We start from the raw sequence: 82,066 nt of genomic DNA on the forward strand, positions 1-82,066 counted from the left end.
TCCGCATCCCACGGAAATAACCTGCTCGTAGTCAATTGCTTTCATCCCAATAAGTTTTTACATCACTTAAATTTAAGCAAAAAACTCATCGGTGTTTGCGTGGGCTAAATCATGGGTATTTCATAATAATATTAGTGAATTCGTGGCAAAAACATCTACAAGTCTGAAGTAAACTGCTTCAGTTTCCCGCTTTTACTTCTTTTAAGCTTGTCTTTTCTTTCAAAAACAACTCTCAGGTTTTTACCCACGTAGATTTCAATTGCCTGCAATATTTTCTGTTTTTGATTTTCAGAAAAATCGGTTTGACTTACATATTCAATTTTAAAAGAATCCGGTGTATTTTGATTGATCACAAATTCCTTAATACTACCGTTATCTTCAATAATACTTTTGGTTACATAATAAAAAGTAAGTCCCGGGACCACTTTTCCATCGGGAAGTTTGGCGATATCGTTGGTGCGTCCAATCAACTTCTCCAGAATTGGTTTTTTAACAGTGCTTTTTTCTGAAAATATCCCGCTATCTCCAATGTCATAACGAATTATTGGATGGGCTTTGTTAAAAAGCGAAGTAATCACGATACGACCTTCTGTTCCGTTGGGCACGGAATTATTGTTTTCATCAAGGATTTCCACAAAAAGATCTTCTGTATTAACTACCCATTGATTTTCTTCATTTTCAAATGCGATGAGCCCTACTTCACTGGCGCCATATTCATTCACCACAGGAACACCAAAAACCTTTTCCATAAGACCTTTATCTTCTTCAAATAGTCTTTCAGAAGTGACAATACAAAGTTTCAGGCTGGGGCAAACATCTTTTAAAATTAAATTTTTATGGTCCAGGAATTTAGCGAAAAGAAGTACCGCACTTGTGTAACCATTTATATAACTGAAGTTTGAATTTTGAAAACGCTTCAGGAACTTTTCCATTTTCTGCTCACTTAAGTCAAAAATGGGGAATCTTCGGCGTAAGCTAATGCGGTCTTTAATTCGCTCATGGATATTTCCGTAGAAATCCAGCGGGATACCATAAAATCTTGCTTGCAAAGACTTGTTGAGGTCAATATCGTGCCACTGATACCGGTTCTCAAATCCCGCCCAGCTTAGTGCGTGGGCAAATTTATCTTTGGCGAAAATAAAAGGTGTTCCGCTACTGCCTGAGGTTTTACCAACATAAGCTGTAGATTTTGAAAAACCTTTGCTCAGTCTTTTTTGGAGTCTTTGCTGTAAATCGGTTTTAGCCATCACAGGCACTTCGTTCCAGCTGGAAAACTCCTTTTTTCCAAAGAAATTTTTATAAAAAGAATTGTTTTTTAAGTGGTATTCAACAATTTCCTTCCGCTTTTCGGAGATAAAATCGCTATAATTTTCTTCGGGAATTTCCTGTATTTCCAGTAATATTTTTTGCGCCCGGTTTATGGGAAATTTGTTTAGCTGCAACGAGAGTTTAAACCAGTCCAAGGGCAAAAAAGCTTTTTTATCAGAAATAATTGGTGCTTCAATTTACAAACAATTATTTTTGGTGCATAACTAAAATGACTTCAGGATGAAAATTTTAATTCTCGGTGCCGGCGGACGCGAACATACATTTGCATATAAACTGGCTCAAAGCCCAAAATGTTCTCAGCTTTTTGTAGCACCCGGTAACGCGGGAACCGCCGAAATTGCTAAGAATATCGAGCTAAAAGTAACCGATTTTAAAGCGATTAAAGATTTTGTGCTGAAAGAAGAAATTGAGATGCTGGTAGTAGGCCCTGAAGATCCTTTGGTGGATGGAATCACTGATTTTTTTAGCCAGGATGAAGCGTTAAAGAATTTAAAGGTAATTGGCCCGTCAAAACGGGGGGCGCTTTTGGAAGGAAGTAAAGAGCGCGCCAAAGAGTTTATGGCAATACACAATATCCCTACCGCCGCTTACGAGAGCTTTACCGAGAAGAGTCTTGCCGCAGGGAAAGAATTCCTGGAAACACTAAAGCCACCTTATGTTTTAAAAGCTGATGGACTCGCTGCCGGAAAGGGAGTTTTAATTATAAACGATCTTGAAGAAGCCAAACAGGAACTTCAAAATATGCTGGCTGAAAAGAAATTTGGTGCCGCCAGTGCCAAGGTGGTGATCGAGGAATTTTTAGACGGAATTGAGCTAAGTGTTTTTGTATTAACTGATGGTAAAAATTATAAGATCCTACCAACCGCCAAAGATTATAAAAGAATTGGTGAAGGGGATACCGGTTTAAATACCGGCGGGATGGGCGCTATCTCCCCAGTTCCTTTTGCAGATGATGAATTGTTGCAAAAGATTGAGGAACGAATCGTCAAACCTACGGTTAAGGGCTTACAGGAAGAGAATATCGATTATAAAGGCTTTATTTTTATCGGCCTGATTATGGTGAAAAATGAACCTTACGTAATAGAGTATAATGTGCGCATGGGTGATCCGGAAACGGAAGTTGTGCTTCCACGTATAAAATCAGATCTGGTAGATATCTTTGAAAAAGTTTCTGAAGGAAAATTAAATGAAGCTAAAATTGAAATTGATGAACGGGCGGCAACAACCGTGATGCTGGTATCTGGCGGTTATCCCGAAGCTTACGAAAAATCTAAAGAAATTACAGGGTTTGATGAAATTGAAGATTCTATAGTATTCCACGCAGGAACCAGAATTGAAGGGAATAAAATTGTGACCAGCGGTGGCCGTGTGATTGCGGTGACTTCTTTTGGGAAAGATTACAAAGAAGCACTAAAAAAATCTTATCAAAATGCAGCAAAACTACATTTTGATAAGATGTATTATAGAAAAGATCTCGGTTTTGATTTATCCTAAAAACGAGTGTGCTGTAGGATCGCGATCTTCGTCATCAAGTTCGTTGTAGTGCTTAAGCTGTTTCATCCAGAAAGCAAAAGCTGCTAAACCAACAAGGATAAATATAAAATTTAAGGCGTTTGCAGCCCACCAGGAATCTAATTCTAAATCCCTTAGTAAATCAAATGGATAGAATAATATCTCTTCAAACAAGTAGGCGATACCTTCAAATATATCTGTTAACATTTTTTAATGAATTTAAGTTCAATTTATTTAAAGCGATATTAAAATACCTTTCGGGGCGTTCAATACCTAACTTTGTCTCATTCAAGATTACAAAAATATAAAAAACCACAATGCTAACAAGCTTTTTTGGCAAATCAAAACCGGTAAATGGGGTAGCGATCACCGTTTTTTTGATCGTATTTTTTATTATCGCCAATTTTAAGGAGTGGTTTACAGATTTTAACCTGCTGTATTTCCTGGAAAAATTAGCTGTTTTATTAAGTCTTATCGTAAGCGTCTTTACACTTAATTTTATCGCCAAGAAAAATGAACTTACCAGGAGAAGCGCTTATAAAATACTGTTTTTCGTCATTTTTTCAGCCTCTTTTTTTACTCTTTTAAGAAACCACCAGGTAATCTTAGCCAATCTCTGTGTGTTATTTGCTTTTAGAAGGATTATTAGTTTAAAGTCTAAAAAAGTGATGCAGAAAAAAGTTTTTGATGCCACTTTCTGGATTTGTATCGCTTCACTATTTTATTTCTGGTCTATTTTGTTTTTGGTCGTGGTTTATGCAGGTATCTTATATTATTTGCCAAAACCTAAAAACTGGTTAATACCGCCAATCGGGGCATTAGCTGTAATGTCTTTAACCCTTAGTTTTCATATTATAGCTTACAATCATTTCTATACGTTTTCACAGTGGTTTGAGAAGAGTAATTTTGATTATTCCAACTATCAAAACCTGGAAATCCTGATTCCCGTGAGTATTATTTTGGCGATTGCCCTTTGGACCCTAGTTAGGTATTTTGGGGTAGTCAATAAAGCTAGCGTTTCTATGAAACCATCGCTGAACCTTGTATTGCTCAGTTTGATTACTGCAGTTGTAGTAGCGATTTTTGCGCCTACTAAAGATGGCAGCGAGCTTATTTTCTTTTTTGTGCCGCTAAGTATTGTAGCCTCCATTTATTTTGATCAAAAACAGGATAAAGTGTTTCGGGAAGTTTTGCTGGTATTGCTTATCTTAATGCCTTTGTGTATCCCATTACTCTCTTGATCCGAACAAAAATAATCGGGTTTTAAAGCCGAAATTTCCCGACTAAAACAGGTCATTGAAAAATATGTTGCTACTTTTGACACTTTACAATTAATAGAATTCCAATTTTAGCAAAGGCAATTTGCTGATATGGTTTGGTCGTTAAAATGAATTATATAGGTTCCAAACATAAGCTGGGCGAATTTATAAAAGCTACGGTAAAAGATGTGGTGGGCGAAGATCTTTCGCAGATGGTTTTTTGCGACCTTTTTGCCGGCACCGGCAGCGTGGCCAGGAATTTTAAAACTTCGGTAAAGTCGGTTATCGCTAACGATGTGGAATATTATAGCTATGTTTTACTCAAAAATTATATTGAAAACCATCAAAATTTAGATGCCGGAGATTTCCTTGCGGAATTAATTGAACTTAAAGGAAAACCGGGTTTTATTTTCGAAGAATATAGCGAAAATGGCAAAGCCGACCGGCTCTACTTTTCTGAAGCAAATGGTAAAAAAATTGATGCCGTTCGGCAACAGATAGAAAATTGGAATTTGAATAAAAATATAGGGGAAAACCAGTATTTCTTCCTTCTGTCTTCATTATTGGAAAGCGCCGATAAAGTAGCCAATACTGCATCAGTTTATAGTGCATTCTTAAAAGAAATAAAACTTTCGGCACAGAAAGAATTACAATTGAAACCGGCAAAATTTGAGTTAACAGAGCATTCGCACCAGGTTTTTCAAAGGGATGCAAATCAATTAATTAAAGAAATTGAAGGTGATATTTTATATTTAGACCCGCCCTACAACGCACGCCAGTATGGCGCAAACTACCATATTTTAAATACCATCGCAAAATATGATACCTTTGTACCAAAGGGTAAAACCGGCCTTCGCGATTACTATCGCTCAAATTATTGTAGTCGGAGAGAGGTGGAAAAATCTTTTCAGGTTTTGCTTGAAAATGCAAATTTCAAGTATATATTTTTCAGCTATAACAACGAGGGCTTTATGCCTTCCGAAGAAATAAAAAAAATAATGAGCCGTTTTGGAAATTATGACCTGGTAACCAGAAATTATCAGCGCTTTAAAGCAGATAAAACCGAAAACCGAAACCATACGGCCAATAATACTATAGAATTTTTACACATTTTAGAAAAAAAATAGTTTATGTTTTCAGATAAGGCGAATAAGATATTTCAGGAAGTAATCGAAAAGTACCACGAAAAAAATACTGTAGAGCAAGCTTTTAAAAATTCTTACGACAGCGAAAATGAACTGATTGAGCATTTGTTATACAGGAAATGTTGGATAGATACGGTGCAGTGGCATTATGAGGACATTATACGCGATAAACACATTGATCCCGTAGATGCGCTGGCGCTAAAACGCCAGATAGATGCCTCTAACCAAGACCGAACAGACACAGTGGAATATATTGACAGTTACTTTTTGGAGAAATTTAAAGATGTTGAGCCAAAAGCTAATGCGACTATTAATTCTGAAAGTCCGGCCTGGGCCGTAGATAGACTTTCCATTTTGGCTTTAAAAATCTACCATATGCACGAAGAAGCAAACCGTGAAGATGCTTCACAGGAACACCAGATGAAGTGTACGGCTAAACTGGATGTTTTACTCGAGCAGCGTGTAGACCTTTCTACTGCTATAAATCAATTGCTGGAAGACATTGCCGCCGGGAATAAATATATGAAGGTATACAGGCAAATGAAAATGTATAATGATGATGAACTGAATCCTGTTTTAAGAAAGAAATAGCTTATTAAAATTGTTTAAAATGAAGAAGCAGGCTTCTGTTAAGAAAAGAGATTCTCCCCTTTCGGGGGAGATGATGCAGGCAGAGGGGACTTCTCATATTTTGGTTATTCGGTTATCGGCTATGGGCGATGTAGCAATGACGGTTCCGGTGTTACGCGTTTTAACCGCCACTTATCCTCATTTAAAAGTCACCGTTTTAACCCGTGGTTTTTTTGAGCCGATGTTTAAAGGAATTCCGCGGGTTTCGGTTTATGAAGCCGATGTAAACGGAGTGCATAGTGGCGTAATTGGACTTTGCCGACTTGCAAAAGATTTACGGGATATAGGCATTGATAAAGTTGCCGATCTCCATGATGTTTTGCGCAGTAATGTGTTGAATTCTGTTTTTTATATGTTTGGAATTCAGGTAAAGCAAATTGATAAAGGCCGAAGCGAAAAGAAAGCCTTAACCCGGGAAAACAATAAAGTTCTTAAACAATTAAAGCCCACCGTACAACGCTATGCTGATGTTTTTGAAGCACTGGATTATCCCTTAGATCTCAGTACACACCAATTTCCGCAGAAAGAAAAAATTTCAGAAAAAATAAGAACCCTGGTAGGTACTGAACCTAAAAAATGGCTGGGGATTGCACCTTTTGCGCAGCATAGTTCCAAGGCATACCCGGCAGATTTAATGGAGGAAGTTTTAGAAGAATTAAGTGAAAATTCAAAAATTAAGGTTTTACTTTTTGGCGGCGGAAAAAAGGAAAAACAACAAATGGAAACCTGGGCCGCCAGCTTCAAAAACACAATTAGTATTGCCGGAAAACTCACCTTAGCCGAAGAACTCGCATTGATCTCAAACCTAGATGCAATGCTTTCTATGGATAGCGGGAACGGCCATATGGCTGCCATGTATGGTATTCCGGTAATTAGTATTTGGGGCGTCACCCATCCCTATGCCGGGTTTAGACCTTTTCATCAGCCGGAAAAGAACAGCTTACTTCCAGACCTTAACCAATACCCAAAAATACCGACTTCCGTTTACGGAAATAAATTTCCTGAAGGCTATGAGAACTCCATTAGAAGTATTTTTCCGCGAACTGTTTTAAAGAAGATTGAAGAAATACTTTTTTAAGGATTGACTTTTATAAAACGGGTTAATTTCTTGTTTAGAAAATGATAAAATTAATGTCGGGAAGATGAATCTTAGTATCTTTCTTTAGATAAGTCTAACCAGTTTTTTATTAGAAAGATGCAGGAAATAATAGTTTACGACCTTAACCAGACCTTGTATAAAAAATCTTCAAAGGATGAATTCTTTAAATTCATTTGCTATAAAAAAGGCTATAAACTGGTTCACCTGTTTCAAATTGGCTGGCTCAAGGCACTGGGTAAGCTGCGCATAATGAGTAAGACCTATTTCAAGGAAAATTTCTATGATTATTTGAATAAAATTCCACCGGAAAAAGTAGAAAAGTATGCAAAACAATTCTGGAACCTGGAATTTCCTGAGTATTTTAGAGAAGAAATGGTGGTCGATATCAGGGAAAAAGATAAGGCCGGAATAAAGGTTTATATCGTTACCGGTGGTTTTGAAGTCTACACTAAATACTTGGAAAAACTTTTACCCTTAAAAGTGATTGGCACCCTTACAAAATATGAAAATGAAGATTATAAAATTATTGGAAAGACCTGTAATGATGCAGAAAAGGTAAAACGCCTTGATGCAGAAATTAATGGGGAGTACAGGCTTCTGGAAGCTTATTCAGACGATGATGAGGAGATTCTATATAAAGCAGAAAAAGGATATTTGCTTGAGGAAGGGGAATTGAAATTAGTGCAAAAACAAGAATAAATACTTCTACAGTGCAGCGTTTATGTTTGTATAAATGCCATTTTAAAATAAAAGAGGCTGTCTGAAAAGTTTTTTATACGTCATTCTGAATTCGTTTCAGAATCTAAGATGTTGATAATCAAAACATGTTAAAAGCTGAAACAAGTTCAGCTTGACGAGATAAGACCTTTCAAACAGCCTCAATATTCTAATACTTGAAAAATTATCCTTTTACTTCTGCTTCAGTTTTATTTGGTAAAACATCAAAGCCCATGTTGTAAAGGGTAAAGCCAAAAATATCGGCATATTCTTCAATAATCATTTTTGTAGGTTTTCCAGCACCGTGTCCGGCTTTGGTCTCAATTCTTATTAAACTTGGATTGTCCCCGGCTTGCTTATCCTGCAATTCGGCAGCGAATTTAAAGGAATGCGCGGGTACCACACGATCGTCGTGATCTCCAGTGGTCACCAAAGTAGCCGGATATTCGGTTCCTTCTTCCAGGTTATGAACTGGGGAATAATCAAGAAGGTAGTTAAACATTTCTTCGCTATCCTCGGCAGTACCATAATCGTAAGCCCAACCTGCACCGGCGGTAAAGGTGTGGTAGCGTAACATATCCATCACGCCAACGGCCGGTAAAGCTACCTTCATAAGATCTGGGCGCTGCGTCATTGTAGCGCCAACTAAGAGTCCGCCATTAGAACCTCCACGAATTGCCAGGTAATCGCTTGACGTATAGTTCTCTTCGATAAGGTATTCCGCAGCAGCGATAAAGTCGTCAAATACGTTTTGTTTTTTCAGTTTAATACCGGCATCGTGCCATTCTTTACCATATTCACCACCACCTCTAAGGTTTGGAACGGCATAAACACCACCCTGTTCCATCCAGATAGCGTTTGCAGTGCTAAAAGAAGGCGTTAAACTAATATTGAATCCTCCGTAGCCATAAAGCATCGTTGGGTTCTTACCGTTAAGCTCAAGCCCTTTTTTGTGGGTAATGATCATCGGGATTTCTGTGCCATCTTTTGAAGTATAAAATACCTGCTTGCTTTCGTAATCGTCTGGATTAAATTTAATGTTTGGTTTATTATAAACTTGAGAAGTTCCTTCTTCAATATTGTATTTGTAGATAGTACCCGGAGTTACGTAATTTGTGAAAGAATAATACAATTCTTCGTTCTCCTTTTTAGTGCCAAATCCACCGGCAGAACCAATACCCGGAAGTTTCACATCGCGAACCAAGTCGCCATCATAATCATATTGTTTTACTTCAGAAACCGCGTCTACCATATATTTGGCAAAGAAATAACCACCACCGGTAGAAGGGCTTAATACGTTTTCGGTTTCAGGAATAAAATCTTCCCAGTTTTCAGGAGAAGGGTTTGCGGCATCTACGGTCACAATCTTGCGGTTAGGGGCGTCCAAATTAGTAACTATAAATAGTTTGCTGCCATTGTTTTCAATCACATAAGTATCAGAATCTTCGTGGTCTAAAACCGTAACAAGTTCAGGATTGGTTTTAGAAAGATCCATCATAAAAAGTTTTCCCCCGGAAGTTGAATTCCTGGCCGAAATAAATAAGAACTGATCGTCTTCTGAAACGCTCCCGCCAACATATCGGTGTTTTTGATCTTCAGAATCTCCGAAAATCACTTTGTCTTCGCTCTGTGGAGTTCCCAGTTTATGGTAAAATAATCTATGCTGATCTGTTTTAGCTGAAAGCTCGCTGCCTTCAGGCTTTTCGTAGCTTGAATAGTAAAAACCGTCGTTTCCTTTCCACGAAATTCCGCTGAATTTTACATTCTGAAGGGTATCTTCAGCACGTTCTTTATTTTCAGCATCTATAATAATGATTTTTCTCCAGTCGCTCCCGCCTTCAGAAATAGCATATGCGGCTTTGCTACCGTCTTTTGAAAAGCTTAAACCGGCAAGGGAAGTAGTGCCATCTTCACTAAATTTATTGGGATCCAGGAAAACTTCAGTTTTACCATCATCACCTTTTTTTCTGTAAACCACGTATTGGTTTTGTAAACCGTCGTTTTTGTAGAAATAGGTATAATCGCCTTCTACAAAGGGAGCACCTATTTTCTCGTAATCCCATATTTCTGAAAGTCTTTCTTCAAGCTCTTTTTTGTAGGGAATACTGTTTAAATAATCGAAAGTAACCTCGTTTTGAGCTTCTACCCAATCTTCGGTTTCTTCGCTGCGGTCGTCTTCCAGCCATCGGTATGGATCCTTTACTTCGGTCCCAAAATAATCGGTTACCGTATCTACTTTTTTGGTTTCAGGATAATTCAAACTAATTTCTTTTTCGGTTTTGGAGTCGTTGCAGGAGGCCAGAATGGCAAGTGCAAAAATTCCGGAGAATGTTTTTTTCATATAAAATTATTATTGATAATGATTTCAAAAGTAATTAATTTTCAAATGTATAAGTGTAAAGAGATAAAATAATAAAGGCCGTATTTTAATAGATACGGCCTTTATTAAGATTAAAATGATTAAATTTTAATGATCGTGGTCGTCATCGTGCTCTCCTTCAATATGTACTTCCACAAAAGCCTGGGCTTCATTTCCAGCTGCATCGGTTACAAAAACTCCTACATCATACACTCCTTCGCTAATAGCCATTCCGTCTATTGTTTCTGGAACTTCTATATGTTGTACAGCTGTAAAACTGGTTTGGCCAGGTTCTATCTGAAATACTTCACTATAACTCCAGGTTTTGCCTTCACTCTGCTTTAAACTTGCGTGATCGTGCCCATCAAAATTAGAATGAACATCAATTTTATAAGAGGCAAGCTCCACATTATCTGTAAAAAGAGCTTCAAAATGTAATTCCCCTCCCGGAGCTATTTCTTCATCATCATGTGGTTCCATGATGGTGATCTCTGGAGATTCTGTGTCTATTACTGTATCGTCATCACTACAGGATGCAAATAATAAACTTGCTGTAATACTGAATAAATAAACTAATCTGGTTTTCATTTTTGTATGTTTTATGATTTAACTGTGTATTTCTTATAATTAATATTGCGAAAATCTATGGCAAAAGGCGGACCGCGAAGCTGAAAATTAAAATCGGGTTGATGTACATAATTTTCCAGGCAGCAATACTTTATAGCGGCTACTGGAGTAAAATATCTGTCTGCTCCTTCAAAGTTTTCTATTCCCAGAATTAGGGGTGAAAACCCGTTCAGATGATAGATGCAGGAATGGTATTCAAAGTTGTTTAAATTATTAAAAGTAAACTCACTACTGTTATAAGCTTTATGTTCTACTAAAAAATAATGCATACCGCTAGCTCCCTGAGGAAATAAGAATCCAGCAAGAAAAAAAATGGCGATATGTGCTTTAAACCTCTGCATTAATTAATAGGTATTTTCACCATTAACTGGATATTTCTTCCCATTTCAGGGATTTCCAGCGCCCTGTAAAAATTGGTATGGTTAAAATATTTAGTGTTGAAAATATTTGTGGCCTGTAAGTTTACAGTTGCTTTAAAATCTCCTATTTCTAGATTGGACCTAAGCCCACCGCCAAAGATTTGGTAACCCGGGGTGATCTCTTCATTTTGTGCAATCCTGTCTTGCTCAAAAGCAAAAGCGCTATTGGCAAACACTTCGGTATCTTTAAACGTGTTCGATTTTTGTAAAAAATCGTAGCCAACTTCAAAAAATCCATTAACGGGAGGTGTGAAGGGTAGGGGGAAGTTTCGCGAACGGTTGTCGGTGACTTGCCGGTTGTATAAATATTCGAATGTAAACTGGGTATGCCATTTTTCAGCAATAACCGTACTAAAATCGAATTCTATTCCGGTTAGCAAAGCTTCACTCTGAGTAAACTGATAAATTTGCCCGGCGTGCGGCAAAATTGAAAACTGCCCGCTGGGATTTAGAAATATATAATTTTCAAAATAATATAAATAAGGACTAACAGAAGCCTTAAAGGATTTTTTTCGATAATTAAGCTTCGTATCGAATACATAACCCTTTTCGGCATCCAGATTGGGATCTCCACGCTCGTGCCTGAATGAACCATGATGAATACCATTAGCGCCTAATTCTATAGCGGTAGGCAGTCTAAAACTTGTGCCGGTATTTACAGAAAAGTCCCAATTTTTGTGGAAATTAAAAAGCGCACCGGCCATTAGGTTTATGTTGGTAAAGTCCCTATTAGTATCGGTGCTTCGGGTAGCAAACTCGTTTGCGGTAGCTTCAGTAGTCCCTCTCCTAATTAAATACCGGTACAAATTGTCATCATAATAACCTTCAATTTCAATCTTGCTAAAATCTAATCTTGCGCCTGCGTTTAGGTTGATATTTTTAGAAACCTGATAGGAATGAGTAGCATAAACTCCCTGGTTAATCCGTGAATATTCAGGCAATAAAAAGTTAAATCCACTTATGCTATTATCCTGAATTTGGGTTTGTGCGCCTATACCTGTAGTATGATTTTCGTGAAAATCTTTACTGAATTTTACCTGGGCATCATAGGTGTTTAGGTCAAAATTTAATTCCAGATCTGGATTAACTTCCGGGGCTACCTGTCCGGCGTAGTGTGTATGAAACCTACTCCATTCCTGCCTGTGGTTATTTTGAAATCCTAAGATAACTTCCAGGTTGGAATTGTGAAAAAACCATTCGTTTTTATTAATGAATTTTAAATGGTTTACCCGCTGAAACGGATAGTCTATATTTCGTTGATCGCCATCATCCTGCACCCTGTTTATAGATGGAATACCGTGGGCCCCCGGGAAAAATCCAGATTTAAAATAAACATTACTGATGCTAAGTGTACCTTTATAATGTTCCCCCAGGTAACCTACCTGCCCATATAAATCGACCTCTTTGCCGGCGGTATTTTTAAGCCTTTCGTTATAGATTGGGATATTCTGACTCAAATAAACAATGTTATCTGTAGGCACCGAATAATCTCCAAATTCGCTTCCGGTTGCTTTTATTTTATAAAAAAATCGGTCGGTTCTTAGCGATAGGTTAGTAGAAGCTGCCAGGGTATTATTCACACTTTTGGTAAGGCCAATAACTTCGCCGCTAAAGCCTTCTTCGGGCACCCTGTCGTTAATAATTTTTATGACCCCGCCAATGGCATCACTCCCGTGTTCTATGGCACCAACACCTTTAATAATTTCAATGTCTTCTACAGAGAAAGCATCTATTTCCAATCCATGATCTGCACCCCATTGCTGGCCTTCCTGTTTAATGCCGTTTTCTGTAACCGCAACCCGGTTAAATCCGAGTCCGCGAATAATGGGTTTGGAGGCACCTGCCCCAATTTCTGTAGCATTAACGCCGGGTAACCTTTCCAGGGTGGTAGCTAGCGAGCCCGAAAATTGCTCCTGAAGGTATTCTTTATTGACCTTTTCAATATTTTCCGAAGATCTTCTGCGCGTACTGCCATTAAGCAAGATTGCTTCCAGGGCAGCGGTATCTTCGGTTAGTTTAAAATTAACCACAGCATTTTCAGCCAGCGGGATTACCGTATCTAAAGTTCTAAAACCAATATATGAAACGCTGATACGATACTCACCTTCCTTTAAATTACCAATGCGGTAATTGCCATCTTCCCCGGCTAAGACAAACCTGTTGTTTATATGAACATGAGCACCATCAAGGGCTACGTTGTGTTCATCTACAACCTTTCCTTCCAGACTTAATTGCTGAGAGAAAGTATTTGTGGGAAAAATGGTGAAAAGCAATAAAACAAATAGGAATTGTTTCATAAAGAAAATACTGTGATTAATTAAAAAGGGTAATTCAGTAAAAATCGATTTTAAAAAACGAGAATCTCTGAATAAATTTCTTTTAGCTAATCACTGCAGGAGGTGCCCTAAGGGAAAATAGTCGGTTGGGAAAAAGGTTTACGGTTTCTGCCAGAGAAATAGCATTAACCGTTTCCTTTTGAGGTGTATGAATTTTGTAAGTAAAGATTGAAGGTGCATCTGTATTAGCAATGTGGAAATCGCACAAATCACAATCTAAAGATGCTTTAGTAAATTCTACGCTTAAAGCCTTATCGCTTTCAGAACTTACTTCATGATCAAACGCGTGCAGTGCCGGAAGAAGGCTTGCTGCTAATATCACTATTGATAAAATAGTGCTTATATGTACGCTTATTTTTTTCATGGTTTGCAAAATTAGTAAACCGGCTCGTAATAACAAGCCGGTTTCTATCTTTTAACAAAGCATATAACTAATTATACCAGTTTATTGGCCATTAAATATTCGGCTATCTGGATGGTATTTGTGGCAGCACCTTTTCTAAGGTTATCGGCCACTACCCACATGTTTAAGCTTTTAGGTTGGGAATAATCCCTGCGAATTCTTCCTACAAAAACATCGTCTTTCCCTTCAGCATAAATAGGCATTGGGTAAGTATTGGTTTCAGGATTGTCCTGTACGGTTACCCCGGGAAACTGACTTAGAATTTTTCTAACTTCGGCTTCATCAAATTCATTTTCAAATTCAACGTTTACAGATTCTGAATGTCCGCCAACAACCGGAATTCTAATCGCGGTAGCGCTAACCAAAACCGAATCGTCTCCAAGAATCTTCTTGGTTTCTTTGGTAAGTTTCATCTCTTCTTTGGTGTAGCCGTTATCCTGAAAAACATCACAATGCGGAAGCGCATTCTTATGAATAGGATAAGGATAAGCCATTTCACCTTTTTCGCCTTTGTACTCATTTTCTAGTTGTTCCACTGCCTTTACACCGGTTCCGGTGATGGACTGGTAGGTAGATACAATTACACGTTTAATTTTAAAAGCATCGTGCAGCGGTTTTAGCGCTATTAACAACTGAATGGTAGAACAGTTTGGGTTGGCTATTATTTTGTCTTCTTTGGTTAGTTCTGATGCGTTTATTTCAGGAATTATCAGTTTTTTGGTTTCATCCATTCTCCAGGCCGAAGAATTATCTACTACGGTCGTACCGTTTTTAGCAAATTTTGGTGCCCATTCTAAAGAAGTGTCTCCACCTGCAGAAAATAAAGCTATGTCCGGCTTTATATCTACCGCTTCCTGAAGCCCAATAACTTTATAGTCTTTTCCTTGAAAATTGATCTTTTTTCCAACTGACCTTTCTGAAGCCACCGGATACAATTCGGTTACCGGGAAATTTCTTTCTGCCAAAACCTGTAACATTACCTGGCCTACCATTCCGGTAGCACCTACCACTGCTATTCTCATAATTATAAAACTTTAATCTTTCCCGTGAAGACGGGAAACTTTGTTATTTTTTTCATTTCCGCACTTCGACAATGCTCAGCATAAATTCCGACGGAAATCTTATTTGGGTAATTTTTATTTGTTTATACGTTCTTAAAAACCAGCCGCAAATTTATTATCCCGGACTTAACTTACCCAGCCTCGAGACATAAAATTGAAAAGAATTATTGTTTTTAAACTAATTCGTCTTTTTCGTTAAAAAAAGACCCCACAGTTTACTGTGGGGTTTGGTTAAATTGCGATTTATTTAAAATGAGCAGTATAGCGGTGCTCGTATCTTCGATGATTTTATGGTGTATTACCTTGTTTTTTCAGTTCGTCCCTAATTTGAGTAAGCAATTCCTCCTGGCTCGGCCCTTTTGGTTCCACCAATTTAGGAGCTTCTTTTTCCTTTTTGGTTTTTTCGTAAGCGCGTAACACCAAAAATATAAAAAAGGCGACGATTATAAAATTAATAATGGTATCTAATAAATTACCGTAGGTGATTACAGCGGCTTCAGCTTCTCTCGCTGCTTCAAGAGTTTCGTAAGAAACGCCGTCTAAAGAAATAAATTTTTTGGTGAAAGCTGTGCCTCCTGTCATTAAACCAATGATAGGCATAATCACATCGGCAACAACAGAAGCAATAATTTTGTTGAAGGCGGCACCTATAACTACTGCGGTAGCCAGGGCTATAATATCGCCTTTCAGCATAAAGGCCTTAAAATCTTTGATAAAGCTCATAATAAATTGGGTTGATTAGTTATAACCAAGCCAATTTACAGAAAATTTAAAAACGATTTATTCTGAATGGAAATCACTCAATAATAACACGTTTTACCCTTTGGGAAATTCCGGTAATAAGTTCGTAGGAAATTGTCCCGCCGTCACCGGCAAGTTTTGTTACGTGTTGGGGACCGCCAAAAACAATTACTTCATCGCCCTCTTTGCAGTCAATGTTGGTGACGTCTATCATGATAATATCCATACAAACATTTCCCACGATTGGCACATATTCACCATTTATAAAAACACCGGCTTTTCCGTGGCCGTAGATGCGTTTAATGCCATCGGCGTGGCCAATGGGAAGCGTGGCAATTCTGGTATGATTTTCAACTTTAAAAGCACGACTGTAACCAACCGTATCTCCTTCTTCTAAATTCTGGATCTGGGAAATCACCGTTTTAAGGGTGCCAACCGGTTTTAGGTTTTTATCCAGATTAGGATCGTTGGCAAAACCGTAAAGTCCCAGGCCGCTTCTTACCATAGAAAAAGTGGCTGAAGGATAATTAAATATAGCAGAAGTGTTGCAAAGGTGTAAGAGCGGTTGGTAGCCAATATCATCTAAAAGTTTTCCGGCTAAATCCTTGAATTTATAAATTTGCGAAAGCGTAAATTCCCGCTCTTTCCAGTCTTCACTGGCCGCTAAGTGTGAAAATGCAGAAACAATTTTTATAGATTTTGTTTTTTCTAATTTCTCTGGAATATGATGATAATCGGCTTCAGTAAATCCAAGACGGTTCATTCCCGTATTGAATTTTAAATGGACAGGATAGTTTTTCTGATTCTGCTTTTCAGCAATGTCTATAAAAAGCTGAAGGGTTCTTGCGCTGTATAAATTAGGTTCCAGGCAATTTTCAATGATTTCAGCATAATTTACAGGTTGCGGATGTAAGATTAAAATAGGTTTGCTAATCCCCGCTTTTCGCAGCCGAATACCTTCTTCGGTATAAGCAACTGCAAAATAATCGGTATCCAGTTCTTCCAGCTTTTTGGCCATGGCTACCGAATCATTTCCGTAGGCATAAGCTTTAATAACCGACATAAATTTAACGCCGGGTTTCAACTGGGATTTTATGGTTCTAAAATTATGGGCAAGTGCGTTTAGGTCTATCTCCAGAACAGTTTCTTCGGCTTTAGGCATTCTTTTTCTTTAAGTTAGGATGAAGTTCTTCGGCATCGTTCACATCTAATTTCTTAACTCTTTCTCTCAGCATCGCCTTGTAATAGGCGCCGCGACTTAGCGGTTCATATTCTTCATTCTCACCAAGAAAAACCAGGTCGTCGTTTATAGCTTTTCGGTAACTAAATTGAGCCAGGTTTCCGGTTCGGGTGCAAACCGCGTGAACTTTGGTTACATATTCGGCAGTGGCCATTAGATAAGGCATGGGGCCAAAGGGATTTCCTTTAAAGTCCATATCGAGACCGGCTACGATTACTCGAACTCCACGGTTGGCCAAATCATTACAAACGGTAACAATTTCATCATCAAAAAACTGTGCTTCGTCAATCCCCACCACATCACAACCATCGGCAAGAATCCTGATATTGGAAGCTGAGGGCACCGGGGTAGACCTAATTTCGTTAGCATCGTGAGAAATTACCATTTCCTCGTCATAGCGCGTGTCTATGGCTGGTTTAAAGATTTCTACGGTTTGTTTGGCGAACTGGGCTCTTTTTAAACGGCGAATTAGCTCTTCGGTCTTGCCAGAGAACATACTGCCGCAAATAACTTCAATCCAGCCAAATTGCTCTTCGTGATTTACTGTATTTTCGAGAAACATTTTGTAATTTTCAAATCGAAATGGGAACTTGCCCTTTTTGATAAAGGTGAAACAAATTTATTAAAAATACAAGCTATAGCCGGTTGGTAACTGCTAAAGTTATTAAACCGAATTAGGGTCAGGCTGGCAAGACATTTAGTTTAAAAAACAACAGCTTTGACATTAAGGATGGAGATTTTAAATCTCACTTAGTAAGTAAGGCACTTTTTTTGCAGGAATTAAAATGAAATATTAGTCAGGATTTAAATAAATAGGGGTTCATAAATATTGCTGAAAAATGAAAAACAGACTTAAAAAAGAATTAGTAAAACTTGCCGAAGAAATAATTTCTGAAAAGGAAAATCTGGATACCAAAGCACTAAAGTTAAAAGCGGCGACTTTGTATGAGCAACTTTCAATATTGAATTTTACCGAGCAAAATCTACAGGCTTTTGAAGTTCCTGAACCTACACCAACTCCTAAGCTTGAAAAGAAAATTCAGCATAAAGCCCCGGAGCAAGAAGAACGTGACGATTATGCTCCCGATGGTACCGAATATAACCAGGATGCAGACTCAATTACAGAACCCAATACTGAAAAAATAAAGGATATCGTTGCGCAAATGCCTGCAGAATCTGAGCTTGTTGACGAACTTATAGAACAGGCAAACCCCAAGCCAAAGGCCCCTCCGGTACAACAGCAACCCACTAGAGCCAAAGAAGAGCCTAAAAAACCAAAACCAGAAGCACCTAAAAACGATTTTAGAAATATTGGGGTGGATTACGATAACCTTCCAGATTTTGAACCTTTAAATAATAGACAGAAAGATCAAAAACCAAGATCTGTAAACGACAGATTGAAAAAAGGGATTAACATTGGCCTTAATGAACGTCTTTCATTTATAAAAAACCTTTTTGACGGGAATTCTTCAGACTATAACCGCGTGCTTTCCCAACTAAATACCTTTAGTTCTTTAGATGAAGCTCAGCGATTCATTCAGTTAGTGGTGAAACCAGATTACAACCACTGGCAGGGAAAAGAAGATTACGAAGAGCGGTTTATGGCCAAAATAGAGAACAAGTTTCAGTAAACTAACTCGGAGCAAGCTCACGAAACATTCGTAGCGAACAATTGACTAATTTTAGAGGCAAGCCTCGAGCATTTAAATCTCGATTTTCGAATAATTAAAGATTTTTTAATGGGAAAATTATTCCTGGTCCCCACGCCAATAGGGAATTTAGAAGATATGACTTTTAGGGCAGTTAGAGTGCTAAAAGAAGTAGATACTATTCTTGCCGAAGACACGCGGAACAGCGGGAAACTCCTGAAGCATTTTGAGATTGGCACCCACATGCAAAGCCACCATATGCATAACGAACATAAAACGATAGATATTATAGTTGAGCGTATTAAAAGCGGGGAAAATATTGCGCTTATAAGCGATGCGGGAACTCCTGCAATTTCAGATCCAGGATTTCTACTAACACGTGCCTGCGTTGAAGCGGGGATAGAAGTAGATTGTCTTCCGGGAGCTACGGCTTTTGTGCCCGCCCTGGTAAATAGCGGATTTCCAAATGATAAGTTTATTTTTGAAGGTTTTCTTCCTGTAAAAAAAGGCCGACAAACCCGATTGAATTTACTAGCCGAAGAAACCCGAACCATGATTTTCTACGAATCGCCACATAAGTTGCTAAAAACACTAAAGCATTTTGCAGAATATTTTGGCGAGGAACGTCCGGTTTCGGTTTCCAGGGAAATCACTAAACTTCACGAAGAAACGGTTCGTGGCACGGCTACGGAAGTCCTTCAGCATTACACACAAAAACCACCCAAAGGTGAAATTGTGATTGTGGTTGGAGGAAAAGGGAAATAAATTCTTAGAGGCAAGAGACAAAACGAAAAGGTTGAATTACCGGTTATTGACTAAATCAACAAAATCGAACTTTTTTCCACTGAATAAACCTTTATCTGAAACTTTTAAATCAGGAATTACCAGTAGAGCCATAAAAGAAAGCGTCATAAACGGGGCTTTTAAAGTGCTGCCCAACTCTTTGGCCATTTTGTCAATTTCCTGGTATAATTTTCCTGCTTCCCAGCCATCTTTATCGCTAATTATTCCCGCAATTGGCAACGGAAGAATTTTTTCGTCATTTTTATTTACGCTGCAAATTCCACCTTTATGTTTTATGATGAGGTTTACCGCCTTGCAAATTTCTTCGTCAGAGGTTCCAACGGCGATAACATTATGAGAATCGTGGGCTACAGAGCTGGCTATAGCTCCCATTTTTAGTCCGAAATTCTTTATAAAAGCTACCGCAGCGGGTTTGTCTTCATACCGGTTTACTACAGTGATTTTTAAAATATCATTTTCAATATCTGAAATGAGATTTCCATCTTTTTCTAAAGCTTGAAGCTGAAGCTCGTTGGTAATAAGTTCCCCATCCATAGCTTCGATAACCTTTGCAGTGTCCCCGGTGGCTTTAACTTTAAAATCTTTCGGTTGTTTATAGGAAGTATTAAAGTTATTTGGCTTCTCAAAAGCAGAAGCTTTAATGCGGGATTTACCGTTTTCGGCAACTAATTCCCCGTATATATAAGTTTCTAAAACCTCAAAATGGGTTAGATCCTGTACCTGGATAAAATCGGCGGGATCGCCTTCTTTCAATTGTCCAACATCTAAATTATAATGATTTACGGGATTAATACAAGCGGCTTCCAGAACTTTAAAAACATCTATACCTCTGGCAACAGCGCGAGCGCATAGCTGATTGATGTGTCCCAAAACCAAGTCGTCAGGGTGTTTATCGTCTGAACAGAACATCATATTTTTATAATGTTCCGGAAGCAGATCTATAAGGGCTTCAAAGTTTTTGGCAGCGCTCCCTTCACGGATTATCACCTTCATTCCCAGACTGAGTTTTTCCTTGGCTTCTTCGTAAGTATAGCATTCGTGATCTGTAGAAATGCCGGCTTCGGCATATTTTTTTGCATCTTCGCCTCGTAAACCCGGTGCGTGACCATCGGTAGGTTTCTTAAAATGTTTGGCCCAGGCAATTTTCTTCAGCACTTCTTCATCTTTACAAATTACTCCGGGATAATTCATCATTTCGGCCAGGTATTTTATTTCGGGAAGGGCAAGCAAATCTTTAATATCTTCAGCATTAATAACCGCTCCCGAAGTTTCAAAACCGGTCGCGGGCACACAGGAAGGTGCACCAAAATTGAATTTCAACGGACTTTTTTTTCCATTTTCAATCATAAATTGAACGCCCTCTTTCCCCAAAACATTCGCAATTTCGTGGGGGTCTGAAACCGTAGCCACGGTACCGTGGATTACGGCCAATCTTGCAAATTCTGTAGGAACCAACATAGAACTTTCAATATGAATATGGGCATCGATAAACCCGGGCAGCAAGAAGCTTTTTACATCGTGTTGTTTTTTTTCAATCTTTGTGATTTTGCCTTTTTCGATACTAATTTCTGCAGAAAAAATCCTTCTGTTTTTAATATCTACGAACTGTCCCTGTATAATTTTCACCTGTCTATGATTTAAAGCGTGAAATTAGGGATTATAATTAATTGCTGAAATTTTTTGAAAGCCGGTTTTAGTGAAATCCCTCTGATTGGGATTGAAATACAATACGTATTTTTGAAAAAAACTTAACATGCGCTGGACTTTAAAACCTAAACCCGATTCTTTAGTTGTTAATAAGCTTGCCGGAGAATTAGGGGTGGCGCCAGCTGTTGCCATACTTTTGGTTCAGCGGGGAATAGATACTTTTGAAGCAGCAAAAAAGTTTTTCCGGCCCAGCCTGGACGATCTCCACGATCCATACCTGATGAAAGATATGGAGGTGGCTGTAAATCGAATGCAGCAGGCGATCGCTTCCGAAGAAAATATTATGGTTTACGGCGATTATGACGTAGATGGCACCACGAGTGTGGCTTTAATGTCTTCGTATCTTAGAACCCTTACACCAAATGTGGCGACCTATATTCCGGATAGATACGCTGAAGGTTATGGTGTTTCTTATCAGGGAATCGATTTTGCCGCCGATAACGAGATTTCATTGATAATTGCCCTGGATTGCGGGATTAAAGCCATTGATAAAGTGGCGTACGCCGCTGAGAAAGGGGTCGATTTTATTATTTGCGACCACCACCGGCCCGGCAATACAATTCCTGAAGCCATTGCGGTTTTGGATCCTAAACGGGAAGATTGCGAATATCCCTATAAAGAACTTTGTGGTTGCGGGGTTGGGTTTAAATTGATTCAGGCTATAAATACCAAAAGGGGTGGCACTCTTGAAGTTTTACTGCCTTATCTTGATCTTGTAGCAACCGCCATTGGTGCCGATATTGTACCGATAACCGGCGAAAATCGAATTCTCGCTTATCATGGCTTAAATGTAATTAACGTTGCTCCCAGAATGGGGTTTAAGGCGATTTTAGCCCAGATAAGAAAGGAAAAACTCACGATAACTGATGTTGTATTTGTCATTGCCCCGCGTATAAATGCGGCCGGAAGGATGAAACACGGCCTGCATGCTGTGAATTTACTTACGGAAGAGAATGAAGCTACCGCAATGGCATTTGCTTCGGAAATTGAGAATTTTAATTCGGAAAGAAAAACTACCGATAAAGCGATTACGGTGGAAGCACTGGAGCAAATAGAAGAATTACAGGAACAACAGCGTTTTAGTACTGTAGTGTATCACGAAGCCTGGCATAAGGGAGTAATTGGCATTGTAGCTTCACGCCTTACCGAAACCTATTACCGTCCAACCCTGGTTTTTACTAAAAGCGGGGAGAAACTGGCGGCTTCGGCGCGATCGGTGAAGGGATTTGATGTTTACAATGCTTTGGAAGCATGTAAAGAACACATTGAGCAATTTGGCGGACATAAATACGCGGCGGGGCTCACCTTAGAAGCTTCGGAATATGAAAATTTTAAAGCTAAGTTTGAATCGGTTGTTTCTGAAACTATAGATAAACGTCTGCTTACGCCTGAAATTTTGGTGGATGCCCAAATTGACCTGGATGAAATTACTCCGAAATTTTTCAGGATTTTAAAACAATTTGCCCCTTTTGGCCCCGGCAATATGACACCCATTTTTATGACACAAAACCTTACCGATACAGGCTACGGAAAATGTGTAGGTGCCGATGAGGCCCATCTCAAATGCCAGGTTAAGCAAAAAGGAAAACCTGCTATTTTTGATATGATTGGTTTTGGTTTGGGGGAAAAATTTGAAACAATTTCAGAGAAGAAAAGTTTCAAAGCCGTGTATTCTTTAGATGAAAATGAATGGAATGGTAATGTTTCTATTCAGTTACGATTAAGGGACATCAGTGAATAAATCTATTCTATTTAGATTCATTTTAAATAATATTTTTATCTTTGAGTAAACTACCTCGGGTAAGATTTTAAATCTCACTTAGTAAGTAAATTATTTTAAATGGAAGATGTTGCTTTAATATATCATAACAAGCTTGGTATTGCTTTTAGGTGGAAGAAAAATGTAACAAATGCCGACTCCCGAAGGGTGCAAATGGTTTTTAAGGATATGGGTTTCTACCTATTGCCCGAGGAAATCGAGCGTTTTTCCCAAAATATTCAAAAGGCTAAATTTTATAACTGCGGCAATTGCAATCGACATAAATCCTGCAGGAATATTTTATTAAGGTCTCCCTTAGAAAAAATGGATTTTGCTGTAAGCGCACTGGAACTGGAGGAAATTTCAGACTTAATTGAGGGCACCTTGTTTAAATTAAACCTGGAAGATTATCTAAAAGGTTGTGGGAGGAATTAATTATTCTTCTGATAAAATTCATTTAATCAAATTGTTAAAATCAAGATTAAAAGTACTTATTTAAGTACTCCTGTGTATTTTTGTAGAATGGAAACAGTAAATTATAGCAATTTTCGGTCAAATCTTAAATATTGGTTTGATAAAGTAATAAATGATGTAAGTGATGTGATCATTAAGCGTAAAGGAGGTAAGGATCTTGTTTTAATATCATTGGACGAATATAATTCGCTTAAAGAAACTACTTATTTGTTAAGTGGGAATAATAGGGATGTTTTGTTGAAATCTATTCAGGAATTGGAAGCCGGATCTGTTGTCCACAAAGATATTGTTGAATAATGCGATTGGTTTGGTCTTTAACTTCGTGGGAAGATTATTTGTATTGGCAAAAAGTAGATAAAAAGATTCTTAAACGAATTAATACACTGATTAAAAGTTGTCTTAGAACTCCACAAGAAGGTATTGGTAAACCTGAAGCTTTAAAAGGAGATTTGCAGGGCTATTGGTCTAGACGTATCACCTCGGAACATCGGCTGGTTTATAAGTTTGAAAAAGATCAATTAATGATAGCTGCTTGTCGCTATCACTATAGAAAATAAAATTATTTATTTTTCCAATTTCTTCAAAACAGTCTTTTTACCATCAAAAACTGCATACGTATAAAAATTGATCCAGTCGCCGGTATTAATGTAAGTAGATTTTCCGTTTAGATCGATTTCTAAAGGCAAATGGCGATGGCCAAAGAGAAAATAATCGTAGTGTTTTTCCTCTAATTTGCGACGGCAATATTGAATAAGCCATTCCTTTCCTTCGCCTAAAAATTCCTGCTCTTCGTCTCCCGAAATTGCTTTGTTTTTTACCGAAAAATACTGCGCTAATGGAATTCCCAGATCGGGGTGCAACCAACGATAAAGCCATTTTGAAAACGGATTGGTAAACACTTTTTTCATCCGTTTATAGCCGTGGTCCCCGGGACCCAGGCCGTCGCCGTGGCCCACAAGAAAGCTTTTGTTATTAAATTGAAATTCTTTCGGCTTATGAAATACCGGGATATTGAGTTCTTTTTCAAAATAATCCTGCATCCACAAATCGTGGTTCCCGACGAAAAAATAAACCGGGATGCCACTATCTTTAATTTCTGCTAATTTTCCTAAAACCCTTACAAAACCTTTCGGTACAGCGTGTTTATATTCAAACCAAAAATCGAATAAATCACCTAAAAGGAAGATAGCAGCAGCGTCTTTCTTAATTTCATCCAACCATTTCACAAACCTTAATTCCCGTGGTCTACTTTCTTCCTGTGTAGGTGCACCCAGGTGATTATCGCTGGAAAAATAGACTTTTTTGCCTTGTAGGATGGTCATAGATTATTATTCTAAGCTGTAAATATAAATATTTTAATAAAAGACCTCACAGGTTCTTGAAACCTGTGAGGTCTACGTGTTTTAACCCTTTCGTCTTAATCTTCTTATCAATCCCGATGTTATTGGGATAGGGTCTGATCGCTGGCATACCACTCCGCAAAACTGGATTCTGTTTCCTGAAGTTTTAACGAGTGAAGTTTTATATGATCTGGTAGGTGTTTCTGGATTTTATCAGCAAAATCAACTACCATATTTTCGCTTGTTGGTTGGTATTCAACCAGGATAACATGGTGCCCGCGATTTTTTAATTCTTCAGCAAGTTCTACGTGCGGGGTGTTTTTATTAAAAACCGTTGCGTGGTCAAACTGGTCTACAATTTCAGATTTAACGATCTTTTTAAGATCCCCAAAATCTATGACCATCCCAAACTTTACATTATCTTTATCGGTAATAGGTTCTCCAATTACGCAAACACTTAGTTTGTAGCTGTGGCCGTGTACATTTCGGCATTTGCCGTCGTAGCCATAAAGGGCGTGTCCGGTTTCAAAAGAAAACTTTTTGGTAATCCTAATCTTGCTCATCGCAGGTTATTTTTTGCAAAGTTAAGGGTTTTTTAGCGTTATATTTTTTGACGCCACATTTAACTTTCTGAAGTATATTTGTAGACTTTTTTATTTTGAAAATGGAAGCACAAAACACCACCGAACTTTTTGACCAACTGGATTTTAAAGAGAATCCGTTTTACGAAAGTATTATTACCGATCTGGTAGAAAATCAATATAGTATTGTAGATGACTTTTTTAATGCTGAAGAAGTTTCCTTGCTACGGAATTCCTTAAAGTCGAAGTTTGAAGAAGCCCAGTTCAAGAAAGCAGCAATTGGTAATAAAACCAACGAAATTGTTGCAAAATCTATTCGGGGAGATTTTATCCTGTGGCTTAATGAAGCTGAATTCGGTGAGGCTGAGAGCCTGTTTTTCAGCAAAATTAATTTGCTCGTAGCTTACCTGAACAAAACCTGTTTCCTCGGAATTTTAACCAAAGAATTTCACTACGCTCTTTATCCTGAAGGTACTTTCTATCAACGACATTTAGATACGTTTCAAAATGATGGTCGGCGTAAACTTTCTATGGTTTGTTATTTAAATGAAGAAGACTGGAAGCCGGAAAATGGCGGGGAACTGGTAATTTATTCCGAAGAAAACGGGGTTGAGGTTTCTAAAGCTATTTACCCTATGCCTGGTCGCGTGGTAATTTTTGAAAGTCAGGTGCTGGAACATGAGGTGAAACCGGTAAAAACAGCCCGGTTAAGTATTACCGGTTGGTTAAAAACCAGGTAACTATTTGAAGTATTTCTTATACAGAACCACTACAATTAGAACGATGGCTAAAATGAGCCAGAACCCCATTCCGCTAAGGAAACTTAAAAACTCCCAGGTATCTTCTCCCATTAGTTCATACGGTTTTTCTGCTGTCTTCTTCTCCAGTTATAACGGGCATAAAAGAAAATTGCAAGAATTAATAAAATCCCAAGCAGATAAAGCCAGTTATCGGCAATAAAATCCCAAATGGTAAAACCCCATTCCTGTTCCCGGGTAGCAGGTCTGTCTTTTGGTAAATGCTGTTGTGGTAAACTCATAATTTGGTTTCTAAGGTTGAAATTAAGCTTTTATGCCTAAGAAATATGTTATAGGGATGCTAATTTCCCAATAACAGAAACCCACAACAAGTTTGAAATATCAAAAACAGGGGTCTATTTTTTATCTTGGCGCTCGTTATTTCTGATTCTTTTACGAAGAAAAAAACCAAAAAGACCGGCAATTATTAGAAAACCAAGAAGTTAAAAAAGAAGGTTATTACCTATAGAATATCCAAGGCCATGTGCCTTCTCACCCGTTTTGTCAAAATAAATGTAGAAACATTTTTTATTTTTTATATTTATTTAAAGCCTTTTTAGTAAAATCGGAAAGTACTAATTCCCCGGAAATAGCAGCTCTTTCGGCTAGTAATTTGTCCCAGTTATCGGTGTTTTTCCAAAGCATTTGTTTCATTTCATAAAGGGCTTCGGGATTATAGGAAGCTAGTTTTTGGGTAAAAATTGTAACTTCCTTATCCAAATCCTTTAAACTTTCAAAAACACGTGCATAAAGTCCTTTATCTTTAGCCCAGTAAGCATTTTTCCATTCGTGGGCTGCCAGGCTTAATTCCCCAAGTGCACCCATGCCAATTTTACGCTCTACGGCCGGGGCAATCACAAATGGGCCAATCCCTATACTAATTTCTGAAAGTTTAACTGCAGCAGCATCAGTAGCCATGGCGTAATCGCAAGCTGCAACCAGCCCAACGCCACCTCCAACGGTTTTACCCTGGATGCGTCCCACAATGAGTTTTTTACATTTTCGCATCGCATTTAATACTTTGGCAAAACCGGAGAAAAATAATTTTCCCTCCTGCATGGTTTCAATCGCCACCAGCTCGTCAAAAGAAGCACCGGCACAAAAGGCTTTTTCTCCTTCAGATTTTAATAAAATCACCTTTACGCTGTCGTCTTCAGATAATTTCTGGAACTCTTTCTCTAGCCGATCCAACAATTCTGAAGGAAAAGAATTACTGGCCGGATGGCCAAATTCCAGGTGTGCGATTCCGTTTTCAATATTGGTGTATAAACTTCCGTTTTCTCGTGTGGTTGCCATAAAATAGAATTTCAGTTAGCTGAATAACCAAATTTAGAAAGATTAGTGTTGATATAATCTTTTTTGGTTTAATAATTTAGAATTCAATTTTAAACCTGTCGCTTAAAGTTTACAGTAGGCAGTTGCAGTTTGCAGTAAATAAATAGTTGATTTGTTTTAGAAAAGAATTGAAGTTTCAATTTTAGACCAGAAACCCAACTGCCAACTGCCAACTGAGCCTGCACGCTGCGCACTGAACTATCAGACTTCTTTTTGCAAATATTTCCTTCGGAATTTGATCACTAAACCGGCGCTGCGAATAAGCATCCACACGAAAAATGCGATCCAAATTCCATAAAGTTTTAATCCGAAATAATCTGAAATTAATAGAGCAGGAGTGAAGCCCAGAAAAGTAGCTACGAGTAGTAAGTTCCGAAGGTATTTTGCCTCGCCCAGGCCTTTAAAAATACCGTCGAACATAAACGCGATAGCATTTACAGGCTGCATTAATAAAACGATCCAAAACACCGAAGAAAATATAGCCAGGACCGTCACGTCTTTATTAAAAACTAAACCGATTTGGTTGTAAAAAAGTCCGCAAATAGCCATTAGCATAAACGCGATTAAAACTGCGTATTTGCTTATTTTTTTACTGAGTTCCCACAGATTCTTATAATCACGAGAACCGAGTAATTTACCGCCAATCGCATTGCCGGCGTTAGCATAACCATCTATAAAAAAGCTGAAAAAGAGCCAAATATTCATCAAAATACTTTGCGCTGCGATATAGTTTTTCCCGTAATCTGTGGCGTAAGCATTGGCGAGGTAGATTGCGAAATTGAGGGCGGCCGTCCTAACAAAAAGGTTGGCGGCCATAAGTAAAAGTCCTTTTAACCGCGGATTAATAGTAAAACTTAATTTTAAATGAAAAGGGGTCTTTTTAAAGAAAAACCATAGCGCCATAATCAGCATCGTAGCCTGCGCTGCCAGGCTGGCATAAGCAGCACCTTTAAGGTGCATCGCAGGAATAAGTCCGTCGATGCCGTAAACCAGTAGAAAATCCAGGGCTACATTTATCCCGGCACCGGCAAGGCTGCATTTCATTGCCCAAAGCGTATTTTGTAATCCGCGAAATACACCAAAAATCGCAAAAGTCACCAAAGTTAACGGATAGCCTAAAGCGCGAATTTGATAATATTCCTCAGAATATTGTAAAATCAAACCTTCAGCATTATAGGCACTAAAGATTGCCTCAGCAAAAAAAGCAGTAGTAGCATAAATCACCAGGCTAAAAGCAAAATTGAAATAAATTGCCTGGGGAATAAGGGTTTTTACCGCGTGAAGCCGATTTGCGCCCAAATGTTGTGAAACAATCGCCGAAATGGCGGTTTTGGTTTGCGCAACAATCCAAATTATTGCCGAAAGAAATGAACCAACAATTCCCGCTGCGGCCAGGGCCTCTACCGAGTTTTCCTGTACATTCCCTATCACCGCAATATCGGTTAGGGAGATAAGCGGTTCGGCTATTCCCGCGATAATCGCGGGAATGGCAATGCGGTTTATATTTTTAAAACTAACGGAAGATTCCAAAAGTGGTTTTTTCAGCAGCAAATATAGAATGCTTTATTTTAAAGCCTTATCTACAGGTTTAAATTCTTAGGAATTTCCTCAATTTTTGTCTTCAGATTTAAACATTGGTTTTTCGTAACAATGAAACGGATATTCATTTTTATGTGGAAAATAGACATTTCCAAGTTTCTTGTATCCACGGGCTTCATAAAACTTTTGATTCCGAAGATTCTTACTGAAAGTATCCAGCCTTATAGAAGTGAAATTTTGATTTCTAGCGAATTTTTCGGCAAAATCCATCATTTTTCTGGCGTAACCCTTTCCCCAGAAATTGGGGTGCGTTGCCAGCCTGTGAACATATAAATTGTTGCCGGTTTTGGTTATCCAGGTGATATCGCGGTACACCGCATCCATTTTTTGGGTAAGTACGATAATGGCAATAATGCGATTTTCTATTTCGTAAACGAATAAGTTATCCTCTTGAATATCATTTTTAAGCTTTTCCCGGGAAGGATAATGCTCGTTCCATTGAAAAATATTTTGTTCCTGAAGTGCTTCAGCACAGGCTTCAGTAAGTTTTTTGATTTCGTTGAGGTCTTTTAAGGTTGCTTTTCTAATCATTTTTATTCAGAATAATAAATAAAAGTTCTGTGTTGAAATTTACAGAAAATTATTACATTTGCCTTCCAATTGGGGGATTAGCTCAGCTGGCTAGAGCGTTTGGCTGGCAGCCAAAAGGTCATCGGTTCGACTCCGATATTCTCCACAAAACCACCGTTTTTCGCGGTGGTTTTTTTGTTTCTGAGTTTCTCATCTTAGAATTATAAATAACAAAAAAACTGCCCCAAACCTTAATTTAAGACAGTTTTTAATAAAATAATACTTTTAAAAAGCTTACGAATCTGCTTCGTCGCTATCTATATATTCATCCTTTAGATCCTGTACTTTAGCATCGAGAAAGGTAGCAGTTCTGTTGAGTACATGCTGAAATTCTTTGGTTAATTCGTCCTTATTCCACGGGTGGGAAATACCAAAAACGTGATCGGCATTTTCAACTAAGAGCAGTTTTGATATTGGGCTCCACTCGAACAAATTCCCGGCATCTGCAATAGAAACGGTGGTGTCATTACTTCCGTGCGCAATAAAATGCGGAATATCGAGCTTTTTGGTTGACTTCTGAATATTCAAGCGCTCTTTGTTCTCTTTAAAATTCTTGTAGAACTGATAATGATGCGGCAATTGCTGCCCAGTCCTGGTATTTTTTATATACTGTACACCTTTTTTCTCCCAGGCTTCCAGTTCTTTTTCCTTAGGAAAACGCGAAGCAAAATCGCTTACTGCGGCAAGGGTAATTAGTTTATTGATCCTTTCTTCTTCAGCGGCCTTTATAATGGCAATTCCGCCGCCACGGGAATGCCCAATTAGGTTGATGCTCTTCACATCAATTTGTTGCGCTTCGTTAAAATCGGGTGTTAGAACCCAATCTATAACTGTTTGTAAATCGTCAAGCTCTTTAATGTAATTGTTATCACCAAAAGCTTCGATATTCAAGAACTCAGTAGGACTTTCAGGAGAGGTCCCGTTATGCGAAAAATTAAATTTAACAAAGAAATAGCCCTTTTCAGCATAAAATTCTCCCATTTTATCCCAGGCGCCCCAGTCCTTAAAACCTTTATAGCCGTGGCAAAAAATTACGATTGGCTTAGGCTTTTTATCGTCGTTAAAAATTAGATCTATAAGGATGGGTTTATTGTGTTTTCCATCAATCTGGAGGTTGGTTCTTTTAGTAATTTCCATAGGTATTTTATATTTCTTTTTCTGTAAAGGGAATTTCATGATCGCAAATTTCGAGAATTAGTTTCTTTAATTCTATCTCAAATGCATCTAGAATCTCCTTAGTTATAGCAGTTTCTTTATTTCTTGTCCTTGGTTTATCTTTCTTGCCGAATTTTAAAAATCCGCCTTTTAAATTTTTAAATGAAATGATGCCCGCTTCAACCGGTAAATCCAATGAATTTTGATCTTGCATCATCTTTGTATATGCTAAAACCTGAAAACTTTTGCTGTATTTATCGTAATCTGAAGTGAGGTCTTCCCATTCTACAATTTCAATTTTATCCTGGGTTACCTTTCCAGTTTTATAATCAATAATCCTGGTGGTACCGTTGGTATTTTCTACGCGGTCCACTTTTCCGCGCATAAATATCGGAAAATCAAGATTCTCTATCCTAATTTCAGATTTTAAAGTTTTCTCAATTTTTAGGATTTTGATCTCTTCGGTCTTAAGTCGTTCTAATTCCAGATTTAAAAAATTGAGAAGGTAGCGTTTAGCCACTTCGTAAATTAAGAGGTTTTTACCTTGGTTTACCGGTCCGTTCATATAAGACTTTTTAAACTGAAGGGTAATCTCTTCTTGAATTTTAGATTTAAAAGCCTGAATATCTTCCGCAGTAAGTAGTTTATCCTCGAGGGGCTTGTAGAAATTTTCAAGGCTATCGTGCACCACCGTGCCCAGTGTGTTGTAAGCAACAGTTTCTTCTACTTCTTCCCGGTCACGAATACCTAAAACGTACTGCCTGTAAAAATCTAAGGGATTTCTAATGTAGGAAGTGAGGGCAGAAGGGGAGAAGCCAGAAGCAGCGAGAGATTTTAATTTTTCCATAATCTCCGGTGTTTTTTTAACTTCCCGAAGTTCATTTTTAATCGCAGGAACTTTTGGACTCACCATGGCGTGAGTGAGTTGATGTGCCGGTTGTTTCTCGATTTCTAATTGGGTGAGAAACCTGCTTTTTTCACCTGAATTTAATCCATTGGTTTCTGTATTATAAAGCAAATGTACGTTTTGCGCTCGTTGCAATAAGCGGTAAAAATGATAAGTGTAAACCGCATCTTTTTCCTTGTAGGTAGGCAGTTTGTAGGTTTGCTTTAAATCGAAAGGAATAAACGAACTCCCCGATTTTCCTGAAGGTAAAACGCCTTCATTCACCGAGCATATAATAACATTTTTAAAATCTAAAGCACGTGACTCCAGCATTCCCATTAGCTGCAAACCTTTAAATGGCCGTCCCTGAAAATCCAAACTTTGGGTACTTATGATTTCTTTATAAAACTGGTAAAGCGATTTAACCGATTTTAAATGGGGATAGGCGTCGTTTAAGTTCTCCAGTTTATTGAACAGCACATGAAATTGATACAAAAACTCAAGGCCCAGCTTATTTTGACCGTTTTTATAATGTTTTTTCACCTGGTTAATTATTTGCTGAAAAGCTTCAAGGGCTTTAATGGGGGTATTGTTCCAGCTTTTAAAACAGGCTTGGATTAAAGGTCTTGCTTCTGTGGAAAATGAATTTATTATTTCCTTTTCAGAAAGATTGACCATGTTTTTTGATTGGATTTCTTCAATAAAAACCTCGGTTTCCAGGTTTAATATTTCATTTAAAGCAGGATGGTTTATTACCGAAATCACATCTTTGTAATAGTGAGCTGAAGCGGTATTTTGATGTATTTGGAACAGCTTGTCAAACAGAGAAGCTATAGGCGCATTTTTAAGTGGAAAACCCATCGTGATGTTCAAATCCTGTACATTGTGAGGTAAACTGTTCAGCACCGGGAGCAAAAGGTCTTCTTCCCCTAAAACAACCGCGGTTTCCTGAAGCGTTTCTTCATCTAAATTTGCCAGTAATTCCCCTAAATATTTTGCCTGCCCAACATTTTTGGGAATCCCGGTAAGCTGAATATTCTTTGGTTTGCCATATTCATTTACATTTAGTTTTGCCTGTTTTTCACGATAAACCGGCCAGGCTTTTAAATATTGGTTTATAAAGAGTGAAGCATCGTGCTGCCCGTCTTTTACAAACACATTATCTAGATCCCAATAGATCTCTGCACGATCGTTTTCCAATAAATGCTGCACGATTTGTTGCTCGGCTGTATTAAGGGCATTAAAACCTATGAAAATATGTTTAGCGTTATTCTTTTCGATGTATCCAGTAATATTTTCTGATGCTTTTCTGTAAATGAGTCCCTGGTAGCCGGTATTTTTTGAAAATAATTCCTTTTTTAAAGCTTCATAAAAGGCGGGTAGGCTATTCCAAAAGGATAAATAATTATTTATGAGTTCGGTTTTGGGTTCCTGAATTGACCAGTGCTTTAAGTCCTGTACATTTGCCAGGTAATTAAAAAAACTTTTGTAGTCTATTAAGTAGCGGTCTATTTCGTTAAAATCGTGAATTAAGCTTTGCGCCCAGGCCGTAAAAGTTTCAAAATCTTCCTGCTCTTCTATGGGCGTAATTCCTTTATAGACGTTATAAAATTCAAAAAGAGTAAGCGTATTATCTACTGTTTTGGTTTCAGAAATAACTTCCGTGAACTCTTCAATGCTATAAACTTTAGGCGCGAAAATGTGATTTTCGCTTAACGCAGAAAGTTCTTTTAAAAGAAAACTTCCCGCACGCTTGCTGGGAAGAATAAAGATAATTTCTGAAATATTTTCTCTGGAAGAAATGAGTTCTCTAAGAACTCCTGAAATAAAAGATACCATAGGCTAAAAATAAAAAACGCCCCGGAAACCGGAGCGTTTTTCTAGATTTATTATCTAACTAATTACTGATTATCGCTAGAACCTTTCATTTCTTTGTCTTTATCCAAAGAAATCTCAACCCTACGGTTGTCTTGTCTTCCAGCTGCAGTGTTGTTAGTTGCAATTGGTCTTTCTTCACCATAACCTTCAGAAGTCAATCTGCTGCTTGGGATACCATTCTCTTCCAACCATGCTTTTACTGAAGCAGCACGTTCACGAGATAATTTCTCGTTGTATTCTGCACTACCGGTACTATCGGTATGACCTTCAATGTGGAAGATTGTGTTTGAATATTCGTTCATTATTTCAGCGATAGACTGAAGAGCTTCTTCTGAATCTGTTCTAATAGTTGCTTTGTTCAAGTCGAACAATACAGTTTTAGAATATTCGTTTAATTCAGAAATAACTTCTACGTCTGGCTCTGGACATCCATTGTTAGCGGCAGTTCCAGGAACATCTGGACATTCGTCGTCTTTATCTAAAACACCATCACCATCACGATCTTCGTAAGGACATCCGTTGTTTTCAACTGGTCCGGCTTCTTCTGGACAATCATCTTTATGATCTGGAACCCCGTCACCATCGGTATCAGGACATCCATTAAATTCAGCAAGTCCGGCTACTTCTGGACACTCATCTTCAGGATCTGGGATACCATCACCATCAGTATCAGGACATCCATCAAATTCAGCTAGACCGGCAACATCTGGACAGGCATCTAAATGATCTGGGATACCATCACCGTCAGAATCTGGGCATCCGTTAAATTCTGGTAATCCAGGAATTTCAGGACATTCATCATCTTTATCGTAAATACCATCACCATCAGAGTCAACTCCACCAAACATAAATTTCACACCGGCAGAGTGTTGAAAGTGAGTACCATTATCTATTTCGAAAACGTGCTTATACATAGATTCAACTGTAAAAGCAACGTGGTCTGAAAACCAAAAATTTAAACCAAATTTACCGTTTAGGGTAGGGGTGTCTAAATTAGAAATATCTTCACTACCCTGATCTCCAATCCAGGTATAACCACCACCTACACCTACATAAGGATCTATCCAACCTTCGTTAAGTAGTGCTCGTAAACTATAGTCAAATGTACCGTCTAGGGCATAATAAGTAAGGTCGTTAATAGCTCTATCTCCAAATTTATCTATTTGGTTAACAGAACCTCCAATTTCAAATACAAGACCAGACCCAATATATCTACCTAGGGTCAATTTAGAAAAAGAAGGAATAATATTCCAGTGGTCTCCAGTATTGAAAAAATCTTCGAAAGTTCCACCTAAGGGAGCATCTCCACCGGTAGGGTAAAAATCTACCACGTTGGTCTTAACTCCTATAGACCAAGGATTGTTAGCATCCTGTGCAGTTACCGAAGTAATGCCCAGAACCAACATTGTAGCGAATAAAATTTTGCTAAGATGTTTCATATTTAATAGTTTAGTTTTAAGTGTTAATTGTTAACAAAAGTAGACTGTTAAAGCTTATTGGCAAAGCATAAAATAATAAAGTTTTCTTAATAAACCCTTGAATAATGCCGTTTTAGAGAGCTTTTTAAGAATTGTAAGCCTTTGTTTTTGCTAAATTTTCAATACAAATGTTCTATATTTTAACAGTATCAAAACTTAAATTACTTCTAGCTCTTTTCCAACTTTAATAAATGCAGATATTGCATTGTCTAAATGTTCTTGCTCGTGAGCTGCAGACAGTTGTACTCTTATTCTGGCCTTTTCTTTTGGCACCACAGGATAAAAGAATCCAATTACATAAATGCCTTCTTCCAATAGCCTTTCTGCCATTTTTTGGGAAAGTTTGGCATCATAGAGCATTACCGGAACAATTGCAGATTCTCCATCAATAATATCAAAACCAGCATCTTTAATTCCTTTCTTAAAATATTCGGTGTTGCTTTTTAGTTTTTCTCTTAGGCTATTATCGTTTTTAAGCATATCAAATACCTTAATCGAGGCACCAACAATGGAAGGAGCAAGGGAATTTGAAAATAAATAGGGTCTTGAGCGTTGTCTTAGCAACTCTATAATTTCCTTTTTAGCCGTGGTATAGCCGCCCATAGCACCACCAAGTGCTTTTCCTAGCGTTCCTGTGATGATATCTACGCGATCCATAACCCCTTTTTCTTCCAGGGTTCCAATACCTTTTTCGCCAATAAACCCGGTTGCGTGGCATTCATCTATCATTACCAATGCATCATATTTATCGGCCAGGTCACAAATTTTGTCCAGGGGAGCTACAAGCCCGTCCATGGAGAAAACACCATCGGTTACGATAAGTTTAAATCTGGCTCCTTTTTCGTTAGCATCCTGAAGTTGTTTTTCCAAATCGGCCATATCGCCGTTTTGGTACCGATATCTCGCCGCCTTACATAAACGCACCCCATCAATAATAGAGGCGTGGTTTAGGGAATCTGAAATTATCGCATCTTCCTTAGTTAAAAGCGGTTCAAAAATTCCGCCATTGGCGTCAAAACACGCAGCGTATAGAATAGTATCTTCTGTTCCGTAGAAATCGGCAATTTTTTGTTCCAGTTCTTTATGGATATCCTGGGTTCCGCAAATAAACCTAACGCTAGACATTCCAAATCCGTGGGTGTCCATAGTATCTTTTGCCGCCTGAATAACTTCCGGATGGGAGGAAAGCCCTAAATAATTATTGGCGCAGAAATTAATCACTTCCTGCCCTGTAGAAATTTTGATTACCGCATCCTGAGGTCCGGTAATTATGCGTTCTTTTTTAAAAAGCCCGTCTTCTTCAATTTGTTTCAGTTCCTTTTGTAAATGGTCTTTTATCTTTCCGTACATAATTTTTCTATTTTTTTACAAATTTACATTTCTTTTAAACAAGGCGTACTTTAAGCGTTTTATTTGTATAAACAAGGTTTTTACTGCCTATAATGTAGCCCATATCCTGTAAAATCGAGGCATAATTATTAATTTGAGTTTCGTGAGAAGCATTGAACTTTCCGGTTTTGTAATCTATAATATTCACGGTGTTTCCCGAAAAATTAATGCGGTCTGGCCTAAGTCTTTTACCTTCCGGACTTAAAATGTCGCGTTCGTTATAACTTGTTGCGTTTTCTGTAAAGTATTCTGAAAGTTGCGGGTGACTCGTAATTTCAACAAGTAATTTTTCTATTTTCTCCGCGGAATCTTTTGTGATTATTCCATTGTTTACAGCTTGGGCAACAACAGGTTTTACCTGGTCCTTGTAATCTATTTGCGCCAGTAATTCGTGCAGGATTTCTCCTTTTTCAATCGCTTCTTCCTGCTTGCTGTCCCACAGCATTCCCGATTTTGTAACGATATTCACCGCCTTATTCTGTGTTGCTGAAGAATAAAATTTTTCAGAAATAATATTTTCTGAAAGCTTTTCTTCTGAAGTTGTCGGGATCCCAATTTCTCCAAATTCATAAACATTGATGTTAGGATCCCATCTCCCGATGTTTTTTAAAAAACCGATCAATAAACCTGAAGTTTTATAAGCTTTTTCATTGCCTTTTGCATCTATTTCTTTCTTACTCAACAAATATAATTGCTGAGAAGCCCTTGTACAGGCTACGTAAAGCACATTTAAGGTGTCAAGTTCCTTTTGATGAATTAGCTCTGTATAAATCTCGGAGGCCTTCGGACCCCAATTCAGCATTTTATCTGAAGCGCTTAGGTAATTCATTGGAATTTCATTTAAAGGCGGCTCCATAGGTAGCCAAAGCGAATCCATTCGAGTGCTTTTTGAATCGGAATTTGCATAGGGATAGATCACTACCGGAAATTCTAAACCTTTGGATTTATGAATCGTCATTATTTGTACAGCATCTTCAGCTTTAGGAACCACAATGCTTAAACTTTCTTTTTCCTGAAGCCATAAATCAATAAAATCAGCTATACCGGCAGTTGCTTTTTGTGTGCTTTCAAAAATGAAATCGAGAAAAAACTGTACGTAAGCATTGGAAGTTTCTACCAGTGAGAAGCTTCGAATAATATATTCAGCAGCTTCATAGACGGAAAGGTGCTTTATTTCATCAAGATTAAAATGGATATCATAATCCTTTAACCAATGGAAAAATGCTCTTCCGTCTTTGGGTAAATTCGCCGAAATAATAAGGTAGTGGTTTTCTATTTCAAGAAAATCAGCCAGGAAATCAAAAAGCTCCAGTTTTAAGGTGTTGTCTTTGGGGCTTAAAGAAAATTCCAACAAATGGGCAATAAAATTTACTTCGGGGGAATTAGCTACCAGTAAGGTTTCCGAAGAAACCACGGGAATATTATTCTCGCTTAAATAACTCGCAATAGTAATACCTTCTTTCTTTTTGCGGGTTAAGATGCAGATATCTCCTTTTTTAAACTTTTTATCCTCCAGATTTTGAATAATTTCGAGGATCTTTTCAGGATAAATCTCGTGTTCTTCAGCAATATTTTCGGCTTCAATAAAATTGATATTCACATAGCCAAAATCCCCTTTTCTAGGATTTTGCTTACTTTCTTCAAATAAATTGCAATAAGCCGGATGTTGTAAAGTGCCGGAGGCATAATTGAATAAGCTATTGTTGAAATTTACAATCTGGCTCCCGCTTCGGTAATTATCTGGTAAGTTTGCTACCCGTTTTTCAATACTAAATGGATTGGTATCTAAGCATAGGTCTATAAACTGCTCGGCTTTGCCACCGCGCCACCTGTAGATAGATTGTTTCGCGTCGCCAACCAACATCGCGCTGGCGGGATCTTGAATATTTTCAGAAGAAAGTTTGTTGTCTATAAGCGGGATCAGGTTTTCCCACTGCATTTGCGAAGTGTCCTGAAATTCGTCTATAAAATAATTTTGATACCGCTCACCAAGCCTTTCGTAAATAAAAGGTGCCGGCTGGTCTTTAACCTGCGCGCTAATTTTTGGGTTAAATTCTGAAATAAGGATTAGATTGCGCTCTTTTTTTATAAGCTCCACTTCCTGGTTTATGGCGTTAAGCAAAGAGAGTTGGGTAAGATTCTTTCTAATTGCACTTAGAAAATCCAGATTTAAGTAAGCCCTTTTCGAAATCTCGAAAAGACTAACTATTAAAGATTGGATACTATCCAACGCATCCTTAGCAGCTTGATTTTTATTTGCTTTTGCATAAAGAGGAGCAGTTTCCAGCTTTTGCATCCAGGATTTCTCAAAACCGTCTATGGATTTTTGATCCCTTAATTTCACGAAATGCTTATAAACGTATCCCCCGCTAAAATCTTTTTCTTCGATATTGTTATTTTCAACCAGATCGAAAAATTCGTGGCTTGTTTCAGCAATTAGATCTTCGGTATTTTTAATTTCTGAACTTATTCTTTCCTTGAATTTCCGAAAATCTTCTGGAGTTTTTCCTTTAAGCTTTTTCAGCGCTTCCTGGTGATTTTCGCCAATAAGTAATTCAGAAATCTCAAAAAGGTCTTTCGCGATATCCCAGCTCTTATCATCATCGGTTTTACTTACGGCAAAAGCGATTAGTATTTTGGTGAGATCTTTATCGGTTCCGGCTTTGCTTATAAGTCGGTCTACGGCTTCCGTCAGGATTTGCCGGGTGTTAAGGGCAATTTCAAAATTTACCGGAAGACCAAGATCCTTAGCGAAAGTTCTAAGAACCCTATGTGTAAACCCGTCTATGGTTGATACTTCAAAAGCAGCGTAATTATGAATGATGCTTTTCAAAATCTTTGCTGCCTTTGTTTTGAGGTCAGTTTCAGATAAACCGGTTTCTTCAGAAATAATTTTAAAAAGAGGATTATTGGCAGCAGTAGTTTCTTCAGCAGTAAAACCCCTTAAACTACTTATAATTCTTGATTTCATTTCATCTACCGCCTTATTGGTAAAAGTAATTGCGAGGATATTTTTATAAGCGTCATGTTTTTTACTTTTAAACAAGAGAAGTAAATACTCCTTAACAAGGGTGAAAGTTTTTCCCGATCCCGCAGAAGCATTGTAAATGGTAAAGTTATTATTCAAATAGGTTGGATTTTAGAGAAGATTATAATTTTTAAAGGTAAAATAAAAAAGTTTTGTACTATACGCAGGCTTTTAAGTATTTTATAACACTAAAATGTTTCTATTAAATAGCTTAATACCTAAATTTGAGTGAATTTATTACTAATCACTAAAATATTATATACAAATGGCTTTTGAGTTACCAAAGTTAAAATATGCATTTGATGCATTAGAACCACATATAGATGCAAAAACCATGGAAATACACCATGGAAAACATCACGCAGGTTATACTAAAAAATTGAACGCTGCAATTGAAGGTACTGATCTGGAAGGAAAAACCATAGAGAATATCCTTGAAAATCTTGATAAATCTAACACAGCCGTAAGAAATAACGGAGGTGGATTTTATAACCACAGATTATTTTGGGAAATTATGTCTCCAGATGGTGGCGGAAAACCAGAAGGTGAACTTGCGAAAGCAATAGATACCGCATTTGGATCTTTTGAAGCTTTTAAAGATGAATTTTCTAAAGCGGCTGCTGGACAGTTTGGTTCCGGATGGGCCTGGCTTTGTGTTCAGGAAGGTGGAAAAGTAGAGATTTGCTCTACTGCAAATCAGGACAACCCTTTAATGCCGGGAATCGGTTGTGATGGAACTCCAGTTTTAGGTTTAGATGTTTGGGAACACGCATATTACCTAAATTACCAAAACCGTCGTCCAGATTACATTGAAGCTTTCTTTAATGTAATTGACTGGAAAGAAGTAGGAAGCAGATATGCGAAGCAGAAATAATATAATTAGTATTTCTTAATATATTAAAAGACCGCCTTTAGAGCGGTCTTTTTCGTGCCAGAATGTTTAGAATAAAAAAAGGTGGATTTTTAGATCCACCTTTTTTTGCCCCAAATCTACCATGAACTTAACCTACTTATGTTATGGTGATTCTAAAGTATACTGAATAAATCTTGCTCGCAACTTTTTTAGATCAACGGCATATTTATTAGTTAAATCATTGAAAATCAAAAATAAATGTAAGAAAATGATGTTTTCTGTGGCTTTGAAATCTTTACTTAAATAAGTTAGGAGGCTGAATAAGATCAATAAAGATCAAAGACGTATTTATCTGTTAAAGTATTGAATATCAAAATTTAATGTAAGAAAGACTGAATTTTCATGTCAGTTCACTACGGTATTGTTATAATGGGAAAATTTATAATTCGGGTACAAATAAAAAAAGGCGGATTTTTAGATCCACCTTTTTTTGCCCCAAATCTACCATGAACTTAACCTACTTATGTTTATGGTTCTGCTAAAGTATATAAACTTATTCCTGCAAAAAATCATTTTAGACGAAAGGCAGGAAAATTTGTTTAAATGCACTAATAGGCTCTTCCTGCGGTTCCTTCGTAGAAATTAATAAAAGCCCTATTCACTACTCTATTACCTCCAAAGGTTGGATAATTCCCTGTAAAATACCAGTCGCCCAGGTTTTTAGGGCAGGCTTTATGTAAATTATCTACTGTTTGGTAAATTACTTTCACATCTGCTCTTACATCGGTATCACAAAGTAATTCTGAAATTTTATCAGAAATTTGCTCATCGGTAAAAGGCTCGTAGATTTCCTTTACGAAGTTCTTAACCTCTACATCGGCAAGATCTACCTGTAGTTTACATTTTTCGTAAACTTTCTCTACCATATCGTATTGTTTGTTTTCCTGTAAAAGTTCCAGGGCTGCTCTAAAAGCAACAAGATCTTCCAGTCGTGCCATATCTATTCCGTAACAATCTGGATAGCGAATTTGCGGAGCCGAAGAGACTACTACAATTTGTTTTGGGTTTAACCTGTCCATCATTTTAATAATACTCTTCTTTAAAGTGGTTCCCCTAACAATGCTGTCATCTATAATTACCAGGCTGTCTTCCGGCTTTACCACGCCGTAAGTCACATCGTAAACGTGAGCTACAAGATCGTCCCGGCTGCTATCTTCAGTAATAAAAGTTCTAAGCTTAACGTCTTTAATCGCAATTTTTTCGGTACGTAGGCGGTGTGCTAATATTTCCTGAAGTCGCGCATCAGTTAATGTTTCCTTTTCGGCAAGGATAGCATCGTTCTTCTGTTTGTTCAATTCATCCTGTGCTGCTTCAACCATTCCGTAGAAACTTGTTTCCGCAGTATTCGGAATAAAAGAGAAAACTGTATTTATAGTATCGTGGTCTATAGATTTTAATACTTCAGGCATCAATAAACGCCCAAGCATCTTACGTTCTTTATAGATCTCGGCATCGCTTCCGCGGGAAAAATAAATACGCTCAAAAGAACAGGCTTTTCGCTCTAAAGGTTCAAGAATTTGTTTGATGTTAACCTCGCCGCTTTTTTTGGTAATAATAGCGTGTCCCGGCGGTAGTTCGTGTACATCATCAAAATCTACATTGAATGCGGTTTGAATTACCGGCCTTTCTGAGGCAACTACTACAACTTCGTCATCTTTATAATAATAAGCAGGGCGAATTCCCGCCGGATCACGTAAAACAAAAGAATCACCGTGCCCAAGTAAACCGGCCATAGCGTAACCACCATCCCAGTTTTTAGAGGATTTCCTAAGTATTTTGGCAACGTTTAATTTTTCAGCAATAATAGGGGATGCTGAAACTTTTGAGAAACCTTGCTTTTTTAATTTTTTATAAAGTTTTTCTACTTCTGAATCCAGGAAATGACCAATTTTTTCCATAACCGTAACGGTATCGGCCTTTTCTTTTGGATGCTGTCCTAATTCTACCAGGTTGTTAAAAAGCTGGTTAACATTAGTCATATTAAAATTTCCCGCAACAATCAGGTTACGGTGCATCCAGTTATTTTGCCGAAGAAATGGATGTACATTTTCTATACTGTTTTTCCCGAAAGTTCCGTAACGAACGTGACCAAGATAAACTTCCCCTACATAAGGGATGTGTTTCTTTTGCAGGGAAACATTTTCGGCGTACTCAGGGTTAGCTTTAATTTCCTCGTTGATCCTGCCGTTAATCTGCTCGAAAATATCCTGAATGGGCTGTGCCGCATTCGATCTAATTCGACTTATATAACGATCTCCTGGAGCGGTACTCAATTTGATGTTGGCAAAACCGGCACCATCTTGGCCGCGGTTATGCTGTTTTTCCATCATTAAATACATCTTGTTAATCCCATAAAAGGCAGTACCATATTTTTCTTTATAGTATTCCAGGGGTTTTAACAAGCGTATTTGTGCAATTCCACATTCGTGTTTTAGGGCGTCACTCATAGTAAATGCTTAGCGGATTTTATTCCGGCTTTATATAAAAAATGCCCTGAATAATCAGGGCATAGGTTTAGGTTAATGCTATTTCAAATTGAGTTAATTTCTTAAACTCTTCGAGGCGAGAATCAACTTCATCGGCTGAAAGTTCCTGCATTCTTTCGGTACCAAATTTTTCTACGCAAAAAGATGCGAGATTGGAGCCGTAAATAATGGCGTTTTTCATATTCTCAAAGCTAATGTCTCCGGTTTTGGCGAGATAACCTGCAAAACCTCCTGCAAATGTATCTCCGGCGCCGGTTGGATCAAAAACTTCTTCCAGTGGAAGGGCGGGAGCAAAAAACACCTGCTCTTCGTGAAATAATAAAGCACCGTGCTCTCCTTTTTTAATCACTACATATTTTGGACCCATAGTAGCGATCTTTTTAGCAGCTTTTGCCAAAGAATATTCGCCTGAAAGTTGTCTGGCTTCTTCATCGTTAATCGTAATCACATCTACTTTGCTTATCACTTTCTTTAAATCTTCCAGGGCATTATCCATCCAGAAATTCATCGTGTCCAGGATTGCCAGTTTTGGAGATTCAATTTGTTCTAAAACGCTAAGCTGAACAAGTGGATGCAGGTTGCCCAACATCACAATTTCAGAATCTTTATAAGCATTTGGTACTACTGGATTAAAATCGGCGAGTACATTTAATTGTGTATCTAAAGTATCTCTGGAATTTAAATCGTTATGGTAACGACCGCTCCAAAAGAAAGTTTTTCCGCCGGGAACCACTTCAATTCCATCAATATTTATATTGTTTTTAGTAAGCAGGTCCAGGTATTTTTGTGGAAAATCATCTCCAACAATAGATACCACCGCGCTATCTACATTAAATTGTGAGGCTGAAAGCCCAATATAGGTTCCTGCACCTCCAAGAATTTTATCGGTTTTCCCGAACGGGGTTTCAATAGCATCAAAGGCTACAGTGCCTACAATCAGTAATTTACTCATAATTTGATTTAAAAAATGTGCTGCAAATATACAGTTTGTTTTTCAAGGGCTCAATCAAAATAGGAGGTTCGTTTTAACTTTGCTGAAAACCTTCATCTATTAAAAGCCTTTTTTCTTTTGAGGCAGCTACCGCTAAAGCGTCGCAGCGTTCGTTTTGCGGATGGTCATTATGTCCTTTTATCCACTTAAAACTTACATTATGTTTGCGAAATTCTTTCAGAAATTCTATCCAGAGATCGGAATTTTTACGGTCTTTAAAATTTTTCTTTTCCCAACCAAAGACCCATTTTTTGTTTACCGCATCAGCTACATATTTTGAGTCGGTAAAAACAATAGCAGCAACACCGGGCTTTTTCAGCTTTTTTAGAGCGTCAATTACAGCCAGCAATTCCATCCTGTTGTTGGTGGTATGTTTAAAACCCTTTGCAAATTCTTTGCGGTAAGCTTTTCCTACCCATTCCATCACAATTCCGTAACCACCCGGGCCGGGATTTCCTCTCGCGGCACCATCGGTATAAATGTGTACCTGGACTGTTTGCACTACTGCGATTTCTTTTGAAGTAATTCCTGAATAATTTCCGGGAAGTGTTTGTATTCCAGTTTATGAATCTTTTGGGCGAGCGTTTCAGGCGTATCTTCTTCTGAAATTTCTATTTTTGCCTGAAAGATCACTTCCCCTTCATCATAATTTTCATTTACATAATGAATACTGATGCCGCTTTCTTTTTCTTTATTCTGAATAATGGCTTTGTGAACATTCATACCGTACATTCCTTTTCCTCCATATTTTGGAAGTAGTGCCGGATGAATGTTTACAATCTTATTAGGAAACTTTTTTAGGATGTCTTTTGGAAACATCCACATAAATCCTGCTAAAACGATTAAATCAGGATTTATATCGTTCAAAATATGCAGAACATCGTAACTATTATAGAGTGCATCACGATCAAAATGAAGGGCTTTAACATTTAAATCATGTGCTCTTTTTAGTACTTTTGCCGATCTTTTATTGGAGAACACCGCTACCACACTGGCATTGGGCGACTTTTGGAAATATTTTATGATATTTTCAGCATTGGTTCCTGAGCCGGAGGCAAAGACAACTATTTTTTTTTCTTTGATATGTGCTGGATTGCTCAAAATAAGCTTGTTAACAATTATTAGAATGTAAAATTAAGCCCTTTCAATGAAATTTATGTAAATTACAACCACATTTTTAAAGTAAAAATCGGTTTTAAAATAAAGTTTTTTATTTTTGCCACCTAATCAAAATTAAAATAAAAGTATTATGTCAGACATTGCATCAAGAGTAAAAGCGATTATCGTTGACAAGTTAGGTGTTGACGAGAACGAGGTTGTTAACGAAGCGAGCTTCACAAATGACCTGGGTGCTGATTCATTGGACACTGTGGAATTGATCATGGAATTCGAAAAAGAATTCGACATCCAGATTCCTGATGACCAGGCTGAGAACATTGCCACAGTAGGTCAGGCAATTTCTTATATTGAAGACGCAAAAAAATAAAAAGAGTATAGACCATATGGAGTTAAAGCGAGTTGTAGTAACGGGCCTGGGAGCCCTAACCCCCATTGGTAACAATATTGAAGAATATTGGGAGGCTTTGGTAGCCGGAAAAAGTGGTGGTGCACCTATTACCTATTTCGATACTGAAAAATTCAAAACCAAATTCGCTTGTGAACTCAAAAATTTTGACCCGCTGGATTTCTTTGACCGAAAGGAAGTAAGAAGGCTGGATAGGTTCGCCCAATATGCCATTGTCGCTTCGGATGAAGCGATAAAAGATTCCGGCATCAATCTGGATACTGTAGACAAGTACCGTGTTGGTGTGATATGGGGGGCCGGAATTGGCGGATTGGAAACTTTTCAAAACGAAGTTATAAACTTCGCGACGGGAGATGGTACACCAAGGTTTAATCCTTTTTTTATTCCTAAGATGATTGCAGATATTGCTCCGGGTAATATCTCCATTCGTCATGGGTTTATGGGAGCAAATTACACTACGGTTTCAGCCTGTGCATCTGCGGCAAACGCTATGATAGATGCATTGAATAATATAAGGCTGGGACACAGTGATATTATTGTTTCCGGAGGTTCTGAAGCCGCGGTAACTATGGCCGGTATGGGTGGCTTTAATGCTATGCATGCCCTTTCTACACAAAACGATAATCCCGAAACAGCTTCAAGACCTTTTGATTCTACACGGGACGGATTTGTATTAGGAGAAGGCGCTGGAACACTTATTCTTGAAGAATATGAGCACGCCAAAGCCAGGGGAGCTAAAATTTATGCTGAAGTTCTTGGAGGAGGTTTATCTTCTGATGCTTACCATATGACCGCGCCCCATCCTGAAGGTAACGGAGTTGTTGCAGTTATGGAAAACTGTCTTAGAAATGCAGAAATGAAACCCGAAGACGTAGACGCCATAAACACGCACGGAACTTCTACTCCATTAGGTGATGTAGCCGAACTGAAAGCGATAAGCAAAGTTTTTGGAAATCATGCCAAAACAATGAACATCAATTCAACAAAATCAATGACCGGGCATTTGCTTGGTGCCGCTGGTGCCGTAGAGGCAATTTCGGCAATTTTGTCTATGAAACATGGAATAGTACCACCTACTATCAACCACGAGCACAAAGACGAGAACATTGATCCAGATTTGAACCTTACGCTAAACAAAGCTCAAAAACGTGATGTAAAGGTGGTAATGAGCAACACGTTTGGGTTTGGAGGGCATAACGCCTGTGTGTTATTTAAAAAGTTTGAAGAATAACCTATTGTATTATGGGCGTTCTTCGAAATATATTAAATTCCCGTTCTGACAAAGGCGGGAATTTTTTTTCGGTTTTATACAAAATGCTGGGGTTTAAACCCAAAAATATTCTACACTATCGTAAAGCCTTTACACATCGTTCCTTAAATATAAAAGATGAAAAAGGTAATGCTATAAGTTTTGAGCGACTGGAGTTTTTGGGAGACGCAATGCTAAGCGCTGTAATCGCTTCCCATCTTTTTAAAGCAGTCCCCGGCGGTAATGAAGGTTATCTTACCAAAATGCGTTCTAAAGTAGTTAGCCGAAAACATCTAAATGAACTCGGGAAAGACCTTGATCTTATAGATCACGTACAAACCAATATTCCGAAAGATCAATTTGGAGCTAATATTCACGGCAATTTATTTGAAGCGCTCATAGGTGCGATTTATCTTGACAGGGGCTATAAATATTGCAAACGCTTTATTTATGAAAGGGTAATAGATCCTTATGTAGATATAGAGCAATTAGAAGGGCAGGTAATAAGTTATAAGAGCCTTTTTATAGAATGGTGTCAAAAAGAAAAACGGGAATTCGATTTTGAGGTTTATGAAGATACCGGAAATGACGAGGTGAAACATTTTGCCGTAAAATTACGCTTAGACGACAAGGTGGTGGCTAAGGCGCGGGCAACCTCGAAAAAGAAGGCGGAAGAAAAAACCGCAAAAAGAGCCTTTTATGCACTTCAAAATAAAATCACTTAAAATTGTGAAATTAGCGCAAACTATAACGTTTTCGTAGATAAATATGAAGTTTTGAGGGTATAAAGCTTCATTTTTCTCAATCTTATCTTATCTTTAGCCTTAAATTAAAAGTTATGCAATCGCATAAAATGCTGCTTGAGGATGTTGAGGAAGATGAATTCGGCTTAATAGCGCTTTATAGTGATTTAGAAGAATACAAGATGGCTTATCTATTAAATAAGTATCTTAAGCTTCAATTAAAAAGAGAACGTAGAGATATAGACTTCAATCACAAATCGGTAGAAGCATACTACGCTCATTATTCCTTTAAAGATCCGGCAAATTTCAGGTCTTATCACCTGGTTGCTAACAAGTTTAAAGGAGAACCGAAGAAGATATTAAGTTCGGGTTCTTTATTTGAAGAAGAAGAAGTTAGACCTTTGCAGGTAAACCTGGTTCCTGATTATAAAAAGGTGGATTTCTTTCTCAAAATAGACGAGGAACTAAGTCAAAGAGACCTCAATTTACTTGTTAATGCTATAAGCCAAATACCACAAATTAGAGCAGTTTATAAAATTGACACAGATTTATTAAAATCCAAACAAAATTTAATTTTTGAATAATGCCAACAAATAAGAAAACTAAAATAGTTGCTACCCTCGGTCCGGCAACTAGTTCCAAAGAAACCTTAGATAAAATGCTCCAGGCCGGAGTAAACGTGTTTAGAGTTAACTTCTCACATGCTAATTATGATGATGTAAGAGAACGCATTAAAATGATTAGGGATTTAAACAAGGAAAAAGGTTACAATGCCGCAATCCTTGGTGATTTACAAGGCCCTAAACTGCGTGTAGGAGTAATGAAAGACGAGGTTGTAGTTTCTGAAGGTGATGAAATTGTTTTCGCCACCGGAAAGGAATTTAAAGGAACTGCTGAGCGTGTTTATATGAATTACGATACTTTTCCACAGGATGTTTCTGCGGGAGAGCGTATTCTTTTAGACGACGGAAAGCTTATGTTTGAAGTAATAAGTTCAAATAAAAAAGATGAAGTTAGAACCCGGGTTATCCAGGGTGGACCTTTAAAATCTAAAAAGGGAGTAAATCTTCCGAATACCAATATTTCTCTTCCTGCTTTAACAGAAAAAGATGTAGAAGATGCGATTTTTGCTTGCGAAATGCAGGTAGACTGGATGGCACTATCTTTTGTGCGTCACGCTGAAGATTTAAAAGAACTTCAGGATCTAATTAAGAAGCACAGCGATTATAAAATTCCGATCATTGCTAAAATTGAGAAGCCGGAAGGTGTAGCGAATATCGATAAGATCGTGGCTTATTGCGACGGCTTAATGGTTGCGCGGGGAGATTTAGGGGTAGAAATTCCTGCCCACGAAGTTCCGCTTATTCAAAAGAAACTGGTGCTTACTGCTAAAAAAGCAAGAATTCCGGTAATTATCGCCACACAAATGATGGAGACCATGATCACCAGCCTTACGCCTACCAGAGCTGAGGTTAACGATGTGGCCAACTCTGTTATGGATGGTGCCGATGCCGTAATGCTTAGTGGAGAAACTTCAGTAGGACAATACCCGGTGCAGGTTATTCAGAAAATGGCTCAAATTCTGGCTACAGTAGAGAACTCTCCTTTGATTAAAGTTCCTCACGACCCGCCACATGTGCGCACCAAACGTTATATAACTAAATCTGTTTGTTACCACGCGGCGCATATGGCCAACGAAATTAAGGCTAAAGCTATTTGTACACTAACCAATAGTGGTTATACCGCTTTCCAGATTTCTGCCTGGAGACCTGAAGCACATATTTTAGTATTTACATCTAATAACAGAATTTTATGCCAGCTTAGTCTATTGTGGGGTGTAAAAGCTTTCCATTACGATAAATTTGTAAGTACAGATGAAACTATCGATGATATAAACCGGATCGCAAAAGAGAAAGCATTCGTTGAAATCGGCGATTATACCATTAACCTTGCAGCGATGCCAATTGGTGAAAAAGGAATGGTAAATACCTTAAGGGTTTCTGAAATAGAATAATTGAAATAATTTAGAAACAAAAAAGCCGCGAATGCATGGTATTCGGGGCTTTTTTGTTTCTAAAACTCAAACTTTAGCTGGACTTCAATTTTCTTTTCTTCTGAAGATTTCTTCTCGTTTTTCTCGGTATTTAAGTTTGAAAGGGAAATGCCCAAAAGACGCACTGAATTTTTCATTTTTTCCTGGTATAATAATTCTTTGGCGTTCTCCAAAATCAGCTCCTTGCTGGAAATAAAAAAAGAGATGGTTTTACTGCGGGTTTGCAAGGTGAAATCGCTGTATTTTATCTTGAGGGTCACGGTTTTTCCGGCGACTTTACTTTTTTTAAGTCGGTGTTCTATTTCTTCAGCAATATTTTCCAGCCTTTCCAGCATAAAAATTTCCGAAGAGATATTTTCATTAAAGGTGCGTTCGGCACCAAGTGATTTTCGTATTCTGTTTGGTTTTACTTCGCTAAGGTGAATGCCGCGAACCACATTAAAATAATGCGCACCACTTTTTCCGAATTTTTCTGTTAAATATTCCTGCGATTTTTGTTTAAGATCTTTTCCGGTAAAAATGCCCAGCATATACATTTTTTCGGCGGTCACTTTTCCCACGCCGTGAAATTTCCTGATGTCCAGAACTTCCAAAAACTCTTCAACTTCTTCGGGATTTACCGTTTTTTGCCCGTTGGGTTTATTAAAATCGCTGGCAATCTTGGCGATAAATTTATTGATAGAAATCCCCGCGGAAGCATTTAATCCAGTTTTCTCTTTAATTTTCTCCCTGATTTCCTTCGCTATAAGACTCGCGCTGGGATTACCTTTTTTATTTTCGGTTACATCAAGATAAGCTTCATCCAAAGAAAGCGGCTCCACAAGATCGGTGTACTCCAGGAAAATTTCCCTAATGCGTTGTGAGAATTCGTGGTAACGTTCAAAGCGAGGTTTTACAAAAATAAGCTGGGGGCAATTTCGCTTTGCAATCACGCTACTCATAGCGCTTTTAACGCCAAATTTACGAGCTTCGTAGCTGGCGGCACTAACTACCCCTCTTTGTGAACTTCCTCCCACAGCAATTGCCTTACCGCGCAAGTCGGGATTGTCCAGTTGCTCTACCGAGGCATAGAACGCATCCATATCAATATGGATAATTTTACGAATTGGAAGTTCTTCGATCACTTTACAAAGTTAAAGAAAGAAGTATTGGTTTCGTATTTCTTAATGAAGCAAGCTTTCTTAAAATTTCGTTAGGGCATAGACCTGGACGGCATATTTTGTTTATATTCTTTACTGAAAGCTAATATTGTTTATTCAAGCAATTATTAACCGTCAAAAAAATAATATATGCCAAAAACAGCAATAATTTTAGGGGCTACCGGCCTTACCGGGGGGATATTACTTCAGCAATTACTTGAGGATGATAGGTATGAAAAGATTAAACTTTTCTCGAGGAATTCAGTAGAAATAGACAATCCAAAAATCGAGGAACATTTAATAGATCTTTTTAAACTGGAGGAACATAAAGAAAAATTTACCGCCGATGAGGTTTTTTGTTGTGTGGGTACCACAAAAAAGAAAACCCCAGATCATGACACCTACACCAAAATAGATCGCGGGATTCCTATTACGGCTGCCAAACTTTGCAAAGAAAACAACATAGATACTTTTCTGGTGGTTTCTGCGCTTGGCGCCAATCCTAAAAGTCGGGTGTTTTATAACCGCACTAAAGGGAAAATGGAAAAGGAAGTTTTGGAGGAGGAAATTAAGCACACTTACATTCTGCAGCCTTCTCTTATTACCGGCGAGCGGAAGGAAAGCCGAAGTTTTGAAAAAATAGGAAAAGTAATGCTCAGCTTTATCAATCCTTTTTTCCTGGGAACTATGCGAAAATACAAATCTATTTCAGCTGAAAGTATTGCTAAAGCGATGGTAGCTATTGCCAATACGCCTGAATTAGATGTGCAAAGAATTCCCTCAGATGAAATTAAAAATATAGCACACAATAATTAGATGCGGGAAATTGAACGTAAATACCTTGTGGTTTCAGACGATTTCAAAAAGGAATCATTTAAGAATTTTCATATAAAACAGGGGTTTTTAAATACCGATCCTCAAAGAACGGTGCGATTAAGAATTACAGGCGAGAAAGCATTTTTAACCATTAAAGGAAAATCTTCTAAAAACGGACTTACCCGATTTGAATGGGAAAAGGAAATCGATAAAAATGAAGCTGAAGCCCTTTTTGAACTTTGTGAACCCGGGGTTATAGAGAAAACCCGGTATTTAGTGGAAACAGGTGATTTTGTTTTTGAAATTGACGAATTTTACGATGAAAATGAAGGCTTAACTGTTGCGGAAATCGAACTGAATACGGAAACCGATACCTTTCAAAAGCCTGAATGGCTGGGGAAGGAAGTTACCGGTGAAATAAAATATTATAATTCACAATTAAGTAAAAGACCTTATAAGAACTGGTAAAGCTTTAAGATGAAAAAATTAATTTATATACTCGTTTTTCCATTCCTAATAGTTTCCTGTAATGATATTCCGCAACAGGAGCGCGGAATTCCAGGCCCCGAAGAAGTTGTCGCAAAGAAGCCCAAGATAAATATAGATTCCGTGGAGAAGGATTTAAAACAAAAAGGCTATCAAACCTTTAGATATGAAGAAGGCGATACCACTTATTTGATGCAGCAGTATTATATGGTTTTTCTGAAAAGAGGCGAAAACCGAAGTCAGGATTCTACCGAAGCCGCCAGATTGCAAAAAGAGCACCTGGCCTATTTAACCAGAATGGCCGAAGAAGGTTATGCCAGTTTAATTGGTCCATTTGGTAGTGACGGAGAAATTCGCGGAATCGCAGTTTATAATACAGCAACCCGGGAAGAAGCCGATAGTTTGGCAAACCAGGATCCTATGGTGAAATCTGGCAGGTTAAAAGTTGAAGTTCATCCCTGGTGGACCGCAAAAGGAGGAAAGCTTAATTAAGCCTGAAGGATACGAGTAATTTTAAAGAAGTGAATTATGAAGATTGAACAAAATGATGAAGGAAGAAAAGGCTTTTTCCAGGCTTTAAAAGACCAAAAACAAGCTGGGAAGATGACTTATACCTGGGCCGGAACAAGAAAATTTATAATAGACCATACGGAAGTTGATTCAAATTTTAAAGGCGAAGGTGTTGGTAAAAAGATGGTTGAATCTGCAGTAGATTTTGCTAAAGAGAATAAATTAAAAGTAATTCCGCTCTGTCCTTTTGCTAAAAATGTAATAGAAAAAAACCCAGAATTTCAAGAAGTGCTTGCCTAATTTTTAAGCGTATTATCATGAAAACTTCTTCACTTCCAGATTTGAAATATGTGAGCTTCGAAAAGGAGAAACTCACGCTTCATCTCTTCCTGCAAATTGTGGGTAAAATCAGGTTAAAACTTACACCCCGAAAAAATCACTGGTGGTATGTCACCCATTATATCACAGAAATGGGATTCAGCACCGGGCCGATTCCCTATAACAATGGATTTAGCAGTTTTTCTATAACTTTTAATGTAAGTAAACATCAATTGGATATACAAACCAGCGAAGGTGGTTTTGAAACCTTAAAACTTGAAAATGGTTTATGCGTAGCGGAGTTTTATACTCAAGTTTTTACGATTTTAAAAGAGTTGAACATCTGGGTGAAAATTGTTGAGAAACCTTATGATCTTGGAATTGAAAATGAATTTTCAGCAATTTCAGAATATCATCATTATGATGAATCTTATGTTGAAAAGCTATGGAAAGGTTTATTATGGATAGACAGTGTTTTTAAAGAATTTAGCGGACGATTCTGCGGAAAAACCTCTCTTGTTCATTTATACTGGCATTCTATGGATATAGCTGTGACAAGGTTTTCCGGGAAAAAAGCACCAAAAATGCCCGCTGAAGCAAGAATTTCAGATAAAGATGCTTATAGCCACGAATGTATAAGTTTTGGCTTTTGGCCAGGAGATGATAAGGTGCAGGAACCTGCATTTTATTCCTATACTTTTCCTAATCCCGAAGGTATTGAAAACGAAGAATTACGACCGGCTTCTGCAAGCTGGGAAATGAGTAACGGAAGTCCAATTGCTATTCTTACTTACGCAAATCTAAGGGAAGAGGAAAATCCGAGGCAGGCTTTGCTGGATTTTATAGAAAGTGCTTATCATGCCGGCGCAGAACTTGCAGGCTGGTCCATAGAAGATTTCAAGGTCCAGGATCTTGAAAACCTTTGAGAGACCAAAGAATTTATCTGAAAAAAAAAATAAACTATGTTCGCTACGTTAACTGCGAACCCTTTTTAGGGTGAAGCAATCTGTTGTAGGAAATGTAATGTTGTAGCGAAGTAAGTTTAAATTCAACAGATTCCTTCAGTCGTGCCTACTTCTCAATGACGAATAGATTGAAATTTTTTTCCTTTGTATTTTTTATGAATTAGAATTGATAATATCTATAATCTCCGCTTTCTGTAAAACGCCCGATTGTCTCCAAAGTTGTTGCCCGTTTTTAAATAGCATCATGGTAGGTACTCCGCGCACCTGGTATTTTCCTGCCAATTCCTGGTTTTTATCTACATCTATCTTTACGATTTTGACTCCGTCGCCTAATTCTGCTTTTACGTCTTTTAGAATTGGCGCCAGCGTTTTGCACGGTCCGCACCAATCTGCATAAAAATCGACTAAAACTGGTTTTTCATCTTTTATAATTTCACTGAAATTGCTTTTCATAATTGAATAATTTTATACTTTCTTAAAGTTACTGAATTTCCAGGTTTAGTCGAAAATAAATCCAATTAGCAACAAAAAAACAGCCCCGAAATAATTGCGGGGCTGTTTCTTCAACAATTAACAGAACAAATTCAACAAAAATTATTGCCAGCCGCCTCCAAGGGCTTTATAAAGATTTACAATGGAATTTAATTTATTGTATTCAGCATTAATCAGGTTAAGCTGAGAATTTAGAGCGTTCTCCCTTGCGGTTAAAACCTCCAGATAATTTATTAAACCATTATTAAGCAATTCTTCTGAATAACCTGATGCCTTATTGTAGGCCTCATATTCATTTTCAAGAATTTCAATACGTTCTGTACTCGCCTCATAGTTGGAAAGCGCATCTGAAACCTCCCTGCCGGCTATCAAAATAGCCTGTTTAAAGTTTAGTAGGGCTTCTTCCTGTTGCGCCTGCGAAACCTCATATTGCGTCCTTATTTGTCTTTTGTTGAAAACAGGTTGTAATAGAGAAGCACCAAAATTGGCAAAAAGGGAATTTACATTTAATAATTTATCCAACTCCAAACTCTGCAGACCACTTGCAGCGGTTAAGGTAAGCGACGGATAAAAATCGGCCCTTGCAGCATTGGTAAGTTCAAAAGCGTTTATAAGCCCGTATTCGGCTGCAATCACATCTGGCCTGTTTCTTAACAATTGAAAAGGCACCCCGGTGTTAAGCGACGTTATAATATTCTGTTCCGAAAGATCGGTTCTTTCTATTTGTTGAGGTCCTTCCCCAAGCAATATAGAAAATGAATTCTCCAGCAAACGTATTTGATTTTTAAGCTGAACCACCAATGCTTCGGCCGTGTGTAACTGGGCTTTGGTTTGCTGCACCCCAACTTCGGTAACATTTCCCGCCTGTTTTAAAGCTTCTGTAGTTTCAAGGCTGCTTTTCCTGGTTTCTACCGTTTCTTCAGCAATTCTAAGTTGCTCATCAAGGCTAAGTAACTGGTAATAATTATTGGCAATGTTAGCAATAAGCTGGGATTTAACTGCCTTATGCGCAGCTTCACTTTGTAGGTAAGCCGCGGTAAAAGCCCGGTCATTACTTCTAATTTTTCCCCAGATATCGGCTTCCCAGGATAGGTTTCCGGTTATATCATATTGAGTGATGCTCCCGTCAAAGAAAGAACCGAACTGACTGTTTGGAGAAAGAATTTGGTGAGTAATCCCAGGTCCTGCGCTAAGAGTGGGGAAATAACTGGCTCTACCTTGTTTCGCATAGGCTTCGGCCGCCAGCATTTGCTGGATGGCAATCCTTATATCTATATTGTTTTCCAGGCCTTCTGCAATATGGTTTTTCAGAATAGGATCGTTAAAAATTTCGGTCCAGGAAATTGCAGCCATATTTAAAGAATCCTGCGGAAGATTATCTGTTCTATACAATTCTTCAGAAACTTCTTCTATTTCAGGACGTTCGTATTCTTTTGCAGCAAAGCAGGAAACCAGTAAAAATGGTAAAGTTCCAGCCAGCAAAAATTTATATATACTATTCTTTCTCATTTTATTCTTTTTCAGAAATTGATTTGTTTTCTGTTTTTGCAGCTTCAGGAGTACCGGTTATCTTTTCCTGTAACCACTGGAAAATGATATACAGAATAGGAATAACAAAAACCCCTACTACGGTTCCAATTAACAATCCGCCAACAGCTCCGGTACCAATAGACCTATTTCCCTGGGCCCCAACGCCAGTGGCGAGTACCAGCGGAGTTAAACCTAAAATGAAGGCAAAGGAGGTCATTAAAATGGGTCGTAATCTTACCCTGGCACCATTTATGGCCGCCTCGGTTAAAGGCATACCTTCTCTACGCCTTTGAATGGCGAACTCAACGATAAGAATGGCATTTTTCGCCAATAATCCAATTAACATAATTAAGGCTATCTGGAAGTAGATGTTGTTCTGTAAACCAGCCAGCCAGGTTGTGAAATAAGCTCCTGCAACCCCAATTGGCAATGAAAGAATTACTGAAAACGGTAAAAGGTAACTTTCGTACTGTGCTGCCAGTAAAAAGTAAACAAATACAATACTTAAGAGGAATATTATTCCTGCCTGCCCAGAGGAAGCGATTTCTTCTCTGGTAAGGCCTGAGAAAGCAATATCGTATTCATTAGGTAAGTCTTGTGTTGCAACCTGCTCAATCGCGTTAATTGCATCACCTGAGCTATAACCCGGTGCTGAGGAACCTGTGAGTGTTACCGCGTTAAAGAGGTTAAAACGGGTTACTGTTTGAGGGCCATAAATTCTCTCTAAGGTTACGAATTGAGAAACAGGCGCCATTTCACCGCTGGGAGTTTTAAGAAACATGCTGTTTAAACTTTCTTCATTTATACGATCTTCCGGCAATGCCTGAACGAAAACCCTAAATTGTTTCCCAAATCGGCTAAAGTTTGCTGTATAAATACCTCCAACATAACCTTGCAAAGTGCTTAAAATATCGCTAATACCAACTCCGGCTTCTTTGGCCTTTGGCACGTCTATATTCATTTGCAATTGTGGATAATTTGTACTGAAAGGATTAGAAGCAAATGCGATTTCAGGTCTTTGCATTAGACTTCCTACGAAGTTAGATGCAGTTTCATCTAAGTCTTTTAGTTGGCCTGAAGTACGATCTATTAACTGCATCTCAAAACCATCTGCACTACCAAAACCGGGAACACTGGAAGGTGTAAAATAGATAATTTCAGCGTCACTAACTGTAACAGCTTTTTCATTTAATTGGGCTATTATCCCGTCTATCGAAGTTTCTTCTGTTTCCCTGTCTTCCCAGTTTTCAAGTATTATAAAGCCCATAGCGTAAGAACTACCTGATCCGGAGAAAAAATTACGGCCTGCAATAACTGTCGCGGTTCGTACCCCTTCTATAGTTTCCATTTGATCGTAAAGGGTTTGAGAAACCTGGTAGGAGCGATCTAAGGAAGAACCCGGAGGAAGTTCGACATTTACAAAAATTACCCCACGATCTTCTGTGGGTACAAAACCTTTAGGAATAGAATTATCTGCCCAGAAAATGCCTGCCGTAGCAAGTGCCAGGATTAAGAAAGTAATCCATTTGTGCTTCACTAAAAAGCCAAGCGAGGTCGTGTATTTTCTGGTCGTCGCTTTAAATGCGGTATTAAAGGCTGTGTAAAATCGTTGTAAGAGATTTTTCTTTTTTTCTTTTTCTGAATGCGGTTTTAAAAAAAGCGCACATAATGCAGGACTAAGCGTTAACGCATTTACTGCTGAAATTAATATTGCAATAATTAGGGTTACACCAAATTGTTCGTAAAATACCCCAGAAGGCCCCTGGATAAAGGTAATAGGAATAAAAACCGCTGCCATTACCAGCGTGATTGAAACAATAGCTCCTGCTATTTCACTCATCGCTGAAACCGAAGCTTTCTTAGCACTTTCGGCACCGTCTTCCAGCTTTGCGTGGACTGCTTCAACTACTACAATGGCATCATCTACCACAATACCAATGGCTAGTACCAACGCAAATAAAGTAAGCAGGTTAACCGAGTATCCTAAAATCCCCAGGAAGAAAAATGTTCCAATAATAGAAACCGGAACGGCGATTGCTGGAATTAAAGTAGATTTTAAATCCTGAAGAAATACAAATACTACTAAGAATACCAATAAGAATGCTTCAATTAAAGTTGTTCTTACTTTTCCTATAGACGCGGTTAAAAATTTGTTGGTATCGTAGTTTATAATGTAATCTACACCTTCCGGGAAATCCTCTTTTAAATCATCTAACTTCAAATAAATTTCTTCAATAACTTCCTGGGCATTAGAGCCCGGAGTTTGAAAAACACCAAAACTAATCGCCGGATGTCCTTTAGATCTGGAAAGGGAAGCATAAGAGAACGCATCCAGTTCTACACTTCCAACATCTTTTACCCTTAGAAACTGACCATTATCCTGTGCAGAAATTATAATATTTCCGTACTCCTCGGCGGTTTTATAACGTCCTTTATATTTCAATACATATTCAAAAGATTCTCCAACATTCTGGCCTAAAGCTCCGGCAGCTGCTTCTAAACTTTGTTCTCCTATAGCGGCGGTTACATCGCTGGGAACCAAACCATAATTAGCCATTTTTGCGGGATCTAACCAAACTCTCATCGCGTAGTCTTTTCCTCCAAATACATTCACTTCCCCAACACCATTAATACGCTGTAATTCTGGTTTTACGTTAATATTCAAATAATTCTGAATAAAAGTATCGTCATAATCTGGATTGGTAGAGTATAAACCGGCGTATAATAAAGCTGAATTCTGTCTTTTTGTAGTAGTAACCCCGGCGCGAATCACTTCTGCAGGCAAAACCGCGTTTGCCCTGGAAACCCGGTTTTGAACGTTTACTGCTGCGATATCTGGATCGTAGCCCTGTTCAAAAAATACCGTGATACTCGCGCTACCATCGTTACTGGCACTAGAGGTAAGGTAGGTCATTCCTTCAACCCCGTTAATTTGTTCTTCAATTGGAACAATTACACTTTCGAGTATGGTTTCAGCATTGGCTCCGGCATACGAGGCATTCACTTGTACCGTGGGTGGTGCAATATCGGGGTATTGGGTTACCGGTAATTCTGATAGTCCCAAAATACCTAACATCACGATTATGATAGATATAACTGTAGATAGTACAGGACGTTCTATAAAGGTTTTTAGCATAGCTTTTTATTTAAAAACTGTGTTGAAGGAATTTACAATGCTATCTAATGTGATAGGTTGTGGCTGGATTTTGGTTCCGGGTTTTACCTTATTAGCGCCTTTGGCCAGAATAATACTTCCTTTTTCTATACCCTCTTTTACTACATAAACCTTATTTACTTCCTCTAAAATCACTATAGATGAAGCTACCAGGCTTGAATCATCCTTAACCCTATATACAAAAGTCTTTCCCTGTTGTTCGAAAGTAGAAAGTGTAGGAACAATCACCGCATCTTCATAAACCTCAGGTATTCTCACAGTTCCGCTACTTCCATTTCGGAGCAAGCCGTTGCTATTATCAAACTTTGCCCTAAAAGTTACTGTACCGGTTTGCTGATTTATTTCTCCGGAAATTGTTTCAATAGTTCCTTTGTTTTCAAATTCCATTCCGTTGGCTAATACCAAGTTTATTTCGGGTAGATTCTCGATTTTTTCTTCCATTGTATTGGCTTCGGTAGTATTCATAAAGCTTAAGAAGTTTTTCTCATTCATAGAAAAGAATGCATAAACTTCATCGGTTTGAGAAACCGTGGTAAGGGGAGTAGGATCTCCGGGAGAGACTAAAGCTCCGTTTCTAAAATTAATATTACCTACTTGTCCATCTATCGGACTTTTAATATTCGCATAATCTATATTTGCTGCAATACTATTATAATTCGCTTCGGCCTGAGCGAGTTGTGCTTTAGCCGTTTCGAGCTGCACAGGACTAATAATATCTTTCTCTACCAAAGGTTTTAGTTTTTCTACTTCTACCTTGGCTGCATTTACATTGGCTTTCGCCGCTGCAGCATCGCCAGATAAAGATTCGGTTTCAAGCTTAAAGAGCAATTGGCCCTTTTTAACTTTAGCGCCTGCATCTATCAACACATCGGTGATGTAACCTGGCACCTTTGCTCTTACTTCACTATTTACAACACCTTCAATACTGGTTGGGTAGGAAGTATAGCCCGTAACTGTCCTGGTTGGTACTTCTATAACAGGGAAAGGCTGTGGCCCTTTCGCCTGGTTTTCTTGTGCCTGTCCACCTTTACTGTCTGCGCAGGAAGTGAAAATAGCAGTACTTATAAATAGACTTAAATAAATTATCTTTTTCATTGCTTAAAGGTGTAGTTAAGAATTGGTGATCTTTTGCTTTAACTTATTAACTGCTGTAGTGGCTTCGTCTAAAAAGGTTAACAGGCTTTTCTGAAATTCCAGGTCAAAATTTTCCTCGGAATTCAGTTTGTTCATTTCTGTTTTATATTCCAGCACTTCCTGATGAATACATTTTTGAGCTTCCCATTTTGCGGTCATTTCATCAATATAATTCACCATTAGATCAGGCTTTACAATAAAATAGCGCTTGCGATCCCCGGCTTTGGTATAATATTCAATCCTGTTGGTCGCCTGAAGATGTTCAAGATGGGTGGAAACCGTACTTTTTCCGGCTTTTAGGTCTGTAACCAATTGATCGAAGGTGCATCCTTTTTTACCAATCATTATTAGGGTTGCGAAAATTCTTGCGGCAACCGGTGCCAGTTGGTGTTCCTTTTCAATTTGCACCCCGAGTTTCTCTATAAGCCGGGTTTTATGTGCTTCCAATTGTTTTTTATTCATTTCGATAATTTGAACTGCAAAATTAATATTTAGTTCCGAATAAACCGAACCAACGAAACTTAATTATTCGTTAATTAAATTTAAAGCTGAAATCAGCTAGGATTAGGACTATAGTCAGCTGAAATGGTTTAATTGCTTGTTAAATTATTAAACAATAAAAAAGGCTCAAAAAGCAGAAGCTCTTTGAACCTTAAACTCATTAAGTTCCCTTTAAACAGAATATAGAATTGGTAAAACTTATTAAGGATTACTTTTCTTCATAAATCCCTATTTCGAGATCTCCGTCTTTGTTCATTTTAGCGCGGTACATTCCCGCAGTGTTAAACTCCATAGAAACATTTCCTTGATGATCTATAGCGATGATTCCTCCACTACCTCCCAATTCAGGATTCTTTTTTTGAATTACTTCTTTTGCAGCTTCGGCAAGGCTCATTTCTTTATATTCCATAAGTGCTGAAATATCGTAAGCTACAACGCCACGAATAAAAAATTCACCCCAGCCTGTCGCTGAGATCGCCGCTGTTTTGTTGTTGGCGTAAGTGCCGGCCCCAATTATTGGCGCGTCCCCTATACGTCCCCATTTTTTATTGGTCATTCCGCCGGTTGAGGTTCCTGCGGCCAGGTTTCCATTTTTATCCAAAGCGGCGCAACCCACAGTACCAAATTTTGAATCTTTGATAAACGGATCTACAAATGCAGTTTTGCCATCGTGATCCAGCTCTGTTTTTTCTGAATCTCTTGCTTTTAAGCGTTCTAAGCTTTTAAATCGGCTTTTGGTATAGAAATATTCTGGGTCTACAATTTCCAAACTGCGTTCTTCAGCAAACTGCTCAGCGCCTTTTCCTGAAAGCATCACGTGTTCTGAATTCTCCATCACTTCCCAGGCTAAATTTATTGGATTTTTAACCGTGGTTACGCCAGATACTGCACCGGCATTTAAAGTTTTCCCATCCATTATTGAAGCATCGAGTTCGTTTTTACCTTCATTGGTAAAAACGGCTCCTTTGCCCGCGTTAAAAAGTGGTGAATTTTCCATTACATTTATTGTGTGTTGCACGGCTTCTATGGCAGTTCCTCCATTCGCTAGGATTTCGTGTCCGGTTCTTATGGCTTCTTCCAACTTGGCGTTGTATGCCTGCTCGAGGGAATCGCTCATATTCTCTTTAAGAATAGTACCGGCGCCACCGTGAATTACAATTCCGAAATTCTCTACGGAATCCTGGGCTTTTTCGGCTTCGGAAGTTTGATTTTCATTCGTTTCATTTTCAGCCGAAGAATTGCAGGCTAGAAAAAGTGATAAACTGAATAACAGGAATATTTTTTTCATAAAAGATAGATTTTACGTCGAAGATAAGCATTTTGTAAGGTTTTTTGCATTTGCGCCAGGGATAGTATCGAAAAGCCCACAGGAGCCAACAGGCGACGAGGACTTGAAGCGAATAGCCCGTTAAGACGGCCAAAAAGATAAGAAAATCGGCCTTTTTTCTAAGCTTTAAGTTGTAATTTTAAGCAATATAATTTTAAAATCATGGCAGTAAATAAACCTTTTAATCTCGATAAATGGATTGAGCAAAACCGCAAATCACTTAAACCGCCGGTAGGAAACCGTAACCTTTATAAAGAATCTGAAGACTACATTGTAATGGTGGTTGCCGGGCCAAATGCTCGCAAAGATTATCATTACAACGAGACCGAAGAGCTTTTTTATCAGCTGGAAGGTGAAATAGAAGTGCATATTCAGGAAGATGGTAAGAAAAGAACGATGCAATTAGGCCCGGGAGATATGTATTTACATCCGGCAAAAGTGCCACATTCGCCGGTTAGAAAAGAAGGTTCTATTGGCCTTGTTGTAGAGCGAAAACGTGTGCAACTTGAAGGACAAGACGGACTTTTATGGTTTTGCGATAATTGTAATCATAAACTGTATGAAGTTTATTTTCCACTGGAAGATATCGAGAAAGATTTTTTAAAGCATTTTAAACATTTCTACGGAAGCAAAGACTTGCGTACCTGTGATAAATGCGGGGAGGTCATGCCGGTAGATGAACGTTTTGTAGCCGAAACGGAATAGCTTAAAAATTTTATTATTTTAGCAGGAAAGACACAAAAGAACAGATAAAATTTACAAATTAATGAGTGAAGTAGCAGAAAAATTCGGAATAAAACAGGCTTTGAAAGATCTCGGTTTACAGGAAACCAATAATGGAACCTCAACCGGGAAAGATTTTTTTAGCAGTGGGGAAGTAATTGAATCTTATTCACCCGTTGATGGCGCTTTAATAGGAAAAGTAAAAGCAACCACTAAAGAAGATTATGAAAAAGTAATTACCACTGCTGAAGCAGGATTTAAAGAATGGCGCACCTGGCCGGCACCACTTCGTGGAGAAGTGGTTCGCCAATTCAATGACGAATTAAGAAGATTAAAGGAACCTTTGGGAAAACTGGTTTCCTACGAAATGGGAAAATCTTACCAGGAAGGTTTGGGAGAAGTTCAGGAAATGATAGATATCTGCGATTTTGCAGTTGGACTTTCCCGTCAGTTACATGGTTTAACCATGCATTCTGAGCGTCCCGGGCATAGAATGTACGAACAGTACCATCCGCTAGGTGTGGTTGGGATTATTTCGGCCTTTAACTTTCCCGTGGCAGTTTGGTCGTGGAACACGGCTTTGGCCTGGGTTTGTGGCGATGCCTGCGTTTGGAAGGGTTCAGAGAAAACTCCGTTAACTTCGGTTGCCTGTCAAAACATCGCAGCCCGCGTTTTTGCAGAAAATGATGTTCCGGCAGGGATTTCATCATTAATTACCGGCGATTATAAAGTTGGTGAAATGATGACTAACGATAAACGAGTGCCTTTGATTTCGGCTACCGGTTCTATTAGGATGGGGAAAATTGTTGCCCAGGCCGTAGCCGCAAGATTAGGAAAATCGCTTCTTGAATTAGGAGGAAACAATGCCATTATCGTAACCCCAGATGCCGATATTAAAAATACAGTAATCGGGGCAGTATTTGGAGCCGTAGGAACCTGCGGACAACGTTGTACTTCTACCCGAAGAGTGATAATTCACGAATCTATTTACGATAAAGTAAAAGACGCGATCGTAAAAGCTTATAAGCAGCTGCGTATTGGGAACCCTTTGGATGAGAACAATCACGTTGGCCCGCTTATCGATAAAGATGCGGTAAAAAATTACCAAAGCGCTTTAGATAAGGTAGTAGAAGAAGGTGGTAAGATCTTAGTTGAAGGCGGCGTGCTGGAAGGCAAAGGCTATGAAAGCGGTTGCTATGTAAAACCAGCTATTGCTGAAGCTAAAAATGATTTTAAAATCGTACAACACGAAACTTTTGCACCCGTACTTTATATTATGAAATATTCAGGAGATGTATCAAATGCACTAGAATTGCAAAATGGGGTAGTGCAGGGTCTTTCTTCAGCAATAATGACCAATAATTTAAGGGAAGCAGAGCGTTTTCTTTCTGTAGAAGGGTCAGATTGTGGGATAGCGAATGTAAACATAGGAACTTCAGGTGCTGAAATTGGCGGTGCCTTTGGCGGTGAGAAAGAAACCGGCGGTGGAAGAGAATCTGGCTCTGATGCCTGGAAAATCTATATGCGCAGGCAAACCAATACGATTAATTATACTACTGAACTGCCATTGGCACAAGGAATTAAGTTTGATTTGTAATTGGTGCATTCCTCTCGTTCGTGCCTCACTCGTGGGATGCAGGGGCGAAGGGAATTAAATTTGATTTGTAGGTGATTTTTTAGCATTTTTTCAAACCTTGTTGTAATCGTCACCCTGAGACCCGTGATAAAAAATTACCTAGCGTAGGAAAATGACGTTTTCGAGCAAAGCGAGTTTTAAACTCCGTGTGTGAGTGTAGAAAATCAGCAGCGTTAATAATTTTTGAAGCCTTGGAAAAAATTTAGCTGCTGATTTGCGATTTTTTGGCCCCTGTTGCCAAAAAAACACCTCCACATAGGACGCCTTTTTTTGTTTCGTTTTACTTGTATCCGACGAACGCAGTGAGAGGAATACACGCAAAAAATAAAAAAGGAAACTTCTAAATCAGGTAAGTTTCTTTTTGAATTATAAAAATATAAAAACAAACCTAATAACAAGGTATTAAAAATACGTCAATGGTACCTTGTTTCAGAGCCTGCCTGATTTTTATCGGGGGTCTAACATGTTTTAATTACCAACAACTTAGATTCTGAAATAAACCCGCCTGAACGGAAGGGCGGGTTCAGAATGACGAAATAAGGTTTTTGGGAAAGACTGAATTTTGAAATTTATAACCTCACAGCATTTAAAATCTTGTGAGGTTTATTTTTTCTAAGATTTTAGCATTTCCATAATTCAGCCTTCAATAATAATTTTATACTTTGTGGGCATTAAAAAATGAACAATGAGCAAAATAGATAAAGAGACGATAAGGAAGGAGCATAAAAAACGTCAGGACGATTTTGAGGAGGAGGATATAAATGATGTTCTGGAAGATGAGGAAGCCATAAAATCTAAATTTGAAAATAAGGGAAAGTTGCAGCGTTATTTAGATGATGCTAAAATACTTTTTAGTTTGCTGAAGGATTATGCAAACGGCACCTACAGAGAAGTACCTTTTAATGTTGTAGCTGCCATTGGTGGCGCACTAATTTACGTGCTTTCTCCAATAGATTTAATTCCCGATTTTATTCCAGTTATCGGATATTTAGACGATGCAGCAGTAATTGCTTTCTGTCTTAACCTGATTGAAAAAGACCTGATTTCTTATAATATCTGGAAAAAACAACAGGGATAAATTATATTTTTTATCTAAAATATTTCCCAAAAAAAGAAACCTCGCAATTCCATTAGTTATTGGAAATGCGAGGTTTTGTTTTTTTACAGGATAAAATTAAATCCTTCCGTTGGCCTCAACCCATTTAAAGGTATGTTGATCTTGAGGAATTGACATACGATCTGCAATTCTTCGCATTCTGTCTGGTAATTTCATCAAGTAATCCCGGGCTTTTTCAGCCTCATCGGTTAAGGAACGCATTTTGTCTATTTCCCAGTAAGCATTCAGTTTTTCGAGAATTTCTATATAATCGTAAGTTGTATATACGCCAAGTCTTTGTGCTGCGTTTGAGAAATTCTCAAAAGCTTCTGCAATTCCCTGTCCGCTTTCGCGAAGAAATTGAGCAGGCATAACGATCTTTCTTTTCATCATATCGTGAAAAGCCAGCATCATTTGGCTGGGATCGTGTTCAAAGATGGTTTTTACAAATTCACGGTAAGCCATATAATGCCTCATCTCGTCTCCTGCAATAATATTACACATTTTCCCGAGCATTTTATTGCCTTTCTTTTTGGCTAACTGCCCAACACGCTTATGTGAAATATTGGTGGCAAGTTCCTGAAAACTTGTATAAACGAAGTTTTTATAAGGATCACGACCGGTACCAATATCGAAACCGTCACTTATTAAATATTGCGTGGTTTTTTCAATTTCCCGCATATTTACCCGGCCAGAGAGGTAAAGGTATTTGTTAAGGGTATCTCCATGACGGTTCTCTTCTCCCGTCCAGTGGCGAACCCATTTAGACCAGGCGTTTTCTTCACCGCGACTTTTACCATGCTGTTTTACGCCTTCCATATCCATAAGCCAGGATTCGTAGGTTGGCAGGGCTTCCTCAGTAACCATATCGGCAACTAAAACTACCCAAAAATCGTATTCAAGTTCTTTGGCTTCTTCCCTGATTTGGGTAAGCTCGGCCATATAATTTTCTCCCTGTAAATTGGGAAGAAGATCTGTGGGTTGCCAAATTTCTTCTACCGGAATAAGGTATTTTTCAATGAAACCATCTACCTCTTTTTCAACGGTATTCATTACTTCTAATCTAATATTGTCGAGGGCCATTACATGTTAATTGGAGCAGGCGTTAGCAATCCTGCTGGATTTATAAATACTGCTACAAAGATTATACTTAAGTTTTTACTAATATAATTCAGCACAAATAAAAGTCAAAATCCTTGAAGTACAAATATATAAAGAGAAAAGGCGTTTTTTGGTAAAATCGTCTTAATTTCTACCTTCCTCACCGGGATATAGTTTGAAAACAGGCTCGCTTTGCCAAATTTCTTTTGAGTTTACATCTATAGCCGATAATTTCCCCATAAATGCGGCGCCGGTATCTACGTTCCAAATGCTTGCGCGTTTTACGGGAGCACTTTCATCAATTCTGGTTACCGGGGTATGACCAATAAATATTTCATCAAAAAGCTGAAGGCGTTTTGGGTAATTTACATCATCCGACTTTATATTTTTATCTAATGAGAGTGCCATTTCCCATAGGGTGCGATCCCAATAAAACCCGGTGTCATGGTATTCCTGCTCCGGGCCGTGCTGGTTGGTAAACCCGGCGTGTACAAATAGTCTGTTTTTCTTATCTATATAATAATTTAGCATCTGGTTATAAAACTCGATATGCTTTTCCTTTTCTTCCGCAGAAAAATTTCGGTATGCATCAATGCTTGACTGGCCGCCGTGTTCCAACCATTTTTCGTTAAGCTCTCCTGTTTCCAACCAACGATGAGTAAGGTCGTCGTGATTTCCACGCAGAAAAATACAGGTATTTTGTTTGGCGAGTTCTATGAGGTAGGAAACCACATTGGCTGAATCACTCCATCCATCTACATAATCCCCCAAAAAAATAAGCTCGTCTTCTGGAGTGACTTCTATTTTTTCAAGGAGTTGAATTAAGGCTTTTAATCCGCCGTGAATGTCTCCAATAGCAATGCTTCGGCCCATATTAATTGTATTTTACTTTTCTTAAAATTCGCATACTTTCTTTATAATAGTTATAAACTTCCTGGCTGTATTCCTTCAAATAAGGTTTTGCTTCTTCCAGTTTGTCTATTGCCTTTTCAAAGTTGTTTAAATAACAAAGTAAATAAGTTGATGGCAAATTTTTAAGGTCTTTTGTTTGTTGTTTGTCTAACGGAACCTTTTTTTTAAGCCTTTCCACCAGCTTGCTGTTTATATTGTAAATATGATAAAGCGTTTTTTTGTCGAATGCTGGTGGCTCAAATAACAATTTACTTTCTATATCATAACTTACGCTGTCTTTGAAAATGATAGTTGTTTCTTCCAGCGGATAAAATTGATATTTATCATGCAATCCCAACTGAACATATTCCAGGATCTTAAATTCTTCTTCGGTAAGACTTATGCTCACCTGGTCCAGGTCTGAATAAAACAATTTCACCTGTTCATTGATCAATTCTATATCTACGCGCGAATAAAAAGTTTCGTTTTTTGCCTGGATCTTTTTTCCCGCCCAGCAAACCACAAAATATTCTTTAAAAACCTTATAAGTAGCGTTGTAATCTTTTCTTTTCTGAAGAAAATCGAAAACCCCGTCCAGGGTCAATTCAATATTGTTATGAGAATGTTTCTCTATTGAATTTACTATTTCTGAGTTAACATCTTTAATCTCCACACCAAAAACTTTCGGCATGCTGATGCTGCCTTCCCTCAGGAAAACCGACCCTCCATAATACTTCCAGATATTTTTTCTAAGTGAACATATTTTGCCGTGATTGGGCCTGATACTTACTAAACCCACCACGAGATTTCCCGGCAAATGCGGAAAGGGAATGTTTTCGTAAGAAATTAAAGGCGGATTGCTCAAATAAGCATTTACAAGATTTTGAATTTTACTGTCATCAAAGAAATCGGTTCCAATAATGCTGTTGTCCTCATCTTTTACCCCAATTACGATGTAAGAATTATTTTTGGGGTTGGAATTAGAAAGGGCACATACATGCTTTAAAAACTTAGCTTTACCTTCCCGTTCTCCAATATTGAGCTTCAGCTTTTTGTCGTAAAAGCTGTTCTCATCATTATGAGCGAGTAGGTTTTTTATTAAAAGCCGTTTGTTAATCATGCATGCTAACTTTGTCATTTCCTCGCAGGCGGAAATCTCTGTTTTATTATTTATTACTATTTCTATTGTTTATTGAAAGTTACCTAAGAAAACCTTAATCATATTTAAAGCCTTTACGTTCTGATTTTTTAAGGTAATTCATAAATTTCGAAATTTGTTTATTAAGAATTTCAGATTCCTTGTATAGTACTTTAAATGTTTCTTTAGAAATATGCTCTCTATCAAAACACCGCTGTAACTGGGCTCGGGTTTCATTATTTGAACCTCTTGAATACCCTAAAAACTGAATAAATTCTCTATTCCCACCTCTACCAAATCCTTCTGCAATATTATCCATAACAGAACCAGATGATCCATTAATTTGATCCCGTAATTTGTAATCTTGCTGTAGATTAGTGGTAATAATAATTTTCCATATTTCCTGACATTGAACTCTGGCCAGTTTATAGATTTCTAACTCTTCAAAAGTTTCAAAATGTGCCATATTAAAATATTAATAGAAATAAAAAATAAGGAATATTAGTCTTTATTCACAGTAACACTATTCGCCTGCGCGGTTGGCATCACTACTAAATCGGCAATGTTTACGTGATAAGGTCTTGTTACCACAAACCGAATAATATCTGCGATATCCTCCGGGCGTAGAGGGGTGAAATCCTCATAAACACCTTTGGCCTTTTCGGTATCTCCTTTAAACCTCACTTCGCTGAATTCGGTTTGTGTGAGCCCCGGATTAACGGCTCCAACCTTAATACCGTGTTTGTTGAGGTCTAATCGCATTGCCTGGTTTAAAGCATCTACTGCATATTTGCTGGCACAATAAACATTTCCGTTAGGGTAAACTTCTTTCCCGGCGGTAGAACCTATATTGATAATATGGCCGGCACCCTGATTTATCATCTTCGGAAAAATTGCTTTGCTTACATATAATAGTCCTTTTACATTAATATCCAGCATTGTGTCCCAGTCCTCAATATTTCCATCCTGGATAGGGTCTAAGCCGTGGGCATTTCCGGCATTATTTATAAGTATATCTATTTCACTAAATTTTTCAGGAAGACTGTTAATTTTCTCGAAGACCTCTTCCTTTTTACTAACATCAAAGCAAAGCGTATAAACCGCCACCCTTTTTGATAATTCTTTTTTTAATTCAATCAATCGCTCTTCTCTTCTTCCGCAAAGAATAAGATTTATGCCTTCCCTGGAGAGGGCTCTGGCGGTAGCTTTTCCAATTCCACTGGAAGCTCCCGTAATAAATGCAGTTTTCATATGATGCTTTTCTTTATACCTAATTATCTACAAGTAACTAGCTTGGATTTAAATATGCAATTTAAAATCCTGTTAAATTTAGTTAATCTAGTATCCGGGATAAAATTTAATCTACAATGCTGCGTTTTCTTCTCTAAACAATTAATAAACCTATTTTATGAAAAGAACGATGAAGAACCTAAAGTTAAAAAGTCTACTGCTTGCAACAGTAATCGCTTTTGGATTTACCAGTTGTAGTGATGATGATGAAAATGGAGTTGAGGAAGGCAACGCTCGTCTCACCGTGAGGATGACAGATGCTCCAGGAGATTATGACCACGTTTGGGTAGATGTACAGGATGTAATGATTAAAACCGAAGCAGGAGTTGGTGAAGATGAATCCGAATGGGAAAGTCTTTCTAATGTTGAAACCGGCCGTTATGACCTTTTGCAATTAACCGGTGGAGTATCGCAATTACTGGCAGATGTTGAAATACCTGCAGGATATCTTGATCAAATTAGATTGGTTTTAGGTCCTGATAATGTTGTGGTTGTAGATGATGAGGAAATAACCATGGCTACGCCAAGTGCACAACAATCTGGATTAAAATTACAGGTACAACAGGAACTTGAGGCAGGAGAACAATATGAATACCTCCTGGACTTTGATGTGGATGAGTCTATCGTAGAAACTGGCAACGCAGGATATATCCTGAAGCCGGTGATTAGAATGTCGGCTATGGCCAATACGGGGTCAATAATGGGAAAAGTACATCCAACAGATTTTCAAAGTTTGGTAAAAGCAAAAAATGCGAGCCACACGATCTCGGCGTATACCGATGCAAGTGGGAATTTTGTTCTTCACGGTGTTCCGGCAGGAACTTACCAGGTAACTGTAACTCCAGATGCTGATACTGGACTGGAAATGAAGTCTATGGACAATATAGAGGTAGGTGAAAATGATGCAATAGATCTTGAAACTATTTATTTGGAATAATCACAAGAATTCACTTATAAATAAAGAGCGGCTATTTTTAGCCGCTTTTTTGTTTTTTAACCATACATTAACAGCCTAAACGCTAATAATTTTCCAATTTGCGGCCACGAATTCAAGGTCTTAAATACGCATAAAATGATAGATAACAACGCCTCTGTAGATATAGCAAGTTTAAATGAAAAAATAGAGAGGGAAAGTGCTTTTGTAGATTTACTTAACAACGAAGTCAATAAAGTTATAGTAGGGCAGAAGCATATGATGGAGCGCTTACTTATAGGTTTATTGGGGCAGGGACATATTTTGCTTGAAGGTGTTCCCGGTTTGGCAAAAACCCTGGCTATTAATACTCTTTCACAAGCCGTTCACGGTAGTTTTAGCAGGATCCAGTTTACACCAGATCTTTTACCTGCAGATGTTGTGGGAACTATGATTTATAATATGAAGCTGAATGATTTTAGCATAAAAAAAGGACCTATTTTTGCGAATTTCGTATTAGCAGATGAGATTAACAGGGCGCCTGCAAAAGTTCAATCGGCTTTGCTTGAGGCAATGCAGGAAAAGCAGGTAACCATTGGTGAAGAAACCTTTATTTTAGACAAACCGTTTTTGGTTATGGCCACGCAAAACCCGGTAGAGCAGGAAGGAACTTATCCTTTGCCTGAAGCTCAGGTAGACCGTTTTATGCTGAAAACCGTTATAGATTATCCCGAAATTAACGACGAGCAGTTAATTATGCGCGCCAATTTAAGAGGGGAATTTCCAAAGGTAAATCCTGTGGTGAGCATTGAGCAAATTTTACGTGCACAACAAGCTGCCAGAGAAGTTTATATGGATGAAAAGATTGAAAAATATATCCTGGATATTATTTTTGCAACCAGAACTCCTGAAAAATATAATTTAAAAGATCTAAAACCTTTAATAAATTTTGGAGCTTCACCAAGGGGAAGTATAAACCTGGCAAGAGCTTCAAAATGCTATGCCTTTATAAAACGCCGCGGGTATGTAATTCCTGAAGACGTTAGAGCGGTGGTTTTAGATGTACTTCGTCATAGAATTGGAATTACCTATGAGGCTGAGGCCGAAAATGTAACTTCTGAAGATATTGTGCATAAAATAGTAAACGAGATAGAAGTACCATAAACTTCATTTTTTATCTAATATTCGCATTTTCCAATTATTTGCTGTGTAAAAACACAACCGCTTCCTAATGGATACCAAAGAGCTTTTAAAAAAAGTAAGAAAGATTGAAATAAAAACCCGGCGTTTGAGCGATCACGTTTTTGGCGGGGAGTATCATTCTACTTTTAAAGGCCGAGGGATGACTTTTAGCGAAGTGCGTCAATACCAATTTGGGGACGATGTTAGAAATATAGACTGGAACGTTACTGCGCGTTACAGCGAACCTTTTATAAAGGTTTTTGAAGAAGAACGTGAACTCACCATGATGCTCATGGTAGATGTTTCGGGTTCAGAATTCTTCGGAACGCAAAATCAGCTTAAGAAAGATGTGATTACCGAAATTGCGGCTACTTTGGCCTTTTCGGCTACACAAAATAATGACAAGATTGGGCTGATGCTTTTTTCAGATAAAATAGAGCTTTATATTCCACCCAAAAAAGGGCGTTATCACGTATTGCGGATTATTAGGGAGCTAATAGAATTCAAACCGAAATCTAAAAAAACCGATATAGCTGTTGCCATAAAATACCTGTCTAATGTGATGAAGAAAAAGGCGATTGTTTTTATGCTTTCAGATTTTATGGACGACGATTACCAGCAAACTCTAAAGATCGCGGGCAATAAACACGATGTTACAGGAATTAGGGTTTACGATTCGGCAGAAGAAGAGATTCCGAATTTAGGTCTGGTACAAATGTTGGATGAGGAAACCGGCGAGTATGTGACAGTAAATACCGGTTCTAAATCGGTGAGAAAAAATTACGCTGAATATTATCGCGGAAGGGCTGCTTACTTCAACGAGAGTTTTACGCTTAGCGGCGCAGGGGTTATAAATAACCGCGTAGATGAAAGTTACGTAAAAAAATTACTGGGTTATTTTAAAAGAAGAGGTTAAAAACAAATGAATAATAGATTTATAACAACATTAAATATTTATAAAGCGGCAGCCTTGCTGCTTTTTCTGTTGTTATCTTTTCAGGCTTTTGCCCAGCAACCTCAAATAAATGCTGGAATAGATTCTTCTTCGATCAAAATTGGGGAGCAAATTATTTTTAGTATTGAGGTAGAAACCGATTCAACTGATTTGGTGGTTTTTCCTGAAGGACAAACTTTTGATCCTATGGAAATGGTAGAGTCCTTAGGCGCCGATACCACTACAGTAGAAGATCGTTTCAGGCTATTAAAGAAATATTCGCTTACCCAGTTCGATTCAGGAGTATACACAATTCCGCAGCAAAAAATAATTATTCAAAATCGGGAATACCTAACCGATTCTTTTAGGGTTGAGGTTGCCGATGTACAGGTTGATACCACCCGGCAAAAAATGTACCCTATAAAACCTGCTGTAGATGTTCCAAAACCTTTCAGTATTCCAAATTGGGTTTGGTGGTTGCTTGCGGTATTGGCCTTGTTTGGGATTGCATTTTATTTCTTCAAAAGGAGAAAGAAAAGAAAAGAAGCAGAGCCGGAATTGCCGCCTTACGAGCAGGCAATGTTTGAGCTGAAACAACTTGATAATTCATCCTTGCTGCAGGACAGGGAAATCAAGGAATATTATTCACAACTCACCTTTATTGTAAGGAAATACCTGGATAGGAAAATCTATGACAGGGCGCTGGAAAGCACAACCTCAGATCTTATCGCTTACCTGGAATTAAAAAAGGAGGCAGGGGATCTAAGTTTAAAAGATAAATCTATAGATAACCTCCAGCAGTTATTGAAACGTGGCGATTTGGCCAAGTTCGCCAACTCGAGACCAGATGTAATAACCGCGAAAAGCGATCGTACCAAAGTCGAGCACCTTATAAAAGACATCAGGCAGGTGGTTCCCGAACCTACTGAAGAAGAATTGATGCAGGATGAAAATTACCGAAGGGAAAAGCTTTTAAAAAGAAGAAAGAAAATGATTATTGCGGTTGCAGGAGGTGTACTTATTCTGGCTATAGTGGTCATTGCAATTCTGGTAAATACCAAAGGCTTCAATTTTGTGAAAGATTCGGTTTTTGGAAATGAAACCAGGGAATTACTGGAAGGTGACTGGATTAAAAGTGAATACGGAACACCAACTGTAACTATAACTACCCCCGAAGTTTTAGTAAGAAAAACGGTAGAACGTGACGATGAACTTCAGGAAATGCTTCTGGGTAGTGAAACCTTTGATTCTGGAACCCTGGAAAGCAATTTATATATTTTACTTATTACCGGACCGGTGAACCCGCAAGGTGATTTTGATTTAGAAAAGGCGGTAGATGGAATTTATGAAAATCTTGAGAGCCAGGGCGCCCGTAATATTATTATGAAAGAGGAAGAATTTACCACTATAAACAATTCAAAAGGAATAAAAGTTTTTGGAACTTTTGATCTTGAAAATCCTATCACCGGCGGACCTATTAAAAAGGAATATGCCATTCTCAATTTTGGGGAAAATGGAGGTTTTCAACAAATTATGGTGGTGTTTGATGAAGATGATGATTATGCTGTTGAGATCTTACAACGAGTAGAAAATTCTATAGAATTAAAAAATCAGGCTAATTGATGTTTGCTAACTATACATTCGAAAATCCGGAATTTTTCTGGCTCTTATTGCTGCTTTTGCCGGCAATAGGCTGGTATTTCTGGAAACGCAAGCAGCAAACCCCAGAGCTTAGAATGTCTAGTGTAAAAGGTTTTAAGGTAAAGCAATCCCTGCTTTCTAAAATAAAGCCTGTGCTTTTTGTACTTAGATTACTTGCCCTGGCTTTATTGGTTGTTGCTATGGCGCGCCCAAGAACGGTAGATGTTACTACACAAAGCAGCAATATCAGGGGTATAGATATTGTAATGGCCATAGATGTTTCGGCAAGTATGCTGGCGCGGGATTTTGAACCAAACCGTCTGGAATCTGTAAAGGAAGTGGGTGCCGAATTTATAGAAAACCGCCCCACCGATAGGATTGGCCTGGTGCTTTTTGCCGGCGAAAGTTTTACAAAAACGCCTATTACCAGCGATAAGAGCATTGCCTTGAGGGCTATAAATGAAGTTGAATACAGCGATATCCTGCAAAATGGTACTGCCATTGGTTCTGGTTTGGCTACGGCTGTAAACCGTTTAAAAGATAGCGATGCAGAGAGTAAGGTTATTATTTTACTTACCGATGGGGTTAATAATTCGGGGTTTATAGATCCTAAGATAGCCAGTGAGCTTGCAGTAGAATTCGGGATCAAGACATATACCATTGGCGTGGGAAGCAATGGCAATGCGCTTACGCCGGTAAATATTTTATCAAATGGAAGGTTTCAATACGGTGTGCAAAAAGTAGAAATTGATGAAGCTTTATTGCAGCAAATCGCTGCAGATACCGGCGGAAAATATTTTAGGGCAACCAATAATGAGACCCTGGAGGAGATTTATGAAGAGATTGACAGTTTGGAGAAATCTGAAATAGAAGAATTCAGATATTATAATTATTCCGAAAAATTCAGGCCTTATGCTTTATTGGCATTGGGATTATTGCTTTTTGAAGTAATCTTGAGGTATACTGTATTTAGAGGTTTTATTTAAAAAATTAGAAAGAGAAGTTTAATGTTCATCTTAGAAGAGAAAATATATTTATGGCTTTTACTGCTTATTCCGGTGGTGATTATGCTGTACCTGGTTTTTAGAATCTGGCAAAAGCGGGCGAGATCGCGTTTTGCCAAACCGGCGCTTCTAAGTTTCCTGGCTCCAAACCGATCTTCCTTTAAACCATTTCTAAAACTCCTCTTACTGCTTTTAGCACTGGCAAGTTTGGTGGTAGGGCTTGTAAATCCTAAAATAGGATCTCAATTAGAAACCGTAAAGCGTGAAGGTGTAGACATAGTTTTCGCTATAGATGTTTCAAAAAGTATGGAGGCCGAAGATATTGCGCCCAATAGGTTGGAGAAATCAAAACAACTCGTTAGGCAAATTATAGGCAATCTTGGCAGTGACCGTGTTGGGATAATCGCCTATGCCGGAAGTGCTTTTCCGCAATTGCCAATTACTACAGATTATGGTTCGGCTAAAATGTTCCTGGAAAGCCTGAATACCGATATGATCTCCTCCCAGGGAACCGCGATCGGGGATGCGATAGATTTAGCTACCGGCTTTTTTGACGATAATCAACAAACCAACAGGGTGATGTTTATTATTAGTGATGGTGAAGATCACGAAGGTAATGTTGAAGATATGGCCAGGCAGGCCGCAGAAGCAGGAATTCGAATCTATACCATTGGGGTAGGAACAACCAAGGGAGGACCAATCCCTATTAAAAGGAATGGAGTGGTCCAGAATTACAAAAAAGACAACCAGGGAGAAACGGTAATTACAAAACTTGATCCGGCAATTCTTGAGGAAATAGCTGCAGAGGCAAATGGGGTTTATATAGATGGCACTATAACGGCAGAAGTAACCGAAAGGGTACAGGAAGAGTTGCTCACCATTGAAAAAACTGAATTTGAAGCCAAACAATTTGCCGACTATAAATCGCAATTTCAGTGGTTTGTAGGTTTGGCAATTTTATTGTTGCTGTTGGATATATTTATGCTGGAACGAAAAACGGGCTGGATAAGAAGGCTTAATTTATTTAACGAAAAAAGAAAAACAGAGGAGTGATTCAATGAGAGGTTTTTCAGCAAACATATTACTTTTAATTTTTGGCTTCTTGCTTTCATTGCCTGTAGTTGCCCAGCAACAAAATGATAAGGAAAGAGAAAGAGCTCAAAAAGAGGCGCGGCAATTTATGCAGGATGCCGATGAGGCATTGGGAGAAAATAATTTTCCTGAAGCCGAGGCTGCTTATAGAAAAGCAATTGCGAAAGATCCTGAAAACAGCGACGCAAGGTATAATATGGGAAATATGTATTATACCCGCGACAATTCGCCGCAGGCTGCGCAACGTTATAAACAGGCCGGTGAGGTTGCCGATACTAAACCTGCAAAACATCAAGCTAACCACAACCTTGGTAACGCTTATATGAAGCAGAAAAGGTATCAGGAAGCTGTAGATGCGTATAAAAATGCTTTGCGAAACGATCCAACTGATGATGAAACCCGGTATAATTTAGCGCTTGCCAAAAAAATGCTGGAAGAAGAACAGGAAGACCAGGATGACGACCAGGACGGTGGCGATGATGAGAATGAAGATCAGGACGAGCAGGATCAGGATCAAGACCAGGAAAACGAAGACCAACAGGATCAGGATCAAAATGGTGAAGGCGATAACGAAGGTGATCAGGATCAACAAGACCAGGATCAAGACGAGCAGGAAGGCGACCAGGATGAGCAGGATCAACAAGATGGTGAGGGTGATCAGGAAGAAGAGGAGCAAGAGCCAGAGCAAGGTCAACCCCAACCGGCACAGGGGCAGTTATCTCCAGAACAAATTCAAAGTTTACTGGAAGCGATGAACAATGAAGAAAGAAAGGTGCAGGATAAAGTAAATGCGGAAAAACAAAAAGGTGCCAAAGTGCAATCTGAAAAAGATTGGTAAAATTTTTGATACATTTCTTTTCAAAATCTTATCTTAAAGAAAGGGGTTTTATAGATGAAGTTGAAGTTTTTAATACTTAGCATTTTATTTTTTACCGGTATTGGTTTACAGGCCCAGGTGAAGTTCGAAGCCAAAGTGAGCAAGGACAGGCTTGGGGTAAACGAACGCCTTAGGGTAGATTTTGAAATGAACCAGGATGGCGATAATTTTCGGCCTCCTTCTTTTGATGGCTTTACCGTTGTAGGCGGTCCAAACCAGTCAGTGAGCAATCGCTGGATTAACGGCGACCGTACATATTCAAAAACCTATTCTTATTATTTACAGCCAAATTCCCGTGGAAGCAAAACCATTGCCCAGGCTGAAATTACCATAGACGATAAAATTTATAAAACAACCCCCATAGATGTTCGGGTTACCGCTGCGGTAGACGAACCAACCGACGGCGATAGTTCTGACCTCATAGCTTCAGATAACCTGCATTTGGTGGCTGAAATTTCTAATCCCACTCCTTATTTAAATGAAGGGATCACTGTAGTTTATAAGCTTTACGTAAGTCCGCGGATTAGTGTAAGCAATTTTAGGGAGGTAGATAGCCCAAAATTTTCAGATTTCTGGAGCCAGAATATCGAAATAAGGGAATTAAGACCAGAAAATGGGGAGTACAAAGGGGAACCTTACCGTTATGTAGTGCTTAAGAAAGCTGTTCTGTATCCGCAGAAAACAGGTGAATTGGAACTTGAACCGCTCACTTTGTCAGTTTCTGTAGATGTACCCAGTGACAGGCGTGACATTTTTGGCAGTAGAATTTACAAAACAGTAAATAAAACCGTTGCCGCCGGCACGAGGACTATAGATGTTAAGCCTTTGCCAGATGGGAAACCAGCAGGTTTTACCGGTGCTGTAGGTAAATTCAGTTTAAATGTAAGTACTACTAAAGATAAACTTGATGCCTCAGAATCATTGGAGGCAAAAGTTGAAATTAGAGGTAACGGAAATTTAAATTTATTTGAATTACCATCACTTCAGGTGCCGTCTTCCCTGGAGATGTATGATCCCGAAAGAAAAGAAAATGTAACTACTACCTTGAATGGAAAACAAGGAAGTATTATTGATAATTACACCATAGTGCCAACCCGAAAAGGCCAATACCCAATTCAGTCCTTAACTTTCTCATATTTTGATCCTGAGACGAAAACATATAAGAGCGTGTCCTCTAAAGAAATTCTAATAGATGTAGAGGAAGGCCCTGTTAGCGCTTCTGGAGGTGGAATTGCAGGAACTGGCAAACAAGCTCTTAATTTGCCATCAGAGCAATTCAGGTTTATAAAGACTAAAACAAATTTAAAACCCCTTGAACAGCAAGCCTTTTTTAGGTCCTGGACGTATTGGGGTTCTTTAATTTTACCATTTGCAGCGATTCCGCTCTTTATTTTATTTGGAAAAAAGAGGAAAGCTATCGCAGCCGATGTCACCGGAAACCGGATGAAAAAGGCCAATAAACTGGCGAGAAAATATCTTTCTGAAGCCAAAAAGAATCTTGGCGATCAGCAAGCGTTTTATGAATCCCTGGAGCGGGCAATGCACAATTACCTCAAGGCGAAACTCCATATTCAAACATCAGAAATGAGTAAAGAGCGAATTTCTGAAATACTGAAGGAAAAAAATGTTGCTGATGAAATTTCTACTGAATTTATTGAGGTTTTAAAGAGCTGTGAATTTGCTCGCTATACCCCGGCCTCCAATTCTGCGCAGCAGGAAGACTATGAGAAGGCAGTAAGGGTGATTTCAAAATTGGATAAAGATCTGTAAGATAAAAGCCCATAAGGGTCGTTTGGTAAGAATAGCTATTACCTAAACCAAAGATAAATGATGATAATGTGGCCGTTAAATTATGTGAAATGAAGAATTTGATAATTGTTTTTCTGGTATTTATTTCGGCTTTGGCGCAGGCTCAAAATTCAACGCTTTTTGAAGAAGCTAATGATGCCTACGCGAATGATGATTTTGAAACTGCCATTGCGAAGTATGAAGAAATCCTTGATAACGGGGAAACATCTGCAGCGGTTTATTATAACCTGGGAAATGCACATTATAAATTAAATAATGTTGCTCCGAGTATTTATTATTATGAAAAAGCCCTGCAACTGAATCCTACCGATGAGGATGTGCAAAATAATATAGAATTTGCGCGAAGCATGACCATAGATGAAATCCCTGTCAATGAGGAAACCGGTTTTCAGAAAAGTGTTAATCAATTTATTTCTACTTTCACGTATAATACCTGGGCCTATCTTTCTATTGCTTTATCAATAATTTTCGTAATTCTATTCTTGTTTTATTATTTCAGCAGAAAGCCTATAATAAAACGCAGTCTTTTTGGAGCTGCTGTCTTTGTTTTCCTGCTTGGAGGTATTTCAGTATTTTTCGCATTTCATCAGCAGGAAATTCAGTTTAATAATCAATTTGCTATCATTTTTGCTGATGAAGCTGAAGTGAAAAACGAGCCATCTCAGCGGGGTGATGCCGCATTCAATCTTCACGAAGGTACCAAAGCCAGGGTGCTGGAGGATTACCAGGGTTGGGTGAAAATTGAGCTATCTAATGGTACCCAGGGTTGGATAAAAAATGAAAATATAAAGCGACTATAATAAATATTGTCATTCGATTAACATTAAAATGTGCGATTTTCTTTTAATTAGAAGCAATTGTTGTTATTTTTGCAATTGTGAAAAATCTGGCCTGCATATTCTCTTTTATCTTCATTGCATTTGTAACAGTGCCCTGCATTATTGCGTGCATAGATAATTCTATAGATATTTCGTTAGTGTTTGATGTAAATGAGGAGGAAAGTTCGTCAAAAAACCAGATCAATCTGGAGTTTAATTTTGAAAAACCCCAATCTAATTATGCCAGTATTCACTATCTTCAGGAACACGAGTACACGGGAGATTTTTATACCGAAAGTTACCCAATAATTTTTTTAGATATTATTTTTCCCCCACCCAAGAGCGCTTAATCTAACTTAACTTTTTCTGGATTTTTAAGTTTCTTGTAAACCTGAAGAGTGTATAGAAGACATTTCTTTAGTCTTTAATAGTCCAAAATTCCATTTCATTTTTTAAATTTAGATTTAGAGACCAGGTAATTACCGTTAAATCAAAGGTCTTAACTTAACAAAGCGTTTTATATGTTTAAACATTTTAATAAAGATTTCCCGGCAAGTATTGTAGTATTTTTCGTAGCCATTCCCTTATGTTTGGGAATTGCACTTGCTAGTGGAGCCCCATTGTTTTCCGGACTTATTGCCGGTATGGTGGGAGGTATCGTTGTAGGTAGTATTTCGAATTCACAATTAGGGGTTAGTGGACCTGCCGCCGGTTTGGCGGTTATCGTTTTGAGTGCAATACAATCTCTTGGAAGTTTTGATATTTTCCTTGTTGCCGTGGTAATTTCTGGGATTATCCAAATAATTATGGGAGCTTTAAAAGCCGGTATTATCGGCTATTATTTCCCATCATCGGTAATTAAAGGAATGTTGGCCGGTATTGGTATAACCATTGCAATCTCACAAATTCCTAATGCTTTAGGTTTTTCCAGTGATTTGGAAATCTTTTCGATAGATCAGGGAATTGGGCCGGCATTAAGCAAGTTGACCAGTAATATTCATTTTGGTGCTATTTTAATCACCCTTGTAGCAATTGCCATTCTACTTTTATGGGAAAAAGTACTTACTGGTAAACATAAAATATTCAGCATCGTGCCAGGTCCCTTAGTTGCTGTGGCAGTGGGTGTAATTTATTATATGGTAGTAGAGGGTGCTGCCTTAGGAATACAGGATTATCAATTGGTAACCGTACCGGTGCCTGATAGTGCTGCTTCCTTTCTTGGACAATTCTCCTTTCCTAATTTTGCTGAAATCACAAACTCTGAAGTTTGGATCGTAGCTATTACACTAGCCATTGTTGCCAGTTTAGAAACCTTATTAAGTGTTGAAGCGATAGATAAATTAGATCCTTTAAAAAGAACTACAGATACCAACCGTGAGCTTTATGCACAGGGTGCAGGTAATATGATTTCAGGCCTTATTGGTGGTTTGCCGGTTACCCAGGTAATTGTAAGGAGTTCTACTAACGTACAATCTGGAGGTAGAACAAAAATGTCTGCTATTCTTCATGGTTTTATAATTCTTATTTCTATTATCGTTATTCCATCTGTTTTGAATATGATTCCTTTGGCAGTACTGGCCGCAGTACTTTTTATGGTAGGATATAAGTTGGCTAAACCAGCGCTCTTTATGCAGATGTTTAAATTAGGAAAAGGACAATTTCTACCTTTTATAATTACTGTACTTGGGGTGGTGTTTACCGACTTGTTAATGGGCATCGGACTCGGGCTCGCAGTTGGAATTGCGGTTATTTTGATTAATAGCTATAAAAATTCTCACTTCCTGCATAAAGAAGGTTATGATGTTCCCGATGGTCATTACAAGATCACGCTTGCTGAAGAATTATCTTTCCTTAATAAGGGGGCAATTCTAAGGGAATTGAATGAGCTTCCGGAGGGAGCAACAGTAATCATTGATGTTAGAAAAACAAGGGTATTGGATTATGATGTACTTGAGATTTTAGATGAATTTTCTATTAAAGCCAAACGAAAGGATATTACAATTAAACTTATTTCTGAAAAAGGAGAAGTTGTAAATCCTGAAAGTTTCAGAAGATTCTTTGGACTGGACGTACCGGTTTAAATAAAGATTGAGTATTATTCTAGAGGGAGTTTGAGAAGTCGTATTCTCGTCAAGCTGAGACCTGCGGTAAAAAAATTACCTAGCGTAGGATTTTGACGTAATTTTAATGGTAAATATAATGAACCACGAGTTAACCGATATAAGTATAGTGTTTCATACCTGTTGCTGAGTATGGTTTTGG

The 82,066-nt window shown here is 38.2% G+C and carries 76 protein-coding genes, 1 tRNA gene and 1 pseudogene; 39 read left to right on the top strand and 39 right to left on the bottom strand.

Annotation, left to right across the window (positions count from 1 at the left end; genetic code table 11):
* Window positions 1–155 precede the first annotated feature (155 nt).
* Window positions 156–1,463, bottom strand: a complete 1,308-nt coding sequence (locus LB467_RS10940) for a phenylacetate--CoA ligase family protein (protein ID WP_224474151.1) — start codon at window positions 1,461–1,463, stop codon at window positions 156–158.
* A gap of 85 nt (window positions 1,464–1,548) precedes the next feature.
* Here LB467_RS10940 and purD point away from each other — a divergent pair, with 85 nt between their 5' ends.
* The gene (purD, locus tag LB467_RS10945) at window positions 1,549–2,823 is read left to right on the top strand and encodes a phosphoribosylamine--glycine ligase (RefSeq protein ID WP_224474079.1); all 1,275 of its coding nucleotides are present in this window, start codon (window positions 1,549–1,551) and stop codon (window positions 2,821–2,823) included.
* Here purD and LB467_RS10950 read toward each other — a convergent pair.
* Complete coding sequence (locus tag LB467_RS10950; protein ID WP_224474080.1) at window positions 2,815–3,048, bottom strand: DUF6341 family protein; 234 nt, start codon at window positions 3,046–3,048, stop codon at window positions 2,815–2,817. The genes purD and LB467_RS10950 overlap by 9 nt on opposite strands.
* Window positions 3,049–3,158: 110 nt before the next feature.
* On the opposite strand from LB467_RS10950, the gene LB467_RS10955 reads away from it, so the two are divergent.
* The 5 genes from LB467_RS10955 (at window position 3,159) to LB467_RS10975 (ending at window position 7,673) form a co-directional block, all read left to right on the top strand.
* Window positions 3,159–4,082, top strand: coding sequence for a DUF6427 family protein (locus tag LB467_RS10955; RefSeq protein WP_224474081.1), 924 nt, complete (start codon window positions 3,159–3,161; stop codon window positions 4,080–4,082).
* Between the two features lie 146 nt (window positions 4,083–4,228).
* Window positions 4,229–5,227 carry a DNA adenine methylase gene (locus LB467_RS10960; RefSeq protein ID WP_224474082.1) on the top strand — a complete coding sequence of 333 codons (999 nt, stop codon included), beginning with the start codon at window positions 4,229–4,231 and terminating at the stop codon, window positions 5,225–5,227.
* A 3-nt stretch (window positions 5,228–5,230) separates the two neighbouring features.
* Window positions 5,231–5,836, top strand: a complete 606-nt coding sequence (locus LB467_RS10965) for a DUF4254 domain-containing protein (RefSeq protein WP_224474083.1) — start codon at window positions 5,231–5,233, stop codon at window positions 5,834–5,836.
* A gap of 19 nt (window positions 5,837–5,855) precedes the next feature.
* Window positions 5,856–6,953 (top strand): glycosyltransferase family 9 protein, encoded by a 1,098-nt coding sequence (locus tag LB467_RS10970; RefSeq protein ID WP_394371783.1) that lies wholly within the window; start codon window positions 5,856–5,858, stop codon window positions 6,951–6,953.
* Between the two features lie 117 nt (window positions 6,954–7,070).
* Window positions 7,071–7,673: an HAD family hydrolase gene (locus LB467_RS10975; RefSeq protein WP_224474084.1), complete on the top strand. Its 603-nt coding sequence runs from the start codon at window positions 7,071–7,073 to the stop codon at window positions 7,671–7,673.
* Window positions 7,674–7,875: 202 nt separating this feature from the next.
* Here the strand turns inward: LB467_RS10975 and LB467_RS10980 are convergent, their stop codons facing one another.
* The 9 genes from LB467_RS10980 to LB467_RS11020 form a co-directional block, all read right to left on the bottom strand.
* Window positions 7,876–10,032 carry a prolyl oligopeptidase family serine peptidase gene (locus LB467_RS10980; RefSeq protein ID WP_224474085.1) on the bottom strand — a complete coding sequence of 719 codons (2,157 nt, stop codon included), beginning with the start codon at window positions 10,030–10,032 and terminating at the stop codon, window positions 7,876–7,878.
* 126 nt (window positions 10,033–10,158) lie between these two features.
* Window positions 10,159–10,638, bottom strand: a complete 480-nt coding sequence (locus LB467_RS10985) for a DUF4625 domain-containing protein (protein ID WP_224474086.1) — start codon at window positions 10,636–10,638, stop codon at window positions 10,159–10,161.
* Between the two features lie 11 nt (window positions 10,639–10,649).
* Window positions 10,650–11,018, bottom strand: coding sequence for a hypothetical protein (locus LB467_RS10990; RefSeq protein WP_224474087.1), 369 nt, complete (start codon window positions 11,016–11,018; stop codon window positions 10,650–10,652).
* Window positions 11,018–13,393 (bottom strand): TonB-dependent receptor, encoded by a 2,376-nt coding sequence (locus LB467_RS10995; RefSeq protein ID WP_224474088.1) that lies wholly within the window; start codon window positions 13,391–13,393, stop codon window positions 11,018–11,020. The genes LB467_RS10990 and LB467_RS10995 overlap by 1 nt, the downstream gene beginning before the upstream one ends.
* 82 nt (window positions 13,394–13,475) lie before the next feature.
* Entirely contained in the window at window positions 13,476–13,796 is a 321-nt protein-coding gene (locus LB467_RS11000) for a hypothetical protein (RefSeq protein WP_224474089.1), read from the bottom strand.
* Between the two features lie 71 nt (window positions 13,797–13,867).
* Window positions 13,868–14,857 carry an aspartate-semialdehyde dehydrogenase gene (locus LB467_RS11005; protein WP_224474090.1) on the bottom strand — a complete coding sequence of 330 codons (990 nt, stop codon included), beginning with the start codon at window positions 14,855–14,857 and terminating at the stop codon, window positions 13,868–13,870.
* 327 nt (window positions 14,858–15,184) lie between these two features.
* Window positions 15,185–15,619, bottom strand: a complete 435-nt coding sequence (gene mscL, locus LB467_RS11010; RefSeq protein WP_224474091.1) for a large conductance mechanosensitive channel protein MscL — start codon at window positions 15,617–15,619, stop codon at window positions 15,185–15,187.
* A 73-nt stretch (window positions 15,620–15,692) separates the two neighbouring features.
* On the bottom strand, window positions 15,693–16,799 hold the full coding sequence (gene alr, locus LB467_RS11015; RefSeq protein ID WP_224474092.1) for an alanine racemase: 1,107 nt from the start codon (window positions 16,797–16,799) through the stop codon (window positions 15,693–15,695).
* The gene (locus LB467_RS11020) at window positions 16,792–17,439 is read right to left on the bottom strand and encodes a thymidine kinase (protein WP_224474093.1); all 648 of its coding nucleotides are present in this window, start codon (window positions 17,437–17,439) and stop codon (window positions 16,792–16,794) included. Before LB467_RS11020 ends, alr begins: the two co-directional genes overlap by 8 nt.
* Window positions 17,440–17,716: 277 nt before the next feature.
* On the opposite strand from LB467_RS11020, the gene LB467_RS11025 reads away from it, so the two are divergent.
* Both LB467_RS11025 and rsmI read left to right on the top strand, forming a co-directional pair.
* Window positions 17,717–18,508 (top strand): hypothetical protein, encoded by a 792-nt coding sequence (locus LB467_RS11025; protein ID WP_224474094.1) that lies wholly within the window; start codon window positions 17,717–17,719, stop codon window positions 18,506–18,508.
* A gap of 108 nt (window positions 18,509–18,616) precedes the next feature.
* Entirely contained in the window at window positions 18,617–19,291 is a 675-nt protein-coding gene (gene rsmI, locus LB467_RS11030) for a 16S rRNA (cytidine(1402)-2'-O)-methyltransferase (RefSeq protein ID WP_224474095.1), read from the top strand.
* 36 nt (window positions 19,292–19,327) lie between these two features.
* Here the strand turns inward: rsmI and ade are convergent, their stop codons facing one another.
* Window positions 19,328–20,956 (bottom strand): adenine deaminase, encoded by a 1,629-nt coding sequence (gene ade, locus LB467_RS11035; RefSeq protein WP_224474096.1) that lies wholly within the window; start codon window positions 20,954–20,956, stop codon window positions 19,328–19,330.
* 127 nt (window positions 20,957–21,083) lie between these two features.
* Between ade and recJ the strand changes: the two genes are divergently transcribed.
* From recJ to LB467_RS11055, 4 genes are all read left to right on the top strand, one after another.
* Window positions 21,084–22,778 carry a single-stranded-DNA-specific exonuclease RecJ gene (recJ, locus tag LB467_RS11040; protein WP_224474097.1) on the top strand — a complete coding sequence of 565 codons (1,695 nt, stop codon included), beginning with the start codon at window positions 21,084–21,086 and terminating at the stop codon, window positions 22,776–22,778.
* 99 nt (window positions 22,779–22,877) lie between these two features.
* Entirely contained in the window at window positions 22,878–23,231 is a 354-nt protein-coding gene (locus LB467_RS11045; protein WP_224474098.1) for a hypothetical protein, read from the top strand.
* 87 nt (window positions 23,232–23,318) lie between these two features.
* Complete coding sequence (locus LB467_RS11050; protein WP_224474099.1) at window positions 23,319–23,567, top strand: type II toxin-antitoxin system Phd/YefM family antitoxin; 249 nt, start codon at window positions 23,319–23,321, stop codon at window positions 23,565–23,567.
* Window positions 23,567–23,827 (top strand): Txe/YoeB family addiction module toxin, encoded by a 261-nt coding sequence (locus LB467_RS11055; protein ID WP_224474100.1) that lies wholly within the window; start codon window positions 23,567–23,569, stop codon window positions 23,825–23,827. The genes LB467_RS11050 and LB467_RS11055 overlap by 1 nt, the downstream gene beginning before the upstream one ends.
* A gap of 6 nt (window positions 23,828–23,833) precedes the next feature.
* On the opposite strand, the gene LB467_RS11060 is transcribed toward LB467_RS11055, so the two are convergent.
* Window positions 23,834–24,592, bottom strand: coding sequence for a UDP-2,3-diacylglucosamine diphosphatase (locus LB467_RS11060; protein WP_224474101.1), 759 nt, complete (start codon window positions 24,590–24,592; stop codon window positions 23,834–23,836).
* 119 nt (window positions 24,593–24,711) lie between these two features.
* Window positions 24,712–25,173 carry a 6-pyruvoyl trahydropterin synthase family protein gene (locus tag LB467_RS11065; RefSeq protein WP_224474102.1) on the bottom strand — a complete coding sequence of 154 codons (462 nt, stop codon included), beginning with the start codon at window positions 25,171–25,173 and terminating at the stop codon, window positions 24,712–24,714.
* Window positions 25,174–25,274: 101 nt separating this feature from the next.
* Between LB467_RS11065 and LB467_RS11070 the strand changes: the two genes are divergently transcribed.
* Window positions 25,275–25,931, top strand: a complete 657-nt coding sequence (locus LB467_RS11070) for a 2OG-Fe(II) oxygenase (RefSeq protein ID WP_224474103.1) — start codon at window positions 25,275–25,277, stop codon at window positions 25,929–25,931.
* Between the two features lie 110 nt (window positions 25,932–26,041).
* On the opposite strand, the gene LB467_RS11075 is transcribed toward LB467_RS11070, so the two are convergent.
* From LB467_RS11075 to LB467_RS11090, 4 genes are all read right to left on the bottom strand, one after another.
* A complete protein-coding gene (locus LB467_RS11075) occupies window positions 26,042–26,230 on the bottom strand; it encodes a hypothetical protein (RefSeq protein WP_224474104.1) in 189 nt (62 codons plus the stop codon).
* Between the two features lie 286 nt (window positions 26,231–26,516).
* Window positions 26,517–27,284: an enoyl-CoA hydratase/isomerase family protein gene (locus tag LB467_RS11080; protein WP_224474105.1), complete on the bottom strand. Its 768-nt coding sequence runs from the start codon at window positions 27,282–27,284 to the stop codon at window positions 26,517–26,519.
* Window positions 27,285–27,524: 240 nt separating this feature from the next.
* On the bottom strand, window positions 27,525–28,853 hold the full coding sequence (locus LB467_RS11085; RefSeq protein WP_224474106.1) for an MATE family efflux transporter: 1,329 nt from the start codon (window positions 28,851–28,853) through the stop codon (window positions 27,525–27,527).
* 78 nt (window positions 28,854–28,931) lie between these two features.
* Window positions 28,932–29,453: a GNAT family N-acetyltransferase gene (locus LB467_RS11090; protein ID WP_224474107.1), complete on the bottom strand. Its 522-nt coding sequence runs from the start codon at window positions 29,451–29,453 to the stop codon at window positions 28,932–28,934.
* A gap of 71 nt (window positions 29,454–29,524) precedes the next feature.
* Here LB467_RS11090 and LB467_RS11095 point away from each other — a divergent pair.
* Window positions 29,525–29,598, top strand: a tRNA-Ala gene (locus tag LB467_RS11095).
* Window positions 29,599–29,726: 128 nt separating this feature from the next.
* On the opposite strand, the gene LB467_RS11100 is transcribed toward LB467_RS11095, so the two are convergent.
* The 5 genes from LB467_RS11100 to LB467_RS11120 all read right to left on the bottom strand — a co-directional run bounded on the left by LB467_RS11100 (window position 29,727) and on the right by LB467_RS11120 (window position 39,405).
* Window positions 29,727–30,668 (bottom strand): alpha/beta hydrolase family protein, encoded by a 942-nt coding sequence (locus LB467_RS11100; protein WP_224474108.1) that lies wholly within the window; start codon window positions 30,666–30,668, stop codon window positions 29,727–29,729.
* Window positions 30,637–33,372, bottom strand: coding sequence for a PD-(D/E)XK nuclease family protein (locus LB467_RS11105; protein WP_224474109.1), 2,736 nt, complete (start codon window positions 33,370–33,372; stop codon window positions 30,637–30,639). The genes LB467_RS11100 and LB467_RS11105 overlap by 32 nt, the downstream gene beginning before the upstream one ends.
* 62 nt (window positions 33,373–33,434) lie before the next feature.
* Window positions 33,435–34,850 carry an OmpA family protein gene (locus LB467_RS11110; RefSeq protein ID WP_224474110.1) on the bottom strand — a complete coding sequence of 472 codons (1,416 nt, stop codon included), beginning with the start codon at window positions 34,848–34,850 and terminating at the stop codon, window positions 33,435–33,437.
* Between the two features lie 195 nt (window positions 34,851–35,045).
* Entirely contained in the window at window positions 35,046–36,239 is a 1,194-nt protein-coding gene (kbl, locus tag LB467_RS11115; protein ID WP_224474111.1) for a glycine C-acetyltransferase, read from the bottom strand.
* A 34-nt stretch (window positions 36,240–36,273) separates the two neighbouring features.
* Window positions 36,274–39,405 carry a UvrD-helicase domain-containing protein gene (locus tag LB467_RS11120; RefSeq protein WP_224474112.1) on the bottom strand — a complete coding sequence of 1,044 codons (3,132 nt, stop codon included), beginning with the start codon at window positions 39,403–39,405 and terminating at the stop codon, window positions 36,274–36,276.
* 166 nt (window positions 39,406–39,571) lie between these two features.
* On the opposite strand from LB467_RS11120, the gene LB467_RS11125 reads away from it, so the two are divergent.
* On the top strand, window positions 39,572–40,180 hold the full coding sequence (locus LB467_RS11125) for a superoxide dismutase (protein WP_224474113.1): 609 nt from the start codon (window positions 39,572–39,574) through the stop codon (window positions 40,178–40,180).
* A 587-nt stretch (window positions 40,181–40,767) separates the two neighbouring features.
* Here the strand turns inward: LB467_RS11125 and LB467_RS11130 are convergent.
* From LB467_RS11130 to purN, 4 genes are all read right to left on the bottom strand, one after another.
* A complete protein-coding gene (locus LB467_RS11130) occupies window positions 40,768–42,666 on the bottom strand; it encodes an amidophosphoribosyltransferase (protein WP_224474114.1) in 1,899 nt (632 codons plus the stop codon).
* 67 nt (window positions 42,667–42,733) lie between these two features.
* Entirely contained in the window at window positions 42,734–43,657 is a 924-nt protein-coding gene (locus tag LB467_RS11135; protein WP_224474115.1) for a PfkB family carbohydrate kinase, read from the bottom strand.
* 73 nt (window positions 43,658–43,730) lie between these two features.
* Window positions 43,731–44,198 (bottom strand): ribonuclease HI, encoded by a 468-nt coding sequence (gene rnhA / locus LB467_RS11140; RefSeq protein ID WP_224474116.1) that lies wholly within the window; start codon window positions 44,196–44,198, stop codon window positions 43,731–43,733.
* The gene (gene purN / locus LB467_RS11145) at window positions 44,198–44,797 is read right to left on the bottom strand and encodes a phosphoribosylglycinamide formyltransferase (protein ID WP_224474117.1); all 600 of its coding nucleotides are present in this window, start codon (window positions 44,795–44,797) and stop codon (window positions 44,198–44,200) included. The genes rnhA and purN overlap by 1 nt, the downstream gene beginning before the upstream one ends.
* A gap of 148 nt (window positions 44,798–44,945) precedes the next feature.
* Between purN and LB467_RS11150 the strand changes: the two genes are divergently transcribed.
* The 5 genes from LB467_RS11150 (at window position 44,946) to pyk (ending at window position 49,227) form a co-directional block, all read left to right on the top strand.
* A complete protein-coding gene (locus LB467_RS11150; protein WP_013069791.1) occupies window positions 44,946–45,182 on the top strand; it encodes an acyl carrier protein in 237 nt (78 codons plus the stop codon).
* A 16-nt stretch (window positions 45,183–45,198) separates the two neighbouring features.
* Window positions 45,199–46,452, top strand: a complete 1,254-nt coding sequence (gene fabF / locus LB467_RS11155; protein ID WP_224474118.1) for a beta-ketoacyl-ACP synthase II — start codon at window positions 45,199–45,201, stop codon at window positions 46,450–46,452.
* An 11-nt stretch (window positions 46,453–46,463) separates the two neighbouring features.
* Entirely contained in the window at window positions 46,464–47,195 is a 732-nt protein-coding gene (rnc, locus tag LB467_RS11160; protein WP_224474119.1) for a ribonuclease III, read from the top strand.
* Window positions 47,196–47,308: 113 nt separating this feature from the next.
* A complete protein-coding gene (locus LB467_RS11165) occupies window positions 47,309–47,797 on the top strand; it encodes an IPExxxVDY family protein (protein WP_224474120.1) in 489 nt (162 codons plus the stop codon).
* A complete protein-coding gene (gene pyk, locus LB467_RS11170) occupies window positions 47,797–49,227 on the top strand; it encodes a pyruvate kinase (RefSeq protein WP_224474121.1) in 1,431 nt (476 codons plus the stop codon). Before LB467_RS11165 ends, pyk begins: the two co-directional genes overlap by 1 nt.
* A gap of 59 nt (window positions 49,228–49,286) precedes the next feature.
* Here pyk and dinB read toward each other — a convergent pair whose 3' ends face one another.
* Window positions 49,287–50,390: a DNA polymerase IV gene (dinB, locus tag LB467_RS11175; RefSeq protein ID WP_224474122.1), complete on the bottom strand. Its 1,104-nt coding sequence runs from the start codon at window positions 50,388–50,390 to the stop codon at window positions 49,287–49,289.
* A gap of 165 nt (window positions 50,391–50,555) precedes the next feature.
* On the opposite strand from dinB, the gene LB467_RS11180 reads away from it, so the two are divergent.
* Genes LB467_RS11180 through LB467_RS11200 form a run of 5 tightly spaced genes read left to right on the top strand, consistent with a single transcriptional unit; the run spans window position 50,556 to window position 53,461 of the window.
* The gene (locus LB467_RS11180; protein ID WP_224474123.1) at window positions 50,556–51,221 is read left to right on the top strand and encodes an NAD(P)H-binding protein; all 666 of its coding nucleotides are present in this window, start codon (window positions 50,556–50,558) and stop codon (window positions 51,219–51,221) included.
* Window positions 51,222–51,689, top strand: a complete 468-nt coding sequence (locus LB467_RS11185) for a CYTH domain-containing protein (protein ID WP_224474124.1) — start codon at window positions 51,222–51,224, stop codon at window positions 51,687–51,689.
* A 9-nt stretch (window positions 51,690–51,698) separates the two neighbouring features.
* Window positions 51,699–52,199: a YciI family protein gene (locus LB467_RS11190; RefSeq protein WP_224474125.1), complete on the top strand. Its 501-nt coding sequence runs from the start codon at window positions 51,699–51,701 to the stop codon at window positions 52,197–52,199.
* A 36-nt stretch (window positions 52,200–52,235) separates the two neighbouring features.
* Complete coding sequence (locus LB467_RS11195; RefSeq protein ID WP_224474126.1) at window positions 52,236–52,517, top strand: GNAT family N-acetyltransferase; 282 nt, start codon at window positions 52,236–52,238, stop codon at window positions 52,515–52,517.
* 17 nt (window positions 52,518–52,534) lie between these two features.
* The gene (locus LB467_RS11200; RefSeq protein ID WP_224474127.1) at window positions 52,535–53,461 is read left to right on the top strand and encodes a DUF5996 family protein; all 927 of its coding nucleotides are present in this window, start codon (window positions 52,535–52,537) and stop codon (window positions 53,459–53,461) included.
* 192 nt (window positions 53,462–53,653) lie between these two features.
* Here the strand turns inward: LB467_RS11200 and trxA are convergent, their stop codons facing one another.
* The 6 genes from trxA to LB467_RS11230 all read right to left on the bottom strand — a co-directional run bounded on the left by trxA (window position 53,654) and on the right by LB467_RS11230 (window position 61,620).
* On the bottom strand, window positions 53,654–53,953 hold the full coding sequence (gene trxA / locus LB467_RS11205; protein ID WP_224474128.1) for a thioredoxin: 300 nt from the start codon (window positions 53,951–53,953) through the stop codon (window positions 53,654–53,656).
* Window positions 53,954–54,094: 141 nt separating this feature from the next.
* Window positions 54,095–55,501, bottom strand: a complete 1,407-nt coding sequence (locus LB467_RS11210; protein ID WP_224474129.1) for an efflux transporter outer membrane subunit — start codon at window positions 55,499–55,501, stop codon at window positions 54,095–54,097.
* Between the two features lies 1 nt (window position 55,502).
* Window positions 55,503–58,658 (bottom strand): efflux RND transporter permease subunit, encoded by a 3,156-nt coding sequence (locus LB467_RS11215; RefSeq protein WP_224474130.1) that lies wholly within the window; start codon window positions 58,656–58,658, stop codon window positions 55,503–55,505.
* A 6-nt stretch (window positions 58,659–58,664) separates the two neighbouring features.
* Window positions 58,665–59,792 (bottom strand): efflux RND transporter periplasmic adaptor subunit, encoded by a 1,128-nt coding sequence (locus LB467_RS11220; protein ID WP_224474131.1) that lies wholly within the window; start codon window positions 59,790–59,792, stop codon window positions 58,665–58,667.
* 15 nt (window positions 59,793–59,807) lie between these two features.
* On the bottom strand, window positions 59,808–60,293 hold the full coding sequence (locus tag LB467_RS11225; protein WP_224474132.1) for a GbsR/MarR family transcriptional regulator: 486 nt from the start codon (window positions 60,291–60,293) through the stop codon (window positions 59,808–59,810).
* Between the two features lie 247 nt (window positions 60,294–60,540).
* Window positions 60,541–61,620 carry an isoaspartyl peptidase/L-asparaginase family protein gene (locus LB467_RS11230; RefSeq protein WP_224474133.1) on the bottom strand — a complete coding sequence of 360 codons (1,080 nt, stop codon included), beginning with the start codon at window positions 61,618–61,620 and terminating at the stop codon, window positions 60,541–60,543.
* Window positions 61,621–61,821: 201 nt separating this feature from the next.
* Between LB467_RS11230 and LB467_RS11235 the strand changes: the two genes are divergently transcribed.
* From LB467_RS11235 to LB467_RS19195, 3 genes and pseudogenes are all read left to right on the top strand, one after another.
* Window positions 61,822–62,364, top strand: a complete 543-nt coding sequence (locus tag LB467_RS11235) for a 3-hydroxyanthranilate 3,4-dioxygenase (protein ID WP_224474134.1) — start codon at window positions 61,822–61,824, stop codon at window positions 62,362–62,364.
* A 61-nt stretch (window positions 62,365–62,425) separates the two neighbouring features.
* Window positions 62,426–63,979: an L-piperidine-6-carboxylate dehydrogenase gene (gene amaB / locus LB467_RS11240; RefSeq protein WP_224474135.1), complete on the top strand. Its 1,554-nt coding sequence runs from the start codon at window positions 62,426–62,428 to the stop codon at window positions 63,977–63,979.
* A gap of 724 nt (window positions 63,980–64,703) precedes the next feature.
* Window positions 64,704–65,027 (top strand): annotated as a pseudogene (locus tag LB467_RS19195) (YkvA family protein); the annotation flags it as partial.
* 165 nt (window positions 65,028–65,192) lie between these two features.
* On the opposite strand, the gene LB467_RS11250 reads toward LB467_RS19195, so the two are convergent.
* The 5 genes from LB467_RS11250 to LB467_RS11270 all read right to left on the bottom strand — a co-directional run bounded on the left by LB467_RS11250 (window position 65,193) and on the right by LB467_RS11270 (window position 69,495).
* Window positions 65,193–66,197, bottom strand: coding sequence for an acyl-ACP desaturase (locus tag LB467_RS11250; RefSeq protein ID WP_224474136.1), 1,005 nt, complete (start codon window positions 66,195–66,197; stop codon window positions 65,193–65,195).
* Between the two features lie 162 nt (window positions 66,198–66,359).
* On the bottom strand, window positions 66,360–67,088 hold the full coding sequence (locus tag LB467_RS11255) for a metallophosphoesterase family protein (RefSeq protein ID WP_224474137.1): 729 nt from the start codon (window positions 67,086–67,088) through the stop codon (window positions 66,360–66,362).
* A gap of 1 nt (window position 67,089) precedes the next feature.
* Window positions 67,090–68,226, bottom strand: a complete 1,137-nt coding sequence (locus tag LB467_RS11260; RefSeq protein WP_224474138.1) for an ATP-binding protein — start codon at window positions 68,224–68,226, stop codon at window positions 67,090–67,092.
* Between the two features lie 94 nt (window positions 68,227–68,320).
* The gene (locus LB467_RS11265; RefSeq protein ID WP_224474139.1) at window positions 68,321–68,710 is read right to left on the bottom strand and encodes a four helix bundle protein; all 390 of its coding nucleotides are present in this window, start codon (window positions 68,708–68,710) and stop codon (window positions 68,321–68,323) included.
* 35 nt (window positions 68,711–68,745) lie between these two features.
* Window positions 68,746–69,495: an SDR family NAD(P)-dependent oxidoreductase gene (locus LB467_RS11270; RefSeq protein ID WP_224474140.1), complete on the bottom strand. Its 750-nt coding sequence runs from the start codon at window positions 69,493–69,495 to the stop codon at window positions 68,746–68,748.
* Between the two features lie 157 nt (window positions 69,496–69,652).
* Here LB467_RS11270 and LB467_RS11275 point away from each other — a divergent pair, with 157 nt between their 5' ends.
* The 11 genes from LB467_RS11275 (at window position 69,653) to LB467_RS11325 (ending at window position 81,885) form a co-directional block, all read left to right on the top strand.
* A complete protein-coding gene (locus LB467_RS11275) occupies window positions 69,653–70,471 on the top strand; it encodes a DUF4382 domain-containing protein (protein ID WP_224474141.1) in 819 nt (272 codons plus the stop codon).
* 135 nt (window positions 70,472–70,606) lie between these two features.
* Entirely contained in the window at window positions 70,607–71,611 is a 1,005-nt protein-coding gene (locus LB467_RS11280; RefSeq protein ID WP_224474142.1) for an AAA family ATPase, read from the top strand.
* 67 nt (window positions 71,612–71,678) lie between these two features.
* Window positions 71,679–72,545 carry a DUF58 domain-containing protein gene (locus LB467_RS11285; RefSeq protein WP_224474143.1) on the top strand — a complete coding sequence of 289 codons (867 nt, stop codon included), beginning with the start codon at window positions 71,679–71,681 and terminating at the stop codon, window positions 72,543–72,545.
* Window positions 72,546–72,551: 6 nt separating this feature from the next.
* A complete protein-coding gene (locus tag LB467_RS11290; RefSeq protein ID WP_224474144.1) occupies window positions 72,552–74,186 on the top strand; it encodes a cytochrome c-type biogenesis protein in 1,635 nt (544 codons plus the stop codon).
* The gene (locus tag LB467_RS11295; protein WP_224474153.1) at window positions 74,186–75,190 is read left to right on the top strand and encodes a vWA domain-containing protein; all 1,005 of its coding nucleotides are present in this window, start codon (window positions 74,186–74,188) and stop codon (window positions 75,188–75,190) included. The genes LB467_RS11290 and LB467_RS11295 overlap by 1 nt, the downstream gene beginning before the upstream one ends.
* Window positions 75,191–75,211: 21 nt before the next feature.
* Window positions 75,212–76,261 (top strand): VWA domain-containing protein, encoded by a 1,050-nt coding sequence (locus tag LB467_RS11300; RefSeq protein ID WP_224474145.1) that lies wholly within the window; start codon window positions 75,212–75,214, stop codon window positions 76,259–76,261.
* A gap of 4 nt (window positions 76,262–76,265) precedes the next feature.
* A complete protein-coding gene (locus tag LB467_RS11305) occupies window positions 76,266–77,138 on the top strand; it encodes a tetratricopeptide repeat protein (RefSeq protein WP_224474146.1) in 873 nt (290 codons plus the stop codon).
* A gap of 54 nt (window positions 77,139–77,192) precedes the next feature.
* Entirely contained in the window at window positions 77,193–78,947 is a 1,755-nt protein-coding gene (locus tag LB467_RS11310; RefSeq protein WP_224474147.1) for a BatD family protein, read from the top strand.
* Between the two features lie 89 nt (window positions 78,948–79,036).
* Window positions 79,037–79,786 carry a tetratricopeptide repeat protein gene (locus tag LB467_RS11315; RefSeq protein ID WP_224474148.1) on the top strand — a complete coding sequence of 250 codons (750 nt, stop codon included), beginning with the start codon at window positions 79,037–79,039 and terminating at the stop codon, window positions 79,784–79,786.
* A gap of 128 nt (window positions 79,787–79,914) precedes the next feature.
* Window positions 79,915–80,154 (top strand): hypothetical protein, encoded by a 240-nt coding sequence (locus tag LB467_RS11320; protein WP_224474149.1) that lies wholly within the window; start codon window positions 79,915–79,917, stop codon window positions 80,152–80,154.
* Window positions 80,155–80,325: 171 nt separating this feature from the next.
* Complete coding sequence (locus tag LB467_RS11325) at window positions 80,326–81,885, top strand: SulP family inorganic anion transporter (RefSeq protein WP_224474150.1); 1,560 nt, start codon at window positions 80,326–80,328, stop codon at window positions 81,883–81,885.
* Window positions 81,886–82,066 lie beyond the last annotated feature (181 nt).

The organism is Salegentibacter tibetensis (assembly GCF_020164485.1).
Taxonomy (GTDB): Bacteria; Bacteroidota; Bacteroidia; order Flavobacteriales; family Flavobacteriaceae; genus Salegentibacter; species Salegentibacter tibetensis.

Excerpts from the sequence above, each read along its gene's own strand:
- purD (WP_224474079.1), top strand. The coding sequence starts at position 1,549 with ATGAAAATTTTAATTCTCGGTGCCGGCGGACGCGAACATACATTTGCA.
- LB467_RS10950 (WP_224474080.1), bottom strand. The coding sequence starts at position 3,048 with ATGTTAACAGATATATTTGAAGGTATCGCCTACTTGTTTGAAGAGATA.
- LB467_RS10955 (WP_224474081.1), top strand. The coding sequence starts at position 3,159 with ATGCTAACAAGCTTTTTTGGCAAATCAAAACCGGTAAATGGGGTAGCG.
- LB467_RS10960 (WP_224474082.1), top strand. The coding sequence starts at position 4,229 with ATGAATTATATAGGTTCCAAACATAAGCTGGGCGAATTTATAAAAGCT.
- LB467_RS10965 (WP_224474083.1), top strand. The coding sequence starts at position 5,231 with ATGTTTTCAGATAAGGCGAATAAGATATTTCAGGAAGTAATCGAAAAG.
- LB467_RS10970 (WP_394371783.1), top strand. The coding sequence starts at position 5,856 with ATGAAGAAGCAGGCTTCTGTTAAGAAAAGAGATTCTCCCCTTTCGGGG.
- LB467_RS10975 (WP_224474084.1), top strand. The coding sequence starts at position 7,071 with ATGCAGGAAATAATAGTTTACGACCTTAACCAGACCTTGTATAAAAAA.
- LB467_RS10980 (WP_224474085.1), bottom strand. The coding sequence starts at position 10,032 with ATGAAAAAAACATTCTCCGGAATTTTTGCACTTGCCATTCTGGCCTCC.
- LB467_RS10985 (WP_224474086.1), bottom strand. The coding sequence starts at position 10,638 with ATGAAAACCAGATTAGTTTATTTATTCAGTATTACAGCAAGTTTATTA.
- LB467_RS10990 (WP_224474087.1), bottom strand. The coding sequence starts at position 11,018 with ATGCAGAGGTTTAAAGCACATATCGCCATTTTTTTTCTTGCTGGATTC.
- LB467_RS10995 (WP_224474088.1), bottom strand. The coding sequence starts at position 13,393 with ATGAAACAATTCCTATTTGTTTTATTGCTTTTCACCATTTTTCCCACA.
- LB467_RS11000 (WP_224474089.1), bottom strand. The coding sequence starts at position 13,796 with ATGAAAAAAATAAGCGTACATATAAGCACTATTTTATCAATAGTGATA.
- LB467_RS11005 (WP_224474090.1), bottom strand. The coding sequence starts at position 14,857 with ATGAGAATAGCAGTGGTAGGTGCTACCGGAATGGTAGGCCAGGTAATG.
- mscL (WP_224474091.1), bottom strand. The coding sequence starts at position 15,619 with ATGAGCTTTATCAAAGATTTTAAGGCCTTTATGCTGAAAGGCGATATT.
- alr (WP_224474092.1), bottom strand. The coding sequence starts at position 16,799 with ATGCCTAAAGCCGAAGAAACTGTTCTGGAGATAGACCTAAACGCACTT.
- LB467_RS11020 (WP_224474093.1), bottom strand. The coding sequence starts at position 17,439 with ATGTTTCTCGAAAATACAGTAAATCACGAAGAGCAATTTGGCTGGATT.
- LB467_RS11025 (WP_224474094.1), top strand. The coding sequence starts at position 17,717 with ATGAAAAACAGACTTAAAAAAGAATTAGTAAAACTTGCCGAAGAAATA.
- rsmI (WP_224474095.1), top strand. The coding sequence starts at position 18,617 with ATGGGAAAATTATTCCTGGTCCCCACGCCAATAGGGAATTTAGAAGAT.
- recJ (WP_224474097.1), top strand. The coding sequence starts at position 21,084 with ATGCGCTGGACTTTAAAACCTAAACCCGATTCTTTAGTTGTTAATAAG.
- LB467_RS11045 (WP_224474098.1), top strand. The coding sequence starts at position 22,878 with ATGGAAGATGTTGCTTTAATATATCATAACAAGCTTGGTATTGCTTTT.
- LB467_RS11050 (WP_224474099.1), top strand. The coding sequence starts at position 23,319 with ATGGAAACAGTAAATTATAGCAATTTTCGGTCAAATCTTAAATATTGG.
- LB467_RS11055 (WP_224474100.1), top strand. The coding sequence starts at position 23,567 with ATGCGATTGGTTTGGTCTTTAACTTCGTGGGAAGATTATTTGTATTGG.
- LB467_RS11060 (WP_224474101.1), bottom strand. The coding sequence starts at position 24,592 with ATGACCATCCTACAAGGCAAAAAAGTCTATTTTTCCAGCGATAATCAC.
- LB467_RS11065 (WP_224474102.1), bottom strand. The coding sequence starts at position 25,173 with ATGAGCAAGATTAGGATTACCAAAAAGTTTTCTTTTGAAACCGGACAC.
- LB467_RS11070 (WP_224474103.1), top strand. The coding sequence starts at position 25,275 with ATGGAAGCACAAAACACCACCGAACTTTTTGACCAACTGGATTTTAAA.
- LB467_RS11075 (WP_224474104.1), bottom strand. The coding sequence starts at position 26,230 with ATGAGTTTACCACAACAGCATTTACCAAAAGACAGACCTGCTACCCGG.
- LB467_RS11080 (WP_224474105.1), bottom strand. The coding sequence starts at position 27,284 with ATGGCAACCACACGAGAAAACGGAAGTTTATACACCAATATTGAAAAC.
- LB467_RS11090 (WP_224474107.1), bottom strand. The coding sequence starts at position 29,453 with ATGATTAGAAAAGCAACCTTAAAAGACCTCAACGAAATCAAAAAACTT.
- LB467_RS11100 (WP_224474108.1), bottom strand. The coding sequence starts at position 30,668 with ATGAAATTCCCTTTACAGAAAAAGAAATATAAAATACCTATGGAAATT.
- LB467_RS11105 (WP_224474109.1), bottom strand. The coding sequence starts at position 33,372 with ATGGTATCTTTTATTTCAGGAGTTCTTAGAGAACTCATTTCTTCCAGA.
- LB467_RS11110 (WP_224474110.1), bottom strand. The coding sequence starts at position 34,850 with ATGAAACATCTTAGCAAAATTTTATTCGCTACAATGTTGGTTCTGGGC.
- kbl (WP_224474111.1), bottom strand. The coding sequence starts at position 36,239 with ATGTACGGAAAGATAAAAGACCATTTACAAAAGGAACTGAAACAAATT.
- LB467_RS11125 (WP_224474113.1), top strand. The coding sequence starts at position 39,572 with ATGGCTTTTGAGTTACCAAAGTTAAAATATGCATTTGATGCATTAGAA.
- LB467_RS11130 (WP_224474114.1), bottom strand. The coding sequence starts at position 42,666 with ATGAGTGACGCCCTAAAACACGAATGTGGAATTGCACAAATACGCTTG.
- LB467_RS11135 (WP_224474115.1), bottom strand. The coding sequence starts at position 43,657 with ATGAGTAAATTACTGATTGTAGGCACTGTAGCCTTTGATGCTATTGAA.
- LB467_RS11150 (WP_013069791.1), top strand. The coding sequence starts at position 44,946 with ATGTCAGACATTGCATCAAGAGTAAAAGCGATTATCGTTGACAAGTTA.
- fabF (WP_224474118.1), top strand. The coding sequence starts at position 45,199 with ATGGAGTTAAAGCGAGTTGTAGTAACGGGCCTGGGAGCCCTAACCCCC.
- rnc (WP_224474119.1), top strand. The coding sequence starts at position 46,464 with ATGGGCGTTCTTCGAAATATATTAAATTCCCGTTCTGACAAAGGCGGG.
- LB467_RS11165 (WP_224474120.1), top strand. The coding sequence starts at position 47,309 with ATGCAATCGCATAAAATGCTGCTTGAGGATGTTGAGGAAGATGAATTC.
- pyk (WP_224474121.1), top strand. The coding sequence starts at position 47,797 with ATGCCAACAAATAAGAAAACTAAAATAGTTGCTACCCTCGGTCCGGCA.
- LB467_RS11180 (WP_224474123.1), top strand. The coding sequence starts at position 50,556 with ATGCCAAAAACAGCAATAATTTTAGGGGCTACCGGCCTTACCGGGGGG.
- LB467_RS11185 (WP_224474124.1), top strand. The coding sequence starts at position 51,222 with ATGCGGGAAATTGAACGTAAATACCTTGTGGTTTCAGACGATTTCAAA.
- LB467_RS11190 (WP_224474125.1), top strand. The coding sequence starts at position 51,699 with ATGAAAAAATTAATTTATATACTCGTTTTTCCATTCCTAATAGTTTCC.
- LB467_RS11195 (WP_224474126.1), top strand. The coding sequence starts at position 52,236 with ATGAAGATTGAACAAAATGATGAAGGAAGAAAAGGCTTTTTCCAGGCT.
- LB467_RS11200 (WP_224474127.1), top strand. The coding sequence starts at position 52,535 with ATGAAAACTTCTTCACTTCCAGATTTGAAATATGTGAGCTTCGAAAAG.
- trxA (WP_224474128.1), bottom strand. The coding sequence starts at position 53,953 with ATGAAAAGCAATTTCAGTGAAATTATAAAAGATGAAAAACCAGTTTTA.
- LB467_RS11210 (WP_224474129.1), bottom strand. The coding sequence starts at position 55,501 with ATGAGAAAGAATAGTATATATAAATTTTTGCTGGCTGGAACTTTACCA.
- LB467_RS11215 (WP_224474130.1), bottom strand. The coding sequence starts at position 58,658 with ATGCTAAAAACCTTTATAGAACGTCCTGTACTATCTACAGTTATATCT.
- LB467_RS11220 (WP_224474131.1), bottom strand. The coding sequence starts at position 59,792 with ATGAAAAAGATAATTTATTTAAGTCTATTTATAAGTACTGCTATTTTC.
- LB467_RS11225 (WP_224474132.1), bottom strand. The coding sequence starts at position 60,293 with ATGAATAAAAAACAATTGGAAGCACATAAAACCCGGCTTATAGAGAAA.
- LB467_RS11230 (WP_224474133.1), bottom strand. The coding sequence starts at position 61,620 with ATGAAAAAAATATTCCTGTTATTCAGTTTATCACTTTTTCTAGCCTGC.
- LB467_RS11235 (WP_224474134.1), top strand. The coding sequence starts at position 61,822 with ATGGCAGTAAATAAACCTTTTAATCTCGATAAATGGATTGAGCAAAAC.
- amaB (WP_224474135.1), top strand. The coding sequence starts at position 62,426 with ATGAGTGAAGTAGCAGAAAAATTCGGAATAAAACAGGCTTTGAAAGAT.
- LB467_RS11250 (WP_224474136.1), bottom strand. The coding sequence starts at position 66,197 with ATGGCCCTCGACAATATTAGATTAGAAGTAATGAATACCGTTGAAAAA.
- LB467_RS11255 (WP_224474137.1), bottom strand. The coding sequence starts at position 67,088 with ATGGGCCGAAGCATTGCTATTGGAGACATTCACGGCGGATTAAAAGCC.
- LB467_RS11260 (WP_224474138.1), bottom strand. The coding sequence starts at position 68,226 with ATGATTAACAAACGGCTTTTAATAAAAAACCTACTCGCTCATAATGAT.
- LB467_RS11265 (WP_224474139.1), bottom strand. The coding sequence starts at position 68,710 with ATGGCACATTTTGAAACTTTTGAAGAGTTAGAAATCTATAAACTGGCC.
- LB467_RS11270 (WP_224474140.1), bottom strand. The coding sequence starts at position 69,495 with ATGAAAACTGCATTTATTACGGGAGCTTCCAGTGGAATTGGAAAAGCT.
- LB467_RS11275 (WP_224474141.1), top strand. The coding sequence starts at position 69,653 with ATGAAAAGAACGATGAAGAACCTAAAGTTAAAAAGTCTACTGCTTGCA.
- LB467_RS11280 (WP_224474142.1), top strand. The coding sequence starts at position 70,607 with ATGATAGATAACAACGCCTCTGTAGATATAGCAAGTTTAAATGAAAAA.
- LB467_RS11285 (WP_224474143.1), top strand. The coding sequence starts at position 71,679 with ATGGATACCAAAGAGCTTTTAAAAAAAGTAAGAAAGATTGAAATAAAA.
- LB467_RS11290 (WP_224474144.1), top strand. The coding sequence starts at position 72,552 with ATGAATAATAGATTTATAACAACATTAAATATTTATAAAGCGGCAGCC.
- LB467_RS11295 (WP_224474153.1), top strand. The coding sequence starts at position 74,186 with ATGTTTGCTAACTATACATTCGAAAATCCGGAATTTTTCTGGCTCTTA.
- LB467_RS11300 (WP_224474145.1), top strand. The coding sequence starts at position 75,212 with ATGTTCATCTTAGAAGAGAAAATATATTTATGGCTTTTACTGCTTATT.
- LB467_RS11305 (WP_224474146.1), top strand. The coding sequence starts at position 76,266 with ATGAGAGGTTTTTCAGCAAACATATTACTTTTAATTTTTGGCTTCTTG.
- LB467_RS11310 (WP_224474147.1), top strand. The coding sequence starts at position 77,193 with ATGAAGTTGAAGTTTTTAATACTTAGCATTTTATTTTTTACCGGTATT.
- LB467_RS11315 (WP_224474148.1), top strand. The coding sequence starts at position 79,037 with ATGAAGAATTTGATAATTGTTTTTCTGGTATTTATTTCGGCTTTGGCG.
- LB467_RS11325 (WP_224474150.1), top strand. The coding sequence starts at position 80,326 with ATGTTTAAACATTTTAATAAAGATTTCCCGGCAAGTATTGTAGTATTT.